The sequence below is a fragment of the Pseudomonas sp. JUb52 genome, from assembly GCF_004341115.1.
GTDB lineage: Bacteria > Pseudomonadota > Gammaproteobacteria > Pseudomonadales > Pseudomonadaceae > Chryseomonas > Chryseomonas oryzihabitans.
Genome location: NZ_SLYS01000004.1, coordinates 1 through 112,721, shown reverse-complemented (window position 1 = coordinate 112,721; position 112,721 = coordinate 1). Strand labels below are relative to the sequence as shown.

The 112,721-nt window shown below is 66.9% G+C and carries 100 protein-coding genes, 2 tRNA genes, 2 pseudogenes and 1 riboswitch (1 of these 105 running past the window's edge); of the genes and pseudogenes, 60 read left to right on the top strand and 44 right to left on the bottom strand.

Features of this window, described 5'->3' with window-relative positions; translation table 11 throughout:
- The 4 genes from trxA to EC839_RS08390 form a co-directional block, all read right to left on the bottom strand.
- On the bottom strand, nucleotides 1-172 hold the 5' portion of the coding sequence (trxA, locus tag EC839_RS08405; protein ID WP_007161216.1) for a thioredoxin. The gene continues 698 nt to the left of window position 1, outside the view; the window shows 172 of its 870 coding nt (coding positions 1-172); it begins with the start codon at nucleotides 170-172; its stop codon lies off the left edge, out of view.
- A 148-nt stretch (nucleotides 173-320) separates the two neighbouring features.
- Nucleotides 321-2,054 (bottom strand): group II intron reverse transcriptase/maturase, encoded by a 1,734-nt coding sequence (ltrA, locus tag EC839_RS08400; protein ID WP_132832505.1) that lies wholly within the window; start codon nucleotides 2,052-2,054, stop codon nucleotides 321-323.
- Nucleotides 2,055-3,172: 1,118 nt separating this feature from the next.
- Nucleotides 3,173-3,820, bottom strand: a complete 648-nt coding sequence (locus tag EC839_RS08395; RefSeq protein ID WP_007161215.1) for a methyltransferase — start codon at nucleotides 3,818-3,820, stop codon at nucleotides 3,173-3,175.
- Entirely contained in the window at nucleotides 3,817-4,281 is a 465-nt protein-coding gene (locus EC839_RS08390) for a YbaY family lipoprotein (protein WP_027599172.1), read from the bottom strand. The genes EC839_RS08395 and EC839_RS08390 overlap by 4 nt, the downstream gene beginning before the upstream one ends.
- A 181-nt stretch (nucleotides 4,282-4,462) precedes the next feature.
- Here EC839_RS08390 and nrdR point away from each other — a divergent pair, with 181 nt between their 5' ends.
- The 10 genes from nrdR (at nucleotide 4,463) to ribA (ending at nucleotide 12,127) form a co-directional block, all read left to right on the top strand.
- Nucleotides 4,463-4,933 (top strand): transcriptional regulator NrdR, encoded by a 471-nt coding sequence (gene nrdR / locus EC839_RS08385; RefSeq protein ID WP_007161213.1) that lies wholly within the window; start codon nucleotides 4,463-4,465, stop codon nucleotides 4,931-4,933.
- Nucleotides 4,930-6,054, top strand: coding sequence for a bifunctional diaminohydroxyphosphoribosylaminopyrimidine deaminase/5-amino-6-(5-phosphoribosylamino)uracil reductase RibD (gene ribD / locus EC839_RS08380; RefSeq protein ID WP_007161212.1), 1,125 nt, complete (start codon nucleotides 4,930-4,932; stop codon nucleotides 6,052-6,054). Before nrdR ends, ribD begins: the two co-directional genes overlap by 4 nt.
- A gap of 56 nt (nucleotides 6,055-6,110) precedes the next feature.
- A riboswitch (FMN riboswitch) is annotated at nucleotides 6,111-6,269 on the top strand.
- A 142-nt stretch (nucleotides 6,270-6,411) separates the two neighbouring features.
- On the top strand, nucleotides 6,412-7,074 hold the full coding sequence (locus EC839_RS08375) for a riboflavin synthase (RefSeq protein WP_007161211.1): 663 nt from the start codon (nucleotides 6,412-6,414) through the stop codon (nucleotides 7,072-7,074).
- Nucleotides 7,075-7,084: 10 nt separating this feature from the next.
- Nucleotides 7,085-8,173, top strand: coding sequence for a bifunctional 3,4-dihydroxy-2-butanone-4-phosphate synthase/GTP cyclohydrolase II (gene ribBA / locus EC839_RS08370; RefSeq protein WP_007161210.1), 1,089 nt, complete (start codon nucleotides 7,085-7,087; stop codon nucleotides 8,171-8,173).
- Nucleotides 8,174-8,282: 109 nt separating this feature from the next.
- Nucleotides 8,283-8,759 (top strand): 6,7-dimethyl-8-ribityllumazine synthase, encoded by a 477-nt coding sequence (ribE, locus tag EC839_RS08365; RefSeq protein ID WP_007161209.1) that lies wholly within the window; start codon nucleotides 8,283-8,285, stop codon nucleotides 8,757-8,759.
- 8 nt (nucleotides 8,760-8,767) lie between these two features.
- Nucleotides 8,768-9,247, top strand: coding sequence for a transcription antitermination factor NusB (gene nusB / locus EC839_RS08360; RefSeq protein WP_027599169.1), 480 nt, complete (start codon nucleotides 8,768-8,770; stop codon nucleotides 9,245-9,247).
- Nucleotides 9,248-9,259: 12 nt separating this feature from the next.
- Nucleotides 9,260-10,216 carry a thiamine-phosphate kinase gene (gene thiL, locus EC839_RS08355; RefSeq protein WP_007161207.1) on the top strand — a complete coding sequence of 319 codons (957 nt, stop codon included), beginning with the start codon at nucleotides 9,260-9,262 and terminating at the stop codon, nucleotides 10,214-10,216.
- Between the two features lie 22 nt (nucleotides 10,217-10,238).
- Nucleotides 10,239-10,748: a phosphatidylglycerophosphatase A gene (locus tag EC839_RS08350; protein WP_007161206.1), complete on the top strand. Its 510-nt coding sequence runs from the start codon at nucleotides 10,239-10,241 to the stop codon at nucleotides 10,746-10,748.
- A gap of 27 nt (nucleotides 10,749-10,775) precedes the next feature.
- Nucleotides 10,776-11,408 (top strand): TIGR02281 family clan AA aspartic protease, encoded by a 633-nt coding sequence (locus tag EC839_RS08345; RefSeq protein ID WP_007161205.1) that lies wholly within the window; start codon nucleotides 10,776-10,778, stop codon nucleotides 11,406-11,408.
- Nucleotides 11,409-11,503: 95 nt separating this feature from the next.
- The gene (gene ribA / locus EC839_RS08340) at nucleotides 11,504-12,127 is read left to right on the top strand and encodes a GTP cyclohydrolase II (RefSeq protein WP_007161204.1); all 624 of its coding nucleotides are present in this window, start codon (nucleotides 11,504-11,506) and stop codon (nucleotides 12,125-12,127) included.
- A 33-nt stretch (nucleotides 12,128-12,160) separates the two neighbouring features.
- Here ribA and dxs read toward each other — a convergent pair whose 3' ends face one another.
- The 3 genes from dxs to EC839_RS08325 all read right to left on the bottom strand — a co-directional run bounded on the left by dxs (nucleotide 12,161) and on the right by EC839_RS08325 (nucleotide 15,360).
- A complete protein-coding gene (gene dxs, locus EC839_RS08335) occupies nucleotides 12,161-14,092 on the bottom strand; it encodes a 1-deoxy-D-xylulose-5-phosphate synthase (protein WP_007161203.1) in 1,932 nt (643 codons plus the stop codon).
- A 150-nt stretch (nucleotides 14,093-14,242) separates the two neighbouring features.
- Nucleotides 14,243-15,121 carry a polyprenyl synthetase family protein gene (locus EC839_RS08330; RefSeq protein WP_007161202.1) on the bottom strand — a complete coding sequence of 293 codons (879 nt, stop codon included), beginning with the start codon at nucleotides 15,119-15,121 and terminating at the stop codon, nucleotides 14,243-14,245.
- The gene (locus EC839_RS08325) at nucleotides 15,118-15,360 is read right to left on the bottom strand and encodes an exodeoxyribonuclease VII small subunit (RefSeq protein WP_007161201.1); all 243 of its coding nucleotides are present in this window, start codon (nucleotides 15,358-15,360) and stop codon (nucleotides 15,118-15,120) included. The genes EC839_RS08330 and EC839_RS08325 overlap by 4 nt, the downstream gene beginning before the upstream one ends.
- A gap of 263 nt (nucleotides 15,361-15,623) precedes the next feature.
- Here EC839_RS08325 and ilvA point away from each other — a divergent pair, with 263 nt between their 5' ends.
- Nucleotides 15,624-17,165: a threonine ammonia-lyase, biosynthetic gene (gene ilvA / locus EC839_RS08320; RefSeq protein ID WP_007161200.1), complete on the top strand. Its 1,542-nt coding sequence runs from the start codon at nucleotides 15,624-15,626 to the stop codon at nucleotides 17,163-17,165.
- A gap of 255 nt (nucleotides 17,166-17,420) precedes the next feature.
- Here the strand turns inward: ilvA and EC839_RS08315 are convergent, their stop codons facing one another.
- From EC839_RS08315 to EC839_RS08290, 6 genes are all read right to left on the bottom strand, one after another.
- The gene (locus EC839_RS08315; RefSeq protein ID WP_007161199.1) at nucleotides 17,421-18,482 is read right to left on the bottom strand and encodes a DUF748 domain-containing protein; all 1,062 of its coding nucleotides are present in this window, start codon (nucleotides 18,480-18,482) and stop codon (nucleotides 17,421-17,423) included.
- 455 nt (nucleotides 18,483-18,937) lie between these two features.
- A complete protein-coding gene (ppa, locus tag EC839_RS08310) occupies nucleotides 18,938-19,465 on the bottom strand; it encodes an inorganic diphosphatase (protein WP_007161198.1) in 528 nt (175 codons plus the stop codon).
- A 51-nt stretch (nucleotides 19,466-19,516) separates the two neighbouring features.
- Nucleotides 19,517-20,353, bottom strand: a complete 837-nt coding sequence (locus EC839_RS08305; RefSeq protein WP_007161197.1) for a zinc-dependent peptidase — start codon at nucleotides 20,351-20,353, stop codon at nucleotides 19,517-19,519.
- A gap of 4 nt (nucleotides 20,354-20,357) precedes the next feature.
- On the bottom strand, nucleotides 20,358-21,005 hold the full coding sequence (locus EC839_RS08300; protein ID WP_007161196.1) for a DedA family protein: 648 nt from the start codon (nucleotides 21,003-21,005) through the stop codon (nucleotides 20,358-20,360).
- Nucleotides 21,006-21,180: 175 nt separating this feature from the next.
- Nucleotides 21,181-22,212 carry an alcohol dehydrogenase AdhP gene (gene adhP, locus EC839_RS08295; protein ID WP_007161195.1) on the bottom strand — a complete coding sequence of 344 codons (1,032 nt, stop codon included), beginning with the start codon at nucleotides 22,210-22,212 and terminating at the stop codon, nucleotides 21,181-21,183.
- 250 nt (nucleotides 22,213-22,462) lie between these two features.
- Nucleotides 22,463-23,983 carry an aldehyde dehydrogenase family protein gene (locus tag EC839_RS08290; RefSeq protein WP_007161194.1) on the bottom strand — a complete coding sequence of 507 codons (1,521 nt, stop codon included), beginning with the start codon at nucleotides 23,981-23,983 and terminating at the stop codon, nucleotides 22,463-22,465.
- A gap of 249 nt (nucleotides 23,984-24,232) precedes the next feature.
- Here EC839_RS08290 and EC839_RS08285 point away from each other — a divergent pair, with 249 nt between their 5' ends.
- Entirely contained in the window at nucleotides 24,233-26,125 is a 1,893-nt protein-coding gene (locus EC839_RS08285) for a sigma-54-dependent Fis family transcriptional regulator (RefSeq protein ID WP_007161193.1), read from the top strand.
- On the opposite strand, the gene EC839_RS08280 is transcribed toward EC839_RS08285, so the two are convergent.
- Both EC839_RS08280 and EC839_RS08275 read right to left on the bottom strand, forming a co-directional pair.
- Complete coding sequence (locus tag EC839_RS08280) at nucleotides 26,122-27,282, bottom strand: C4-dicarboxylate ABC transporter (RefSeq protein ID WP_007161192.1); 1,161 nt, start codon at nucleotides 27,280-27,282, stop codon at nucleotides 26,122-26,124. The two genes, EC839_RS08285 and EC839_RS08280, sit on opposite strands and share 4 nt — an antisense overlap.
- Nucleotides 27,283-27,412: 130 nt before the next feature.
- Nucleotides 27,413-27,787: a hypothetical protein gene (locus tag EC839_RS08275; RefSeq protein ID WP_007161191.1), complete on the bottom strand. Its 375-nt coding sequence runs from the start codon at nucleotides 27,785-27,787 to the stop codon at nucleotides 27,413-27,415.
- Between the two features lie 207 nt (nucleotides 27,788-27,994).
- On the opposite strand from EC839_RS08275, the gene mpl reads away from it, so the two are divergent.
- From mpl to EC839_RS08260, 3 genes are read left to right on the top strand one after another with little or no spacing between them, the layout of a single operon-like run.
- Nucleotides 27,995-29,350 carry a UDP-N-acetylmuramate:L-alanyl-gamma-D-glutamyl-meso-diaminopimelate ligase gene (gene mpl / locus EC839_RS08270; RefSeq protein WP_007161190.1) on the top strand — a complete coding sequence of 452 codons (1,356 nt, stop codon included), beginning with the start codon at nucleotides 27,995-27,997 and terminating at the stop codon, nucleotides 29,348-29,350.
- A complete protein-coding gene (ubiX, locus tag EC839_RS08265; protein WP_007161189.1) occupies nucleotides 29,350-29,982 on the top strand; it encodes a flavin prenyltransferase UbiX in 633 nt (210 codons plus the stop codon). The genes mpl and ubiX overlap by 1 nt, the downstream gene beginning before the upstream one ends.
- Nucleotides 29,975-30,274 carry a YceK/YidQ family lipoprotein gene (locus EC839_RS08260; protein WP_007161188.1) on the top strand — a complete coding sequence of 100 codons (300 nt, stop codon included), beginning with the start codon at nucleotides 29,975-29,977 and terminating at the stop codon, nucleotides 30,272-30,274. The genes ubiX and EC839_RS08260 overlap by 8 nt, the downstream gene beginning before the upstream one ends.
- On the opposite strand, the gene EC839_RS08255 is transcribed toward EC839_RS08260, so the two are convergent.
- Nucleotides 30,271-31,674, bottom strand: a complete 1,404-nt coding sequence (locus tag EC839_RS08255) for a PLP-dependent aminotransferase family protein (protein WP_007161187.1) — start codon at nucleotides 31,672-31,674, stop codon at nucleotides 30,271-30,273. The genes EC839_RS08260 and EC839_RS08255 overlap by 4 nt on opposite strands.
- Before the next feature lie 145 nt (nucleotides 31,675-31,819).
- Here EC839_RS08255 and EC839_RS24490 point away from each other — a divergent pair, with 145 nt between their 5' ends.
- Nucleotides 31,820-31,948 (top strand): hypothetical protein, encoded by a 129-nt coding sequence (locus EC839_RS24490; protein ID WP_007161186.1) that lies wholly within the window; start codon nucleotides 31,820-31,822, stop codon nucleotides 31,946-31,948.
- Here the strand turns inward: EC839_RS24490 and EC839_RS08250 are convergent.
- Nucleotides 31,936-32,412: a YbaK/EbsC family protein gene (locus tag EC839_RS08250; RefSeq protein ID WP_007161185.1), complete on the bottom strand. Its 477-nt coding sequence runs from the start codon at nucleotides 32,410-32,412 to the stop codon at nucleotides 31,936-31,938. The genes EC839_RS24490 and EC839_RS08250 overlap by 13 nt on opposite strands.
- 63 nt (nucleotides 32,413-32,475) lie before the next feature.
- Entirely contained in the window at nucleotides 32,476-33,852 is a 1,377-nt protein-coding gene (locus EC839_RS08245; protein ID WP_007161184.1) for an L-serine ammonia-lyase, read from the bottom strand.
- A gap of 126 nt (nucleotides 33,853-33,978) precedes the next feature.
- On the opposite strand from EC839_RS08245, the gene EC839_RS08240 reads away from it, so the two are divergent.
- Entirely contained in the window at nucleotides 33,979-34,914 is a 936-nt protein-coding gene (locus EC839_RS08240) for a LysR substrate-binding domain-containing protein (RefSeq protein ID WP_007161183.1), read from the top strand.
- Nucleotides 34,915-35,230: 316 nt separating this feature from the next.
- Here EC839_RS08240 and EC839_RS08235 read toward each other — a convergent pair whose 3' ends face one another.
- From EC839_RS08235 to EC839_RS08225, 3 genes are all read right to left on the bottom strand, one after another.
- Nucleotides 35,231-35,872, bottom strand: coding sequence for an oxidoreductase (locus EC839_RS08235; RefSeq protein WP_007161182.1), 642 nt, complete (start codon nucleotides 35,870-35,872; stop codon nucleotides 35,231-35,233).
- Between the two features lie 88 nt (nucleotides 35,873-35,960).
- Nucleotides 35,961-37,499 carry a C13 family peptidase gene (locus EC839_RS08230; protein WP_132832504.1) on the bottom strand — a complete coding sequence of 513 codons (1,539 nt, stop codon included), beginning with the start codon at nucleotides 37,497-37,499 and terminating at the stop codon, nucleotides 35,961-35,963.
- 21 nt (nucleotides 37,500-37,520) lie between these two features.
- Nucleotides 37,521-39,023 carry an AhpA/YtjB family protein gene (locus tag EC839_RS08225; protein WP_007161180.1) on the bottom strand — a complete coding sequence of 501 codons (1,503 nt, stop codon included), beginning with the start codon at nucleotides 39,021-39,023 and terminating at the stop codon, nucleotides 37,521-37,523.
- A gap of 189 nt (nucleotides 39,024-39,212) precedes the next feature.
- Here EC839_RS08225 and serB point away from each other — a divergent pair, with 189 nt between their 5' ends.
- Nucleotides 39,213-40,367, top strand: coding sequence for a phosphoserine phosphatase SerB (gene serB / locus EC839_RS08220; RefSeq protein WP_007161179.1), 1,155 nt, complete (start codon nucleotides 39,213-39,215; stop codon nucleotides 40,365-40,367).
- A 27-nt stretch (nucleotides 40,368-40,394) separates the two neighbouring features.
- Here the strand turns inward: serB and EC839_RS08215 are convergent, their stop codons facing one another.
- The 5 genes from EC839_RS08215 to EC839_RS08195 form a co-directional block, all read right to left on the bottom strand.
- Nucleotides 40,395-42,473 carry a GGDEF and EAL domain-containing protein gene (locus EC839_RS08215; RefSeq protein WP_007161178.1) on the bottom strand — a complete coding sequence of 693 codons (2,079 nt, stop codon included), beginning with the start codon at nucleotides 42,471-42,473 and terminating at the stop codon, nucleotides 40,395-40,397.
- A gap of 40 nt (nucleotides 42,474-42,513) precedes the next feature.
- Nucleotides 42,514-44,274, bottom strand: coding sequence for a molecular chaperone (locus tag EC839_RS08210; protein WP_132832503.1), 1,761 nt, complete (start codon nucleotides 44,272-44,274; stop codon nucleotides 42,514-42,516).
- A 67-nt stretch (nucleotides 44,275-44,341) separates the two neighbouring features.
- Nucleotides 44,342-45,250 carry an archaetidylserine decarboxylase gene (gene asd, locus EC839_RS08205; RefSeq protein ID WP_007161176.1) on the bottom strand — a complete coding sequence of 303 codons (909 nt, stop codon included), beginning with the start codon at nucleotides 45,248-45,250 and terminating at the stop codon, nucleotides 44,342-44,344.
- A 16-nt stretch (nucleotides 45,251-45,266) separates the two neighbouring features.
- Complete coding sequence (locus EC839_RS08200) at nucleotides 45,267-46,076, bottom strand: rhodanese-like domain-containing protein (RefSeq protein ID WP_007161175.1); 810 nt, start codon at nucleotides 46,074-46,076, stop codon at nucleotides 45,267-45,269.
- 59 nt (nucleotides 46,077-46,135) lie between these two features.
- Nucleotides 46,136-47,653: an HDOD domain-containing protein gene (locus EC839_RS08195; RefSeq protein WP_007161174.1), complete on the bottom strand. Its 1,518-nt coding sequence runs from the start codon at nucleotides 47,651-47,653 to the stop codon at nucleotides 46,136-46,138.
- 117 nt (nucleotides 47,654-47,770) lie between these two features.
- Between EC839_RS08195 and motA the strand changes: the two genes are divergently transcribed.
- The 3 genes from motA to EC839_RS08180 all read left to right on the top strand — a co-directional run bounded on the left by motA (nucleotide 47,771) and on the right by EC839_RS08180 (nucleotide 50,545).
- Nucleotides 47,771-48,622 carry a flagellar motor stator protein MotA gene (gene motA / locus EC839_RS08190; RefSeq protein ID WP_007161173.1) on the top strand — a complete coding sequence of 284 codons (852 nt, stop codon included), beginning with the start codon at nucleotides 47,771-47,773 and terminating at the stop codon, nucleotides 48,620-48,622.
- Complete coding sequence (locus EC839_RS08185) at nucleotides 48,622-49,782, top strand: flagellar motor protein MotB (protein ID WP_007161172.1); 1,161 nt, start codon at nucleotides 48,622-48,624, stop codon at nucleotides 49,780-49,782. The genes motA and EC839_RS08185 overlap by 1 nt, the downstream gene beginning before the upstream one ends.
- Before the next feature lie 163 nt (nucleotides 49,783-49,945).
- Complete coding sequence (locus EC839_RS08180) at nucleotides 49,946-50,545, top strand: nitroreductase family protein (protein WP_007161171.1); 600 nt, start codon at nucleotides 49,946-49,948, stop codon at nucleotides 50,543-50,545.
- 48 nt (nucleotides 50,546-50,593) lie between these two features.
- On the opposite strand, the gene rsgA is transcribed toward EC839_RS08180, so the two are convergent.
- Nucleotides 50,594-51,616 (bottom strand): small ribosomal subunit biogenesis GTPase RsgA, encoded by a 1,023-nt coding sequence (rsgA, locus tag EC839_RS08175; RefSeq protein WP_007161170.1) that lies wholly within the window; start codon nucleotides 51,614-51,616, stop codon nucleotides 50,594-50,596.
- A 94-nt stretch (nucleotides 51,617-51,710) separates the two neighbouring features.
- On the opposite strand from rsgA, the gene EC839_RS08170 reads away from it, so the two are divergent.
- From EC839_RS08170 to EC839_RS08145, 6 genes are all read left to right on the top strand, one after another.
- Entirely contained in the window at nucleotides 51,711-52,481 is a 771-nt protein-coding gene (locus tag EC839_RS08170; RefSeq protein WP_007161169.1) for a class I SAM-dependent methyltransferase, read from the top strand.
- Nucleotides 52,482-52,531: 50 nt separating this feature from the next.
- Complete coding sequence (gene orn, locus EC839_RS08165; RefSeq protein WP_007161168.1) at nucleotides 52,532-53,080, top strand: oligoribonuclease; 549 nt, start codon at nucleotides 52,532-52,534, stop codon at nucleotides 53,078-53,080.
- A gap of 16 nt (nucleotides 53,081-53,096) precedes the next feature.
- Nucleotides 53,097-53,711 carry a trimeric intracellular cation channel family protein gene (locus EC839_RS08160; protein ID WP_039975973.1) on the top strand — a complete coding sequence of 205 codons (615 nt, stop codon included), beginning with the start codon at nucleotides 53,097-53,099 and terminating at the stop codon, nucleotides 53,709-53,711.
- A gap of 96 nt (nucleotides 53,712-53,807) precedes the next feature.
- On the top strand, nucleotides 53,808-54,728 hold the full coding sequence (locus EC839_RS08155; protein WP_132832502.1) for a PAAR domain-containing protein: 921 nt from the start codon (nucleotides 53,808-53,810) through the stop codon (nucleotides 54,726-54,728).
- Between the two features lie 104 nt (nucleotides 54,729-54,832).
- Complete coding sequence (locus EC839_RS08150) at nucleotides 54,833-55,678, top strand: phospholipase effector Tle1 domain-containing protein (protein ID WP_132832501.1); 846 nt, start codon at nucleotides 54,833-54,835, stop codon at nucleotides 55,676-55,678.
- A complete protein-coding gene (locus tag EC839_RS08145; RefSeq protein ID WP_039975933.1) occupies nucleotides 55,675-56,358 on the top strand; it encodes a DUF2931 family protein in 684 nt (227 codons plus the stop codon). The genes EC839_RS08150 and EC839_RS08145 overlap by 4 nt, the downstream gene beginning before the upstream one ends.
- A gap of 4 nt (nucleotides 56,359-56,362) precedes the next feature.
- Here the strand turns inward: EC839_RS08145 and queG are convergent, their stop codons facing one another.
- Nucleotides 56,363-57,427: a tRNA epoxyqueuosine(34) reductase QueG gene (gene queG, locus EC839_RS08140; protein ID WP_007161162.1), complete on the bottom strand. Its 1,065-nt coding sequence runs from the start codon at nucleotides 57,425-57,427 to the stop codon at nucleotides 56,363-56,365.
- A 61-nt stretch (nucleotides 57,428-57,488) separates the two neighbouring features.
- Here queG and EC839_RS08135 point away from each other — a divergent pair, with 61 nt between their 5' ends.
- From EC839_RS08135 to EC839_RS24885, 13 genes and pseudogenes are all read left to right on the top strand, one after another.
- Nucleotides 57,489-58,976 carry a bifunctional ADP-dependent NAD(P)H-hydrate dehydratase/NAD(P)H-hydrate epimerase gene (locus tag EC839_RS08135; protein ID WP_007161161.1) on the top strand — a complete coding sequence of 496 codons (1,488 nt, stop codon included), beginning with the start codon at nucleotides 57,489-57,491 and terminating at the stop codon, nucleotides 58,974-58,976.
- A complete protein-coding gene (gene tsaE / locus EC839_RS08130) occupies nucleotides 58,964-59,425 on the top strand; it encodes a tRNA (adenosine(37)-N6)-threonylcarbamoyltransferase complex ATPase subunit type 1 TsaE (RefSeq protein WP_007161160.1) in 462 nt (153 codons plus the stop codon). Before EC839_RS08135 ends, tsaE begins: the two co-directional genes overlap by 13 nt.
- 38 nt (nucleotides 59,426-59,463) lie before the next feature.
- A complete protein-coding gene (locus EC839_RS08125; protein WP_132832500.1) occupies nucleotides 59,464-60,894 on the top strand; it encodes an N-acetylmuramoyl-L-alanine amidase in 1,431 nt (476 codons plus the stop codon).
- Entirely contained in the window at nucleotides 60,887-62,785 is a 1,899-nt protein-coding gene (gene mutL / locus EC839_RS08120; RefSeq protein WP_007161158.1) for a DNA mismatch repair endonuclease MutL, read from the top strand. The genes EC839_RS08125 and mutL overlap by 8 nt, the downstream gene beginning before the upstream one ends.
- A gap of 42 nt (nucleotides 62,786-62,827) precedes the next feature.
- Entirely contained in the window at nucleotides 62,828-63,808 is a 981-nt protein-coding gene (miaA, locus tag EC839_RS08115) for a tRNA (adenosine(37)-N6)-dimethylallyltransferase MiaA (RefSeq protein WP_007161157.1), read from the top strand.
- A gap of 87 nt (nucleotides 63,809-63,895) precedes the next feature.
- Nucleotides 63,896-64,141 carry an RNA chaperone Hfq gene (hfq, locus tag EC839_RS08110; RefSeq protein ID WP_007161156.1) on the top strand — a complete coding sequence of 82 codons (246 nt, stop codon included), beginning with the start codon at nucleotides 63,896-63,898 and terminating at the stop codon, nucleotides 64,139-64,141.
- A 20-nt stretch (nucleotides 64,142-64,161) separates the two neighbouring features.
- Nucleotides 64,162-65,466, top strand: coding sequence for a ribosome rescue GTPase HflX (gene hflX, locus EC839_RS08105; protein ID WP_007161155.1), 1,305 nt, complete (start codon nucleotides 64,162-64,164; stop codon nucleotides 65,464-65,466).
- A 98-nt stretch (nucleotides 65,467-65,564) separates the two neighbouring features.
- Nucleotides 65,565-66,752, top strand: a complete 1,188-nt coding sequence (gene hflK / locus EC839_RS08100) for an FtsH protease activity modulator HflK (protein WP_007161154.1) — start codon at nucleotides 65,565-65,567, stop codon at nucleotides 66,750-66,752.
- Complete coding sequence (gene hflC, locus EC839_RS08095) at nucleotides 66,752-67,621, top strand: protease modulator HflC (RefSeq protein WP_007161153.1); 870 nt, start codon at nucleotides 66,752-66,754, stop codon at nucleotides 67,619-67,621. Before hflK ends, hflC begins: the two co-directional genes overlap by 1 nt.
- A gap of 255 nt (nucleotides 67,622-67,876) precedes the next feature.
- A complete protein-coding gene (locus EC839_RS08090; protein WP_007161152.1) occupies nucleotides 67,877-69,064 on the top strand; it encodes an ATP phosphoribosyltransferase regulatory subunit in 1,188 nt (395 codons plus the stop codon).
- A 78-nt stretch (nucleotides 69,065-69,142) separates the two neighbouring features.
- On the top strand, nucleotides 69,143-70,438 hold the full coding sequence (locus EC839_RS08085; RefSeq protein WP_007161151.1) for an adenylosuccinate synthase: 1,296 nt from the start codon (nucleotides 69,143-69,145) through the stop codon (nucleotides 70,436-70,438).
- Between the two features lie 12 nt (nucleotides 70,439-70,450).
- Nucleotides 70,451-71,713, top strand: a pseudogene (locus tag EC839_RS24890) (HAMP domain-containing protein); the annotation flags it as partial.
- A 186-nt stretch (nucleotides 71,714-71,899) separates the two neighbouring features.
- A complete protein-coding gene (locus EC839_RS24885) occupies nucleotides 71,900-72,571 on the top strand; it encodes a methyl-accepting chemotaxis protein (protein WP_371099686.1) in 672 nt (223 codons plus the stop codon).
- A 91-nt stretch (nucleotides 72,572-72,662) separates the two neighbouring features.
- On the opposite strand, the gene EC839_RS08075 is transcribed toward EC839_RS24885, so the two are convergent.
- Together EC839_RS08075 and EC839_RS08070 are read right to left on the bottom strand one after the other, a co-directional pair.
- Nucleotides 72,663-72,749, bottom strand: a tRNA-Leu gene (locus EC839_RS08075).
- A 112-nt stretch (nucleotides 72,750-72,861) separates the two neighbouring features.
- Nucleotides 72,862-72,948: transfer RNA gene (locus tag EC839_RS08070), tRNA-Leu, on the bottom strand.
- Between the two features lie 209 nt (nucleotides 72,949-73,157).
- Between EC839_RS08070 and rnr the strand changes: the two genes are divergently transcribed.
- The 10 genes from rnr to EC839_RS08020 all read left to right on the top strand — a co-directional run bounded on the left by rnr (nucleotide 73,158) and on the right by EC839_RS08020 (nucleotide 83,585).
- Nucleotides 73,158-75,962 (top strand): ribonuclease R, encoded by a 2,805-nt coding sequence (gene rnr / locus EC839_RS08065; protein ID WP_007161149.1) that lies wholly within the window; start codon nucleotides 73,158-73,160, stop codon nucleotides 75,960-75,962.
- Nucleotides 75,959-76,711, top strand: coding sequence for a 23S rRNA (guanosine(2251)-2'-O)-methyltransferase RlmB (rlmB, locus tag EC839_RS08060; RefSeq protein WP_007161148.1), 753 nt, complete (start codon nucleotides 75,959-75,961; stop codon nucleotides 76,709-76,711). The genes rnr and rlmB overlap by 4 nt, the downstream gene beginning before the upstream one ends.
- A 129-nt stretch (nucleotides 76,712-76,840) precedes the next feature.
- Nucleotides 76,841-77,215: a response regulator gene (locus EC839_RS08055; protein WP_007161147.1), complete on the top strand. Its 375-nt coding sequence runs from the start codon at nucleotides 76,841-76,843 to the stop codon at nucleotides 77,213-77,215.
- A gap of 182 nt (nucleotides 77,216-77,397) precedes the next feature.
- Complete coding sequence (rpsF, locus tag EC839_RS08050; RefSeq protein WP_007161146.1) at nucleotides 77,398-77,814, top strand: 30S ribosomal protein S6; 417 nt, start codon at nucleotides 77,398-77,400, stop codon at nucleotides 77,812-77,814.
- A 26-nt stretch (nucleotides 77,815-77,840) separates the two neighbouring features.
- Complete coding sequence (gene rpsR, locus EC839_RS08045; RefSeq protein ID WP_007161145.1) at nucleotides 77,841-78,071, top strand: 30S ribosomal protein S18; 231 nt, start codon at nucleotides 77,841-77,843, stop codon at nucleotides 78,069-78,071.
- 35 nt (nucleotides 78,072-78,106) lie between these two features.
- On the top strand, nucleotides 78,107-78,997 hold the full coding sequence (locus tag EC839_RS08040) for a hypothetical protein (RefSeq protein ID WP_007161144.1): 891 nt from the start codon (nucleotides 78,107-78,109) through the stop codon (nucleotides 78,995-78,997).
- Nucleotides 78,998-79,017: 20 nt separating this feature from the next.
- Nucleotides 79,018-79,464, top strand: a complete 447-nt coding sequence (gene rplI / locus EC839_RS08035) for a 50S ribosomal protein L9 (protein ID WP_007161143.1) — start codon at nucleotides 79,018-79,020, stop codon at nucleotides 79,462-79,464.
- A 149-nt stretch (nucleotides 79,465-79,613) separates the two neighbouring features.
- Nucleotides 79,614-81,008: a replicative DNA helicase gene (dnaB, locus tag EC839_RS08030; RefSeq protein ID WP_007161142.1), complete on the top strand. Its 1,395-nt coding sequence runs from the start codon at nucleotides 79,614-79,616 to the stop codon at nucleotides 81,006-81,008.
- The gene (locus EC839_RS08025) at nucleotides 81,008-82,024 is read left to right on the top strand and encodes a D-alanine--D-alanine ligase (RefSeq protein WP_007161141.1); all 1,017 of its coding nucleotides are present in this window, start codon (nucleotides 81,008-81,010) and stop codon (nucleotides 82,022-82,024) included. Before dnaB ends, EC839_RS08025 begins: the two co-directional genes overlap by 1 nt.
- Before the next feature lie 79 nt (nucleotides 82,025-82,103).
- Complete coding sequence (locus EC839_RS08020) at nucleotides 82,104-83,585, top strand: glucosyltransferase domain-containing protein (protein ID WP_007161140.1); 1,482 nt, start codon at nucleotides 82,104-82,106, stop codon at nucleotides 83,583-83,585.
- Nucleotides 83,586-83,689: 104 nt separating this feature from the next.
- Here EC839_RS08020 and EC839_RS08015 read toward each other — a convergent pair whose 3' ends face one another.
- A complete protein-coding gene (locus tag EC839_RS08015) occupies nucleotides 83,690-85,066 on the bottom strand; it encodes an amino acid permease (protein ID WP_007161139.1) in 1,377 nt (458 codons plus the stop codon).
- A 444-nt stretch (nucleotides 85,067-85,510) separates the two neighbouring features.
- Here EC839_RS08015 and EC839_RS08010 point away from each other — a divergent pair, with 444 nt between their 5' ends.
- On the top strand, nucleotides 85,511-87,778 hold the full coding sequence (locus EC839_RS08010) for a YgiQ family radical SAM protein (RefSeq protein ID WP_007161138.1): 2,268 nt from the start codon (nucleotides 85,511-85,513) through the stop codon (nucleotides 87,776-87,778).
- Nucleotides 87,779-87,901: 123 nt separating this feature from the next.
- Nucleotides 87,902-88,357, top strand: a complete 456-nt coding sequence (locus EC839_RS08005; protein ID WP_007161137.1) for a transposase — start codon at nucleotides 87,902-87,904, stop codon at nucleotides 88,355-88,357.
- 140 nt (nucleotides 88,358-88,497) lie between these two features.
- Here EC839_RS08005 and EC839_RS08000 read toward each other — a convergent pair whose 3' ends face one another.
- From EC839_RS08000 to urtA, 7 genes and pseudogenes are all read right to left on the bottom strand, one after another.
- Nucleotides 88,498-89,352 (bottom strand): shikimate dehydrogenase, encoded by an 855-nt coding sequence (locus EC839_RS08000; protein ID WP_007161136.1) that lies wholly within the window; start codon nucleotides 89,350-89,352, stop codon nucleotides 88,498-88,500.
- A 21-nt stretch (nucleotides 89,353-89,373) separates the two neighbouring features.
- Nucleotides 89,374-89,799 (bottom strand): annotated as a pseudogene (gene aroQ / locus EC839_RS24485) (type II 3-dehydroquinate dehydratase); the annotation flags it as partial.
- A gap of 146 nt (nucleotides 89,800-89,945) precedes the next feature.
- Nucleotides 89,946-90,644 (bottom strand): urea ABC transporter ATP-binding subunit UrtE, encoded by a 699-nt coding sequence (urtE, locus tag EC839_RS07995; protein WP_007161135.1) that lies wholly within the window; start codon nucleotides 90,642-90,644, stop codon nucleotides 89,946-89,948.
- Between the two features lie 156 nt (nucleotides 90,645-90,800).
- Nucleotides 90,801-91,646 (bottom strand): urea ABC transporter ATP-binding protein UrtD, encoded by an 846-nt coding sequence (gene urtD, locus EC839_RS07990; RefSeq protein WP_007161134.1) that lies wholly within the window; start codon nucleotides 91,644-91,646, stop codon nucleotides 90,801-90,803.
- Entirely contained in the window at nucleotides 91,643-92,722 is a 1,080-nt protein-coding gene (gene urtC, locus EC839_RS07985; protein ID WP_007161133.1) for an urea ABC transporter permease subunit UrtC, read from the bottom strand. The genes urtD and urtC overlap by 4 nt, the downstream gene beginning before the upstream one ends.
- A complete protein-coding gene (gene urtB / locus EC839_RS07980; protein WP_007161132.1) occupies nucleotides 92,719-94,287 on the bottom strand; it encodes an urea ABC transporter permease subunit UrtB in 1,569 nt (522 codons plus the stop codon). The genes urtC and urtB overlap by 4 nt, the downstream gene beginning before the upstream one ends.
- Nucleotides 94,288-94,662: 375 nt before the next feature.
- Nucleotides 94,663-95,937, bottom strand: coding sequence for an urea ABC transporter substrate-binding protein (urtA, locus tag EC839_RS07975; protein ID WP_007161131.1), 1,275 nt, complete (start codon nucleotides 95,935-95,937; stop codon nucleotides 94,663-94,665).
- Nucleotides 95,938-96,213: 276 nt separating this feature from the next.
- Here urtA and EC839_RS07970 point away from each other — a divergent pair, with 276 nt between their 5' ends.
- Genes EC839_RS07970 through EC839_RS07960 form a run of 3 tightly spaced genes read left to right on the top strand, consistent with a single transcriptional unit; the run spans nucleotide 96,214 to nucleotide 99,848 of the window.
- Complete coding sequence (locus tag EC839_RS07970) at nucleotides 96,214-97,170, top strand: NAD(P)-dependent oxidoreductase (protein WP_256681060.1); 957 nt, start codon at nucleotides 96,214-96,216, stop codon at nucleotides 97,168-97,170.
- Nucleotides 97,171-97,172: 2 nt separating this feature from the next.
- A complete protein-coding gene (locus EC839_RS07965) occupies nucleotides 97,173-98,690 on the top strand; it encodes an aldehyde dehydrogenase family protein (RefSeq protein ID WP_085982643.1) in 1,518 nt (505 codons plus the stop codon).
- Between the two features lie 3 nt (nucleotides 98,691-98,693).
- Nucleotides 98,694-99,848, top strand: coding sequence for a M20 aminoacylase family protein (locus tag EC839_RS07960; protein ID WP_007161128.1), 1,155 nt, complete (start codon nucleotides 98,694-98,696; stop codon nucleotides 99,846-99,848).
- A 27-nt stretch (nucleotides 99,849-99,875) separates the two neighbouring features.
- On the opposite strand, the gene EC839_RS07955 is transcribed toward EC839_RS07960, so the two are convergent.
- Entirely contained in the window at nucleotides 99,876-100,778 is a 903-nt protein-coding gene (locus EC839_RS07955; protein WP_007161127.1) for a LysR family transcriptional regulator, read from the bottom strand.
- Nucleotides 100,779-101,107: 329 nt separating this feature from the next.
- On the opposite strand from EC839_RS07955, the gene EC839_RS07950 reads away from it, so the two are divergent.
- The 4 genes from EC839_RS07950 to EC839_RS07935 all read left to right on the top strand — a co-directional run bounded on the left by EC839_RS07950 (nucleotide 101,108) and on the right by EC839_RS07935 (nucleotide 106,081).
- Nucleotides 101,108-102,433, top strand: a complete 1,326-nt coding sequence (locus EC839_RS07950) for a DUF3100 domain-containing protein (protein ID WP_007161126.1) — start codon at nucleotides 101,108-101,110, stop codon at nucleotides 102,431-102,433.
- A gap of 243 nt (nucleotides 102,434-102,676) precedes the next feature.
- Nucleotides 102,677-103,603: a ribokinase gene (gene rbsK, locus EC839_RS07945; RefSeq protein WP_007161125.1), complete on the top strand. Its 927-nt coding sequence runs from the start codon at nucleotides 102,677-102,679 to the stop codon at nucleotides 103,601-103,603.
- A 47-nt stretch (nucleotides 103,604-103,650) separates the two neighbouring features.
- Nucleotides 103,651-104,982 carry an L-fucose:H+ symporter permease gene (gene fucP / locus EC839_RS07940; protein ID WP_007161124.1) on the top strand — a complete coding sequence of 444 codons (1,332 nt, stop codon included), beginning with the start codon at nucleotides 103,651-103,653 and terminating at the stop codon, nucleotides 104,980-104,982.
- A gap of 13 nt (nucleotides 104,983-104,995) precedes the next feature.
- Nucleotides 104,996-106,081, top strand: coding sequence for an aldose 1-epimerase family protein (locus tag EC839_RS07935; RefSeq protein ID WP_007161123.1), 1,086 nt, complete (start codon nucleotides 104,996-104,998; stop codon nucleotides 106,079-106,081).
- Here the strand turns inward: EC839_RS07935 and deoR are convergent.
- A complete protein-coding gene (gene deoR, locus EC839_RS07930; RefSeq protein ID WP_007161122.1) occupies nucleotides 106,074-106,838 on the bottom strand; it encodes a DNA-binding transcriptional repressor DeoR in 765 nt (254 codons plus the stop codon). The two genes, EC839_RS07935 and deoR, sit on opposite strands and share 8 nt — an antisense overlap.
- A 94-nt stretch (nucleotides 106,839-106,932) precedes the next feature.
- Here deoR and deoC point away from each other — a divergent pair, with 94 nt between their 5' ends.
- Nucleotides 106,933-107,610 carry a deoxyribose-phosphate aldolase gene (gene deoC, locus EC839_RS07925; protein ID WP_007161121.1) on the top strand — a complete coding sequence of 226 codons (678 nt, stop codon included), beginning with the start codon at nucleotides 106,933-106,935 and terminating at the stop codon, nucleotides 107,608-107,610.
- A 64-nt stretch (nucleotides 107,611-107,674) separates the two neighbouring features.
- On the opposite strand, the gene cobM is transcribed toward deoC, so the two are convergent.
- The 4 genes from cobM to ltrA (EC839_RS07905) form a co-directional block, all read right to left on the bottom strand.
- Complete coding sequence (gene cobM / locus EC839_RS07920) at nucleotides 107,675-108,406, bottom strand: precorrin-4 C(11)-methyltransferase (protein ID WP_007161120.1); 732 nt, start codon at nucleotides 108,404-108,406, stop codon at nucleotides 107,675-107,677.
- Nucleotides 108,403-109,125: a cobalt-precorrin-6A reductase gene (locus EC839_RS07915; protein ID WP_007161119.1), complete on the bottom strand. Its 723-nt coding sequence runs from the start codon at nucleotides 109,123-109,125 to the stop codon at nucleotides 108,403-108,405. The genes cobM and EC839_RS07915 overlap by 4 nt, the downstream gene beginning before the upstream one ends.
- A 339-nt stretch (nucleotides 109,126-109,464) precedes the next feature.
- On the bottom strand, nucleotides 109,465-110,667 hold the full coding sequence (locus tag EC839_RS07910; protein WP_007161118.1) for a bifunctional cobalt-precorrin-7 (C(5))-methyltransferase/cobalt-precorrin-6B (C(15))-methyltransferase: 1,203 nt from the start codon (nucleotides 110,665-110,667) through the stop codon (nucleotides 109,465-109,467).
- A 184-nt stretch (nucleotides 110,668-110,851) separates the two neighbouring features.
- A complete protein-coding gene (ltrA, locus tag EC839_RS07905) occupies nucleotides 110,852-112,585 on the bottom strand; it encodes a group II intron reverse transcriptase/maturase (protein WP_039975929.1) in 1,734 nt (577 codons plus the stop codon).
- Nucleotides 112,586-112,721 lie beyond the last annotated feature (136 nt).

The following is a 112,721-nucleotide window of genomic DNA, read 5'->3' as shown; positions in this document are numbered from 1 at the left end:
GGGCGCCGCCATAGGACTCGGTGATCTTGGCCAGCAGCGGCATCAGCACCTTGCAGGGCGCGCACCACTCGGCCCAGAAGTCCACCAGCACCGGGGTGCTGAAGGAGGCATCGATGACCTGTTGCTGGAAGGTGTCGAGGGTGGCGTCGAAAATGTAGGGGACCTGGCTCATGGCGGACTCGGCAGAGGCGGGTGGCCCCAGATCATTCCTGATCCGGAGCCCCCTAAGAACCGTGCTTGCGACTTTCACAGCACACGGCTCAAGCTTACGAAAAGTCAGCCCAGAGGCTGACCGGCAACGTTGACTAACGATCCTATCATTACAGACCGCTGTGTCGCAGAGTCACTTGTTTACGCTGGCTGTGAATCAGCGAGTGACAGTTGGGATGGAGAAGTACGCGATTTTTCAGAGTGTCCTTGCCGCCGTCCACCCGTCGAATGACATGGTGGTCGTCCCAGCCCGTTTCCCTGGTAATCGCGTGACCGCACAGAGCGCAGTTCCCTTTCTGGCGCCGGTAAAGGCTTAGGATTTGTTTCCTGAAACGCAGCTTGTGCTGCATCCTTTGGACCCTTAGCTTTTCCCATTTCTGCTCAAGCGCAGCGTCGTACGGGTGGTACCCGCCTGATAGACGCTTTTGGCGCTTGATTACGGTCTTCGCTAGCTCATAAAGCTCACGATACTTTCTCTCTCCCTTCTTGCCTCTATAGGGATGCGCGAACACCTGTTTCCGCCCGCCGATGGAATGGAAGTATTTGTTCCAGCTCCACGTAGCTAGCTTCTTCGGGTGTCGGCGCTTCGCCCACCTTCGTAGCAACCAGAAAATCAAGTTATCTAGTTTCTTGAAGGTGGCTTTAGCAACAGCCTGAGAATGGTATTGAGCCCACCCTCGTAGTACCGGGTTCAGACGGCCGATCAACTCTTCCTGAGTCAGAGCCCCACTGGATCTCACTATGTCCCTTACCTTTCGATAGAACGTCGAGATGTTCTTCTTCGAGGGTTTGGTAAACAGCTTGGTCCGTCGGTAAGGCGATTTCGGCACGTATTTCCTGAAATTCCACCCTAGGAAATCAAAGCCCTGAAGGATGTGGGTTATCTGCGTTTTCTCTTCGGACAAGCTCACCCCTCGTACCGACAGGAATTGCTCGACCCAAGGTATGACCTCGTCAGTCAACAGCTCTTTGGTAGCCGCTGTGATGATGAAGTCGTCCGCGTATCGCACCACATGCACTCTGGGCGTATCGGCGTTGGTACCCGCTAGCTTTCTGGCCAGATGACCTTTGAGCTGCTTCTCCAAACCGTTAAGGGTGGCGTTAGCCAAACAGGGCGAAATAATCCCACCTTGTGGCGTCCCGGCCTCCGTAGCCATGAAGTGTCGCCGGTCAATTACCCCGGCCTTCAACCACAGCCGCAGTACCTTTTTGTCCATAGGGACGTTCTGGCACAGCCACTCGTGATTGATGTTGTCGAAGAACCCCTTGATGTCACCTTCCAGAACCCACACAGGTGAGTCGTCTTGCGACATTAACTGAAAGATTTCAACCATCGCATCAGCGGTCGAGCGATCCGGCCGGAAGCCGAAACTTTTCGGGTCGCTGGTGCTTTCGATGACAGGTTCCAGGGCGGACAGGTAGAGCGCTTGCATGGCCCGATCAAACATCGTCGGTATGCCTAGCGGGCGCTTTTCCTTCTTCCCTGGCTTCGGTATCCAAACCCTCTTTAGCGGTTTGGGCCGATAGCCTCGTTTCTCCGATAGACGCTTCGCGGCGTGGAGCTTGGCTGGAGGCGTCCCCCAGGTTTCTCCATCGACGCCCGGAGTCTTGCGACCCCGGTTTTCCGTCACCCGTCTTACAGCCATACAGCGGCCATAAAACGAATGGGTCAGTAACCGTTGCAGGCGTTTAACCCTACGCCAGTCACCGGCCATTGTTGCCTGCGCAATCTTCAACTGCGTTTTCCGAACGGAGATCTGGATCTTGGCCCAATCGAGATCGTGCCAGCCCTTCACGCCGTCAGGAGACGCAGACGAAACCGATGTTGCTGGTTGCGTATTCATACAGTCCTCCTCAGGTCAGTAACCTTCGGGACGGACTTCTCCCCTAGGGGTTGAAGTCACCCCTAGGGTCGTTTCGCTGGAAATCAGCACTAGATCATGCGCCCGTAAACCAGGTGCACGTCAGCCAGGGTTGCCCCTGTCGATGATGTTTCAACCGATATGCCGCCCATTACAGACAGCCATTCGCTTTTTGCACCCTCCCATTCCCCACACCCAACAGCTTTCCTTGCGGATTGCCTGCCTTCCGATGTTGCTGGTTAGGCGGGTGGTCGGGATTGCCACGTTCCCCGCTGCGCATCGATTCCCCGGTTAGGTTCCATCTTTCCCCCGGCAGTCGTAGTGGTACCGCGTCGCTTCTTTCGACAGCGAGCGCCGATCTGCTTTGCCGATTTTGGCCAGGGCCCATAAATTGCCGTAGGCCCAGTAGTGCTTACGAGGGTTCGAACGATGATTCACATGCGTTAACCATACGGGTTGGGTCACTAGCCCCTTGCCTCCGTGCAATTCGGAAGCGTCACGCTGCTGTTGCCAGACCTGCGTGTCCCGTGAGGGATAGGACGTTGTCCATCGGGCTTCACACCTCAGGGTTGGCCCCCGACGCATGCCGATGTAGTGAACTGGCAGGTACATGCCAGGCTCGGTACCCCCTGTATTAGCAAGGTTGAGCAATGCACAAGCGGAGCGGTTGCTCCGTGCTTGGACGAGATACCCTAGCGTCTCACGACGTTGGCATGGGCCAAATGAGACCAAGGCATCCCAGAGATGGATTGACCCCTTGCGGGGTCAAATCACCCACAGGGAGTCTTGTTACATTTAGATACAATTTCGCTAGCAGAAATTGCTCTCTGTTACGTCTGATTGATCAATTTATAGCCAAAAGTGGCCAAATTTGAGACGTACTTACCCTGGCAAGCAGGGATCGCATTGTCCCCACAAGTGGGTCGAATCAGGCGCGGCAGAGCCGGCTCTCGTGCTTTATTTAGGCTTCAAACCCCTGTAGAACAAGGGTTTCGGCGCCAAGACTAAGCTAGTCGACCAAGCACAACACGAGCATTCGTGTCGCACCGAAAGTTGCACTATAGGTGGGGGCGCCGGGCTTGGAAACAAGGCGGGCCGGCTCAGCCCCGATAGAGCGCCACGCGGCGGAATTCGTCCGGCTCGGCCAGATCCGGCAGGGTGCAGGCCTGGAGCATGGCAACGCGGGTGAAGCCGGGGTGGGCGAGGTCGCGTACCCGCGAATCGGCCAGCAGGATCCGCTCGGCACGCGCCTGCAGGAGGTCCAGCAGGGGCAGATTGGCACGGTCGTAGAGGACGTCGGCGGCCAGGATGAGATCGAAGCGCTCGGTGCTGGCAGAGAAATCGTCCAGCGTCTCGATCTGCACGGCGTTGGCCTGGGCATTGGCGCGACAGGCCGCCAGGGCCAGGGGATCGAGGTCGCAGCAGACCACCCGCGCCGCGCCGGCCCGGGCGGCGGCGAGTCCGGCGATGCCCGAGCCGCTGCCGAAATCCAGGACCTGGCGCCCGGCAACGTGCTCGGGATGGGCGACGATCCAGCGCGCCAGGGCCAGGCCGCTGGCCCAGCAGAAAGCCCAGTAGGGTGGTGCCTCCAACAGGCGCTGGGTTTCCGCGGGGGAAAAGGCCCGCGCCATGTTGGCCGGATCGATCAGCCACAGCGACAGGTCGCTGTCGGGCAACGCCTGCAGACAGAGACGGGCGCCGCCGAGCAGAGCCGTCAGGGCGGCGACGAGGTCGTCTGGGGGCGTCACGGGGTCTGGTTCAGCACCAGTTCGCCGAGATTCTGCGTGGTCGGTCCGCCGACATTCACCGGCGGCAGATAGCTGGCCAGCTGACCGGCCTGGATCAGGCGCGCGTGGAATTCCACCTTGAGATCCGGGCGGGTGGGAAAGATCTCCGGATTGAAGGGCAGTCGGAAGGCCAGGGGCGCGCCCTTGCCGGTCACCGTCTCGCTGGCCAGCAGGCGCTGCGGCAGGCCCTTGGCATTGACCGCCAGTAGGGCGATCTCCACCTGGGCACCGGCCGGGACCAGCCCCTGGGCATTGCGCAGCACCCCGGAGATCTCGCGCAGATTGGCCGGGGTGGGAGCGCCGGCCACCGGGACCGGCTCGTCGGCCGGGGTGGTGGGCTGCGGCGGCGTGGTTTCGGGTGGGCTGGAGCAGGCCACGAGCAGACCGGTGAGCAGCAGGGGCAGGAGGACGCGTGGGGTCATGGCAGGATCCGGAGGTCGCCGCCGGCGAGGGCGGCACGGGAGGCTGGAGAGGGGTCGTCGAACACAGTGCGCTCTTATAGCCCGGCGGCTCCTGGCTGTCGATTCGTCCGGTACCCAGAGGTTCCCGCCAGGGGGTGATCGGGTACCATGAGGGCTTTCCCTTCCGGCGGTCGACTCCCCCATGCATTGTCCCTTCTGCGGCGCCCACGACACCAAGGTCACGGATTCCCGGCTGGTTGCGGCCGGCGAGCAGGTGCGCCGGCGGCGTGAGTGCCTGGCCTGCCAGGAACGCTTCACCACCTTCGAGACCGCCGAGCTGGTCCTGCCACGACTGATCAAGCAGGACGGCACCCGCCAGCCCTTCGACGAGGACAAGTTGCGCGCCGGCATGCAGCGCGCCCTGGAGAAGCGTCCGGTCAGCGTCGAGCGCCTGGAAGAGGCCATCGCCCTGATCAAGCACCGGCTGCGCGCCACCGGCGAGCGGGAGATCCGTTCGCGGGTGGTGGGTGAACTGGTGATGGACGAACTGCGCAAGCTGGACCAGGTGGCCTATATCCGCTTCGCCTCGGTCTATCGGCAATTCCAGGACCTGGCCGAATTCCGCGACGAGATCGAGCGGCTGGCCCAAGACCCGGGCAAGCAACCGGTATGAGCGAGGCAGGCCTGGTGAACGATGCCTTCTGGATGACCCGTGCCCTGGCGCTGGCGGCGCTTGGCCGTTACAGCACGGCACCTAATCCGCGGGTGGGCTGCGTGATCGTCCGCGACGGCCAGGTGGTGGGCGAGGGCTGGCATCGCCAGGCCGGCGGTCCCCATGCCGAGGTGCATGCCCTGCGCCAGGCGGGCGAGGCCGCGCGCGGCGCCACCGCCTATGTGACCCTGGAACCCTGCAGCCACCATGGCCGCACCCCGCCCTGCGCGGATGCCCTGGTGGCGGCTGGCGTGGCCGAGGTGGTGGCGGCCATGACCGATCCCAACCCGCTGGTGGCCGGGCGCGGCCTGGCGCGGCTCGCCGCCGCCGGCATCGCCACCCGTGCCGGGGTGCTGGAAGCCGAGGCGCGGGCACTCAATGCCGGCTTCATCCAGCGCATGCTGACCGGGCGGCCCTTCGTGCGGGTCAAGCTGGCGCTGAGCCTGGATGGCCGCACCGCCATGGCCAACGGCGAAAGCCAGTGGATCACCGGGCCGGCGGCGCGCCAGAGCGTGCAGCGACTGCGTGCCGAGGCGGGGGTGGTGATCACCGGCGCCGACACCGTGCTGGCCGATGGCGCGCGCCTGACCGTGCGCCCGAGCGAACTGGGGCTGAGTGGCGCAGAACTGGAACTGGCCACCCTGCGCACGCCGCAGCGGCTGCTGGTGGACGGTCGTGGCCGGGTGCCGCTGGACGTCCCCTTTTTCCAGGCCGGTGCGGCACGGGTCGCCGGTATGGCCAACGAAGCGCCGGCCTATGCGGCGGCCGGGCACGACTACCTGGCGCTGCCCGGTGCCCAGGGCCAGGTCGATCTGGCTGCGCTGCTGACCCACTTGGGTAGCGAGCAGGTCAACGATGTGCTGGTGGAAGCCGGACCGCGTCTGGCAGGCGCCTTCGCCCAGGCCGGACTGGTCGATGAATATCACCTGTTCCTGGCGCCCAAGTTCCTCGGCTCCAGTGCCCGGCCGTTGCTGGACTGGCCGCTGGAGCATCTGGCCCAGGCGCCGCAGCTGGAAATCCTCAGTGCCACGCCGGTGGGCGCGGACCTGCACCTGATCGCCCGACCGGCCCGGGACACCTGACGCCCCTGGCCCCGCGGCGGCGAACTGTGTTACAAAACCTGCGCTGCCCTCGGGCGGCGAGTTCTCAGGGCGGGGTGCAATTCCCCACCGGCGGTAACGCCCGATCAGTCGGGACGAGCCCGCGAGCGCTCTCTCGTCCTCTGCGGCGGGAGAGGTCAGCAGACCCGGTTGGATTCCGGGGCCGACGGTCATAGTCCGGATGAGAGAGAACGGGATAGCCTCGCCTGGCAGGGGTGCGAGCCCCTCGTCCGTCTGATTTCCCTTCTGTCCGTGCGCCCTGTTTTTTCACCGAAACAGGAGTTCGTCGATGTCTAGCTGCACCGCCTTTCTGGCTCTACCTCTCGGAGGCCTGAGCTGATGTTTACCGGAATCATCGAAGCCCTCGGCGAGATCCGCGCCCTCACGCCCAAGGGCGGCGACGTGCGCCTCTATGTCGCCACCGGCAAGCTCGACCTTGCCGACGTCAAGCTCGGCGACAGCATCGCCGTCAATGGCGTCTGCCTCACCGCCGTGGAATTGCCCGGCGACGGCTTCTGGGCCGACGTCAGTCGCGAGACCCTGAGCCTCACCAGCCTGGGCGGTCTCAAGCCCGGCAGCCGGGTCAACCTGGAAAAGGCGCTGATGCCCACCAGTCGCCTCGGCGGCCACCTGGTCAGCGGCCACGTGGACGGACTCGGCGAAGTGGTCTCCCGCGCCGATAACGCCCGCGCCGTGCAATTCCGCCTGCGCGCCCCGGCTGAGCTGGCCCGCTACATCGCGCTCAAGGGGTCGATCACCGTGGACGGCGTCAGTCTCACGGTGAACGCGGTGGATGGCGCCGAATTCGAGCTGACCATCGTTCCCCATACCCTCGGCGAGACCATCATGGCCGACTACCGTCCCGGGCGCCGGGTGAACCTGGAGGTGGACCTGCTGGCCCGCTACCTGGAGCGCCTGCTGCTGGGCGACAAGGCCGCCGAGTCCAGCAAGGGCGGCGTCACCGAACACTTTCTCGCCGAACACGGCTATCTGCAGCGCTAAGGACGACACCGTGGCACTTTCCAGCATCGAAGACATCATCCAGGACATCCGCGCGGGCAAGATGGTCATCCTCATGGACGACGAGGACCGCGAGAACGAAGGCGACATCATCATCGCCTCCGAATGCGTTACCGCCGAACACATCAACTTCATGGCCCGCCATGCCCGCGGCCTGATCTGCATGCCCATGAGCAAGGGCCTCTGCGAGCGCCTCAACCTGCCGATGATGGCCAGCCGCAACGCCTCCGGCTTCGGCACCAAGTTCACCGTCTCCATCGAGGCCGCCGAAGGCATCAGCACCGGCATCTCCGCCGCCGACCGCGCGCGTACCGTGCAGGCCGCCATCGCCAAGGACGCCAAGGCCGGCGACGTGGTCAGCCCCGGCCACATGTTCCCGCTGATGGCCCAGCCCGGCGGTGTGCTGGCGCGTGCCGGCCACACCGAGGCCGCCTGCGACCTGGCGCGCATGGCCGGTTTCGCCGAGAGCGGGGTGATCTGCGAGGTGATGAACGACGACGGCACCATGGCCCGGCGTGACGAACTCGAAGCCTTCGCCGAGCAGCACGGCCTCAAGGTCGGCACCATCGCCGATCTGATCCACTACCGCCTGCTCCACGAGCACACCGTCAAGCGCATCGACGAGCAGCAGCTGGAGACCGAACTCGGTCCGTTCAAGCTGGTGACCTACCGCGACGAGGTGGAGGGCGACGTCCACCTGGCGCTGATCCGTGGCGACCTGGCCGGCCAGGAGCTGCCGCTGGTGCGGGTGCACAACATGGATCCGCTGCGCGACCTCCTGCAGGTGCACCAGCCGGGTCGCTGGAGTCTGCGCAGTGCCATGGAGCGCGTGGCCCGCGAAGGCACCGGCGTGGTGCTGCTGCTCGGTCACTCGATCGAGGGCGACGACCTGCTGGCGCACCTGCGCGAGCCGCTGCCGGTACCCAAGGCGCTGTCCACCTACAGCACCGTCGGGGCCGGTTCGCAGATCCTTCGCGACCTGGGCATTCGTCAGATGCGCCTGCTCAGCTCGCCGATGAAGTTCAATGCCATATCCGGCTTCGACCTGGAAGTAGTAGACTATCTGCCTCCTGAAGAATGACCCTTCCGCCTGGCGCGCCCCGCCCGGGTGGCATGGCGCGCTTCACCTGGATTTCCACGGACGGCCTGGCACTGCCGGCCGTCCGGCTCTTTGACAACTGGACCCGCACATGAACATCAAGACCTTTGAAGGCACCTTCATCGCTCCTCAGGGCCGTTTCGCCCTGGTGGTCGGTCGCTTCAACAGCTTCGTCGTCGAAAGCCTGCTGCAGGGCGCCATCGACGCCCTGGTGCGTCACGGCATCAAGCCGGACGACCTGACCATCATCCGCGTCCCCGGCGCCTTCGAGATCCCGCTGGCGGTACAGAAGATCGCCCAGCGCGACGAATTCGACGCCATCATCGCCCTCGGCGCGGTGATCCGTGGCGGCACCCCCCACTTCGAATACGTGGCCGGCGAGTGCACCAAGGGTCTGGCCCAGGTCTCCATGGAATTCGGCGTACCGGTGTCCTTTGGCGTCCTGACCGTCGATTCCATCGAGCAGGCCATCGAGCGCTCCGGCACCAAGGCCGGCAACAAGGGCGCCGAAGCGGCCCTGTCCGCTCTGGAAATGGTCAGCCTGCTGGCGCAGCTGGAGGCCAAGTGAGCGGCGATCTGACTCCGCCCGCGGCCGGCAAGCCCGCGGGCAAGAAGGCCCCCACTGGCAAACTGGCTGCCCGTCGCGAAGCGCGCAGCCTGTCGGTCCAGGCCCTGTACCAGTGGCACATGGCGGGCCAGGCGATCAACGAGATCGAGGCGCAGTTTCGCGTCGACAACGATTTCGCCAAGGTCGACGGTGCCTATTTCCATGAAATCCTCCACGGCGTCCCGGCCAACAAGGGCGAGATCGACGGTCTGATCCTGCCCTGCCTGGATCGCGCCATGGACGAGGTCGACCCGGTCGAACTGGCGGTGCTGCGGCTGTCCTGCTACGAGCTGCTCAAACGCATCGACGTGCCCTATCGCGTGGTGATCAACGAGGGCATCGAGCTGGCCAAGATTTTCGGCGCCACCGACGGCCACAAGTTCGTCAACGGCGTGCTGGACAAGCTGGCGCCCAAGCTGCGCAGCGCTGAGTTGCGCGGCAAGCGCTGATCGCCCGCGGGCATGGGTGAATTCGAACTCATCCGTCGCTATTTCGCCGCGGCGCCCTGCGCCCGTGGCGGACCCGGCGTGGCGCTGGGCATCGGGGACGACTGCGCGCTGCTGGTACCCGCCCCGAATGAACAGCTGGCGGTCTCCACCGATACCCTGACCGCCGGGGTGCATTTCCCCAATCCCTGCCCGGATGCCCATGGCCTCGGCCAGCGCGCCCTGGCGGTGAGCGCCAGCGACCTGGCCGCCATGGGCGCCGCGCCGCTGGGCTTCACCCTGGCGCTGACCCTGCCGAGCATCGAGCCCGCCTGGCTGGAAGGCCTGGCGGCGGGACTCGCGCAGATGGCCGAGCAGTGCGAGTTGCGCCTGGTCGGTGGCGACACCACCCGCGGTCCGCTGTCCCTCACCCTCACGGTCTTCGGCCAGGTGCCGGCCGGTCAGGCGCTCTTGCGCAGCGGCGCCCGCCCGGGCGATCTGCTGTGCCTGGGCGGTGCGCCGGGCGAGGCCGGCGGTGCCTTGCCCTTCGTCCTCGGTCAGCGTGCCGCGGAGAGCGCCGCCAGTCGGCACCTGCTGGCACGCTACTGGGCACCCCAGCCGCAATTCGACCTCGGCCTCTGGCTGCGGGGTCGGGCGACGGCGGCCCAGGACGTCTCCGACGGCCTGGTCGCCGATTGCGGCCACATCGCCGCGGCCTCCGGCGTCCGCCTGGTTGTGGAGGCGGCGCGGCTGCCGGTGAGTCCGGCGCTGGCCGAACTCTTTCCCGCCGACGAGGTGCTGCGCCTGGCCCTGGGTGCGGGCGACGACTATCTGCTGGTCTTCACCCTGCCGCCTGACCAGGCGCCGGCCCTGACCGCCGCCTGGCCCCAGGCCCAAGTGATCGGGCGGGTCGAGGCGGGCAGTGGCGTTGTCGTCCTCGCCGCCGACGGTCAACCCATGATCCCGGCGCAGGCCGGCTTCCAACATTTCTAGCGCCCCGGCGCGGAGTCTTCTCTTGAGCGAACAGCAAGCCCCCGCCCAGCCGGTCCCCCTGTCGGTCTGGCGCGATCCCTGGCACTTCCTGGCCTTCGGCCTGGGTTCCGGCACCCTGCCCAAGGCGCCCGGGACCTGGGGTTCGCTGATCGCCTTGCCCTTCCTGCCGCTCTGGCAACTGCTCGGCGGCTGGAGCTATCCGCTGCTGCTGGTGCTGCTGACCGTCTTCGGCTGCTGGTTGTGCGGCAAGGTCGCCCGCGAGCTGGGTGTGCACGACCACGAAGGCATCGTCTGGGATGAGATGGTCGGCATCTGGATCACCTTCTGGCTGGCGCCCCCGGGGTTGATCTGGCTGCTGGTGGGTTTCGTCGCCTTCCGCGTGCTGGACATCTGCAAGCCCTGGCCAATCCGCTGGCTGGATGTCAATGTCCGCGGCGGCGTCGGCATCATGGTCGACGATGTACTGGCCGGCATCCTCGCCTGGCTGGTGGTTCAGGGATTACACATCGGTTGGGGTCATCTCGTCGGCTGACGAGACGCAGGCCCAAGGAGCAGGGCAGTGAAAAGACTGGGCGCGTACGGCCTATTGTTGGCCGTCGGTTCGCTCGCCTGGGCGCAACCCCAGGTCAGGGTCGTGGGGTTGTTCAATGGCGCCGCGGTGGTCAACGTCGATGGCCAGCGCAAGTTGCTGCGGGTCGGCCAGCGCCTGGACGACGTCGAGGTGGTCAGCGCGGATCCCCAGCAGGCGGTGCTGCGCATCGACAGCCGGACCCAGACCTTTACCCTCGACCGCGAATACAGCGATGGCTACAGCGCCCCGCAACGCCGCGAATTCAGCGTGCCGCGCAGCAATAACGGTCATTACCAGGTCACCGCCAACGTCAATGGCCGTCCGGTGTCGCTGCTGGTGGACACCGGTGCCACCAGCGTCGCCCTGAGTGGCGCCCAGGCCGATCAGCTGGGCATCAGCTATCGCGACGGCACCCCGGGCTGGGTGGAGACCGCCAGCGGGCATGCCCGCGCCTGGCGCACCACGCTCAAGCAGGTGCGCCTAGGCGATGTCGAGGTGGTCGGGGTGGACGCCATGGTTCTGGAAGGCAACTATCCCAGCCAGGGCCTGCTAGGCATGAGTTTCCTCAACCGCGTAGGCTGGCGCGAGGCCCAGGGCATCTTCTACGTCCAGGCGCGCTGATAGATCATCGGGTATCGACGTCATAACCCCTGGCGATGACGCCGGAGCCGGGGAAAAGGTTACAATGTACGTCTTTCCCCGCCAGGAGCCCGCAGGTGTCCGTCGTCTTTGTCGCCGCCTCCCAACTGCCCACCCCCTTCGGCCTGTTCACGATGCACGGTTTTCTCGACGAGACCGATGGCAAGGAGCACGTCGCCCTGACCTTCGGTGACGTGGCCGATGGCGAGCCGGTCCTGGGGCGGCTGCATTCCGAGTGCCTCACCGGCGATGCGCTGTTCAGCCTGAGATGCGACTGCGGCTTCCAGCTGGAAGCGGCGCTGCGCGCCATCGCCGAGGCCGGTCGTGGCGTGCTGCTCTATCTGCGCCAGGAAGGACGCGGCATCGGCTTGCTCAACAAGATCCGTGCCTATGAGCTGCAGGATGCCGGCGCCGATACCGTGGAAGCCAACGAGCGCCTGGGCTTCGGCGCCGACCAGCGTACCTATGCGCTGTGCAAGCCGATGCTCGAACACCTCGGCATCACCTCGCTGCGGCTGATGACCAATAATCCGCGCAAGGTGAAGGCCCTCGAGGTCCTGGGCATCCCGGTCGCCGAGCGGGTGCCGCTGCAGGAAGGCCTCAATCCGCACAATCGCCGCTATCTGCTGACCAAGGCGGGCAAGCTCGGTCATATGCTCGGCAATCTGCATCAGAACGAAGACGTGGAAAAGGCGCCCTAGGGCGCCTTTTTTCTATCTCGACTTGGCCGCCGCTCAGGCTTCCTTGCGCAGACCGGCCGGCGACAGGTCCGCCAGGGCCAGACGCTCGCGCACCGCGCGCTCGATCCCGGCGACGTCCAGACCGCACTCGGCCAGCATGTCGGCCGGCTTGGCGTGTTCGATGTAGCTATCCGGCAGACCCAGGTTGAGCACCGGCTGGACCAGGGCATTGGCCTGCAGGAATTCGTTGACCGCACTGCCGGCACCGCCCATGACGCTGTTTTCCTCGACGGTGACCAGCAGGTCGTGGTCGGCGGCGAACTGGCGGATCAACGCCTCGTCCAGCGGCTTGACGAATCTCATGTCGGCCACGCTGGCGTCCAAGCGCTCAGCGACCTGCAGGGCCTCGGCCAGTTGCACGCCAAACACCAGGAAGCCGACCTTGGGGCCGTTTTTCAGGCTGCTCTGGCGACGCACCACGCCCTTACCGATGGGCAGGGGTTCCAGGCCCGGATCCAGGGCGGCATTGGGGCCGCTGCCACGCGGGTAGCGCACCGCAGCGGGGCCCTGATGGCGATAGCCGGTGGTGAGCAGGCGGCGCAGCTCGTTCTCGTCGCTAGGCGCCATGATGACCATGCCGGGGATGCAGCGCAGATAGGACAGGTCGAAGCTGCCGGCATGGGTCGGGCCGTCTTCGCCCACCAGGCCGGCGCGGTCGATGGCAAAGAGTACGTCCAGATTCTGCACCGCCACGTCGTGGATCAGCTGATCGTAGCCACGCTGCAGGAAGGTGGAGTAGATGGCCACCACCGGCTTCATGCCGTCGCAGGCCAGGCCGGCGGCCAGGGTCACCGCATGCTGCTCGGCGATGGCCACGTCGAAGTAGCGCTCGGGATAGCGTTCGGCGAAGCGGATCAGGTCGGAGCCTTCCTTCATCGCCGGGGTGATGCCCACCAGCTTGGCATCGGCGGCGGCCATGTCGCACAGCCAGTCGCCAAAAATGTTGGAGTACTTGGGCGCGCCCGGGCGCTTGGGCTTGGCGTCCAGCGGCTCCAGCTTGGTGATGGCGTGGTAGCCGATGGGATCGGCCTCGGCGATGGACAGGCCCTTGCCCTTGCGGGTGATGACGTGGAGGAACTGCGGGCCCTTGGCGTCGCGCAGATTGCGCAGGGTGGTGACCAGGGTCGGCAGGTCATGGCCGTCGATGGGGCCGATGTAGTTCCAGCCCAGTTCCTCGAACAGGGTGCCGGGCACCAGCATGCCCTTGGCGGCCTCTTCGGTGCGGCGGGCGATTTCCCAGGCACCAGGCAGCTTGGAGAGGGCCTTCTTGCCGTTCTCGCGCAGGTGCTGGTAGGTGCGGCTGGAGAGCAGTCGTGCCAGGTAGTTGGATAGGCCACCGACATTGCGCGAGATGGACATGTCGTTGTCGTTGAGCACCACCAGCATGTTGGCGCCGGTGTCCGAGGCGTGGTTGAGGGCCTCGAAGGCCATGCCCGCGGTCAGGGCGCCGTCGCCGATCACCGCGACCGACTTGCGCTCGATGCCTTGCAGCTGGGCGGCGATGGCCATGCCCAGGGCGGCGCCGATGGAGGTGCTGGAGTGACCGACGCCAAAGGTGTCGTACTCACTCTCGCTGCGGCGCGGGAAGGCGGCCAGGCCGTCCTTCTGGCGCAGGCTGGCCATGCCCTCGCGGCGACCGGTGAGGATCTTGTGCGGATAGGCCTGGTGACCGACGTCCCACACCAGCCGGTCTTCCGGGGTGTTGAAGACGTAGTGCAGGGCCACGGTCAGTTCGATGACGCCGAGGCCGGCGCCGAAGTGACCGCCGGTCTGGCCCACGGTCCACAGGAGAAAGGCGCGCAGTTCGTCGGCGACGGCTTCCAGCTCGGCATCACCGAGCTGGCGCAGCTGGACCGGCGAGTCGATGCGGTCGAGCAGGGGCGTCGCGGGACGCTGGCGGGGAATCTCGTGAAACGTCTTGGGCATCTGGCTGATCACTTTGCGCAGAGAATTAGGCAGTTTACCCGATGCCCGCGTGGCATCCCAACAGCGGACAGGGCGTCTTGTTATGCCCCTGTGACAACGGACCCGGGGGCAAATGCGGCTCGGGTCACGAGTTTTTCCGCCGGGATGCGGCTAGCTGCGCCTGGCGACGATGTAGCGGGCCAGGGCGCGCAGGGGTTCGGCGGGCTCGCCCAGGGCCTCGATGGCGGCCAGGGCGGTGTCGCGCAGCTCCAGGGCATAGGCCTTGGCCGCGTCCAGCCCGAGCAGCGCCGGGTAGGTCGGTTTGTCGCGGGCGAGATCAGCGCCCTGGCGTTTGCCCAGGGTCTGGGTATCGCTTTCGATGTCGAGCACGTCGTCCCAGACCTGGAAGGCCAGGCCAATGGCCTCGGCATAGCGGCCCAGGGCCTCACGCTCGCCGGCACCGGCGGCTTCGCTGGCCAGGGCGCCGAGTTGCACGCTGGCGGCGATCAGGGCGCCGGTCTTGTGCAGGTGCATGGTCTCCAGCGCCGGCTGGTCGATGCGCCGGCCGACCGATTCCAGGTCGATGGCCTGGCCGCCGACCATGCCCGCCGGGCCGCTGGCGCGCGCCAGCACCGCGACCATCTCCAGCCGCACCGCGGCGTCCTGGGGCGCCGCCAGCAGGGTCTCGAAGGCCAGGGTCTGCAGGCCGTCGCCGGCAAGGATGGCGCAGGCTTCGTCATAGGCCTTGTGGGTGGTGGGCCGGCCGCGGCGCAGGTCGTCGTCGTCCATGGCCGGCAGGTCGTCGTGGACCAGGGAATAGGCGTGGATCAGCTCAACCGCGCAGGCAGCCTGGTCGGCGCGTGCCGAATCGCCGCCCAGGGCTTCGCAGGCGGCATAGACCAGCAGCGGCCGCACCCGCTTGCCGCCGCCCATGACGCTGTAGGCCATGGCCGCATAGAGCCGGGCGAGTTCGGCGCGCGGGGCGGTGAAGAGCGGGGCGAGGGCGGTGTCGACGCGGGTCTGGCAGCGTTGCTGGTAGGCCTCGATCATGCGTCGTCCCCAACCGGGGCGAAGGGCGCGGCGCTGAGTTCGCCGTCCTTTTCCAGCAGGATCTGCACCTTCTGCTCGGCCTGGGCCAGGGCGCCCTGGCATTCGCGGGTCAGGCGGATGCCCTGTTCGAAGGCGCCGAGGGAGTCCTCCAGGGACAGCTCGCCACTTTCCAGGCGTTCCACCAGGGTCTGCAATTCGGCCAGGGATTGTTCGAAGTCGGGAGCTTTCTTGCGGGCCATCGGGATTCTCGACAGAGGCGATCGGGTCGCGGGAAGTGGGCTACAGGTCGGCCATTGTGCCACAGCCATCAGCGCCGCTTGACGCCATGCCCGGCCAGGCCCTAGGGTAGCGGGCATGAAAACGCGCAGCCACCAACGCCCCAGCATTATTACCGCCATTACCTGATGGCGGGACAGCGTTAGCTGCGCAACCAGACCCGCCCAAGAGGCGGGTTTGTACTTTCTGACTCCTGGGCCCCGACGAAACACCCCAGGAGCCCGCCATGACCGCCCAGGAACCCGCCACCGATCTCTTGCAGCGCTATGCCCGCAAGATCCTCGAAGCCCCTGTCTACGACGTGGCGATCGAAACGCCCCTGCAACCGGCGCGGGCGCTGTCCGAGCGACTGGGCTGCCAGGTGCTGCTCAAGCGCGAAGACCTGCAGCCGGTGTTTTCCTTCAAAATCCGCGGTGCCTACACCAAGCTGGCCAGCCTCTCGGCCAGCGAAAAGGCCCGTGGGGTGATCACCGCCAGCGCCGGCAACCACGCCCAGGGCCTGTCCCTGGCGGCGCGCGAGCTCGGCGTGCGGGCGATCATCGTGATGCCGCGGACCACGCCGGAGCTCAAGGTCATCGGCGTGCAATCGCGTGGTGGCGAGGTGGTGCTGCACGGCGACGCCTTTCCCGAGGCCCTGGCCGAGGCGCTGCGCCTGGTCGAGGAACAGGGCTACACCTTCGTGCCGCCCTATGACGATCCGGACGTCATCGCCGGCCAGGGCACCGTGGCCATGGAGATCCTGCGCCAGCATCCCGGTCGCCTGGACGCCATCTTCGTCCCCGTGGGCGGTGGCGGCCTGATCGCCGGCATCGCGGCCTACGTGAAATACCTGCGCCCCGAGATCAGGGTGATCGGTGTCGAACCGGACGACTCCAACTGCCTGCAGCAGGCCATGGCCGCGAGGGAGCGGGTGGTGCTGCCGCGGGTGGGGCTGTTCGCCGACGGCGTGGCCGTGGCCCAGATCGGCCATCACACCTTCGAGGTCTGTCGGCGCTATGTCGACGAGGTGATCACCGTCAGCTCCGACGAGATCTGCGCGGCGATCAAGGACATCTACGACGATACCCGCTCCATCACCGAACCGGCCGGCGCCCTGGGCGTGGCGGGGATCAAGAAATACGCCGAGCGTGAAGGCAGCGGCGGCCAGGTGCTGGTGGCCATCGATTCGGGTGCCAACATCAACTTCGACCGCTTGCGCCATGTGGCCGAGCGTGCCGAGCTGGGCGAGCAGCGCGAAGCCATCATCGCCGTGACCATTCCCGAGCGTCCGGGCAGCTTTCGCGCCTTCTGCGAGGCCCTGGGCCGGCGGCAGATCACCGAATTCAACTACCGCTACCACACCGGCGAAGAGGCCCACATCTTCGTTGGCGTCCAGACCCATCCCCAGCGCGATCCACGTGACGCCCTCATCCAGGGGCTGCGCGACCAGGGCTTCCCGGTGCTGGACCTGACCGACAACGAACTGGCCAAGCTGCATATCCGTCACACCGTGGGCGGCCATGCCGCACGGGTCGGCCAGGAGCAGGTATTTCGTTTCGAGTTTCCGGAGCGCCCCCGCGCCCTGTTCGACTTTCTCGAAAAGCTGGGCGGGCGCTGGAACATCAGCATGTTCCATTACCGTAACCACGGCGCGGCGGATGGCCGGGTGTTCGCGGGGCTGGAGGCTAGCCAGGCCGAGCGGGAAGAGCTGCTGGCGACCCTGGATGCCATCGGCTATCGCTATTGGGACGAGACGGAGAATCCGGCGTATCGGTTGTTTATCGGGTGAAAAGGGGTTGGGCTTCGCTGCGCTCAACGCCAACCTACGGGGGCATACGGGTAGGGTGGACAACGGCGGAGCCTTATCCACCGTTGGCAGCGGAGCCTGTCAGTGGAAAACGCTGCGCGGTTTTCCATGCTACGAGCTGCGGAGTCTAACCGCCCCCTCTCCCTCGGGGAGAGGGCTGGGGTAAGGGCGGCCAAACACCGATAATCCAGCCCGTTGGGCTTCGCTTCGCTCAGCGCCAACCCATGTGGGGTGGCCTCAATCCGCGTCGTAGCGGGCGTTGAAGGCCCGCACGAAGGCGTTGCGCAGGATATTGAAGAAGGCCTGCAGCGGGCTGATGTCCTGATCCTTCACGCTTCCGGAAAGATCCACCCGGGTGGCGAATTGATCGCGGGGCTGGTTCTTCAGCAGCGTCTGGGCAGTGCCGACCACGGCTTCCCAGGCGCTTTCCAGGGCGTTCTTGTTGCGATTCTCGACGTCCTGCTGCCAGTCGAAGATGTCGACGTTCTTCATCAGGGGTTTGACGTAGCCGCTGAGCCGACCATCCACTGCCTTGGCTTCGACTACCACGTCGCCGCTGCCGGCGCGGAAATCGAACTTGCCGTAGGCGCGGGCGAAGTCGTTGAGCTTGGGCAGGTCGATGTCGGTCACGCGCAGGCGGAAGTCGAAGTCGGTGAAATCCTTGAAGGGATCGAAGCGAGCGCTGGCTTCCAGTGGCGCGCTGCCGAGGATGGTGGCCTTGCCTTCGAAGTGGGCGATGCGTTCGCCCTGGACGTCGGCGGCGTTGGTCAGGTTGTAGAGGCTGGCGTTGACGTCGGTGGCCGCCAGATTCACCTGGGGCTTGGAATTGAAGTTGCGGAAGGTCACCCGCCCATTGACCACCCGCACCTCGTCGAGGGTGATGGAGATCAGCTTGTCGACTTGGTCCTGCCAGTCGGTGCCTTCACCGGTCTGCGATTGCTCCTTGCGCGCGCCGCCGTCGACGAAGTTGAGTTCGGGACGATCGAAGAGGATGCGTCCGACGATGGCATGGTCCCGCCACAGCGAGCGCCAGCTCACCGCGATGTCGATGCTGGGCGCCTTGAGAAAGGGCACCGGCACCTTGCCGTTGACCTTGACGATCTCCAGGCCCTCGATGCGATAGGCGCCGCGCCACCAGGCCAGGTCCACGTCGGTGACCTGGCCGCGATAGTCGCCCATGTCGGCCAGCTTCTCGTTGAGGTAGTGGCGGATCACCAAGGGCGCGGCCAGGTGCAGGCACAGCAGCAGGACGATCAGGCCGATGAAGACGCAGAGGGGCAGACGCAGGCGACGGGTCATGGCGGTGGCTCGGGAGCGTACTCGTCTCCGGTCGACCCCACGGGGCGGGCCTGAGTTTCTCGTGAGTACGTCGAGCGACCAGACCCAGGGTCCGGCATGGGCGAAAGACTCTGCCCGGATGGCCCGCATTCGAGCCGGACGTCGGTCCGCTGGGCCTGGCTGAGCGCTGCTCGAATCGCAGACGCAAAAAAGCCGGCTTGTGGCCGGCTTTCGAGGGCGGGTTGAGCTGATTTTTGGTGAGCCCGGCCCGCCCGGGTTGCCCTTGCCGGGCAGATGAGAAAGAGGCCTGGAGCCTCCGGCGGCGATCGGCAGATGGCGGATCGGCGCAGGGTCGCGGATGGCGACGAGGGGTGCAGGGTAGTCGCTTTGCCGTCGGATAGGAAGCCCGGCGTGGCCGGCGTTGCGTCCTGAAACAGAAAAGCCCGGCGAACCGGGCTTTGCGACAGCGGCGTGGATCAGCCCTTGTAGGCGGCCACGGCCTTGGTGATCTCGGCGCGGGCGGCGTCGGCGTCGCCCCAGCCTTCGACCTTGACCCACTTGCCCTTCTCCAGGTCCTTGTAGTTCTCGAAGAAGTGCTTGATCTGCTCCAGCAGCAGGGCCGGCAGGTCGGTGTATTCCTTCACGTCCTTGTACAGGACGCTCAGCTTGTCGTGGGGGACGGCGATCAGCTTGGCGTCACCACCGGCTTCGTCGGTCATGTGCAGCACGCCGACCGGACGGGCGCGGATCACGGCGCCGGGAGCGACCGGGTAGGGGGTCACGACCAGCACGTCCAGGGGATCGCCATCGTCGGCCAGGGTGTTGGGGATGTAGCCGTAGTTGGCCGGGTAGAACATGGGGGTGGCCATGAAACGGTCGACGAAGAGGGCGTCGCTGTCCTTGTCGATCTCGTACTTGATCGGTGCGTGGTTGGCCGGAATCTCGATGGCGACGTAGATGTCGTTCGGCAGGTCTTTGCCGGCGGGAATCTTGCTGTAGCTCATGAACGGGTCCCTCTGGTCGGTTGGGAAAAGTGGCCGGGAGTATAGGCGCTTTCAGATCGGGGTTCGAGCCTCGGCCCCCGGGTGTGTCGGCTGTTGCACGCTCGCCAGGCTGACGGCGAGACGCTGGCGCGGATCCTGGCGGAACAGCTGCTGCAGCTGCCAGTAGACCTGCGGATAGTGTTCGCTGAGCAGGTCGGGCGCGCTGAAGAAGTACTCGCAGGCGACGGCGAAGAATTCCTCGGGGCTTTCCGCCGCATAGGGGGCGAGCGCGGTCTCGGCGTCCGGATCGGCGTCGAGCTGGCGATTGAGTTCGTCATAGGCGTGTTGTAGGGCGCTGGTCCAGGTGGCCTGGGACATGCCTGCATGCAGCGGCGGCTGGCCGTTGCACAGGCCACCGGCGAGCAGGTCGATTAGATGGGCGAATTCGTGGATGACCAGGTTGTAGGCCTCCCAGCCGCCACTGGCCTGGATGCCGGGCCAGGCCAGCACCACCTGGCCGCGATCCCAGGCTTCGCCGTCGCGTTCCTCGTCCCATTCGTGCTCCAGACCGCCCTCGTCGCGATGGCGCTGGGGGCTGACGAAGGCGTCCGGGTAGACGACGATCTCGCGCACGTTGGGATAGAGCGCCGCTTCCGGCAGGTGCAGCAGCGGCAGCAGGGCCTGGGCGGCCAACAAGAGGCGATCGCCGTCGTCCAGTTCTAGCCCCTGGAGCAGGGTAAGGCGCTTCTCGGCGAGAAACAGCACGCAGTGCTCGCGCAGCCAGGCGTCTTCCTCGACGGTCAGGCCATCGAGGATCGGCAGGCGCTGGCGCAGGCGCGCCCAGAGGTCATCGGCGATGGCGACCCGCTCCAGCAGGCGCCGCTCGCGCCAGGCGCGCCAGAAACCCAAGGACTCAGACTCCGCTCTGCACCGCGGCGCGCCGGCTCTTGATCAGACCGAGGATCATCGGCAGCAGGGAGATGCCGATGATGGCCAGCACCATCAGGGTGAGATTCTGCTTGATGAAGGGCACGTTGCCGAAGAAGTAGCCGAGGCTCACCAGACCGCCGACCCAGAGCAGCGAGCCGAGCACGCTGTAGGCCAGGAAGTAGGGGTAGTGCATGCGGCCGACGCCGGCGACGAAGGGGGCGAAGGTGCGGATGATGGGCAGGAAGCGCGCCAGGGTGATGGTCTTGCCGCCGTGGTGCTCGTAGAAGGCCTGGGTGCGCAGCAGGTAGTCGCGGCGGAACACCTTGGAATGGGGGTTGCTGAACAGCTTGTCGCCGGCGAAGCGGCCGATCAGGTAGTTGGTGCTGTCGCCCGCCACCGCGGCGAACATCAGCAGGCCGGCCAGCAGATAGGGGTCCATGTCGCCGAGGGCGGAGAGCGCGCCGGCGATGAACAGCAGGGAGTCGCCGGGCAGGAAGGGCATGACCACCAGACCCGTCTCGCAGAAGATCACGGCGAAGAGAATGGCGTAGATCCAGGTGCCGTACTGGGCGACCAACCCGCTAAGATAGACGTCGAGGTGCAGGATCAGATCGATCGGGTTGAATTCCATGGGGCGTGCCTACCGTGGTTGCGAGGGTCCGGCGGCGATTATAAAGGCAGCCGGGACCGGGTTTTGTGGCCTGGTCGAGATCGGCGCCGGGAAGAAACGCCAGCCGCTCAGAGGTCAGGGTAGGGCAAAGGTTCAGTCCCGCGCCCGGATGGGCGCGGGAGTGGCGAGCCAGGTCTCAGCTCAGCGCCATGTCGATCACCACCCGACCCTCGATGCCGCCACCGTGCATGCGGGCGAAAATGTCATTGATGTTCTCCAGCGGTTCGGCGCTCACCGTGGCCTTGACCTTGCCTTCACCGGCGAAGTCCAGCGCCTCCTGCAGGTCCAGGCGGGTGCCGACGATGGAGCCACGCACCGTGGTGCCGTTGAGCACCATGTCGAAGATCGACAGCGGGAAGTCGCCCGGCGGCAGGCCGTTGAGGGCGATGGTGCCGCCCCGGCGGGTCATGCCGATGGCCTGTTCGAAGGCCTTGGGCGAGACCGCCGTGACCAGGGCGCCGTGGGCACCGCCGATCTCCTGCTTCAGGTAGGCCGCCGGATCCTGCTCGCGGGCGTTGACCGTGACCTCGGCGCCCAGCCGGCGGGCGAGATTGAGTTTCCGGTCATCCACGTCCACCGCCGCCACGTTGAGGCCCATGGCCCGGGCGTACTGCACCGCCATGTGGCCAAGCCCGCCGATGCCGGAGATCACCACCCAGTTGCCCGGCCGGGTATCGGTCATCTTCAGGCCCTTGTAGACGGTGACCCCCGCGCAGAGGATGGGCGCGATCTCGACGAAGCCGACATTGTCCGGCAGGCGCCCGACGTAGCCGGCATCGGCCAGGGTGTATTCGGCGAAGCCGCCGTTCACCGAGTAGCCGGTGTTCTGCTGGGATTCGCAGAGGGTCTCCCAGCCGCCCAGGCAGTGTTCGCAGTGGCCGCAGGTGGAATACAGCCAGGGCACCCCGACCCGGTCGCCTTCCTTGACGTGGGTGACCCCGGCACCCACCGCCACCACATGGCCGACGCCTTCGTGGCCGGGGATGAAGGGCGGATTGGGCTTGACCGGCCAATCGCCCTGGGCGGCGTGCAGATCGGTGTGGCAGACGCCGCTGGCGGCGATCTTGACCAGTACTTGGCCGGCACCCGGGGTGGGCACCTCGACTTCGCGGAATTCCAGGGGTTTGCCAAAGGCGGTGACGACAGCGGCTTTCATTGTTTTGGGCATGACGAGTCCCTCATGGAGGCATGATGCGTGGATGAAGCCAGACGGGGCCTGCGCCGGGACGCACCTGTCCACCACGGGCGGCCGCTGCGTCTAGCGTCGGCCACCCACGGGGAAGGGGTGTTGATCCTGGTCAGGCGGGAGGCGCGCCCCGACGTCCTGCTGAGGCGCGCGATCCAGGCGTCGTTGCGGAGCGGCGTTGGCCCCGGGGCACCGCCAGTGGCGGCCGCGCCCCGGGGGCTGCCGGTCGCTCCTAGAAGAAGCCCAGCGGATTGATGTCGTAGCTGACCAGCAGATTCTTGGTCTGCTGGTAGTGGTCGAGCATCATCTTGTGGGTTTCCCGGCCGACGCCGGATTTCTTGTAGCCACCGAAGGCGGCGTGAGCGGGATAGAGGTGGTAGCAGTTGGTCCAGACGCGACCAGCCTTGATGCCGCGGCCCATGCGGTAGGCGCGATTGATGTCGCGGGTCCAGACCCCGGCGCCGAGGCCGAACTCGGTGTCGTTGGCGATGGCCAGGGCCTCGGCTTCGTCCTTGAAGGTGGTTACGCCGATCACCGGGCCGAAGATCTCTTCCTGGAAGACGCGCATCTTGTTGTGACCCTTGAGCAGGGTCGGCTGGATGTAATAGCCGCTGGCCAGGTCACCCTGCAGCTTCTCGACGTTGCCGCCGGTGAGGAATTCGGCGCCTTCCTGACGGGCGATCTCCAGGTAGGAGACGATCTTCTCGAATTGCTGCTGGGAGGCCTGGGCGCCGACCATGGTGTCGGTGTCCAGCGGATCGCCGCGCTTGATCTGGGCGATCTTCTTCATCACCGCTTCCATGAAGGGCGCGTAGATGGATTCCTGCACCAAGGCGCGCGAGGGGCAGGTGCAGACCTCGCCCTGGTTGAAGAAGCCCAGGACCAGCCCTTCGGCGGCCTTTTCGATGAAGCTCGGCTCGGCCTGCATGATGTCTTCGAAGTAAATGTTGGGCGACTTGCCGCCCAGCTCCACGGTGCTCGGAATGATGTTCTTGGCCGCGCAGGAGAGGATGTGCGAACCCACCGGGGTCGAGCCGGTAAAGGCGATCTTGGCGATGCGGGTGCTGGTGGCCAGGGCCTCGCCGGCCTCCTTGCCATAGCCCTGTACCACGTTGAGTACGCCGGGCGGCAGCAGGTCACCGACCAGTTCGACGAACAGGGTGATGGACAGCGGGGTCTGCTCGGCGGGCTTGAGCACCACGCAGTTGCCGGCGGCCAGCGCCGGGGCCAACTTCCAGGCGGCCATCAGCAGCGGGAAGTTCCAGGGGATGATCTGGCCAACCACGCCCAATGGCTCGTGGAAATGGTAGCTGGCGGTCTTGTCGTTGATCTCGGCGGCGCTGCCTTCCTGGGCGCGGATGCAGCCGGCGAAGTAGCGGAAGTGGTCGGCGGCCAGGGGCACGTCGGCGTTGAGCGTCTCGCGCACCGCCTTGCCGTTGTCCCAGGTTTCGGCGACGGCCAGTTTTTCCAGATTCTGTTCGATGCGGTCGGCGATCTTGAGCAGGATCAGCGAGCGGTCCTGCACCGAGGTGCGGCCCCAGGCATCGGCGGCGGCATGGGCGGCGTCCAGGGCGCGCTCGATGTCGGCGGCGTCGGAGCGGGGGAATTCACCGATCACCGAGCCGTTCACCGGGGAGGTGTTGGTGAAGTACTGGCCTTTCACCGGGGCGACGAATTCGCCGCCGATGTAGTTGCCGTAGCGGGCCTGCAGGGTCAGCAGGGCGTCTTGGGTGCCGGGAGCTGCATAGCGCATGGTGGGTCTCCTGTTTGTTCTTGTAGGAAGAGCGGCGCTCCGATCCTGAGCAAGGCGCGGGCCAAGTCGGGCGAACCCGCATGGTTGCGGCCTTGCGGCCTGTCTCGGGGAAAGCCGCTCCCTGTCACTGTGACAGAGGTGTCACCCCTTGGCGTGACAGCCTGTCACCTGGGGGTGACAGAGTGCCCAGTCCACCCGATTTGGCCTATGCTGGGGGCCGCGCAGACGCCCCCGCGGAGGACAACAACAATGGCCGCCACCCCGTCCGATCGTCATGCCAGCCAGGTGCTCGAACTTGCTCGCGGCGCCGTCCTCGACGGCCCGGCCAGCGATCCGGCCATCGCCCGCTCCTGGCGGCGCTGTCTCGACGAGCACCAGCTCGACCCGGCCGCTCCGGTAGCGCCCTGGGTGCTGGAGCGCGCCCGCTTCGACGAACACCGCCAGCGTCAGCAGCGGGTCCTGCAGATCGCCCGTGGCCAGATGAATGCCCTGCACCAGCAACTCGGCGGCGCCGGCCATGCCGTGCTGCTCACCGATGCCCGCGGGCTGATCCTCGATTGCGTCACCGCCGAGGCCGAGCGCGAGACCTTCCAGCAGGCCGGGCTGTGGCTGGGCGCCGACTGGAGCGAGGCCTGCGAGGGCACCAACGGCATCGGCACCTGCGTGGTGGAGCGCCAGGCGCTGACCATCCATCGCGACGAACACTTTCGCAGTCGCCATACCCAGCTGACCTGCTCGGCCAGTCCGGTCTTCGATCCGGCCGGCGAGTTGCTGGCGGTGCTGGACGTCTCCACCGCCCGCCAGGAAGCCTCGCGCCAGGGCCAGTTCCATACCATGGCGCTGGTCAATCTCTCGGCCAAGCTGATTGAGAGTTGCTACTTCCTCGACCGCTACGCCGACGGCTACCTGCTGCGCTTCCATGCCCAGGCGGCCTATGTCGGTCTGCTCAGCGAAGGGCTGCTGGCCTTCGACGACGAGGGTTGCGTCCAGGCCGCCAACGAGACCGCCCTGATGCTGCTGGGCCTGGCGCGTAGCGCGGTGCTGGGGCAGCGGATGGAGAGCCTGTTCGAGTTGCGGCAGGACGACCTGCTGGAGCGCGCCCGTCCGCAACCCAGCGCCTGCTGGGCGCTGCGCGGCCGCCAGGGCCAGGGCTTCCACGGCCTGGTGCGCGGTCCCCAGGTACGGCCGGTCACCCCGGTAGCGGTGCCCAAGGCGCCCCTGCCCAGCGGCATCTGCCTGGCCGATCCGGCCCTGGCGCGGGATTTCACCCGGGCGCTCAAGGTCCTGGAGCGCGACGTGCCGGTGCTGCTGCACGGCGAGACCGGCACCGGCAAGGAAGCCTTCGCCAGCGCCCTGCACCGCGCCAGCAGTCGCGCCGGCCAGGCCTTCGTCGCCCTCAATTGCGCGGCCATCCCGGAGACGCTGATCGAAAGCGAGCTGTTCGGCTATCGCGGCGGCAGTTTCACCGGGGCGCGCAAGGAAGGCATGGCCGGCAAGTTGCAGCAGGCGGATGGCGGCATCCTCTTTCTCGACGAGATCGGCGACATGCCGCTGGCGCTGCAGACCCGCTTGCTCAGGGTGCTGGAAGAGCGCCAGGTGGTCCCCCTCGGCGGCGGGGCACCGCGGGCTTTGGACCTGCGCCTGGTCAGCGCCAGTCACCGCGATCTCGAGGCCCTGGTGGCCGCCGGCAGCTTTCGCGAAGACCTCTACTACCGCCTGCGCGGTCTGGTGGTGACCCTGCCGGCGCTGCGCGAACGCAGTGACCGCGGCGAGCTGCTCGATCAGCTGCTGGCCGAAGAGGCGCGTGGCGAGTCGATCCGCCTCGATCCGGCCGCGCGCGCCTGCCTGCTGGCCCAGCCCTGGCCCGGCAACGTCCGCCAGTTGCGCACCGTGCTGCGCACCCTGGTGGCCCTCAGCGAAGACGGCCATATCGGCCTGGACGAGCTACCCGCCGACTGCCGTGGCGCCCGGCTGCCCCTGCCGTCCAGCGTGGCGCCGGTGGACAGCGCCCGGGAGGAGCTGCGCGCGGTGCTGGACGACTGCCACTGGCAGATGACCCGCGCCGCCAAGCGCCTGGGGGTGAGTCGCAACACCCTCTATCGCTGGCTGCATCAGCACGGCCTGCAGCGCCCGCAGGATTAGCGCACCTTCTTGCACAGGTGGGCGATGCAGGGCGAGACGAACAAGCTGCCCCGGTAGGCGCCTGCCAGGGTGCGGCTGGCGACCAGGATCCACAGCAAGGCCAGCAGTACCACCAGCGCGGCGCCCAGACCGGTGAAGAAGGGCGCCGCCAGGGCCTCGCCCAGGCGCAGGGTGGTAAGGGCATAGACGCCCAGGGGAAAGGTGAAGCCCCACCAGCCCAGGTTGAAGGGCATGCCCTCCCGGGCCTGGCGCTGGGTCACCAGCACCGCCAGCGCCAGCCACCAGAGCCCCAGGCCCCAGAGCAGCAGCGCGCCCAGCAGGCCCAGGCCCCGGGCGATCTCGCCAATGCCGGCCAGGCCATGGGCGGCGAACACCGCGGGCGCCGCGCTGCCCAGTACCAGGAGACCCAGGGCACCGGTGGCGATCGGACCCAGCGCCAGCCAGCTCGACGCCGCCATACTGGCCGGCGGCAGCCTGTGCAGCGCCAGGCGCAGCAGCAGGATCACCAGCAGGCTGAGGGCGACCGGCACCGAATAGGCCCAGAGCACATAGCTGGCGACGAGTACGGTGAAGTGCTCGCCGGCCGCCAGGTGCGGCAGCAGCAGGCCGCCACTGGCCGCCGCCACCTCCGCGGCCACCACCGGCAACAGCCAGACCGCGGTCATCTGGTCGATGCGATGCGCCTGGCGGGTAAACATCAGATAGGGGATCAGCACCCCGCAAGCCAGTGCCATGGCCACATCCAGCCACCAGAGGCCGAGTGCCAGGGGCAGCACCGCCGCGCCCCAGCGCGGCAGGCCGAACAGCAGCAGGCCGTTGATCAGCGTGGCCAGGCCCATGGGGATGGTGCCGATAGACATCGAGACGGTGGCGTGGGCGAAGATCTCGCGGGCCTCGTCGAAGAACAGCAGCCAGCGGGCGGCATAGAGCCCGGTGAACAGGCCGAACAGCAGCACAGCGAGCAGCCAGAGGCCTTCGGCGAGGATGTGCAATCCAGGAAACTGCCAGGGGAAGGCGGCCAGAGCGAGGGCCAACACGCCAGTGCCCATGGTCACGGCGAACCAGTTGGGGGTGAACTGGCGGATGACCTCCAGGGGGCGGTCGAGCTGGCTGAAGGGTCTGAGGGCCTGCGCTGGGACAGCGGCGAAAAACGGCATGGCCGGGCTCCTGAAAGGGAAGGCCCTCAGGCTAAGTCTGCTCGCTTATCATTAAAAATGAATGATTATGAAATATTAAACCATTGGATAGATAAAGCGCTGCCCGCACGGGGCAGACAGCGCCCGGGCATCAGGGCTTGGCCACGTGCCAGACCTGATTGACGCCATCTCCAGTGGTATCGCCCGGCTTGTGGTCCTTGACCCAGATATACAGCGGCTTGCTCTGGTAGGCCCATTGCTGGCTGCCGTCGTCGCGAGTGACCAGGCTGTAGCCATCGGCAGCCTTGGCGCCCGCTTCGGCTGTCAGCGGTGGCCAGTTCTGGGCACAGGGACCGTTGCAAGCGGACTTGCCCGCGCTGTCCTTGGCGAAGGTGTAGAGCGTCATGCCCTTGCCGTCGACGAGCACCTTGCCCAGGGCGGTGTCGGCGACCTTGGTCGGCGCGGCGGCCAGGGCCAGGCTGGCGAAGGAGAGGGTTGCAGCGGTGATCAGCAGGTGTTTCAGCATGGTCGACCTCTTGTGCTTGTTATCAGGGCGAACGGAGCCACGGCTACTTGGGCATCTGCAAAGCCGGGGATGCCTTGCGCACTCTAGTCGAAATCCTGCCGTCCGGGGCCGGCGCAGCGCCGGGTATCCGCGACGGCCATCGCTCCGGCGGCGCGGCCCCCCGTGCTAACCTTGCCGCCGTTCAATCTGCAGCGGAGCCCGCCTGTCATGCATATCCACATCCTCGGTATCTGCGGCACCTTCATGGGGTCGCTCGCGGTGCTGGCCAAGGAAGCCGGCCATCGCGTGACCGGCTCCGACGCCAACGTCTATCCGCCCATGAGCACCCAGCTGGAAGCCCAGGGCATCGAGCTGACCCAGGGCTACGATCCAGCCCAACTCGATCCGGCACCGGACCTGGTGGTGATCGGCAACGCCCTGTCGCGCGGCAATCCGACGGTGGAATACGTGCTGGATAAGGGCCTGCCCTATGTCTCCGGTCCCCAGTGGCTGGCCGAGCACGTCCTGCAGGGCCGCTGGGTGCTGGCGGTCGCCGGCACCCATGGCAAGACCACCACCACCAGCATGCTGGCCTGGGTGCTGGAGCACGCCGGCATGAGTCCGGGCTTTCTCATCGGCGGGGTGCCACAGAATTTCGGCATCTCGGCGCGCCTGGGCGGCACGCCCTTCTTCGTGGTGGAAGCCGACGAATACGACAGCGCCTTCTTCGACAAGAGATCCAAGTTCGTCCACTACCGGCCGCGAACCACCATCCTCAACAATCTGGAATACGATCACGCGGACATCTTCCCGGATCTGGCGGCCATCGAGCGGCAGTTCCACCATCTGGTGCGGACCATCCCCAGCAGCGGCCTGATCATCCACCCCACCGCCGAAACGGCCCTGGTGCGGGTGCTGGAGATGGGCTGCTGGACCCCGGTGCAGACCACTGGCGCAGGTGGTCAGTGGCAGGCCCGCCTGCTGGCCGAGGACGGCTCGCGCTTCGAGGTGCTGTTCGACGGCGCGGTGCAGGGCACGGTGAACTGGGAATTGACCGGCCAGCACAACGTGGCCAATGCCCTGGCCACCCTGGCCGCGGCTCGTCACGTTGGCGTGGTACCGAGCCTGGGCGTCGCCGCCCTGAGCGCATTCCGCAGCGTGAAGCGGCGCATGGAAAAGGTCGCCGAGGTGCGCGGCGTGACCGTCTACGACGACTTCGCCCACCATCCCACCGCCATCGCCACCACCCTGCAGGGCCTGCGTGCCCGGGTCGGCAGCGAGCGGATCATCGCCGTCATCGAGCCGCGCTCCAATTCCATGAAGCTGGGCGCCCATCGTGACGGCCTGCCGGCCAGCGTCACCGGCGCCGACAGCGTCATCTGGTACGCCCCGCCGAATCTGGGCTGGGACCTGGCCGGCACCGCCGAGGCCTGCGCCGTACCGGCCGTGGTCTGCGATTCCCTGGAGGCGATCATCACCCGGGTCCAGGCCGAGCTGGACGGCCCCACCCACGTGGTGATCATGAGCAACGGCGGCTTCGGCGGCCTGCACGGCAAGCTGGCCGCCGCCCTGGAGCAGGCATGATGGCCGGCCCGGAACGCATCACCCTGGCGCTGACCGGCGCCTCCGGCTCCCAGTACGGCCTGCGCCTGCTGGACTGCCTGGTACAGGAGGAGCGCGAGGTGCACTTCCTCATCTCCAAGGCCGCGCAGCTGGTGATGGCCACCGAGACCGACGTGGTGCTGCCGCCCAAGCCCCAGGCCATGCAGGCCTTTCTCACCGAATACACCGGCGCGGCGCCGGGCCAGGTGCGGGTGTTCGGTCAGAGCGACTGGATGGCGCCGCCGGCGTCCGGTTCCAGCGCCCCGGCGGCCATGGTGGTCTGCCCCTGTTCCACCGGCACCCTCTCGGCCATCGCCACCGGGGCCAGCAACAACCTCATCGAGCGCGCCGCCGACGTGGCCCTCAAGGAGCGGCGACAACTGATCCTGGTGCCGCGCGAGTCGCCGTTTTCCAGCATCCACCTGGAAAACATGCTCAAGCTGTCCAACCTGGGCGTGACCATCCTGCCAGCCTCGCCGGGCTTCTACCACCAGCCGCAGACCCTCGACGACCTGGTGGACTTCGTGGTGGCGCGCATCCTCAACACCCTGGGCATCCCCCAGGACATGCTGCCGCGCTGGGGCGAACATCACCTGTCCGGCAACGATGACTAGGGCCGTCGCGCGCCTCGGCCTGCTGCTGACGACCGTGCTGGTCCTCGGCGGCTGCGCCACGGCGCGCACCCTGGACGCCGCCAAGCCCGGCGCGCCGGTGGTCTATGCCGGCACGCGGCTGGATCTCTATGCCCTGCAGGGCGGCTGCTGCGCTTGGGAGCGCTTCGGCGCCGAGGCGCCGGCCTGGCCGGTACTGGACCTGCCCGCCAGCGCCCTGCTCGACACCCTGCTGCTGCCGCTGTCCCTGCCGGCCGCCATCGGTGGGCGGGGCAATGTGCGCGGCGGCCTCTAGAACGCCTTCAGCAACTCGCCGAGCCTGGCCATGGCCGCCTCGCTGCGGGCGTCCCAGGGGTGGCCGCAATTGAGTCTGATGCAGTGGCGAAAGCCTTGCTGCGCGGAAAAGATCGGGCCTGGCGCCAGGCTGATGCCTTCGGCCAGGGCCTGGCGGTAGAGCGCCAGGCTGTCCACCCGGGTAGGTAATTCAAACCAGAGAAAGTAGCCACCCTGGGGCCGGCTGACGTGGGTGTCGGCGGGAAAGTAGCGCCGCGCCGCAGTCAGCATGGCCTGGCGCTGGCGATCGAGACTCAGTCGCAGACGACGCAGGTGGCGATCATAGCCGCCATGCTGCAGATAATCGGCCAGGGCGGCCTGGGCCGGCATCGAGGGGGTGATGGTGGTCATCAGCCGCAACCGCGCGACGGCGCCGGCCTGGCGACCGGCGGCGATCCAGCCGATGCGATAGCCGGGCGCCAGGCACTTGGAAAAGGAGCCGCAGTGCAGCACCAGGCCGTCGCGGTCGAGGCGCTTGACCGGGCGGTGCGGTTCGCTGCCGCTGTAGAGCTCGGCATAGACGTCGTCTTCCAGCAGCGGGACCTGATGGCGTTGCAGCAGGCCATAGAGGCGCTGCTGAGCGCGGTCGTCGAGACTGACCCCGGTGGGATTTTGCAGGCCGCTCATGAACCAGCAGGCCTTGATCGGCAGGCGACTCAGGGCTTCTTCCAGGGCGTCCAGGTTGAGCCCGCGCTCGGCGTCGACGGGAATCTCCACCGCCTTGAGCTGCAGCCGTTCCAGCACCTGCAGGCTGGCGTAGAAGGCCGGGCTTTCCACCGCCACCAGATCACCGGGACGGGTCAGGCTCTGCAGCCCCAGATTCAGCGCCTCCAGGGCGCCGTGGGTGATCACCAGTTCTTCGCCGACCTCCGGCATGCCGGCCAGGCCGTAGCGCCGGGCGATCTGCCGGCGCAACTCGGGATGACCGGGGGTGACGTAGGCGGTGAGGTCCTGGGCGGGCAGGTCGCGCAGGCCGTGGGCCATGCTGCGGGCCAGGCGCGCCAGGGGAAAGAGATCGGGGCTGGGAAAAGCCGAGCCGAAGGGCACGATGTCCGGATCCTGCAGCGACTGCAGCACCGAATAGACCAGGTCGCTCACCGCGACCTCGGTACCTTCCAGAGGCGCCAGCAGCGGCGCCGCGTCGCGCGCCCGGGCAGGTTCGCGGACGAAATAGCCGGACCGCTCGCGGGCCTCGATCAGCCCGCGACTCTCCAGCAGGTAATAGGCCTGGAACACCGTGGAGGGGCTGATGCCATGGGTCTGGCTGGCGCTGCGTACCGAGGGCAGCCGCTCGCCGGGGGCGAGGACACCGCGGGTCATCAGGGTGGCGAGCTGGTTGGCGAATCTTTCGTAGCGCTTCATGCAGGGCCAGGGCAGGGGAGACCGTCACTATAGCGAGCAGGGCCCCATCTGATCCGGTTTTTCATGTGTCTACCTGCTGCTGTAACGCGGGCGGCGGGAGGCCTAAGCTTTATCCATCCCTTTCTGGCATCCCTCGGAGGCAGCCATGGACGATGGTATCTTCATGATTCTCTTCAGCCTGCTCGCGCTCATCCTGCTCGGCGGCGGCTACTACGCCTGCGTGGTGCTGAATAAGGATCGGCGCGACGTGGAAAAGAACGATCAGCTGCGCTGATCGCCCACCTCGCAGACATCCACCCAGCGCGCCTCGCTGAGGGCGGCCAGCCGCTCCGGGGTGAGGCGCACGCAGCTGTGGATGGCACCCGCGGCCGGTAGCACCTCGTCGAAGGCTTTCAGCGATTCGTCGCAATAGACCGGCAGCGGGGTGGCCAGCCCGAACGGGCAGACGCCGCCCACCGGATGCCCGGTAAGGCCTTCCACGGTGGCGGCATCGAGCAGCTTGGCCTTGCCACCGAAGGCGGCCTTGAGCTTGCGGTTGTCCAGGCGCGCATCGCCGCGAGCCACCAGCAGCAACTGCTGCTCCCCGACTTTCAGCCCCAAGGTCTTGGCGATCCGCCCCGGCTCCACGCCGTGGGCGGCCGCCGCCAGGGTGACGGTCGCGGTAATGGTGGTGGCCTCGAGGATCTCGAGATCGGGGGCGATGCGGGCGAGGTGCTGGCGGACGGAGTCGAGGCTCATGGGACTTCCCGTGCAGGTAAACCCCGACTTTCGGCAATCCGTACCGCCCGCGTCAAGGCTGACTCAGCACTCCACGAAGGTCACGGCCAGGCCGCCGCGCGAGGTTTCCTTGTACTTGCTGTGCATGTCCGCGCCGGTTTCCTTCATGGTGCGGATCACCTGGTCGAGGGAGATGAAGTGCTCGCCGTCGCCGCGCAGGGCCATCTGGGCGGCGTTGATCGCCTTGACCGCGGCGATGGCATTGCGCTCGATGCAGGGCACCTGCACCAGGCCGCCGACCGGATCGCAGGTCAGTCCCAGGTTGTGCTCCAGGCCGATCTCGGCGGCGTTTTCCAGCTGCGCCGGGCTGGCGCCCAGCACCTCGGCCAGACCGGCCGCGGCCATGGCGCAGGCCGAGCCGACCTCACCCTGGCAGCCCACCTCGGCACCGGAGATGGAGGCGTTCTTCTTGCACAGGATGCCGACCGCGGCGGCGGCGAGCATGAAGCGCACCACGTCGTCGTCGCAGGCGTCGGGATTGAATTTCATGTAGTACATCAGCACCGCCGGGATGATCCCGGCCGCGCCGTTGGTGGGCGCGGTGACCATGCGTCCGCCGGCGGCGTTCTCCTCGTTCACCGCCAGGGCGAAGAGGTTGACCCACTCCATGGCGGAGAGGGTGGAGCCGATGACGTTGGGCTTGCCGATGGCCTGCAGACTCTGGTGCAGGCGGGCGGCGCGGCGACGCACCTTGAGGCCGCCGGGCAGGATGCCCTCGTTGGCGAGACCGTTCTGCACGCATTCGCGCATCACGTTCCAAATGCGCAGCAGGCCGCTGCGGATCTCTTCCTCGGAGCGCCAGCTCTTTTCGTTGGCCAGCATCAGCTCGGCCACGCCCAGGCCATGACGGCGACACAGCTGCAGCAGCTCCGCGCCGCTGGAGAAGTCGTAGGGCAGTTCGGTGGTGTCGTTGTCCAGCACGCCGCTGGCGGCCTGGGCGGCGTCCACCACGAAGCCACCACCGATGGAATAGTAGGTTGCCTCGGCCACCTCGCCGGTGGCGCCAAAGGCGGTCAGGGTCATGGCATTGGGGTGATAGGGCAGGCTCTCGTCCAGGAGCAGCAGGTCTTCCTGCCAGTCGAAGTGGATCGCCTGGCGCCCGGCCAGCAGCAGCTGGCGCTCATTGCGCAGGGCTTCGATGCGCGGCTCCACAGCGGCGGGATCGACGCGATCCGGCCATTCGCCCATGAGGCCGATCAGGGTGGCGCGGTCGGTGCCATGGCCGACGCCGGTGGCCGACAGCGAACCGTAAAGGCGTACCTCGACCCGCTTGACCTGTTCCAGCAGACCTTCGTCGACCAGGCGCTGGGCGAACAGGGCGCCGGCCCGCATCGGGCCCACGGTATGGGAACTGGACGGACCCACGCCGATTTTGAACAGGTCGAAGACGCTGATGGCCATGACGATAATCCCTGATTGAGCTTGAATGGTCGCCAGACAAGGTGCCGGCGGATGGCTCATAGTGGTGATAAGCCCTCAGCTCGCACAAACGAAAGCTTCTAAGCGATCCTTTAGCGGAACTCATCGATGAGCCGGATCCTCAACGCTCAAACCCAGGCCTGGTTGCAGGTCTTCGCCTGCGCCGCCCGGCACCTGTCCTTCACGCGCTGCGCCGAAGAGCTGCACGTGACGCCGGGCGCCATCAGCCAGCAGATGCGCCAGCTGGAAGAGCGCCTGGGCTTCAAGCTGTTTCACCGGGTGGCCCGTGGCCTGGAGCTGACCGCCGAAGGCCAGCGCCTGGCAACCACCCTGAATCAGGCCTATGGGCTTATCGACGCCGAATTGCGCCGTCTCAACGCCGGCCAGTTCGGCGGCGTGGTGCGCCTCAGGTCGATCCCCTCGTTCCTGGGCAAGTGGCTGACGCCGCGACTGCCGCGGCTGCAGGCGCGCTTTCCCGACCTGCAACTGCGGCTGGTGGCCGAAGACAGCAGCTGGTCGCTGCGCGAGGGCGAATTCGACCTGGCCATCGACCTCAACGACGGCAGCTATCCGGGCCTGGCGTCGACGCCGCTGATGGAGGAAGAGATCTTTCCGGTCTGCGCGCCCGGCCTGCTGGCGGGGCGACCACCGCTGGAGCGGCCGGAGGACCTGGAATTCTATCCGCTGCTGCACGACATCACCGCCTGGCGCGGCAGCTACGAATACGCCGAGTGGGAGTTTTATCTGGCCAGCATCGGCGCGCCGGCGCTGGATGTGCGCCGGGGGCACACCTTCAACCGCAACCACCTGACCATCGAGGCGGCCATCGCCGGCATGGGGGTGGCCATCGCTCGCCGCGCCCTGATCACCGACGAGCTGGTCCGTGGCGTGCTGGTGGTGCCGCCCTTCGGCCGTTCGGTACCGGCGCACAAGAGGTACATGCTGCTCTATGCCCAGGGCGCCCTGGCCGATCCCCGCCTGCGCGCCCTGCACGACTGGCTGGTGCAGGAGGTCGACCAGATGGTGCTGGCCCAGCCGGCCTGAGGGGGCCTTGATAGCTCGGTAGTGTGGAAAACGGCGCAGCCTTTTCCGCTGGTGAGTTTGTCGTGGGATGCGCCCTCACCCCAGCCCTCTCCCAGAGGGAGAGGGGGCTTATCCGAGCGAGGAGGGTCTTGTGCAGGCTCCGTAGCGTGGTAAACGGCACAGCCTTTTCCGCGGGTAGCTTCGTTGTGAGGCGCGCCCTCACCCAATCCTCTCCCGGAGGGAGAGGGAGCTGTCCGAGCGGGGAGTGGCCGCATCGGCGGACCGCCATGACCGCCATGACCGCGAGGGCGGCAACCCCGCCTCTGGCTCTAAGCCTCTATCGCCCCAGCTTGCGCAATTCGTCCGATTCGACCACGCGCACGCCCTTGCCTTCTTCCAAGGCCAGGCGCCACAGCGCGCGGGCCAGCACGGCGGCTTCGATGCCGTGCCACTTGCCGGGCAGCCATTGCGACAAGGGGGCGGCCAGGCGCTCGCCCAGGCGTTCTTCCTGGCGCTGGCCGATCAGCAGCGACGGTCGCGCCAGGGTCAGTTGCGTCCAGCCCTGGGCGCGCAGGGCCTCTTCCAGCTCGCCCTTGACCTTGTTGTAGAAGATCGAGGACTGAGAGTCGGCGCCAATGGCGCTGACCACGATGTAGTGGCGGGCGCCCAGTTCCAGGGCGCGTTGGCCGACCGCCAGGGGCAGGCCATAGTCCACGGCGCGAAAGGCGGCTTCGGAGCCGGCCTGCTTCATGGTAGTGCCCAGGCAGCAGAAGGCCACGTCCAGTGGGCCTTCCAGGGTCGGCAGCAGGCTGTTGAGGTCACCTACCGGATTGTCCAGCCGGGCGTGTTCCGCCAGCGGACGGCGGGTCGGCGCCAGCACCCGGGGGACCGTCGGCTCGTTGAGGAGGCGGTCGAGCAGGTGTTCGCCGGTCAGGCCAGTGGCGCCGGCGATGAGGGCATGCTGAGGCGTCAGGTACACGGGGCTCTCCTTGTAGCGGCGACCGCTGATGTCAGGTTGGACCTCAGGCGTTCCGGTTGTTCGTCAAAGCCCCGGGCAAAGGCGGCTCTCAGCGACCCGCGCGCCAGGCGCGCCACTTCTGCAGCACGGCCGGCGGTGCCCAGAGCTGCGGCTCGGACGGGTCGAAGCCTTCGGTCTTCTCGCGCACCGAGACGGTGTCGCGGGCGCGCTGGAAGGCCTGCTCGGGATCGTCGGTGTGCTGGAAGGCCTCGGCGAACAGGGCGCGGCCGAAATAGGTGAAATCGGCTTCGTCGGTGCAGCCGAAGGAGGTGCGATCGGCCTTGGAGGCGGTCATCACCAGGGTATGGTCGTCCTGCAGTTGCGGGATGAAGCCGCCGCTGTAGCAGCTGGAGACGATGATCAGCTTGTCGCGACCGCGCAGCGGCGCGAGCAGGCGGCCGAGCTCCGCCGCCGGCAGGCTGGAGAGATCCAGGCCCGGCTGGGAGAGCACCAGCTGATGGTCGGCCGAGCCGTGGCTGGTCAGGTAGATGAGGATCAGGTCTTCCGGACCGGTGCGCTGGGCCAGGGCCTGCAGGCTCTGATAGAGATTCTCGCGGGTGGCCAGCGGATGATCGCTGCGGATGTCCTTGGCGTTGATCAGATGGACGACGTCGCGGGCGCCCCAGGTGGTGATCAGGAAGTTGGCCACATAGTTGGCCTCGCGCTGGAACACGCCCTGGCCGCCGTCACCGGCCAGCACCAGGCCATAGAGCTCGGTGGCCGGGGTGGAGGCGGGGATCTGCTGCAATTCCTGCTCGAGCACCTTGCCCTGATCGAGCAGGGCACGCTCCAGTGGATCGGCGATGTACTGGCCCTGGTCGTCGCGGATGCGCTTGCCGCCCTCCCAGAGACCCCGTTCCACCTGGCCGTCGGCGCGGGTCAGGACGCCCATGCCGGCATAGACGCCATCGGCGAAGTTGCCGCGATAGACGCTGCCGTCGCTGTTGGTGAGCACGCCCTGGCCGTCGAACTTCCAGTTGCGGAAGGCGCCGCGGTACTGGCTGCTGTCGCTGCCGACGAATTCACCGTTGCCGGTCAGCTCGCCGCCACTGAAGCGCCCGCGCCAGAGATCGCCACCAGCGCTGCGATAGACGCCGGCACCTTCGAACTGGTCGTCGACGAATTCGCCGTCGTAGCGATCGCCGCCCGGCTCCCGCCACTGGCCGACGCCGTTGAGGTGGCCGTCGTTGAAGGTGCCGATGGTCTGGGTGCCGTCGCTGTCGAGCTTGGAACCCTGGCCCTGCATGCGACCGTTGACGAAGCTGCCGTGGTATTCCCAGCCGCTGCTGCTGATCAGATTGCCCTGGCCATGGTAGAGACCGCGGCGAAAGGTACCCTGGTAGTAGGTGCCGTCGGCGAATTGCTGCTCGCCGGGGCCTTCGGCCAGGCCGTCCTTGAAGCGGCCCTTGAGCCAGTTGCCATTGGGCCACTCGATGCGCCCGCTGCCGTTGAGCAGGCCGCTGACGATGTCGCCGGTATAGACCCCGCCATCGGGCAGCCGCACACTGCTCGCACTGGGCGCCGCCTGGGCAGCGCAGGCCGCCAGCAACAGCGCGACGAGGGCGAGACGGGGCAGGAGGGCGCTCATAGGTGGGGTCGGGCGGGCGCTTTAACGCGCCTCGAGCCGGACCAGGTGACGCTCCAGCGTCGCGGAGTAGGGTTCCAGGAGACGCTCCACGCAACTGGCCCCGGCGGGGCTGGCGATGGTGCGGATACGGGCGCGTTTACGCAGCAGCTCGTCCTCGGCGATGCTCTGCTCGACCAGCAACAGGTTGCGACTGTGGCGACTCAGCGCCTGGGCATTGCGTACGGTGGTGTTTTCCAGCAATTGGGCAAGCTCCAGGCCGGCGAGGCGTTCGCCCTGCGTCAGACCCAGCTGCAGCTGCAGGGTTGCACCGCTGCCCACCACTTCCACCTGCAGCGCATGACCCAGGGCACGCATGATCTCGCCGCAGCAGAGGGCGCGGGTCAGGTAGTCGTCGTCGTCGCTGCGCTCGTGGAAGAGGATCAGGCTGCCCCCGTCCTTGAGGGTGTGGAGTTCGCCGTCATAGAGCTCGGTGGCCTGCTGCAGGCAGTCGCGATAGCGCTCCAGCAGCTGTTCGAGGCGGCTGCGCGGCAGCCGGCTGAGCTGGTCCTGGGCGCCGAGCTGGATGGCCAGCACCGCGGAGGTGACGATATCGGGTTCGGTGGGCACCACCGGAGCGGGCGTGGGCGGCGGCTCGGTGAAGGAGTCCGGTACCAGCTCGGCGAAGGCGTCGGCGTCCAGCTCGCTGTCGGCGTCCGCCACGGGCGCCTTGCGCGCGGCCGGTTTGGCGGCAGCCTTGCGCGCAGGCGGCTTGACGCTCAGGCCGCCCTGCTCGTCGGCGAAGGGATCGTCGTCTTCGTCGGCCACTTCCGCCTTGGGCGGCTTGGGCGGCTTGGGCGGTACCAGGCGGCTCTGCAGCTGACGAGCCAGGTCGCCCAGTTCGTCGAGGCGACCGGCGCCCGGGGCGGGGTCATCGGGATCGCGCAGCCAGACGCGCAGCTCCAGCAGCGGCGTTGACAGCTGGCGCCCGAGGCGCAGGCTGAGGATCAGCGTCAGGGCCAGCAGGATGAGGCCCAGCAGTCCCATGTTCTGCAGGCTGATCATCATCGGCTGCTGGAACTGGTCCATGTCCAGCGCCAGGCGCACCTGGCCGGCGGTGACGTCCTGAAAGCGGATCGGCGTGCTGTAGATGCCGTCGGTGGCGGTCAGCAGGCCTTGGCTCGGGCGCGTGCCGGATTCGGCCAGCACCCGGTTGTCCGGGCTGTAGACCGCGGCATGGGCCACCAGCGGATTGCGCGCCAGGTTGCTCAGCAGCACATTGAGGCTGAGGTTGTCATTGGCCACCAGCAATTCGGCGGCGGAGTTGGCGGTCTGGGTCACCAGGCTCTGGCCGACGGCGTCGGCCTGCTGCTGCATGGCATGGCGGAACTGCATGCTCATGATGCCGGCATAGATCACCAGGGCGGCCGCCACCAGCAGCAGGCTGTGGGAAACGATGCGCAAGGCCACCGGGACACGACGCTGGCGCAGGGCTCGGTAGATCAGCAGGAAGAAATTATCGGGCTTGACGGTCGCGGGGCGGGTCACAGAAATCGTTTCTTTGGACAAAAAATGTGCGGCCAGTATAACCAGCGCGCCAGGGGTGCGAAAACGGCGAATGCAGGGCTTCGCCCGCAAAAGAGGCCGGCGGTGGACTCCCGCCGCCAGCCGGTGCCCATGGCTCGGCACCGTCGGGGCGAAAGGGTAGACTGCGCGCTTTTCCGCGAGGGGATCGCCATGCAAGACGTTATCGGACTCCAGGCCGTGGGCATCCTGCCCGCCGACTGGTTGGCTGCTCTCACCGGCGCCCTGGCCGCGGCCGGTGCCCGGCTGGAATCGCTGCAGCAGCAGGGGCTGGACAACAGTGCCGCCGTGACCCTGCTGGTCAGTCCGGCCAGTGCCGGCGCCGCCTTGGGGCAGGCGCTGCAGGCCCTGGGCCTGCAGGTGGCGCCCCTGGCGCAGCCGGCGCCGGAGACCGGCGAAGCCCATGTCCTGACGCTGATGGGTCGCTCCCTGGCCGATTTGCCGCTGACCCGCCTGGCCGCGCTGTGCCGCGAGCAGGGCCTGAACATCCATGCCATCCGCGCCCTGAGCGAGCCGGGCGCGACCACGCGCGCCGCCCTGGAGCTGCGCGTCACCGGCGAGCCGCACGAGCCCCAGGCGCTGCGCGCGGGGCTGCTGGCGCTGGCCCAGGAAGGCCAGGCCGACATCGGCTGGCAACCTGACGATCTGCAGCGGCAGCATCGCCGCCTGGCGGTGTTCGACATGGACAGCACCCTGATCCAGGCCGAGGTCATCGATGAACTGGCCAAGGCCGCCGGCATCGGCGAGCGGGTGGCGGCCATCACCGAGCGCGCCATGCGTGGCGAGATCGACTTCCGCGCCAGCTTCACCGAGCGCATGGCGCTGCTGCAGGGCCTGTCCGAAGAGGTACTGGAAGACATCGGTGCCGGCCTGCGCCTGACCGAGGGCGCCGAGCGGCTGTTTGCCGAGTTGAAGCGGCTGGGCTACAAGACCGCCATCCTTTCCGGCGGCTTCACCTATTTCGCCCGTCAGGTGCAGGCACGTCTGGGCATCGACTACGTCTATGCCAACGAACTGGAGATCGTCGATGGCAAGCTGACCGGCCGCGCCGTCGAGCCCATCGTCGATGCCCAGCGCAAGGCCGATCTGCTGCAGGAACTGGCCAGCCGTGAAGGCCTGACGCTGGAGCAGACCATCGCCGTGGGCGACGGCGCCAACGACCTGCCGATGCTGGCCCTGGCCGGGCTGGGCGTGGCCTTTCGCGCCAAGCCGCTGGTGCGCCAGTCCGCGCGCCAGTCGGTGAGCGTGCTGGGCCTGGATGGCGTGCTCTATCTGCTCGGTGTGGATGACCGGCTTACCCGCGGCTGAGGTCGCGTTCGACGGCCACCCCGAGCCCTAGTGCTCGGGGTGGAATTCGTAGTCCATCGCCTGACTGGGCTCCTGCAGGTAGTAGCCCTGGATGAAGTGCACCCCGACCTGCCAGAGTTGGGCCAGCACGCTGGCGCTCTCGACGAAGGGCGCGATGGTCTGGACGTTCTGGGCGCTCAACTCGGCGACCATGGCCTTGAGCCGCTCCTGATGCTCCGGCTGTCCCAGATCCTTGATCAGCTTGCCCGACAGCTTGACGTAATCCGGTACCAGCAGTCGCAGCGCCGCCAGGGGCGGATCGCCGGCGGCAAAGCCGCTCAGGGTGACCGGATGACCCTGGCGGCGCAGGCGCTGCGCCATGGCCAGGGCCTGCTCCGGCTGGGCCAGCAGGTCTTCTTCGCTGAGCTGGAAGATCACCGCCTCGGCGTCCAGCTGTTGCCCCTGCAGGGTTTCCCGCAGCCAGGGCAGCAACTCCAGATCACCGAGGGTCGCGCCCGAGAGGTGCACGAAGATGCGGGTACCGTGGCCGCGGGCGCGGTGTTCGCCCAGCTGACGCACCGCCTGCTGGATCACCCAGCGATCGATCTGGCCGCTCAGGCCGCTGTCGCGCGCGGTGCGGGCGAATTCGGCCGGTGAGACCTCTTCGCCCTGGGGATTGACCAGCCGCAGCAGCGCCTCGTAGTACTCGTGGCTGCTGCCGCGCAGGCCGATCACCGGCTGGAACAGCAGGCGGAAGCCGTTCTGCTGCAGGGCCTGCTTGACCATGGCTACCAGATTGCCGCGATTGGCGGCGGCGGCCAGCTCTTCCTGGGGATCGTAGCGTTTGCAGGCGTTGCCGCCGCGCTGGGCGACCTGGCGCGCGGAGCGGTGCGCCCGGTCCACCAGATCACCGGCGCTCTTGGTGTGGTTGTCCAGGCTGACCACGCCGATGGAATAGCTGATGGCCAGGGTGCGCCCGGCCAGGGTCAGCGGCTGCCGCTCCTGACGACCGAGCAGGCGCTCGAAGGCGCTGTCCAGGCTGGCGTCGGCCGCCTGCGGCAGGAGGGCGGTAAAGGCGTCATCGGCGAAGCGCGAGAGGGTCACCAGGGTGCCGAAGTGCTCGCGCAGGCGCTCGGCCAGGGCCACCAGCAACTCGTCCATGGCGCCTATGCCCAGCTCCGCCAGCAGGGTCGGATAGCGATCGATGCTCAGGTAGGCGAAGCTGGCCGGCGCGCCGAGTCGGGCGCGTTCCAAGGCATCTTCGAGCAGCTCGAGCATGCGGCTGCGATTGAGCAGCCCGGTGAGGGTGTCCTGGAAGCGCACCTCGCGCAGCTGTTCCTCGAGGGCCTCGGCGGCCGGGGCCGCGCGTTCCTCGCGCAGGTGCAGCTGCACGCAGGGTTCGTCGAGGTAGATGGCCGGCGTCAGGCGCAGGCGCACGCCGAGGGTGCTGCCGTCCTGGCGGACGCACCGGCAGTCCAGTTCGAGGGGGCTGGGGTCGTCGCGCAACTGACGAAAGGCCTCGCGCAGCGCCGGCTGATCGGCGGCGGCGATGAGGTCCATCAGCGGGGTGATCTCTAGGTCCTCCGCGGACGGATAGCCCAGCAGCTCCACATAGGCCGAATTGACGTGGATATGCAGGCCGTCGTGGACATAGGCGACCGCTTCCACGGCGTTGGCCAGGAGCAGCTGGCAGCGCTGTTCGGCCTCGGCCAGGGCCTGCTCCAGGCGCCGGCGTTCGAGGCGCTCGGCCAGGTTGCCGAGTTCGCGCAGGCTGGCCAGCAGCAGGTGCTCGTCATTGTCGCTGGCGATGCCGTCGCGGGCGCCCAGGCGCAGGGCGTCGAGCACCGCTGCGGGATCGTCCGGCGGCACCCGCTGGATGACGGCGAGCTGGGGCACGCGGCGACGCAACTGGCGCAGCGCGCTCAGGCTGTCGAGTTCAGGCGAGGGCGGGGCGAGGATGGCGAGGTCCCAGGACTGGGACAGCAGTTCGTCGAGGCCCGCGGGGTCGGCCAGGCGCTGGGCCCGCGTCGCCCGTCCGGCGTTGCGGAACAGGCTGACCAGGCGTTCCGCCTCGTTCTGCGATGCTTCGAGCAGTAACAGGCGGATCGCACTGTGTTCGGCGGCCATGGTCTATTCGCGCCCTGGCGATAACGATGATTTATCGAAGCTACAGAGACTTCCACAGCGAGTCAAAGTCTTCTTCCTGCCGCGCGCCACCGCCGGCAGGGCCGCCGCTGGGCTGAGCGCCGCTCTGTTCCAGCAGGTGATATTCGAAGACGCTGAAGCTGACCGTCATGCTGCGGCGCCGGTCGAGCATGCCGCGCTGCTCGTTGCCCTGCCGATTGATCTGCACCTTGCTGCCCTCCTGGAAGGGCAGGCGCGGCGCGATCAGGGTCGGCGCCTGGTCGATGGCCTTGATCTCCGGCAGCAGCAGGGCTCGCAGGTACTGACTGTTCTGCTCGGCCTTGCGTAGCAGCTGCAGCCCGCAGGGCCGTGCGGTGGGGGCCAGCAGTTCGACACCCATCTGGGTTCCGCTGCCGGGCACCTGACGTACCCAGCGCACCACCGCCGGCCCCCAGCTGTGATCATCGGGCAGGCGCACGCCGAGCAATTCGCCGGCCTGCAGCTGCTCGGGGACCTCACCGCTCCAGCTCAGGCAATAGCCGCCCGGGCTGTGGTTGACCACCTGTACCGCATGGATCGGAAAGGCCGGAGTGGCCGCCTCGCCGTCGCCGGGCAGGACGTCGTAATGGATTTCTTCCAGGGACTCGGCGCTCCAATCCAGGGCATCAGGTGCCCGGGTATCGGCATCGAAGGCCAGCGACCAGACGTCTTCCTTGGGCTTGGGCGCAAAGGCGTCCGGCACGACCTGCGCCGACAGGCGCAGGGTGTCGGCGAACACCTGCCCCCCCGCGAGCTGGTAGTGCAGGGCGCTCATGCCGATGCAGACCTGCACCTGGCCCTGGCCGGGCATGCGCTGGAAGGCGCGATCCGCCTCCTGGCCCCAAGCGCCGACCAGGTGCTGCAGCAGATCCAGGGACAGATCGCCGTGCACCGGCAGGCGCGCCCGCGGCCGCTGCTCCGGCGCCAGCGCCAGATAGTCCTCGATGGCCTGCACCAGTTGTTGCGGCGCAAGCCCGAGCAGGCCGTTGAGATTGGCTTCGCGCAGCAGCGAGCGATAGCGCGGCGGGGCGTCGATCTGCGGCGCCACCACCATCAGGGTGCCGTTCTGCTCGGGCCCTTGCAGGCGGATCAGGCTGGCCCAGTCGTCCAGGTGCAGGGTCAGCTGGGCGATATGGCTCTGGCGCAGCTGGTTGCAGCGCGCGGCGCCAAACAGCAGGGCGGCGCCATAGGCCTGGGTGATGGTCTGGCTGCCATCGCCGGGCAGCAGTTCGTCACGGATCTTCTGGTTGTGCAGGCCGGTGGTCACCGCCAGCCGATAGAGCTGGTGCAGCTCCAGCCAGAGGTTGTCGTGCACCGGGGTATAGAGCTGGGCGGCGCGGATCAGCGGTCCGAGCAGGGCGCGCAGGGCGCGCTGGATGGCGGTGGCGAGCAGGGTGCTGCGTTCGCCGCGCTCGCTTTCCTCGACCACGATCAGCTTGTAGCCGGCGGCCAGCAGGTTCTGCAGGGCCTGGCAGAGATTGGCCACCTTGCGCGAGCGCTCGTCGAGCACGATGGCCTGGTTGAGCACATGACGTTCGAGCTGCTGGCAGACCCGCTGCACGTCCGAGCGCAGGGCTTCGAGCAGGCGCAGGCGCGCTTCCGGCGTCAGGATCAGCCGGTTGAGTTCCAGCAGGCCCTGATAGAGCAGCCGGGCGAATTCGCCCAGCTTGGCCCGTGGCAATTGCTCCAGCCAGCGCTTGAGGCCGGCCGGGGTGGCGTCACAAAACGTCAGGCTGCGCTGATCGGGCGTCGGTACCCGCAACATGAGCTGTGGCCTTTTGCTATCCATTCGCCGCGCACACTCCTGGTTCGATGGGCAATGAACCGCGCATCTATGCGAGAGGCCCTGGCTCGGAAACGGGGGTCAAGGGGGCCGACGTGGTCGGAACCCCCAGCAGTTGCCCCATGTTGACGGTGGACAGCGCGCCGAGTTCAGCGGACCAGTTCACCGCGTCCGGGCCGAACAGCACGATGGCGGTGGAGCCCAGCTTGAAGCGCCCCAGCTCGTCGCCGGTGCGCAGGGTGACGGGCGCGCGGGCGGCCTCGTCGTAGGCAAAGCTCTTGAGTTCGCGCTTGGGCGGCGTGACCAGGCCGGCCCAGACCGTCTCGATGCTGGCGACGATCATGGCGCCGACCAGGATGACCGCCATGGGGCCCACAGCGGTATCGAAGATGCAGACCACCCGCTCGTTGCGGGCGAACAGTTCGGGCACGTTCTCGGCGGTGAGCTGGTTGACCGAAAAGATGCGGCCGGGCACATAGACCATCTCCTTCAAGGTACCGGTGAGCGGCATGTGCACCCGGTGGTAGTCCTTGGGCGACAGGTAGATGGTGGCGAAATGGCCGCCCATGAAGGGCGCGGCGCGCAGGCCGTCGCCGCCGAGCAGCTCCAGCAGGCTGTAGCTGTGGCCCTTGGCCTGGAAGATGCGGCCGTGCTCGATGCGACCGAGCTGGCTGATGGCGCCGTCGCTCGGGCTCACCACCACGCCGGCTTCAGCCGGCAGCGGGCGAGCGCCGGGCTTCAGGGCGCGGGTGAAGAAGGCGTTGAAGTTCTCGTAGGCGGTGGGGTCTTCCACCTGGGCCTGGCGCATGTCGACGTCATAGTGACGGACGAACCAGCGGGTCAGCAGATTCTTGAACCAGGGCGCACGGCACTCGGCGAAGCCGCCGATCACCCGCGACAGCAGATGGTGCGGCAGCAGGTGCTGGGCGAGGATGAACAGTCGGTCTTGCAGTTTCATGGGAGGTCCTTGGCAGTCATTCGATGGGGGTGTCGGGGCGGTTGCCCCATTCGCCCCAGGAGCCGGCATAGGCTTTGACCCGCGGATAGCCCAGGGCCTTGGCCGCGAGGTAGGTGAAGCCGGATCGGTGATGGGTCTGGCAGTGGGTGATGATTTCCTTGTCGCGGGTGATGCCCAGGCGTTCGAGTTCGGCGCCCAGGTCCTCGCGGATGCGCAGCTGGCGCTCGCGATCCATGCCGGCGGTCCACTCGAAGTTGATCGCCCCGGGAATATGGCCACCACGGGCGGTCAGCACCTTTTCGCCCCGGTATTCGTCGGCGCCGCGGGCGTCCCAGATGGCCAGGTCCTCGGCGCCCAGCCGGCTCTGCAGATAGGCGCGGCTGGCGGTGGGCTCCTCGTGCAGGGTCAGGGCGACCGGCGCCCCGGCCGGCGCGGGCACCGAGTTGCTCAGCGGCAGGCCGGCGGCGATCCAGCCCTGGCGGCCGCCGTTGAGGTAGTGATAGTGGCCGTGCCCGATGACATCGAGCAGCCAGATGAAGCGTCCGGCCCAACCGCCGCCTTCGTCGTCATAGACCACGTAGACGGCTTCGTCGCGCTGGCCCAGTTCGCCGAACAGCTGCTCCAGGTCCGCCTGGGCCGGCAGCAGGCCGGGCGCCGGCTTGCTGCCCAGCTGGGTGCGGGCGGGCGCGACATGGCGCGCGCCGGGCAGATGGCCCTCGGCATAGTGGGCGGCGCTGCAGAGATCCACCAGGATGAGTTCGGGCGCATCCAGGCGCGCCGCGAGATCGGCTGGTTCGATCACCAGGGGCAGGGCGGAAAAGGGCATCGCGGATTTCCCGTCGGTCCGTAGCAAAGGTGAAGTGTACCGAGGTTGACCGGCCAGCGTCAGGTCGGTCGTACCCGCGGACGATTGGCAAAGGTGCCGATGGCGCGCTCGATGCAGGTGAAGGTCTTGTCCAGCGCCGCGGTCCGACGGGGATCCGCCGGCTGCAGTTCGCTGTCCAGGATCGCCAGCAGCACCACCCGCTCGCCAAAGCCCAGACTGCGCAGCCAGAGCCGTTCGTTGCTGAACAGCCGGCGCAGATCAGCGGGCAGGTGCGGCGCGAAACGTGCTCGGTTGCCGTCATCGATGCGCAACTGGCCGGGGCTGCCGAACAGCTTGGCCAGCAGCGGATGGCTGGCGATGTCCAGTTGCAGGCCGGGGGCGTCGTCCAGGCCATGGTGCAGCTGGACATTGCCCTTCTGGCCGTTGCGATCCGGGGTCAGCAGCAGCAGCCGCGGCAGGCCGCAGGCCACCAGCGCCTGGCGGGCGCAATCGAACAGCTGGGGCAGGGTGGCGAAGGCGCTGGGCGTGTGCAGCAACTGCTCGCAGAGGCCGCGCCAGCGCTGCGCCTGCCCCTCGCTGGCGACCTGCACCCGGGGCACCGGCTTGAGGCGCCGTTCGCCCGGCGGCCAGACCAGGCCTTCGGCCGGGTGCCAGAGGCCGGGCCGGGCATGGCGCTGGGCGTCCTGCACCGCCAGTTCGTGGCTGCGACTCTGTACCCGCGCCAGCGGCAGTTGCAGGTAGAGGGCGCTGAAGCGTTGCCAGCGCAGGGTGTGGGGACCGTCCCAGGCATGGTGGCTGGCCAGCGCCAGGCCATTGGCCAGGAGGATGGTGTTGCCGGGGTGGGTCAGCCAGCGCCGCAGAGTGGGGTCGTCGTCGAGGCGCTGCTGCTGTTCGAGGGGATCGTCGCCATGGGCGATGTGCAGCGCCCTGACCAGTTGCCGGCGATCCTGGTCCAGCAGCCGATAGCCTTCGACGATCCACTCGGGCAGCTGCCAGTGGCGGGCCAGCGCCTGGCACAGACGGATCGCCGGCACGCCGAGCAGCTCGCGCTCGACCTTTATCGCCGGTTCGCCTTCGCCCAGCACCCGGCGTTCCCATTCCTCGAAGAGTTCCGGGTAGCGGGTCGCCAGCGGCCAGAGCGGCGCCAGAAAGAGTAGGGCGGCCAGGCGGATGTCCGGCCACAGTCGCGCCAGGGGCACGCCGAACAGGCCCAGCCCCAGGGTCATGGCGTGCTGGCTGACCAGGCACAGCTGCCGCAGCGGACGCGGCAGGCGTTCCTCGGGCAGGGTCGGCTGGCGGGCGATCAGGTATTCCGCCGGGCCGAGCCCGACGCGGCCGAGCACGGCTTCCAGACTGGCGGCCGGATCGCCGAGGCTGGCATGGCCGCGATTGGCCTCGCGCAGAAGGGCCAGCGCCAGGGGTGGTGACTCGCAGAGCCGTTCGGCGATCTCATGCAACGCCAGACGGCCATCGGCCAGGGCGCGGCGCAGACGCTCCGCGGTGGCGGTGGCCACCGGCAGGCGCACGCCTTCCAGGTGTTTGACCCAGTCTTCGACGGTGTTCGGGCGGCTGGACATACGACGGTCGCCTTGAAATTTGATGAAAGGCCTTCAGTCCGGGGCGCCGGGTCCGATAAAGGGGGCGTGAGGGTGATTCCCCGGCTCAATTTTCCTTAGCACACAGTATTCCCAACCATGGCAAAAATCATCGGCATCATCGTGATATTCGCGTCTGTCCTCGGCGGCTACATCCTCGCGCATGGCAAGATCGCTGCGATCATCCAGCCGCTCGAGGTCCTGATCATCGGCGGTGCCGCCCTGGGGGCCTTCCTGCAGGCCAACCCGGGCAGCACCTTCATGCAGGTGTTCAAGAAGTCGCTGAAGATGTTTGGCAATCGCTTCACCCACGCCTTCTACCTGGACGTGCTGAAGCTGCTCTACGAGATCCTCAACAAGAGCCGGCGCGAGGGCATGATGTCCATCGAGGCGGATGTCGAGGATCCCAAGGCCAGTCCGATCTTCAGCAAGTACCCGAACATCCTCAAGGATGAGCGGATGACCGCCTACGTCGCCGACTACCTGCGGCTGATGTCCTCCGGCAACATGGCGCCCCACGAGCTGGAAGGCCTGTTCGACATGGAACTGGCCGGCATCAAGGAAGAGCTGGAGCATCCGTCCCACGCGGTATCGCGGGTCGCTGACGGCCTGCCCGGCTTCGGCATCGTCGCCGCGGTACTGGGCATCGTGATCACCATGGGCATGCTCGGCGAGGGCGACCAGGCGGCCATCGGTGGCCACGTGGGTGCGGCCCTGGTGGGGACCTTCCTCGGTATTCTCGCGGCCTACGGCTTCTTCGGTCCGCTGGCGACCTGCCTGGAGCACGACGCCAAGGAAGAACTCAATGTGCTGGAGGCCATCAAGGCCTGCCTGGTCGCCGCTGCCAGCGGCATGCCGCCCACCGTCGCCGTGGAATTCGGCCGCAAGGTGCTGTTCCCGGCGCACCGGCCGTCCTTCAGTGAACTCGAGCAGGCGATGCGGGGCAGCTGATGGACAACAACCAGCCGATCATCGTCAAGCGCGTCAAGAAGAGCGCCGCCGGCCACCACGGCGGCGCCTGGAAGATCGCCTTCGCCGACTTCGCCACCGCCATGATGGCGTTCTTCCTGGTGCTCTGGCTGATGTCCTCGGCCACCCCGGAACAGAAGAAGGCCATCGCCGGCTACTTCCAGGATCCGATCGGCTTCACCGAAAGCGCCAGCCCCTATGTCATCGACCTGGGCGGCACGCCGACGCCGGCGCCCGACCGCACCCTGAATCCCGAGATCCAGGCGCAACCGGATTCGACCCAGAACAAGGTCAATCCGGACATGCAGGAGCGCGCCGACCCCAACGATTCCAACCGCGTCACCCCCGACCCCACCCAGGCGCCCGATCCGTCCGACAAGCGCCAGCCCAACGACGCCGCTCAGCAGCAGAAGGATGCCAGCCAGGCGAAGATGGATCCGAGCCAGGCGGAAAAGATCGCCGAGCAGGTCGACAAGGAGCGCCTGGAGCTGTTGTTGCAGGAGCTGCAGAACAAGATCGAGCAGAATCCGGAGCTGCAGAAGTTCAAGGACCAGATCCTGCTGGAGATCACCCAGGACGGCCTGCGCATCCAGATCGTCGATGCCGAGAATCGGCCGATGTTCGACTCCGGCAGTCCGCGGCTGAAGTCCTATTTCGAGGACATCCTACTGGCCATGGCCGACACCATTCGCCAGGTGCCGAACAAGATCAGCATCAGCGGCCATACCGACGCGGCGCGTTACAACGGCAAGGGTGACTTCAGCAACTGGGAGCTGTCCGCTGGTCGTGCCAACGCCGCCCGCCGGGCGCTGATCGCCGGTGGCTATCCGGAAGAGCAGGTGGCGCGGATCGTCGGCTATGCCTCCTCGGCCCCCTTCGATCGCGAGCATCCGCTCAATCCGGTCAACCGCCGAATCGACATCATCGTGCTGACCAAGAAGGCCCAGCAGGCCATCGAGGGACGCGCCGGCGGCAACCAGGCACCCAAGCCCGCGGCCGGCGCCGCCCCGGCGGCGAGCCGGAGCGGGGTCTCCAGCGGTGGCGTCAGCGCCACCGGCAACCTGGCGCAACCCATCAACAACGCGGCCTTCAAGCAGCAGGTCAATGCCTTCGATGCCGGCGTCATCCAGGGCAAGCCCTGAGCGAGCGCCGCAATCAATAGGAAAATTCGCTGCTAGCGTTCGGTTTTTTCGTCCGTTGGCGTGAAGACGGCTGGTTAAGCTGCAGGGGTTTCATGACGGATCGGGCACCTTGCGCCCTCGCGCGCGGTCTCCCGATCTCCGATTCCCTTGCAGGAGCCTTCCGATGAGCAACGCCTTTATCGACACCATCAAGCGCCGCCGCAGCCAGTATGCGCTGGGCAAGAATCTGCCGCTGGCCCAGGACCAGGTCACCGCGCTGATCCAGGAGGCAGTCAAGCTGTCGCCCTCCGCCTTCAATTCGCAGAGTTCGCGCGCGGTGATCCTGTTCGGCGCCGAGAGCGACAAATTCTGGGGTTTCGTCATGCAGGCGCTGCGGCAGATCGTGCCGGCCGACGCCTTCGCCGCCACCGAAGGCAAGATCAACAGCTTCGCGGCCGGCGCCGGCACCGTGCTGTTCTACGAGGATCGGCATGTGGTTGCCGGCCTGCAGGACAAGTATCCGGCCTACGCCGACAACTTCCCCATCTGGTCAGAGCAGGCTAGCGGTATCGCCCAGTTCTCGGTGTGGACGGCCCTGGCCAATGCCGGTATCGGCGCCAGCCTGCAGCACTACAATCCGCTGCCCGACGCCCTGGCCGCCGCCGAGTGGAAGCTGCCGGAGACCTGGCACCTGCGCGCCCAGATGCCCTTCGGTTCCAACGAAGGTGACTTCCCCGAGAAGGGCTTCATGGACGACGCCGAGCGCTTCCGCGTCTTTGGCTGATGGTCCTCGCCTGATATAGCAAAACGCCGGGCTTGCCCGGCGTTTTGCTTAGTAGCGCGACTCGCCCTCGAGACTGGCCAGGATATGCCGGTAACTGGCCATCCGCTGCGGATGGATGTCACCGCGCTCCAGGGCGGCGAGCAGGGCGCAACCGGGCTCGCGCTCGTGCTTGCAGTCGCGGAAGCGGCAGTGGCCGAGGTAGTCGCCGAATTCCTTGAAGCCGGCTTCGACATCGTCACGGCTGACGTGGCTGAGGCCGAATTCGCGGATGCCGGGCGAGTCGATCAGGTCGCCGCCGTCGGGAAAGTGGAAGAGCCGGGCGGTGGTGGTGGTGTGGGTGCCCTTGTTGGTCAGCTCGGACAGCGGGCCGACGCGGGTATCGACGCCCGGCAGCAGGGCATTCACCAGCGACGACTTGCCCACCCCGGACTGACCGACGAAGACACTGACGTGCTCGTCCAGGGCACTCTTGAGCTGGTCCATGCTCAGCCCGTTGTGGGCCGAGACCTCCAGCAGCGGATAGTCCAGTTCGCGGTAGATGCCCAGCAGGTCGTCCAGCGCCGGGCCGTTGTGCTCGTCGATCAGGTCGGCCTTGTTGAGCAGCAGCAGCGGCTGGATGCCGGCGTGCTCGGCGGCCACCAGGTAGCGGTCGATGAGGTTGGCGTGGGGCGTGGGCAGCGGGGCGAAGACGATCACCAGGCGATCGACGTTGGCCGCCACCGGCTTGAGCAGGCCGCGCATGTCCGGCCGGCAGATTTCCGAACGCCGCGGCAGCTGGGCGACGATGACGCCATTGCCCTGGAGGCTGGCGCGAAACACCACCCGGTCGCCGGTGACCAGGGTCGGCAGGTTGGCACGCAGGTGACAGCGCTGCAGCTGGCCGTCGTCATCCTCGACCTCCACTTGAACGCCGAAGTGGGCGATCACCAGGCCTTGTTGCTCCGGGCCCAGGTCGCCGCCTTCGAGCTCGTCGATCAGCTTGGATTCGCGCTTTTCCGCGCGGGCGGCGCGTTCGGTCTGGATTTTCTCGATCCGCCAGCTCTGGCGACGGGTCAGGTGGCGTTTGGCCATGGGATGTCCGCGGGTTTCAGGACCGCTGAGTCTAGCATTGGCCGCCCCTCGCGGATTACCTAAACTTGGCGTACCTCGTCGCTCCGGAGCCCCCATGCTGGCCCATCTCGCCTCGCGCTATCCGCTGTTGCTGGCCGTGCTGGTGCAACTGGCCGCCCTGGTGGTCGCCGTCGTCGGCATCCGCCTGTGGGCCAGCTTCGCCGGCCAGCGCCCCTCGCTGCTGGCGCTGGTCTGCCTGCAGGCGGTACTGGCGGCCCTGCTGGGCGAGTTGCTGGGACTCGCCCGCTGGTGGGTCTTCATCAATCTGCTGTTCGCCCCGGCGCTCTATCTGGTCAGCGGTCGCGGGCTCTCGGCGGGCATCGCCGCGCTCGGCTTCCTGCTGCTCCTGCTGCTGAACTGGAACAGCCTGCGCGAGCGGGTACCGCTCTATCTCACCGGCCGTCAGACCCGTGAGCGACTGGCCGAACTGCTCGCCGAGCGCGAGCCGACCTTTAGCTTCGTCGACCTGGGCTGCGGCCTGGGCGATACCCTGGTCGATCTGTCCCGGCGCTTTCCGCAGGCCACCTTCGTCGGCGTGGAGACCGCGCCGCTGAGCTTCGCCCTGGCCTGGCTGCGCTGCCTGCCGCGGCGCAACTGCCAGGTGCACTATCGCGATCTCTGGCGGGTGGAGCTGGGCGAGTTCGATGTCGTCTACTGCTTTCTCTCGCCGGCGCCCATGCCACGCCTGGGCGACAAGGCCCGCACGGAGCAGCGCGCCGGCAGCTGGCTGATCAGCAACACCTTCGAGATTCCCGACCAGCCCGCAGATCGGGTGCTGGAGGTAGGGGACCTGCGCGGCAGCCGGCTGCTGCTCTGGCACCGTTAGGTGCGCGGCAGGCGCGCTGCTACACTGGTGCCATCATCAAGGAGTTCACCATGACCGCCCCCAATCCGCAGCACCTGATCTGGATCGACCTGGAAATGACCGGCCTGGATCCGGATCGGGACGTGATCATCGAGATGGCCACCATCGTCACCGACAGCGATCTCAATGTGCTGGCCGAGGGCCCGGTACTGGCCATCCACCAGTCGGACGAGATCCTGGCCGGCATGGACGAGTGGAATACTCGTCAGCACGGCGGCTCGGGCCTGACCCAGCGGGTGCGCGAAAGCACTATCGACACCGCCCAGGCCGAGGCCCTGACCCTGGACTTCCTGCGTCAATGGGTGCCCAAGGGCAAGTCGCCGATCTGCGGCAACAGCATCTGCCAGGATCGGCGCTTTCTCTATCGCCGCATGCCGGAGCTGGAAGCCTACTTCCACTACCGCAACCTGGACGTCTCCACCCTCAAGGAACTGGCCGCGCGCTGGGCACCCCATGTGCGTGACGGCGTGAAGAAGAGCGGCAGCCACCTGGCGCTGGACGACATCCGCGATTCCATCGCCGAGCTGCGTCACTACCGCGAGCACTTCATCAAGGTCTGACGGCCACCCGTCCGTGCTGCTGTCCATCCTCTACATGGTCGCCATCACCGCCGAAGCCATGACCGGCGCCCTGTCCGCGGGGCGCCGCGGCATGGACCTGTTCGGCGTGGCGCTGATCGCCAGCGTCACCGCCCTCGGCGGCGGCTCGGTGCGTGATGTGCTGCTGGGGCACTATCCGCTGGGTTGGGTAAAGCACCCGGAGTACCTCGCGCTCACCGTCGGCGCGGGCCTCGCCACCGTGGCCATCGCGCGGGTCATGCGCTATCTGCGCCGGTTGTTCCTGGTGCTCGACGCCCTCGGCCTGGTGGCCTTTACCGTGATCGGCTGCCAGGTGGCCCTGGAAATGGGCCTGAGTCCGGCCATCGTCATCGTCAGCGGTACCCTGACCGGCACCTGCGGCGGCATCCTGCGCGACATCCTCTGCAACGACGTACCCCTGATCCTCAGGCGCGAGCTCTATGCCAGCGTGGCGGTACTCTCCGCCGGCTGCTACCTGCTCTGCCGCCCGTGGCTCGGCGAAGAGCAGGCACTGCTCATCACCCTGGCCGCGGGGCTGCTGCTGCGCCTGCTGGCGCTGAGATTCAACTGGCAGATGCCGACCTTCACCTATCCGGACGATCCCCACGGCTAAGGTCGTGACGATTTGCGCGATATCGCGCTGAAAGGATTGTCCTAGAGCCTTTTGTGCGGCATTTTTCAGGCTCAGTTACCGATAGGGAGATCGGTCATGTCTGGAAAGCCCGCTGCTCGCCTGGGCGACGCCGTCGCCTGCCCCAAATGTGGTTCCACTGCCCTGGTCCAGGGCTCCGCCGATGTCACCTTCGATGGCCTGCCCGCCGCGACCCTCGGCCATGCCTGCGGCTGTGGCGCGGCCCTGAGCGCCGCGGTCATCCCCAACGTCCTGATCAACGGCCGGCCTGCGGCGGTGCTCGGCAGCCTCACCAGCCATGGCGGCGTGGTGATCGGTGGTTCCGGCACCGTCATCATCGGCCTGGACGCAGGCGGCGCGGCCAAGGGCGCCTGTGCAAGCCATGCAGGCACTACCGGCCTGGTACCGGGGCAGGGCAAGCCTTTGGCGCTGCGCGACCGGGAGCGATACGGCAGCGAGGGACCGGCCAAGCGCCCGGACAGCGCGCCCGTCGCCAGGGATGAAGTCGCCGAACAGGCGGAGCGCCCGCTAGAGCAGCGCATCACCCTGCGCATCGGCGTCTTCTTCGACGGTACCGGCAACAACCTCTTCAACGCCGCCACCGGCGCCGCCTGCCGGGCGGAAGAGCAGGGGTTTCGTCAGGACCAGGCGCGCAGCATCGCAAGGCATTGCGAGAAGTTCATGCTGAATGCCGATGGCAGCTATGCCGGGGCGGAGACGAATATCGCGCGGTTGTATCGGCTGTATGAGAGCGATGTGGATCGAAAGCTCGATAAAAGCGAAGTCCGATCCAGTATCTCTGTCTATATCGAAGGTATTGGGACCCAAGCTGGCCAGCCAGACAATTTGTTTTCCATGGGGACGGGCGTGGGAAAAAGCGGCGTGTTGGGCTGCGTTCATAGTTTCCCATCCGCCTTTGCCAAACAATACATACAGTTTCGACTCAGTAATCCCAACGTATCTGTCGAGGCTGTTGAATTCGATCTTTTTTGGCTTTAGCCGAGGGGCGGCAGCAGCGCGGCATTTCGCCAATGAAGTATTAAAGATCGATGGTGGTGTTGCCGCGGCAGGACTGTTGCCGTGTCTTTCCTGGAGCCGCCAGGGTGAAAATCAATTTCATTGGCGTGTTCGATACCGTGGCAGCGGTTGCTGATCCTTTGCGGGGCGACTTCAGTCCAGCCAATACGATCAATCCGGGGCTCAATCTCTATCTGCCGGCTGGTTGCGCGCTCAAGGTTGTGCAATTGGCAGCGCAGCACGAGTACCGCCGCAATTTCGCCCTGACCAGCGTGGCACCCGAGCATGAGGAGATCTTTCTGCCCGGCGCCCACGCTGATATTGGCGGCGGCTATCCGGATGAGACGCAGGAGCGACTGCTGTTAACCCGGCCGAGGGCTTCCCGTGAGCCGCGGGGCACGGATAGCCACCAGGCCTGGAGCTATCGCCAGGCCGAACTGGAGTTGCGGCGCCTGCAAGGGGCGTTCTGGTACGATTCATCAAGCACTCGTCTCTGTATCGATACCTGGCGCCTCGAGTTGCCCCGCATCCGGGGCGACCTGCCGGAAGTCGAAGTCTTCGCTGCGATACGACTGGAGCGAAAGGTTCGTGGAGAACTATCCCTGGTTTACCTGCGGATGATGCACCGTCTGGCCAGTGCTCAAGGTGTCCCTTTAACGCCCCTCGATGACGAGGATCCGGAGTGGCGTTTGCCAGCCGAACTGGCTCCGATAGCCAATAAGCTTCAGGCAGGTAGTCCGCATGTGCCTAAGCCACTGAGTCAGGCCGAAAATCGTCTGCTGCTCAGTCGCTATGTACACAGGTCGGCTCACTGGAATGCGCGCATGGGCAGTGGCCTGGGCAATGTGGATACGATCTTCGTCGATGCCCCTACCGCCGATGGTCGGCGCAACGTCTATCCCAATCGACTGCAGGCGGAGTATCCGATATGAGTCGCTTTTGGCTGCTTCTCATCACGGTATTGTGTATTGCAGGCTGCCAATCTAGCGCGTTGAGCAAACCAAAGATGCCTTATGAAGCCTGGTACTTGGGCTTTATAGCGCCTAACTACATGGAAGTTTGGTTGGAGCAAGGCAATATTGGTGATAACAGCGGGCGCATCTTTCCTAATGCTATGGGGGGAGTAGTGTCTTATGGCAAACCTGGAAATCTGGCGATTCGCGCAGAGGGTTGGCCTGAAAGAATCGGCTCAGGCAAAGGCCGTACTCTGACCGGCCTGGATCTGCCCTACGTCGTCTCCCTACGCTGGCAATCGATGGTCGAACTCCAGACCTATCATGCGCTGTTCACCATCCCCGATTGGGCCAGGGAAAAGATGGTCGAGCGTATCCCGGGTCAGTGTCCGAGTGGCTACCACTTCGACTATCGCGAAGCCCTCACCATCGGCCTGGCGCCCGGCGGGGTGGTCAAGGTCTGGATCATGGGTCCCTGCCTCGACCCCGTTGAGGTCCTGACCCTCCAGGTCGAGATCGAGCCCAAAGGGCCCTATGGCGGCAAATCCAACGGCAAGTACCGGCCGCTGTCGCCGGTGGTCAAGCGCTATGTCGACAAGTACGGCATCCCCTACGGCCGTTGGTGGGCGCCGATCCCCTACACCACGGTAGGGCCCTGAGCGCCTAGCTGGCCGCGTGTCGCTGCAGCGCCCATTCCACGTGCTCGCGCACCAGGGGGGAGGGGTGTTCGCGCTGCAGCTTCAGGGCTTCCACCACCGGGATGCTGGTCGGGGCGTTGCCCAGGCCCACGGCCAGGTTGCGCAGCCAGCGCTCGTAACCGGCGCGGCGTAGCGGCGAGCCTTCGGTGCGGCTGAGGAATTCGGCTTCGGTCCAGCGAAAGAGTTCGGCCAGGCTGGCGCTGTCCAGGCTGTGGCGTGGCTGGAAATCGCCTTCGGCGGTGGGCTTGGCGAAGCGGTTCCAGGGGCAGACCAGCTGGCAGTCGTCGCAGCCGAAGACCCGGTTGCCGATCAAGGGGCGCAGCTCCGGCGGAATGCTGCCCTTGAACTCGATGGTCAGGTAGGAAATGCAGCGCCGGGCGTCGAGCTGATAGGGGCCGACGAAGGCCCGGGTCGGGCAGATGTCCAGGCAGGCGCGGCAGGTGCCGCAGTGGTCGCGCGGGGTGGGTTCGTCCACCGGCAGGGGCACGTCGACGAAGAGTTCGCCGAGAAAGAACCAGCTGCCGGCCTTGCGATTGAGCACCAGGGTGTTCTTGCCGATCCAGCCCAGACCGGCCTGTTCGGCGATGGCCTTTTCCAGCACCGGCGCGCTGTCGACGAAGGCGCGATAGCCGAAGGGGCCGATCTCGCCCTGGATGCGTTCAGCCAGGTGCTGCAGGCGCTTGCGGATCAGTTTGTGATAGTCGCGGCCCAGGGCGTAGCGCGAAACATAGGCCGCCGCGCCGTCGGCCAGGCGTTCGCTCATGCGGGTGTCGCCGGGCAGGTAATCCATGCGCAGGGAAATCACCCTCAGGGTTCCCGGGACCAGTTCGGCCGGTCGCGAACGTTTGCTGCCGTGCGCGGCCATATAGTCCATCTCGCCGTGGAAACCGGCGGCCAGCCAGCGCTCCAGATGTTCCTCGTGACGTGCCAGATCCAGCCCGGCGATGCCGGTCTGCTGAAAGCCCAATTCCCGACCCCAGGTCTTGATGAGGTCGGCCAGGGCGGCGAGATCGAGAGCGACAGCGGACATCGACGGGAACGCATAGGCAGGAGGGCCGCCTATTTTGCCAGACTCCGGAGGCTTTCCCAGCATGCACGACGAACTGCCGTTCCAGCTCTACAGCGCCCAGCAGGTGCGGGATCTCGACGCCCAACTGATCGCCGGCGGTCTGCCCGGCCTCGAGTTGATGAGACGCGCGGCGGCCGCGGCCTGGCGCTCGTTGCGCCACGGCTGGCCCCATGCCGGTGCCCTCTGCGTGCTGGCCGGCGGTGGCAACAATGCCGGCGACGGCTATCTGGTCGCGGCGCTGGCGCGCAAGGCCGGCTGGCAGGCACGGGTCTGGCACCTTGCCGATCCGAGCGGACTCCATGGCGATGCCGCCCTGGCCCATGCCGAGGCCCTGGCCGCCGGCGTGGACATCCAGCGCTGGCGCGCGGACGCCCCGCTGGAGGGGCTGGTGGTAGACGCCCTGCTGGGGACCGGCCTAAAGGGCGCGGCGCGCGAGCCCTATGCCGCGGCCATCGAACGGATCAATGCCAGCGAATTGCCGGTGGTGGCCATCGACCTCCCTTCCGGACTGGATGCCGACACCGGCGCCGCGGCGGGCCCTCTGGTGCGCGCCGATCTGACCATCACCTTCATCGGCCTCAAGCTCGGCCTGTTCACCGGCAAGGGGCCTGATCATGTCGGCAGTCTGGTGTTCGAGCCGCTGATGGAAGAACCGCAGAATCCCGCCCATGCCACCGCCCAGCGCCTGGCGCCCGGCAACCTGCCGCGGCTGGCCAGGCGCCCGCTCAATGCGCACAAGGGGCAGTACGGCCATCTGCTGGTGATCGGCGGCGACGAAGGCACCGGTGGCGCAGCCATCATGACCAGCGAGGCGGCGCTGCGCTGCGGCGCCGGCATGCTCAGCCTGGCGACCCGGCCCTCCAATGTCACCGCGGTGCTGGCGCGGCGGCCGGAGGTCATGGTCGCCGGGGTGCATTCCAGTTTCGCCGTGCTGGAACTGGCCAAGAAGGCCGATGTGCTCGCGGTCGGGCCGGGCCTGGGGCAGGGCGCCTGGGGCAAGGCCCTGGCCAGTGCCGCCGCGACGCTGGACGCGGTCCAGGTCTGGGACGCCGATGCCCTCAATCTGCTGGCCGCCGGAGTGGTCCCGGCGCCGCGCGGGCCCTGGGTGATGACGCCCCATCCGGGCGAGGCGGCGCGGCTGCTGGAGGTCTCGATCAAGGACATCGAGGCCGATCGTCCCGGCAGCGCTCGCGAACTGGCACGGCGCTATGGCGGCGTGGCGCTGCTCAAGGGTTTCGGTACCCTGATCGCCCACCCGGACGGTCGCATGGCGCTGTGCGGCGAGGGTCATCCGGCGATGGCTACCGGTGGCCTGGGGGACATCCTCACCGGTATCATCGCCGCCCTGCTGGGGCAGGGGCTGGCGCCCTTCGAGGCCGCCTGCCTGGGCGCCTGGCTGCACGGCCGTGCCGGCGCCGAGCTGGGTCGCCAGGGCCGCGGTCTCGCCGCCAGCGATCTGCCCCCGGTCGCCCGCCAGTTGCTCGAGGAACTCCAGCCATGCCTGAATTGACCCTGCACGCCGCCGACGAAGACGCCATGTACGCCCTGGGTGCCCGCCTGGCTCAGGCCAGCGGCGGTCGTGGCGTCCTCTATCTGCACGGCGATCTGGGCGCCGGCAAGACCACCCTGTCGCGCGGCATCCTGCGTGGCCTCGGCCACACCGGGGCGGTGAAGAGTCCCACCTTCACCCTCGTCGAGCCCTACGAACTGGCCAGTGGCGCGGTCTATCACTTCGATCTCTATCGCCTGGCCGATCCGGAAGAACTGGAATTCATGGGGATTCGCGACTACTTCACACCCGAGGCCTTGTGCCTGGTGGAATGGCCCGAGCGCGGTCAGGGCTTTTTGCCAAAGCCGGACCTGGACATTACCATTACGCCACGCGCCGACGGCCGTGATCTGCGCCTGACTAGTCATGGCGCTCACGGCGAGGCCTGGTGCGCCGCCCTCGCGCCCTAGGCGCCGATCCCTCGTTCTCCAGCTATACGGTCGCAGGCATGCGCAAGCGTTTTTTCAGGTCGGGACTCGGCCTGTTGTTGTTGATTCTCAGCAGTCAGCTGCTGGCCGCCACCCAGATCAAGGGCATGCGCGTCTGGCGTGCGCCCGACAACACCCGTCTGGTATTCGATCTGACCGGCCCGGTCAAGGCCAGCGTCTTCACCCTCAGTGCCCCGGATCGCATCGTCATCGACCTGTCCGGCGCGCAGCTCGACGGTGGGCTGAACGAAAAGCCGCTGCGCAACACTCCCATCACCGGGCTGCGCGCGGCCCAGCGTTCGCCGGGCGAGGTGCGCCTGGTGCTGGACACCAAGGGTGCCCTGACGCCAAAGAGCTTTACCCTGGCACCCAACAAGGAATACGGCAATCGCCTGGTGGTCGACCTCTACGACCAGGGGACCGATCCCGCCACCAGCGACATTCCCGCCACCGTCACGCCCAATCTGCCGGCCACTCCGGTGACCCCGGCGCAGCCGGCGACCCGTCTGCCGTCCAGCCCCAGCGGCAAGCGCGACGTGGTGGTGGTGGTCGACCCCGGCCACGGCGGCGAAGACCCGGGTGCCATCGGTCGCGGCCGGCTGTACGAGAAGAACGTGGTGCTGGCCATCGCCAAGCAGCTGCAGGCCAATCTCAATCGGCAGAAGGGCTTTCGCGCCGAGCTGACCCGCACCAGCGACTACTTCATCCCGTTGCGCCAGCGGCAGATCATCGCCCGCAAGAAGGGCGCCGACCTGTTCATTTCGATTCACGCCGACTCGGCGCCCAGTGCCAGCGCCGAGGGCGTCACTGTCTTCGCCCTGTCCCAGCGCGGCGCCACCTCCGAGGCGGCGCGCTGGCTGGCCGATGCGGAAAACCGCTCCGACCAGGTCGGCGGGGTGTCCGATGCGCTGGACAACAAGGATCCCATGCTCGCCGGGGTGCTCATGGACCTGTCCATGACTGCCACCGTGGCCTCCAGCCTGGAGGTCGGTCAGACCATCCTCAGCCAGGTCGGGCGCGCCACCAAGCTCTTGCACACGCGGGTGGAGCAGGCCGGCTTCATGGTGCTGAAGTCGCCGGACATTCCCTCGATCCTGGTGGAAACCGGCTTCATCACCAATGCCAACGAATCGGCCAAGCTGGCCAGTCCGGCGCACCAGGGGCTGCTCGCCCGGCAGATCCAGGCCGGTATCGTGCAGTACTTCCAGCACCGTCCGCCGCCCAGCACCTACCTGGCCTGGCAGCGTGAACAGCGGGGCGACAAGGTCGGCAGCGTGCGCGGCTTCGATCAGCACCGGGTGCAGCCCGGCGAAAGCCTGAGCCTCATCGCCCGTCGCTATGACGTCGATCTCTCCACCCTGCGGGCGGCCAATGGGCTGCGCGGCAATCGCATCCGCTCCGGCCAGGTCCTCACCATCCCCACCCACGAACTGGCGGCCAGCAATGACTGACCCCCGGCGCATCCAACTGCTCAGCCCGCGGCTGTCCAACCAGATCGCCGCCGGCGAGGTGGTCGAACGACCCGCCTCGGTGGCCAAGGAACTGCTGGAGAACAGCCTGGACGCCGGGGCCCGGCGCATCGATATCGAGGTGGAGCAGGGCGGGGTCAAGCTGCTGCGCATCCGTGACGACGGCCATGGCATCCCGCCGGACGACCTGCATCTGGCCCTGGCGCGCCACGCCACCAGCAAGATCTACCACCTGGACGAACTGGAAAGCGTCACCAGCCTGGGCTTTCGCGGTGAGGCCCTGGCGTCGGTCAGTTCGGTGTCGCGCCTCACCCTGACCTCGCGCTTTCGCGGCGAGGACCAGGCCTGGCAGGTGGAGACCGAGGGCCGCGAGATGCAGCCGCGGGTGCAGCCCGCCGCCCATCCCCAGGGCACCTCGGTGGAGGTGCGCGACCTGTTCTTCAATACCCCGGCGCGACGCAAGTTCCTGCGCGCCGAAAAGACCGAATTCGATCACCTGCAGGAAGTGGTGCGGCGCCTGGCACTGGCGCGCTTCGACGTGGGTTTTCATCTGAGACACAACGGCAAGAGCGTGCTGGCCCTGCATCCGGCGGGCGATCCCCAGAGCCAGGGGCGGCGGGTCGGTGCGGTCTGCAGTCCGGCCTTTCTCGAGCAGGCCCTGCCGCTGGAACACGAGCGCAACGGCCTGCGCCTCTGGGGCTGGGTCGGCCTGCCGACCTTTTCCCGCAGCCAGGCGGATCTGCAGTACTTCTACGTCAACGGCCGCATGGTGCGCGACAAGCTGGTCGCCCATGCCGTACGCCAGGCCTATCGCGACGTCCTCTACAACGGTCGCCACCCGGCCTTCGTGCTGTTCCTGGAAGTGGATCCGGCGGCGGTGGACGTCAACGTCCACCCCACCAAGCACGAGGTGCGCTTCCGCGACAGCCGCCAGGTGCACGACTTCCTTTACGGCACCCTGCACCGGGCGCTGGGCGACATCCGCCCGGATGACCAGCTCGCCGTGGTGGCGCCCACCGCACCGACGCCGCTGAGCGGTCCGGCCGCCGGTGAATTCGGCCCCCAGGGCGAGATGCGCCTGGCCGCCGCCGTGTTGCACGACAGCCCTGCGCCGCCAGCCCAGCCCTTCGCCGGTGGCGGCGGTTCGGGTGGTGCCGCGCACTACAGTCCTGCCCCGCAGCCCTATGCCGGCGCGCCGATGGCCGAGGTGCAGAGCGCCTACAAGGCCTTCTTCGCGCCGCTGCCGGAGGGTGCCGAGGCCGCGGCCCTGCCCGCGGAGCAGGGCGACGTGCCGCCGCTGGGCTATGCCCTGGCGCAGCTCAAGGGCATCTACATCCTGGCCGAGAACGCCCAGGGCCTGATCCTGGTGGACATGCACGCCGCCCACGAGCGCATCACCTACGAACGCCTCAAGGTGGCCATGGCCAGCGAAGGCCTGCGCGGCCAGCCGCTCTTGGTGCCGGAGTCCCTGGCCGTCAGCGAGCGCGAGGCCGACTGCGCCGAAGAGCATGGCCAGTGGTTCGAGCGCCTCGGCTTCGAACTGCAGCGCCTGGGTCCCGAGACCCTCGCCATCCGCCAGATCCCCGCCCTGCTCAAGCAGGCCCAGGCGGCGCGGCTGGTGCAGGACGTGCTCGCCGACTTGCTGGACTATGGCACCAGCGATCGCATCCAGGCGCACCTCAACGAATTGCTCGGCACCATGGCCTGCCACGGCTCGGTACGGGCCAACCGGCGGCTGACCCTGCCGGAAATGAATGCCCTGCTGCGCGACATGGAAACCACCGAGCGCAGCGGCCAGTGCAACCACGGTCGTCCCACCTGGGCCCAGCTCAGCCTGGACGACCTGGACAAACTCTTCCTGCGCGGCCGCTGACCGCCCGCCGCGCCCCGCGCGGCGCCCCTTCGAGAATCCGCAATGACCGCCCCTCTGCCGCCCGCCATCTTTCTCATGGGGCCGACCGCCTCCGGCAAGACCGATCTCGCCATCGAGCTGGCGCGGCTGCTGCCCATCGAGCTGATCAGCGTGGATTCGGCGCTCATCTATCGGGGCATGGACATAGGCACCGCCAAGCCCAGCGCCGAGCTGCTGGCCGCCCATCCGCACCGGCTGGTGGACATCCGCGACCCCGCGGAGAGCTATTCCGCCGCCGAATTTCGCGCCGATGCCCTGGCGGCCATGGCCGAGATCACCGCGGCCGGACGCATCCCGCTGCTGGTGGGTGGCACCATGCTCTACTTCAAGGCCCTGCTCGAAGGCCTGGCCGACATGCCCGGTGCCGATGCCGAGGTGCGGGCCGAGATCGAGGCGCTGGCGGCCACGGCCGGCTGGGGCGAGATCCACCGGCAACTCGCCGAGGTCGATCCGGTATCGGCCGCGCGCATCCATCCCAACGACCCCCAGCGCCTCCTGCGTGCGCTCGAGGTGTATCGCGTCAGCGGCCAGTCGATGACCGAGCACCGCGCGCTGCAATTGCGCGCCAATGCCGATTCGAACGGGGCGCCCCAGACGCAATTACCCTATACTGTGGCCCAATTGATCCTGGCGCCCGGCCGGCGTGAGGTGCTCCATGCGCGTATCGCCGAGCGCTTCAGCCTGATGCTGGAACAGGGCTTCATCGACGAAGTCTCAGCCTTGCGGGAACGTCCCGATCTGCATCCTGGTCTGCCGTCAATGCGATCCGTAGGCTATCGTCAGGTGTGGGAGTTCCTGGAAGGGGGTTGCACGCGGGAAGAGATGGTGGCGCGTGGCGTTGCGGCGACGCGGCAGTTGGCGAAGCGGCAGTTGACCTGGTTGCGTGGCTGGCCCGCCGCACACACCTTCGACAGCCTGGCTTGTGACAATCTGCCGCGGATCTTGAAATGCCTGGCCGGTGACACCATATCGCCCCGCAGCTGAATCGTTTTTGTCCGCGTGTCCATGGTGGGCAGCGGAAACTGGCATGTCGCCAGATCGGTATTTTCATTTCCTTAGGAGAGCGACACGATGTCAAAAGGGCATTCGCTACAAGACCCTTACCTGAACACCCTGCGTAAAGAGCGCGTTCCGGTTTCCATCTATCTCGTCAACGGTATCAAGCTGCAGGGTCAGATCGAGTCCTTCGACCAGTTCGTGATTCTGCTCAAGAACACCGTCAGCCAGATGGTCTACAAGCATGCAATCTCCACCGTGGTGCCGAGCCGCCCGGTCCGTCTGCCCAGCTCCGAGACGAGCGAGTCGGATAGCGAATAAATAACGAGAGGAGCGCCCTGTTGTTCTTCGAGCGTCACGAAGGTGGTGAGCGGGCCATTCTGGTCCATTTGGAAGGCCTGCATCCCGAGGCGCGCGAAGATCCTCAGGAGTTCCTCGAACTCGCGCGATCGGCGGGTGCGGAGACCGTGGCGTTCGTCACGGTGAACCGCAGCCAGCCGACGGCGCGTTATCTCATCGGTACCGGCAAGGTCGAAGAGCTGCACGATCAGGTGCACGCCCATGCCGCCGATCTGGTCATCTTCAACCATGACCTCACGCCCAGTCAGGAACGCAACCTCGAAAAAGCCTTCGAGTGCCGCGTCCTCGATCGCACGGGCCTCATTCTCGACATCTTCGCCCAGCGCGCCCGTACCCACGAGGGCAAGCTGCAGGTGGAACTCGCCCAGCTCGAGCACATGAGCACCCGGCTGGTGCGCGGCTGGACCCACCTCGAGCGCCAGAAGGGCGGTATCGGTCTGCGCGGTCCGGGTGAAACCCAGCTGGAAACCGACCGTCGTCTCCTGCGGATCCGCATCCGCCAGATCCGCCAGCGCCTGGACAAGGTGCGCAGCCAGCGCGAGCAGGCCCGGCGTGGTCGGCGGCGCGCCGAGATTCCCTCGGTGTCCCTGGTCGGCTACACCAACGCCGGCAAGTCCACCCTGTTCAATAGCCTCACCGAATCCGGCGTCTACGCGGCCAACCTGCTGTTCGCCACCCTCGATCCCACCCTGCGCCGTCTGGAATTGCCGGACCTGGGGCCGATCGTGCTGGCCGATACCGTGGGTTTCATCCGCCATCTGCCGCACAAGCTGGTGGAGGCTTTCCGGGCGACCCTGGAGGAATCCAGCAACTCCGACCTGCTGCTGCACGTGATCGATGCCCACGAGGACGATCGCCAGCTGCAGATCGAGCAGGTCGAGGCGGTGCTGCACGAAATCGGTGCCGACGAGCTGCCGATGCTGGAGGTCTACAACAAGCTCGATCTGCTCGACGGGGTCGAGCCGCATATCCAGCGCGACGATGAAACCGGACGACCGATCCGGGTCTGGGTCTCGGCGCGCGAAGGCCGTGGTCTGGAGCTGGTCGGTCAGGCCGTGGCCGAACTGCTCGGCGAAGATCTTTTCGTCGGGGTGCTGCGCCTGCCCCAGCGGCATGCTCGGCTGCGGGCCCAGCTGTTCGAGCTGGGCGTGGTTCGCCAGGACGATCATGATGACGAAGGCAACATCCTGTTGTCTGTACGAGTACCCCGCGCCGAACTCAATCGACTGCTCAGCCGGGCCGGTGAAGAACCGGAAGTCTTTATCCAGCAACATGTTTTGCAATAAACCCCCGCTCGGCGCTTTTGTTCGGGCAGGGACCATCCGGTAGCATTGGTCGGCGCGCCATTTCGGCGCGTTTTCGCGTTATCAGTAGGGAGAGCGCTATGGCTTGGAACGAGCCCGGTGGCAACTCGAACAATCAAGACCCCTGGGGCGGCCGCAACAACAACGGTGGCGGCAATGGTGGACGCAAGGGGCCGCCGGATCTCGACGAAGCCTTGCGTAAGTTTCAGGACCGCATCAACCGCCTGGTCGGCGGCAAGAAGCGCTCCGGCGGCAGCGGCGGCGACAGCTTCGGCTCGGGTGGTGGCAAGGGTTTGCTGCTGCTGGGCGTGCTGCTGGTCGGCGCTCTCTGGCTGTACAACGCCGTCTACGTCGTGGACGAGCAGGAGCAGGCGGTGGTGCTGCGCCTGGGCAAATACCATGAGACGGTAGGGCCCGGCCTGAACATCTACTTCCCGCCCTTCGAGACCAAGTACCAGGAAAACGTCACTCGTGAGCGGGCCTACAGCAAGCAGGGCGCCATGCTGACTCAGGACGAGAACATCGTCGAGGTGCCGCTGACCGTCCAGTACCGCATCACCAATCTCAAGGACTTCGTCCTCAACGTCGACCAGCCCGAGGTCAGCCTGCAGCAGGCGACCGACAGCGCCGTGCGCCACGTGGCCGGCTCCTCGACCATGGACCAGTTGCTGACCGACGGCCGCGAGCAGGTCGCCACCAACGTCCGCGAACGTCTGCAGCGCTTCCTCGACACCTACGGGACCGGCATCACCGTGACCCAGGTGAACATCCAGAGCGCCTCGGCGCCGCGTGAAGTTCAGGAAGCCTTCGACGACGTGATCCGTGCCCGTGAAGACGAGCAGCGCGAGAAGAACCAGGCCGAAGCCTATGCCAACGGCGTGATCCCCGAGGCCCGCGGTGCTGCCCAGCGCATCATCGAGGAAGCCAACGGCTATCGCGACGAAGTCGTCGCCCGGGCCCAGGGTGATGCCTCGCGCTTCAGCCAGCTGGCGGTCCAGTACGCGGCCAATCCGCAGCTGACCCGCGAGCGTCTGTACATCGAGACGATGCAGGAAGTGCTCGGTCAGGCGAGCAAGGTCATGGTCACCGGTCAGGCCGGCCAGAACCTGCTCTATCTGCCGCTCGACAAGCTGATGCAGAACCGTGCGCCGGCACCGACCTCGGCGATCAGCAGTGGCGCTGCCCCGGCGGCGTCGAGCGATACGGCGGCCTCGGTCATTCGCAATCTGCCGCAGTCCACCGAAGCGCGTACGAGGGAGAGCCGCTGATGAGCAATAAATCGCTGGCCGCGCTGATCGTCGTGGTCGTTCTGGGCCTTGCCGCCTGGAGCAGTCTGTTCGTGGTGAAGGAGACCGAGCGGGCGGTGATGCTGCGCTTCGGTCGTGTGGTCGAGCCCAATCTGGAGCCCGGCCTGCACTTCAAGATTCCCTACGTCAACCGGGTGCGCAAGTTCGATGCCCGCCTGCAGACCCTGGATACCCCGACGCAGCGTTTCCTGACCCTGGAAAAGAAAGCGGTAATGGTGGATGCCTACGCCAAGTGGCGCATCTTCAATGCCGATCGCTACTACACCGCGACCTCGGGTCTCAAGCAGATCGCCGACGAGCGACTGCTGCGCCGCCTGGAGGCGGGGCTGCGTGACCAGTTCGGTCGTCGCACCCTGCACGAGGTGGTGTCCGGTGAGCGGGATGCCATGGTCGGTTCGCTGACCGCGGCGCTGAACAAGATGGCCAACCAGGAGCTGGGTATCGAGGTACTGGACGTGCGCGTCAAGGCCATCGACCTGCCCAAGGAAGTCAGTCGCAGCGTCTATGAGCGGATGAGCACCGAGCGCGAGCGGGAAGCCCGCGAGCATCGCGCCAAGGGCCGCGAGCTAGCCGAAGGCATCCGTGCCGACGCCGATCGTCAGCGTCGCGTGCTGCTGGCCGAAGCCTATCGCCAGGCCGAACAAGCCCGCGGTGAAGGTGATGCCCAGGCGGCCCAGGTGTATTCCCAGGCCTACTCGAAGAATCCGGCGTTCTTCTCCTTCTATCGCAGCCTGCAGGCCTATCGCTCCAGCTTCTCCAGCAAGAGCGACGTCCTGGTGCTGGATCCGAAGAGCGATTTCTTCAAGTATTTCCAGAGTCCTGGGCAGTGAGGTCAGGGATGAACGGCGCCTAGGCTTCGCTCGTCGTTCATCCCCGATCGCCGATTTTTTCGTGTTATCATGAATCAGCCGGGGCCATCCCCGGCTTTTTTGCGTCCGTACGAAACCCGTGGAAGGGCGACGCCCTGGCTGATTCGGGTAGCAATCCACGGCAGAGCGGCTCGATCCGGCGGCAGGATTCTCCAGGAATCCACTGCGCCGACCTCGGCAGCCGCGTGCCGATCCATGACATGGAGAAGAGGCCTAATGGCTACGGTAGACCGCTGGCTGCTGCCTGACGGTATCGAGGAAATCCTGCCGCCCGACGCGGCGCGCATCGAAGGTGCTCGGCGTCGGGTGCTGGAACTGTTCCATTGCTGGGGCTACGAGTTCGTCATCACCCCGCACCTGGAATTCCTGGAATCGCTGCTCACCGGCGCGGCCAAGGAACTGGAACTGCGCACCTTCAAGGTGACCGATCCCAATTCCGGCCGCCTCATGGGCTTCCGCTCCGACATCACGCCCCAGGTGGCGCGCATGGAAGCCCATAGCCTCAAACAGCGCGGTCCGAGCCGACTGTGCTATGCCGGCAGCGTGCTGCATACCCGTCCCCGTGCCCTGTCCACCTCGCGCAGCCCGATCCAGGTCGGCGCCGAGCTCTATGGCGTGCCCGGCAGCGAAGGGGATCTGGAAGTTATCAGCCTGATGCTCGACGTGCTCGAACAGGCCCAGGTGCCCGACGTCCACATGGATCTGGGGCATGTGGGCATCTATCGCGGGCTGTGCCAGGCGGCCGGCGTCTCCGGCGCCAGCGAGCAGCAGCTGTTTGATGCCCTGCAGCGCAAGGCGGTCGACGAGATCGCCGAATTGACCGCCGACCTGCCCGCCGCCGAGCGCGGCTGGCTGCGGGCGCTGGTCGAACTCAGTGGCGATGCCGCGGTGCTCGAGCAGGCGCGGCAGCGCCTGGCGGGTGCGCCCGCGGGTGTCCTGCAGGCACTGGACGAGCTGATCGCCCTGGCCGATTCGCTCAAGGGGCGTTTCCCGGGCGTGCCGCTGTATTTCGATCTGGGCGAGTTGCGTGGTTATCACTACCACACCGGGGTGGTCTTCGCCGCCTTCGTGCCGGGCACCGGGCAATCCATCGCCCAGGGCGGTCGCTATGACAACATCGGCGCCGACTTCGGGCGTTCGCGTCCGGCCACCGGCTTTTCCACCGATCTGAAGACCCTCGTCGAGCTGGGCACCGCCGTGCTTGACGAGCCGCGCCGCGGCATCTGGGCGCCGGCGGGCGATGCGCCGGTGCTCTGGCAGGCCGTGCGCGAATTGCGTGCCGCGGGCGAGCGGGTGGTCCAGGCCACCGCTCATGACGACGCGGACCAGCTGCACAGCTCGGGCTGCGATCGCCGCCTGATCGAGCAGCAGGGCGCCTGGGTCGTGGTGCCCTTGAATTCCTAAACACCGGATCTGGCATCCGGGTGAACGTGAGCATCGTCGGCCTGGCCGACAGAAATCTTCCTGACAGGGGATAAGGTTATGGGTAAGAACGTCGTCGTCCTGGGCACCCAGTGGGGTGATGAGGGCAAGGGCAAGATCGTGGACCTGCTGACCGACCAGGCCGCTGCCGTGGTGCGTTATCAGGGCGGCCACAACGCCGGCCATACGCTGGTCATCGATGGTCAGAAGACCATCCTGCGGCTGATTCCCTCGGGCATCCTGCGCGCCGACACCCAGTGCCTGATCGGCAATGGCGTGGTGCTCTCGCCGGAAGCCCTGTTCAAGGAAGTCGGCGAGCTGGAAGCCCGCGGCGTGCCGGTGCGCGAGCGCCTGCGCATCAGCTCGGCCTGCTCGCTGATCCTGCCCTATCACGTGGCCCTGGATCAGGCGCGCGAGAAGGCGCGCGGCGAAGCCAAGATCGGCACTACCGGTCGCGGCATCGGCCCGGCCTACGAAGACAAGATCGCCCGTCGCGGTCTGCGCGTCGGCGATCTGTTTCACCCCGAGCGTTTCGCCGTCAAGCTCAAGGAAGTGCTGGACTACCACAACTTCGTCCTGCAGAACTACTTCAACGAGCCGCCGGTGGACTTCCAGAAGACCTACGACGAGGCCATGGAACACGCCAAGGTCATGCAGCCGCTGGTCATGGACGTCGTCAGCCGTCTGCACGAGCTGCGCAAGGCCGGTGAGAACCTGATGTTCGAAGGCGCCCAGGGCACCCTGCTGGACATCGACCACGGTACCTATCCCTTCGTCACCAGCTCCAACACCACCGCCGGTGGCGTGGCGACCGGTTCCGGCGTGGGTCCGCTGTACCTGGACTACATCCTCGGCATCACCAAGGCCTACACCACCCGTGTCGGCTCCGGTCCCTTCCCGACCGAGCTGTTCGACGAAACCGGTGCCTACCTGGCCAAGCAGGGCCACGAATTCGGCTCCGTGACCGGCCGTCCGCGCCGTTGCGGCTGGTTCGATGCCGTCATCCTGCGCCGCTCCATCGAGATCAACAGCATCTCCGGTCTGTGCCTGACCAAGCTGGACGTGCTCGACGGTCTGGACACCGTGCGCATCTGCACCGGTTACAAGGATGCCGCCGGCAACCTGCTGACCGAGGCGCCCACCGACGCCGACAGCTACATCGGTCTGCAGCCGGTCTACGAAGAGATGCCGGGCTGGAGCGAATCCACCGTGGGTGCCCAGAGTCTCGAGGCGCTCCCGGCCAACGCCCAGGCTTACATCCGCCGCATCGCCGAGCTGGTCGAGGCGCCGATCGACATCGTCTCGACCGGTCCGGATCGCAAGGAAACCATCGTGCTGCGCCATCCTTTCGCCTGATGCGCTAAAAGGATGCAGCCGGAAAAGCCCCGCCCCGCGGGGCTTTTCCATTTCTGGCGGGCGAAAGACGCTGGTAGGCCGGGGACGGCCGCTGGTCCGAAATGGCCAGCATATTGCTATGACTATTTACGGCTGAGCCTCCAGCTCCCCTCGAGCTGGCCGACAGCCTGTAAATGTCCCTTGCCGCTGGAGACCTCCATGTCGTTTCTCTTGTCGCTGCTGCGCAGTCGCCTGTTGCTGCCGGTATTCATCAGTCTTTTGCTCGCGGTCATGCTCCAGGTAGCCCTGGCGCTGTGGCTGACCCAGGATGCGGTGAAGGGGCTGCAGTCAGGTCTGGCCACCCGCCTTTCCGGCGAGTCCGAGCAGCTCGCCGACACCCTGCGCCAGGCCGGGGGCGAGGTGGATGGCAGTCTTGCCGAGCTGGCGGGGCAGACCCGTGCGCGGCTGGCCGAGGGGCTTGCGCAGCGCCTGGCGCGCGAGCGGCAGCAGGTGGGTGAGACCCTGACCGCTACCCTCAAGAGCAACGCGCAGAATCTGGCCGAGCTGCTTGCGGGCGTCGCGCCCAAGGCGATGTGGGACGCCGATGTGCCGGCCCTGTCCGACCTGGCGCGGCGGGCGCAAGGCAATCCCGAGGTGCTCTTCGTGGTCTTCCAGGACGCCCAGGGCCAGAATCTGACCCGCTATCTCAATCGCCAGGACGAGCGCGTGGCCCGCCTGCTCGCCGTGGGTCAGGGCGAGGGCGCCCTGGCCAAGGTGCTGGATGCCGCGACCCGGGATCCTTCGGTCTATCGCGTGGATGCCTCCATCAGTCCCAATGGCGTGGAGATCGGCAAGGTGGTGGTGGGCTTTTCCACCCAGACCATCGAGCGCACCGGCGCGGCTCTGGACAAGAGTTTCAAGACCCTGATCGACGACGCCGGCGGTCTGGTCTCCAGCAGCGTGACGGCCGCGGCCAAGGGCAGTGCGGCGACCCTGGCGACGCGCCTGGAAGACACGCGCCAGGCTGCCCTGGCCATGAGTCGCAATGCCGGTGAAACGGTCGCCACCCTGGCGGGCGCGCTGCGCTGGCAGATCGCCCTGGGGCTGATCGGGGTCGGCGTGGTGATGGTCGTGGCCGTGGCGCTGGTGCTGGGGCGGCGGGTGCTGCGGCGGATCGGCGTGCTGCAGCGGGCATTGGACGATCTGGCAGCCGGGGAAGGGGATCTCACCCGCCGCCTGCAACTGGGGCAGGGCGATGAGATCCAGGCGCTGGGTGGTGCGGTCGATCGCTTCCTGGCCAAGCTGCAGCCGCTGGTGGGTGAGGCCCATGGCGTCGCGGCGCGTACCGGCGAGGAAATCCGCGGCCTGGCCGGCAGCAGTGCCACCGCCGAAGCGGCGGCGTTGCGCCAACGCGAAGAGGTGGCGCGCAGTCTGGAGGCCTTGTCCGGCATCGCCGCGGAAGCCCAGGGCGAAAGTCAGGCCATGCAGGGCGCCCTGCAGCAGGTGGAGGCCATTCGCAGTTCCACCCAGAGCAATGCCCGCATCGCCACCGAGGTGGCCGAAGGTATCGAGGGGCTGGTGACCCAGGTCGAGTCCGGCGCCCAGGTGATCGAGCGGCTGGCCGCGCAAAGCGAGCAGATCGAGGTGGTGCTGGACGTGATCCGCGGCATCGCCGAGCAGACCAACCTGCTGGCGCTCAATGCGGCCATCGAGGCGGCCCGGGCCGGCGAGAGCGGACGTGGCTTCGCGGTGGTCGCCGACGAGGTGCGGGCGCTGGCCAGCAAGACCCAGGAATCCACCGGCAGCATCCGGACGCACATCGCCGGTCTGCAGGAAGGCGCGCGCGAAGCTGTCGCCGCCATAGGCGCGGCGCGCCAGCAGGCCGGCAGCGGGTTGGCGGTGCTGCGCGACAGCAAGCGCATCCAGCAGGATGTCCACCGCGCTGTGGATCAGGTGCATGCCAGCATGACCACGGCTGCCCAGGCGGCCCAGCGTCAGGCGGAGGGCGCCGCGGCGGTGCGCCAGCGGGTCGAGGTCATCCATGGCGAGACGCTGCGCGCAGCCGAATCGGTGGCGGCCACTGCGCACAGCAGTCGGACTCTGGCGGAGCTGGCCGCCCAGTTGCGCGGCAGTCTGGGGCAGTTCAAGGCGTAGGAGAGGGCCCCACGCCTTTTCGCAGGCAAGAAAAAACCGGCCGAAGCCGGTTTTTTCTGTTGCGTCCGATCTGGGATCGTCCGCTTGGTATTGGTGCCCAGGAGAAGACTCGAACTTCCACGGTGTTGCCACCGCTAGGACCTGAACCTAGTGCGTCTACCAATTCCGCCACCTGGGCCTGCAGTGCGACTTCTGGCCGCTTCCCGTCGCCCTTGCGGGTTTCAGGATTAAAAAACCGGCTAGTGCCGGCTTTTCGTCGACCGATCTGCAAATCGATCGACTATAATGAGTGGTGCCCAGGAGAAGACTCGAACTTCCACGGTGTTGCCACCGCTAGGACCTGAACCTAGTGCGTCTACCAATTCCGCCACCTGGGCACTCAAGGCGATGATTGCTCATCTCCGGCGTCGTGATTGCTCACGGCGTCGTGGGGCGGCACTTTACTCAGGGGGCGTTTGCTTGTAAACCCCTGCTGTGAAAAATATTTTATTGAGCATGCCAGGCTAACTATTGCGTGGTTTTCACGTTTCAATAGGCGCCATGGCAGTTCCTACCGAACCAAGACACAGAAGGTAACCCCAGACTGATGGCCGATTGGCAATCCCTCGATCCCGAGGCCGCCCGGGAAGCGGAAAAGTACGATAACCCCATTCCGAGTCGCGAACTCATTCTGGCTCATCTCGCCGATCGCGGCGCCCCGGCCACACGGCCACAGCTCGCCGAAGAATTCGGTCTTGTCACCGAGGACCAGCTCGAAGCCCTGCGGCGCCGCATGCGCGCCATGGAGCGCGACGGTCAGGTGATCTACACCCGCCGCGGTGCCTATGCGCCCATCGACAAGCTGGACCTGGTGCGTGGCCGCATCGCCGGCCATCGCGATGGCTTCGGCTTCCTGATCCCCGACGACGGCAGCGACGACCTCTTCCTCAGTCCGGCGCAGATGCGCCTGGTGTTCGATGGCGACATCGCCCTGGCGCGGGTTGCCGGCCATGATCGGCGCGGTCGTCGCGAAGGCGGTCTGGTCGAGGTGGTCACCCGGGCGCACGAGTCCCTGGTCGGGCGCTTCTTCCAGGAGAGCGGCCTGGCCTACGTGGTGCCGGACAATCCCAAGATCGGTCAGCAGGTGCTGGTGCCCGAGGGCAAGCACGGCGGCGCCGCCCACGGCCAGTTCGTGCAGGTGCGCATCGACGAGTGGCCCACCACCTTCCGCCAGGCCCAGGGCGAAGTGGTCGAGATCCTGGGCGACTACATGGCGCCGGGCATGGAGATCGAGGTCGCCCTGCGCAGCTACGACATCCCCAACGAATGGCCCAAGGCCGTCGAGAAGGAGGCCGCCAAGCTCAAGCCCGAGGTGGAGGAGAAGGACAAGCAGAAGCGCATCGATCTGCGCCAGCTGCCTTTCGTGACCATCGATGGCGAAGACGCCCGCGACTTCGACGATGCCGTCTATGCCGAGGCCAAGAAATCCGGCGGCTGGCGGCTGTACGTGGCCATCGCCGACGTCTCCCACTACGTCAAGGTCGGCTCGGCGCTGGATGCCGAGGCGGAAAAGCGCGGCAACTCGGTGTACTTTCCCGAGCGGGTGATTCCCATGCTGCCGGAGGCGCTCTCCAACGGCCTCTGCTCGCTCAATCCCCAGGTCGATCGCCTGGCCATGGTCTGCGAGATGACCATCGCCGCTTCCGGGCGCATGACCGGCTACCAGTTCTACGAAGCGGTCATCCACTCCCATGCCCGTCTGACCTACAACAAGGTCTCGGCGGTGCTGGAACAGCCCAAGTCGGCCGAAGGCAAGCAGTTGCGCAAGCAGCTTGGCGACGTGGTGCCGCACCTGGAGCAGCTCTACAGCCTGTACAAGGTGCTGCTGGCCGCTCGTCATGTGCGCGGCGCCATCGATTTCGAGACCCAGGAAACGCGCATCGTCTTTGGCGCCGATCGCAAGATCTCGGAGATCCGTCCGACCCAGCGCAACGATGCCCACAAGCTGATCGAGGAGTGCATGCTGTGCGCCAACGTGGCCACCGCCAAGTTCCTCGAAAAGCACAAGGTGCCGGCCCTCTACCGGGTGCACGAGGCGCCGCCGCTGGAAAAGCAGACCAATCTGCGCCAGTTCCTGGGTGAGATGGGACTGTCGCTGACCAAGGGCAAGGCCAATCCGGTGCCGTCGGACTACCAGGCACTGCTGCAGCAGATCCGCGAGCGGCCGGATTTCCGGCTGATCCAGACGGTGATGCTCAGGTCCCTGAGTCAGGCGGTCTACAGCCCGGACAACAACGGTCACTTCGGTCTCAACTACGAGGCCTACACACATTTCACCTCGCCGATCCGGCGCTATCCGGATCTGCTGGTGCACCGGGCGATCCGCAGCGTCATCCGCTCCAAGCTGGAGACCAAGCACGTCAAGCGCGCGGGTGCGACGAGCATGGCCAAGGCGCGCATCTATCCCTATGACGAGTTGCGCCTGGATCAGCTCGGTGAGCAGTGCTCGATGACCGAGCGCCGAGCTGACGAAGCCACGCGGGACGTGTCCAACTGGCTCAAGTGCGAGTTCATGAAGGATCGCGTCGGCGAAACCTATGCCGGCGTCATCACCGCGGTGACCGGCTTCGGCCTGTTCGTCGAGCTGTCCGAAGTCTTTGTCGAGGGCCTGGTGCACGTCACCGCGCTGCCGGACGACTACTACCATTTCGACAGCGTCCATCATCGCCTCTCCGGCGAGCGCAGTGGGCGCAGCTATCGCCTGGGCGATCCCATCGAGGTGGTGGTGGCTCGGGTCGACCTGGACGAGCGCAAGATCGACTTCGTGCTGCCAGCCTCGGCCGGCGCGCCGCGAGTCCGTGAAGAGCGCGAGCCGCGCCGCAAGCGTGACAGTCGCGGTCGCCGCCGCGAGGCGCCGGCAGCGGAAGATCAGGCCGTCGCCCCGACGCCGGAAGCCCCGGCCACCTCGGTGTCGCCGGAGTTGCTGGAGCAGGCCGACAAGCTGCTGGGCAACACCGACGTCAAGCGCAGTCGCGCGGTGAAGCAGGCGCTGCTAGCGGAAGCCAAGGTGGAGGGCGGCAAGCCCAAGGCCAAGGGCAAGTCCGGCGGTCAGGACAAGGCCGGCGCCCAGGGGCAGACCACGGCCCAGGGCAAGGCTGCCAAGGGCAAGGCCAGTGCCACGGCCAAGGCGCGTACCGCTCCGGCGAAGCGTCAGGCATCGGGTGCCGCCGCTGAAGGCGCCGCCGCGGTGGAAGCCAAGGTCAAGAAGGCCAAGGCCGCTGCCGCCAAGAAGAAGTCGACAGCCAAGCCCAAGGCCGAAGGCCAGGCTCAGGCCGCGGCCAAGAGCAGGACCAAGGCCAAGGCCAAGAAGCCTCATCGCAAGGGCCAGGCGCGCCCCAAGGATGACGCATGAGCCAGCTGGAAACCGTCTACGGTATCCACGCCGTGGAAGCGCTGCTGCGCTTCCACCCGCGGCGGGTGAAGCAGCTCTGGATCGCCGAAGGGCGCCGTGAGCCGCGGGTCGAGGCCCTGCTGGAGCTGGCCGCCGGTCAGCGCCTGGCGGTGGAAACCAAGCCGCGGGCGCTGCTCGACGAGCTGGCCGAGGGCGTGCACCAGGGCGTGGTGGCCCAGGTCAGCCCCAGCCAGGTCTGGGGCGAGGCCATGCTCGAGGAGTTGCTCGACCGGGCCGAAGGTCCGCCGCTGCTGCTGGTGCTCGATGGCGTGACCGATCCGCACAACCTCGGCGCCTGCCTGCGCAGCGCCGATGCTGCCGGAGCCCTGGCGGTGATCGTGCCCAAGGACAAGTCGGCCACCCTGACCGCCGTGGTGCGCAAGGTCGCCTGTGGCGCCGCCGAGGTGCTGCCGCTGGTGGCCGTCACCAACCTGGCGCGGACCCTGGAAAAACTGCAGAAGCGTGGCCTGTGGATCGTCGGGACCGCCGGTGAGGCGACCCAGGAGATCTATGACGTCGACATGAGTGGGCCGACCGTGGTGGTCATGGGGGCCGAGGGCAAGGGCATGCGCCGGCTGACCCGCGAGCATTGCGATCATCTGGCCCGGCTGCCCATGGCCGGCAGTGTCAGCAGTCTCAACGTTTCGGTGGCGACCGGGGTCTGCCTGTTCGAGGTCGTGCGTCAAAGACGCGCCTCTGCGCCCAGCTAGCCCGCGCTAAGAAACGTCTGGGTACCGACGCAGCGCGTATCGCACTATACGAATCGCGCTGCAGTGCGCAGAATATCGGCCTCGCTCCGGGAATGCCGGGGCGAGGCCTGTCAACAAGAGGACGCCCGCGTGAGTCAGGAGATCCAGGAGCCGGTAGGCTTGCGAGTGCTGCTCGTCGAAGACGATGCCACGCTGCGCATGCTGACCACCGAAGTCATCGAAGAGCTGGACCATCAGGTCACGGCCGTCGCCTCGGCGGAGGCCGCCCTCGAGTTGCTGCCGCAACGCGAACACGATGTGCTGTTCACCGATATCGGGCTGGGCGGCATGTCCGGCATCGAGTTGACCCGCCGCGCCCTGGCGATGGATCCGACGCTGCGCATCGTCGTCGCCTCGGGTTATGCCTTCGAGCGCGAGCCGGGCATGGAAGCGCGGGTCGGGGTGCTGATCAAGCCCTATGACCTGAACAAGATCCGCCAGGCCCTGGCCGACGTGCAACGCTGAGTGCCTGGGGCTGCCCGGCGGTCGCGTCGGTCATGCCTGCGGTTGCGCCCTCCGGCGCCCTTCTCTAGAATGTCGCCCCTTGCCCGGAGTGCGTCCGCATTCCGCAGGGCAAGTCATCCGAACTATTCACTCCTTGTCTGACCGCGTTTCCGCGGCAGGCTGCAACCCGTAAGGAGCATTAAATGCGTCATTACGAAGTCGTGTTCCTGGTTCATCCGGACCAGAGCGAACAGGTGGGCGGCATGGTCGAGCGCTACACCAAGGCTATCGAAGAAGACGGTGGCAAAGTCCATCGCCTGGAAGACTGGGGCCGTCGTCAGCTGGCTTACGCCATCGACAACGTTCACAAGGCTCACTATGTACTCATGAACATCGAGTGCAGCGCCAAGGCCCTGGCCGAGCTGGAAGACAACTTCCGCTACAACGACGCCGTGATCCGCAACATGATCCTGCGCCGTGACGAGGCCGTCACCGGTCAATCCGAGATGCTCAAGGCCGAAGAAAACCGCAACGAGCGTCGCGAGCGTCGCGAGCGTCCTGCCGAGTCCGAGTCCGAGTCCGCCGAAGGCAACTCCGACGACGCCGACAGCGCCGAGTAATCTGGATCTAGCGAGGAATCATTGTCATGGCACGTTTCTTCCGTCGTCGTAAGTTCTGCCGTTTCACCGCCGAAGGCGTGAAAGAGATCGACTACAAGGATCTCAACACCCTGAAGGCCTACGTCTCCGAAACCGGCAAGATCGTCCCGAGCCGTATCACTGGCACCAAGGCCAAGTACCAGCGTCAGCTGGGTACCGCCATCAAGCGTGCCCGTTACCTGGCCCTGCTGCCCTACACCGACAGTCACGGTCGTTGATCGACGCCTGATCACGAATAACGGATAAACACGGCATGCGGCCTCTGGCTGAGTTCATCATGCGCGGCCGTACTCAAGCCACCCTCGTGGTGGTGCTGGGTGCAGTCGTGCCGCTGCTGTACTGGATGACCGCTGCCGGTGGCAGCCTGGTGCTGTTGCGCCGGGGACCTGCCGCGGCGGCCGGGGTGCTGGTCTGGGCCCTGCTGCCAGCGCTGTTCTGGCTGTATCTGGGTGATGCCAGCATCGTGCTGGTGTTGCTGGGTTCGACGCTGCTGGCGGCCATCTTGCGCCAGAGTCTGTCCTGGACCCGGGTGCTGTTGGCCAGTGTCCCCCTGGGCCTGGTCTTCGCCCTGGTGCTGGGCCAGGTCTATGCCGAGGGCATCGCGCAACTGGCGGAGGAAATCCGTCGGTTGCTGCCCCAGGTGTTGGGCCCGAGCGCGGCGCAGTTGCCGCCGGAAAAGCAGGCGCAGTTGCAGCAGTTGCTGCTGCCCGTGCTGACCGGCCTGATGGCGGCGTTCTTCCAGATCACCTGCCTGCTGTGCCTGATGCTCGGGCGCTACTGGCAGGCGGCGCTGTACAACCCCCAGGGGTTCGGTCGCGAATTTCGCGCCCTGCGTCTGCGTCCGGCCATCGCGCTCGGCCTCCTGGCCCTTCTGGTGCTGGCGCCGAACCTGGGCAGTGGGCTTGGCCTGCTGACCCCGCTGTGCAGCGTGCCGCTGGCCTTTGCCGGCATCGCCCTGCTGCACGGGCTGGTGGCGGCGAAGCGCCTGGCAGGATTCTGGCTGGTGGGGCTGTACGTGACGCTGTTGCTGTTCGGGCAGCTGATCTATCCGTTGTTGGTGATTCTGGCTGTGATCGATAGCTTGTTCGATTTCCGTGGGCGGTCCGCGCAAGAGCCGCAGGGGCCCGCGGACGGTGAAGGTTAAAAGTTAAGAGGAAAGACTCAATGGATGTCATCCTGCTGGAAAAGATCGCCAACCTGGGCAACCTGGGCGACAAAGTGAACGTCAAGGGCGGTTACGCCCGTAACTTCCTGCTGCCGCAGGGCAAGGCTACCGCAGCCACCGCTGCCAACGTCGAGGCTTTCGAAGCTCGTCGCGCCGAGCTCGAGAAGCAGGCTGCCGAGAAGAAGGCCGAGGCTGATGCCCGTGCCGCCAAGCTGGCCGACCTGACCGTTACCATCGCCGCCAACTCCGGCGACGAAGGCAAGCTGTTCGGTTCCATCGGCACCCGCGACATCGCCGAAGCCGTCAGCGCCGCCGGCGTTGAGCTGGACAAGAGCGAAGTTCGCCTGCCCAACGGCGCCCTGCGCAGCGTTGGCGAATACGATGTCGAAGTGCACCTGCACACCGACGTCGAAGCCACCGTCAAGGTCGTCGTCGTCGCTGAATAAGCGCGCCGTCGCCTGACTGGCGGACTTGCGCCCCCGCGCCGGTCTGTCGACAATCGGGCACGTCATTGCCAAGGCAGTGACGTGCCCTTTGTCTTTTCTGCCCTATCGAAATCATTTCGCCGCCCGCAATGGGGGCCCAAGACCTGCGCATGAACGAGATTTCCCTGCCCGAGCAGTACGATCTGCAGACCGCTGCCCTCAAGGTCCCGCCGCATTCCATCGAGGCCGAACAGGCCGTGCTGGGTGGTCTGATGCTGGACAACAACGCCTGGGAGCGCGTGCTCGATCAGGTGTCCGATGGCGACTTCTATCGCCACGACCACAGACTCATCTTTCGCGCCGTGGCCCGTCTGGCCGAGCGCAACCAGCCGTTCGACGTGGTGACCCTGTCCGAACAGCTGGACAACGAAGGTCAGCTGCCCCAGGTGGGCGGCCTGGCCTATCTAGCCGAGCTGGCCAAGAACACCCCCTCGGTGGCCAACATCAAGGCCTATGCGCAGATCGTCCGCGAGCGGGCCACCCTGCGCCAGCTGATCGGCATCAGCGCCGACATCGCCGACAGCGCCTACAACCCGGAAGGCCGCGGCGCCAACGAGCTGCTCGACGAAGCCGAGCGCAAGATCTTCGAGATCGCCGAGGCGCGGCCGAAGTCCGGCGGGCCGGTCGGGGTCAACGACATCCTGACCAAGGCCATCGACCGCATCGATACCCTGTTCAACTCCAGCGACGCCATCACCGGCGTGTCCACCGGCTTCGCCGACCTAGACGAAAAGACCAGCGGCCTGCAGCCGGCCGACCTGATCATCGTCGCCGGCCGTCCGTCCATGGGCAAGACCACCTTCGCCATGAACCTGGTGGAGAACGCGGTGCTGCGCACCGACAAGGCGGTGCTGGTGTTCTCCCTGGAGATGCCCGCCGACTCCATCGTGCTGCGGATGCTCTCGTCCCTCGGCCGCATCGACCAGACCAAGGTGCGCTCCGGCAAGCTGGACGACGACGACTGGCCGCGGCTGACCTCGGCGGTCAACCTGCTCAACGACCGCAAGCTGTTCATCGACGACACCGCCGGCATCAGTCCTTCGGAAATGCGCGCCCGCACCCGGCGCCTGGTGCGCGAGCACGGCGACCTGGCGCTGATCATGGTCGACTACCTGCAGCTGATGCAGATCGGTGGCAGCAGCGGCGAGAACCGGACCAACGAGATTTCCGAGATCTCCCGCTCGCTCAAAGGCCTGGCCAAGGAATTCAACTGCCCGGTAGTGGCGCTCTCCCAGCTCAACCGCTCGCTGGAACAGCGGCCGAACAAGCGCCCGGTGAACTCCGACCTGCGTGAATCGGGCGCCATCGAGCAGGACGCCGACGTCATCATGTTCGTCTACCGGGACGAGGTGTACCACCCAGAGACCGAGTACAAGGGTGTGGCGGAAATCATCATCGGCAAGCAGCGTAACGGTCCGATCGGCACCACGCGGCTGGCCTTCATCGGTAAATACACCCGGTTCGAGAATCTCGCGCCCGGCAGCTACGTTTTCGAGGACGAATGATGGTCAAGGACAAGCTGAAGATCGCGGTCCTGCTCGGCGGCACCAGCGAAGAACGCGACGTGTCCATCGCCAGCGGTGCCCAGGTGGTGGCGGCGCTGCGCCGGCGTGGGCATCAGGTGGTGACCGTGGACACCGCCCTGGGGCTGCTCGATGAAGACGCCGAGCGCGCCCTGCTGGAAGCCCGGGTGGGCCTCGAGCCGCCGGAGCGGACCGCCCTGGTGCGGATGCGCGGCCAGGATGCCGGCGCGGTGCTCAGCCGCGCCCAGCTGGGCGACCAGGATCTGCTGTTCCTCGCCCTGCACGGCGGCACCGGCGAGAACGGCACCCTGCAGACCCTGCTCGACCTGGCCGAATTGCGCTACACCGGCAGCGGCCGGGTGGGCAGCGCCGTGGCCATGGACAAGGACCTCAGCAAGCGGCTGTTCCGGGCCGCTGGCGTACCCACCGCCGACTGGCTGATGGCTCCGGTGGAGGCCGCGACCGTGGCCGACACCCTGGGCTTTCCGGTGATCGTCAAACCCAGCCAGCAGGGCTCCACCGTGGGCCTCAGCAAGGTCAACCGCGCCGAGGACCTGCAGCCGGCCATCGAACTGGCGCTGCGCTATGACCGCGAGGTGATGATCGAGCGTTTCGTCGCCGGGCGCGAGCTGACCGTGGGCGTGCTGGGCGACCAGCCACTGGCGGTGGGCGAGATCGTCCTCGGCCAGAGTGGCGTGTTCGACTACACCAGCAAATACCAGCCCAAGGGAGCGGTGGAAGTCTTTCCGGCCGAGGTCTCCGCGGAGATCGCCGAGGAAGCGCGCCGGCTGGCCCTGGCCGCGCATCGGGCGCTCAAGCTCGACGGCTACAGTCGCGCCGACTTCCGCCTGGACGCCGAGGGACGGCTCTGGTGTCTGGAGGTCAACACGCTGCCGGGCATGACCGCCACCAGTCTACTGCCGCAATCGGCCGCGGCCATGGGCATCGACTTCGACGAACTCTGCGAGCGCATCTGCCGGCTGGCGCTGCAGGACTGACCCCACGCAGCCGGCGCCGCTATCGCTTCGGGCGGTGGCGGCTGCGTCCAGTGTCGAAGCCAGGCTCGGATCCACCACCATGCCTCAGACGCTGACCCCGGTGCAGACCCGGGCGCTGTTCTTTTCCGCACTGCTGCTGTTCGTCCTGCCCTTCATCCTGGTCGACTTTCCTTATGTCGACGACAACTGGCGCATCCAGTTGGAGAACGGCCCAGAGTGGCGCCAGCAGGGAAGGGTGCTCACCGAGCTCTTCTACCGGCTGCTGACCTTCAGTGGCAGCACCCTCAACCTCTTTCCCCTGCCGCTGCTGATCGCCTGCGCCGCCGCGACCTGGGCCCTGACCGATCTGGCCCGCCACTGCTTCGGCGCGCCGCGACCGACCCAGTGCCTGGCCCTGCTGCCGCTGTGGTTCTCGCCGTTCTGGCTGGGCAACCTGACCTACCAGTACGACGGCCCGACCATGGCCCTGAGTCTGGTGGCGGTGATCTATGCGGCGATCTTTCGTAGTCGTCACACCGTGCTGGCGCTGCTGGTGCCGGCGGCGCTGCTGGCGGCGGCCATTGCTTTCTACCAGGTGGCGCTCAATGTCTTCGTCGGCCTCTGCTGCCTGGAATTCATCCGCGCCGTGCAACGCCGCGAGGCCCCAGCGCAGGCCCTGCGCCTGGTGCTGCGCCAGGGCCTGCAGCTGCTGCTGGGGTGCGCCCTCTACTTCCTCACCGCCTATCAGCTGATGGCGACCACGCGACACGCCGGTGTGGGTGGCCAGGTGCTGCCCCAGCTCTGGCATCGGCTGGGCGAGGTGCTGCAGAGCGTCGGCCTGCTGGTCACCGCCGGCAATCTCTGGCTGTGGTGGCTGTTTGGTGGGCTGGCGGCGATCTGCTATGGCCTGGGCGGCCTGACCTATGCCCGCGCCTATGGTCGGCGGGCGCTGCTGCCCCTGCTGCTGTACGGCGCGACCCTGCCGGTGCTGGCCGCCTGCGTGGCCGGCATCACCCTGCTGTTCAGCGATTTCATCCTCGAGGCGCGCACCCTGATGGGCCTGGCGGTCATCCTGACCCTGGCCCTGCTGCTGGCCCACGACCTGCTGGAGCGCCTCCAGCCACGGCTGACCTGGCTGCTGGTGCTGCCGGTGCTGTGGATGCTGTCGCTGGCCTATGCCTATGGCCAGGTGCTCTCGGCGCAAAAGACCTTCGAGCGCGGTTTCGTCCAGGAACTGCACCATGACCTCAGCAGCCTTCCGGAGCTGCGGTCGCTCAAGCGCCTGCTCTGGACCGGGGGGGCGCTGGAAGTGGCCTGGCTGCCGCTGGCACAGAAGACCTTCGAGCAGGTGCCGGTGCTGCCCTTCATCCTCGGCCTGTCGCCGGGCAACTTCATGATCGCCGAACGCCTGCTGGATCTGGGGGTGATCGACGATGCCGACAGCGACAGCTGCAGCCAGCGGGTGGCCGTGCCCGGTGCCGCCATGCGACTGGTGGACAATCGCTTCTACGACATCTGGGCGGTGGGCGAGGACGGCTGCATCATCATGAAGCCGCAGCGGCCCTGGGTGCCGTTCGAGTAGAGGGGTAGGTTGGGCTGAGCACCGCGAAGCCCAACAGCGGTGGTCGAGTTGGGCAGTGTTGGGCTTCGACGATGGAGCCGTCTCAGCCCAACTACCCGTAGCGATCAGCCGCGGCGCAGCCGGTAGCAGAGGAACAGGAAGGCCAGCCAGACCGGGATGGCATAGACCGAGACCGCGATGCCGGGGATGCGCAGCATCAGCACCAGGATCATGCCGACGAAGGCCAGGCACAGCCAGTTGGCAAAGGGCGACCAGAAGGCCGGGAAGTGCGAGGTGCGCCCGGCCTGGCGCTGCGCGGCGCGGAATTTCAGGTGGGTCAGGCTGATCAGCGCCCAGGCGATCACCAGCGAGGCCACCACCAGCGACATCAGCAGCTCCAGGGCATTCTGCGGCAGCAGGTAGTTGACCACCACGCAGAGCAGGGTCACCGCCGAGGACACCGCGATGCCCAGCAGCGGCACGCCACGGCGATTGGTGCGTAGCAGGGCGCGCGGGGCGTCGCCCTGTTCCGCCAGGCCGTAGAGCATGCGGCTGGTGCAGTAGACGCCGCTGTTGTAGACCGACAGCGCCGCGGTCAGCACCACGAAGTTGAGCAGGTGGGCGGCGGTGTCGCTGCCGAGCAGGGCGAAGGTCTGCACGAAGGGACTGCCGGCGTAGTCGTCACCGCCGGCGCCGATGCTGCGCACCAGTTCGTCCCAGGGGTGCAGCGACAAGAGGATGGTCAGGGCGCCGACATAGAAGATCAGGATGCGCCAGACCACCTGGTTGATGGCCTTGGGGATCACGCTGCGCGGCTGGTCGGCTTCGGCGGCGGTGATGCCCACCAGTTCCAGGCCGCCAAAGGAGAACATGATGATCGCCAGCACGGCGAACAGACCGCTCCAGCCGTTGGGCAGGAAGCCGCCATGACTCCAGAGATTGCTCACCGAGGCCTCGGGACCGCCGCTGCCACTGACCAGCAGCCAGAGCCCGAAGGCCATCATGCCGAGGATGGCCACCACCTTGATCAGCGCGAACCAGAATTCGGTCTCGCCGAAGGCCTTCACGTTGAACAGGTTGATGGCGTTGACCAGCACGAAGAACACCAGGGCGCTGGCCCAGGTCGGCACCTCGGGCCACCAGTACTGCACGTACTTGCCCACCGCGGTGAGCTCCGACATGCCCACCAGCACATAGAGCACCCAGTAGTTCCAGCCGGAGAGAAAGCCCGGGAAGCGGCCCCAGTAGCGACTGGCGAAGTGACTGAAGGAGCCAGCGACGGGCTCCTCGACGATCATCTCGCCGAGCTGGCGCATGATCAGGAAGGCGATGAAGCCGGCGATGGCATAGCCGAGGATCATGGCCGGACCGGCGGATTTCAGCACCCCGGCCGAGCCGAGGAACAGACCGGTGCCGATGGCTCCGCCGAGGGCGATCAGCTGGATATGACGATTCTTCAGGCCGCGCTGCAACTGGCCGGCGGCGGGTTGGGGCTGGGACATGGACGGGGGCGTCTCGGTGGTGAAGGGGAGCGGGCGGCTATGGTAGCACTCCTGTCGAGTTGGGCCGCTGAGTGGGCTTTCCCTCACCCCGTCCCTCTCCCGGAGAGAGGGGGAAGAGCATGCTGCCGTTGGGTAGCGTTCCTCGGTCCTCTCTGGGGAGGAGGGGCAGCTACGCGTGGACAAAGCTGCGCCGTTGTCCACCCTACGGCTGAAGGGCATTGCCGATGGGCTTCCCTAGCCCCGATCCTCTCCCCAAGGGAGCGGGGGACGAATAGATGCGCGGGGTGCTTTTGTCCCCTCTCCCTCGGGGAGAGGGTTGGGGTGAGGGCGGGGCCCAGAGCCACCGTCGATAGCCAAAGGCAATCGATGTCCGGGGGCTGAACTGGTCATTTTTTGTGCTATTCTTCGCGCCCTCCTGAAAACCCCCCTTTCCCGGAAGCTGCCATGCAAGCCGCCACGCCGCTGTTCGACTATCCGAAATACTGGGCCGAGTGCTTTGGTCCTGCACCCTTCCTGCCCATGAGTCGGGCGGAGATGGAGCAACTCGGCTGGGACAGCTGCGACATCATCATCGTCACCGGGGACGCCTACGTCGATCACCCGTCCTTTGGCATGGCCATCATCGGTCGGCTGCTGGAGGCCCAGGGCTTCCGCGTGGGCATCATCGCCCAGCCGGACTGGCAGTCGAAGGACGATTTCATGAAGCTCGGCGAGCCGAATCTGTTCTTCGGGGTGGCCGCGGGCAACATGGACTCCATGATCAACCGCTACACCGCGGACAAGAAGGTCCGTTCCGACGATGCCTATACCCCGGGCAACGTCGCCGGCAAGCGACCGGATCGCGCCAGCCTGGTCTACAGCCAGCGCTGCAAGGAGGCCTACAGCCACGTGCCGATCGTGCTCGGCGGCATCGAGGCCTCGCTGCGCCGGATCGCCCACTACGACTACTGGCAGGACAAGGTCCGCCGCTCGATCCTGATGGACGCCACCGCCGACATCCTGCTCTATGGCAACGCCGAGCGGGCGGTGGTGGAGATCGCCCAGCGCCTGTCGCGTGGCGAGCGCGTCGAGTCCATCACCGATGTGCGCGGCACCGCCTTCATCCGTCGTGATACCCCCGAGGGCTGGTTCGAGGTCGATTCGACCCGCATCGACCGCCCCGGTCGCGTCGACAAGATCATCAATCCCTATGTGAACACCCAGGACACCGAGGCCTGCGCCATCGAGCAAGCCAAGGGTGAGGTTGAGGATCCCAACGAAGCCAAGGTGGTGCAGTTGCTGGAAAGCCCGCGCATGACCCGCGACAAGACGGTGATCCGCCTGCCGTCCTTCGAGAAGGTGCGCAACGACCCGGTGCTCTATGCCCACGCCAACCGCGTGCTGCACCTGGAAACCAACCCGGGCAACGCCCGGGCGCTGGTGCAGCGGCATGGCGACGTGGACGTCTGGATCACGCCGCCGCCCATTCCCATGACCACCGAGGAAATGGACTACGTGTTCGGCATGCCCTATGCGCGCGTGCCGCACCCGGCCTATGGCAAGGAAAAGATCCCGGCCTACGAGATGATCCGTTTCTCGGTGAACATCATGCGTGGCTGCTTTGGTGGCTGCACCTTCTGCTCCATCACCGAGCACGAAGGCCGGATCATCCAGAATCGCTCCCATGACTCGATCATCCGCGAGATCGAGGAGATGCGCGACAAGGTACCGGGCTTCACCGGCGTGGTCTCGGACCTCGGCGGGCCGACCGCCAACATGTACCGCATCGCCTGCAAGGATCCGGAGATCGAGCGCCACTGCCGCAAGCCGTCGTGCGTGTTCCCCGGCATCTGCGAGAACCTCAACACCGATCACTCGTCCTTGATCGAGCTCTACCGCAAGGCGCGGGCACTGCCGGGGGTGAAGAAGATCCTGATCGCCTCGGGGCTGAGATACGACCTGGCCGTGGAATCGCCCGAGTACGTCAAGGAACTGGTCACCCACCATGTCGGCGGTTACCTGAAGATCGCGCCCGAGCACACCGAGCGCGGTCCGCTGGACAAGATGATGAAGCCCGGCATCGGCAGCTACGACCGCTTCAAGCAGATGTTCGAGAAGTACACCAAGGAGGCGGGCAAGGAGCAGTACCTGATCCCGTACTTCATCGCCGCGCATCCGGGTACCACGGACGAGGACATGATGAACCTCGCCCTCTGGCTCAAGCGCAACGGCTTCCGTGCGGACCAGGTGCAGGCCTTCTATCCCTCGCCGATGGCCACCGCCACGGCCATGTACCACTCGGGCAAGAATCCGCTGCGCAAGGTCACCTACAAGAGCGATGGCGTGACCATCGTCAAGAGCGACCAGCAGCGCCGCCTGCACAAGGCCTTCCTGCGTTACCACGATCCCAAGGGCTGGCCGATGCTGCGCGAGGCGCTCAAGGAGATGGGCCGTGCCGACCTGATCGGGCCGGGCAAGCACCAGCTGATCCCGGCCACCCAGCCGGTGGGCGACACCGGTTACCAGAGCGCGCGACGCAAGAATTCCACCCCGGTGGGCAGCAAGAAGGTCGGCACCGGCGCTGGGCGCATCCTGACCCAGCACAACGGCCTGCCGCCCCGCGCCAGCGACGGCAGCAAGGCCTGGGACAAGGGCCAGGAAGGCCAGGCCGCCGGCTACGCCAAGGGCGGTCCGCGCAAGAAGTCGCGGCGCCAGCCGAACATGCCGCGGTAAGCTCTTTTGATCGCGGCCATGGCGGTCCGCCGATGCGGCCGCTCCTACAGTAATGCCTAAACCTGTAGGAGCAGCCCATGGCCGCGATAGCTCCTGATTGTCTTCATCACTCAAGGACGAGCGATGTCATCACGTCATGCGGCGCTGCGCAGGGGTCGTGTTTCTCTGCCTGGCCAGCTGTATCTCCTTACCGCCACGACCGTGGAACGCCAGCCGCTTTTTTCCGATTTTCATCTGGCGTGCACGGCTGCCCGTACCTTTAGCGATCCTTGTCTGCTCAATGACGCCAGGCTGCTTGCCTGGGTGTTGATGCCGGATCACGTTCACTGGCTCATCGCGCTTGGCGAGCGTTTCAGCCTGGACGAGCTGGTGCTCCGTCTCAAATCAGCAAGCGCACGTCGGGTCAATGCGATCCGCAATACCAAAGGGGCTGTGTGGGCATCGGCCTATCATGACCATGGTCTGAGAGCCGAAGAAGATGTCCAGGCGGTGGCGCGGTACATCGTCGCCAATCCGGTAAGGGCGGGGTTGGTGAAGCGGGCGCGTGATTATCCGTTTTGGGATGCAGTGTGGTTGTAGCTCGTGCCACAAGGGCTTATCGCGGCCATGGGCCGCTCCTACAGAAACACCATTACCTGTAGGAGCGGCCCATGGCCGCGATAAGAGGATAGGCTCTCAAGCTGGCCGCCTCGGCGGACCGCCATGGTCGCGATAGAGGACTAGTCGCGCAATTCGGCGAAATGGGCCTGCATGCGTTCGGCGTCAGCGGTACGGCCGCTGAAGAGTTCGAAGGCCTTGACCGCCTGGAACACGGCCATGGTGCCGCCGTCCAGGGTGCGGCAGCCGAGGGCGCGGGCCTGGCGCAGCAGTTCGGTTTCCAGCGGGAAGTAGATGATCTCGGCGACCCACAGGCCGGGGTGCAGCAACTCGGCCGGCAGAGGCATGCCGGGCAGCTTGGCCATGCCCACCGGCGAGGTGTTGACCAGGCCATCGGCGGCAGCTACCGCGGCGGCCCGGTCGGTGCCGACCGCGGCGCGCCCGGGGCCGAAGTGGCGGGTCAGGTTGTCCACCAGCGCCTGGGCGCGCTCGGCCTCGACGTCGAAGATGAACAGCTGGTCGACGCCCTCGGCGAGCAGGGCGTGGGCCACGGCGCTGCCGGCGCCGCCAGCGCCCAGTTGCACCACCAGGCGCTTGGACACGTCCGGCAGGCCACGACGAAAGCCTTCGGCGAAGCCCAGGCAGTCGGTGTTGTGGCCCACGGTGCGGCCGTCGGCCAGCACCACGGTGTTCACCGCGCCGATGCCGCGTGCCTCGGGGGAGAGGTCGTCGAGCAGCGGGATGATCGCCTGCTTGCAGGGAAAGGTGATGTTGAGACCGGTGAAGCCGGTGCGCTGGGCGGCCTGCAGCAGTTCGGGCAGGGCGTCGGCGGAGAGGCCGAGCACGTCCAGGTCGATCAGGCGGTAGAGGTATCTGAGGCCCTGGGCGTCGCCTTCGCGTTCGTGCATGGCGGGCGTCAGCGAAGCCTGGATGCCGGCGCCGATGAGGCCGGCGAGAACGGATTTGGGTGCGGTCATGGCGTTAGTTTCCTGGTGGGCGAGGAGGGCGCTGATGGCGGCTCGATACCCCTGGCTGCCGAGGCCGCAGATGACGCCGACGGCGATGCCCGAGACATAGGAATGGTGACGGAAGGCTTCGCGGCGATGCACGTTGGACAGGTGCACCTCGTAGACCGGCAACTCGCTGGCCACCAGGGCGTCGCGCAGGGCCACCGAGGTGTGGGTCCAGGCGGCGGGATTGATCACCACCCCGGCATAGGCGCCGCGGGCCGCGTGGATCCAGTCGAGCAATTCGCCTTCATGGTTGGTCTGGCGGAAATCCACCTCGTACCCCTCGGCGGCGGCGGTTTCGGCACACAGCCGGGCGACGTCGGCCAGGGTCTCGTGGCCGTAGGTGGCGGGTTCGCGGGTGCCGAGCAGGTTGAGGTTGGGTCCGTTGAGGACCAGGATGCGACGGGAGGACATGACAGCCTTCTCTCTTGGGGTCTTGCCGGGCAGGCGCTGCCCGGCGCTGGAGAGAAAATGTACCAGTCGGTTAATTTCGTCAATCGAGGCGAACGGGCGGGCGGCCGGGCAGGCGGCGGAAGCGTTCGATTATCGACCTTGGTGGCTCAGATCGCCACCAGTCCCCGTACCCCTTCGGCCTCCATGTCGGCGCCGCGACCGCGCTGGACGATCTCGCCACGGGACATCACCAGATAGCCGTCGGCCAGCTCGCTGGCGAAGTCGTAGAACTGCTCCACCAGCAGGATGGCCATGTCGCCACGCTTGGCGAGGTGGGCGATGACGGTGCCGATCTCCTTGATCACCGAGGGCTGGATGCCTTCGGTGGGTTCGTCGAGGATCAGCAGCCGCGGGCGGCTGGCCAGGGCGCGGCCGATGGCCAGTTGCTGCTGCTGGCCGCCGGAGAGGTCGCCGCCGCGGCGCTGGCGCATCTGCCGCAGCACGGGGAAGAGTTCGTAGATGGACTCGGGCACCTCGCGGGCCTCGCGGGCGGGAAAGCGCGACAGGCCCATGAGCAGATTTTCCTCGACGGTGAGGCGCGGAAAGATCTCGCGGCCCTGGGGCACGTAGGCGATGCCGGCTTGCACGCGCTGGTGCGGCTTGCGACTGGCGATGTCCTGGCCTTCCCAGGTGACGCTGCCGCGCTTGGCCGGGATCAGGCCCATGAGACAGCGCAGCAGGGTGGTCTTGCCGACGCCGTTGCGGCCGAGCAGGCTGGTGACCTCGCCGATGGGCGCGTCGAAGGACAGGCCACGCAGGATGTGGCTGCCGCCGTAGTACTGATGGAGTTCGTTGACCTGGAGCATGGGGGCCTCGGGAAGGTTCTATCGCGGCCATGGGCCGCTCCTACGGATAGGGTGCCGCTCGTGGCCATGGCGGTTCACCGATGTGACTGCTCCAGGTAGGAGCGGTCGCGGCGGCGAACCGCCATGGCCGCGATGCGCATTCTCAAGTCAGGGGCGCTAGCGCCCCAGATACACCTCGATCACCTGTTCGTTGGCCTGGACCTGGTCCAGCGAGCCTTCGGCGAGGACGTGGCCCTGGTGCAGCACGGTGACGTGGTCGGCGATGCTGCCGACGAAGCCCATGTCGTGCTCCACCACCATCAGCGAGTGCCTGGGCACCAGCGACTTGAACAGCTCGGCGGTGAATTCGGTCTCGGCATCGGTCATGCCGGCGACGGGTTCGTCGAGCAGCAGCAATTGCGGCTCCTGCACCAGCAGCATGCCGATCTCGAGGAATTGCTTCTGGCCGTGGGAGAGCAGGCCAGCGGTGCGGCCGCGCGATTCCTGCAGGCGGATGGTGGTGAGCACCTCTTCCAGGCGGTCGCGCTGTTCGCCGGAGAGCCGTGCGCGCAGGCTGGCCCAGACCGACTTGTCGGTCCGTTGCGCCAGCTCGAGGTTTTCCCAGACCGTCAGGGCCTCGAACACCGTGGGCTTCTGGAATTTGCGCCCGATGCCGGCCTGGGCGATTTCCACCGGTTGCAGACGGGTGAGGTCGAGGGTCTCGCCGAACCAGGCGCCGCCGCGGTCGGGGCGGGTCTTGCCGGTGATGACGTCCATCATGGTGGTCTTGCCGGCGCCGTTGGGGCCGATGATGCAGCGCAATTCGCCGACGCCGATGTAGAGATTGAGGTCGCGCAGGGCCTTGAAGCCATCGAAGCTGACCTCGATGCCTTCCAGGCTGAGGATGGTGCCGTGGCGGGTATCCAGGCCCGTGCCGGCGCGATGGCCGAGACCGCTGGCTTCGGCGCCGATGCCGGCATCGAGCACTTCCGCGGCGGTAGGAGGTACGGGGGCGGCTTTCATGCGTCGCGCTCCTTCTTGATGAGGCCGATCACGCCACGCGGCAGATAGAGGGTGACGACGATGAACAGGGCGCCGAGAAAGAACAGCCAGTATTCGGGGAAGGCCATGGTGAACCAGCTCTTGGCGCCGTTGACGATACCGGCACCGAGCACCGGGCCGATCAGGCTGCCGCGTCCGCCGAGGGCGACCCAGATGGCCGCTTCGATGGAGTTGGTGGGGGCCATCTCGCTGGGGTTGATGATGCCCACCTGGGGTACGTAGAGCGCCCCGGCTAGGCCGCAGAGCACCGCCGACAGTACCCAGACGAACAGCTTGAAGCCGCGCGGATCGTAGCCGCAGAAGGTCACCCGGTTCTCGGCGTCGCGGATCGCCGTGAGGATGCGGCCGAACTTGCTCTGCGCCAGGCGCCAGCCCAGCCAAAGGCTGGCCACCAGCAGGGCCACGGTGAGCAGGAAGAGCACCGCCCGGGTGCCCTGGGCGGCGACCGGAAAGCCCAGCAGGGTGGTGAAGCCGGTGAAGCCGTTGTTGCCGCCGAAGCCGGTCTCGTTGCGGAAGAACAGCAGCATGCCGGCAAAGGTCAGCGCCTGGGTCATGATCGAGAAGTAGACGCCCTTGATCTTCGAACGGAAGGCGAAGAAGCCGAACGCCAGGGCCAGCAGACCGGGGGCCAGCACCGCCAGGCACAGCGCCCAGAGGAAATGATCGGTGCCGGCCCAGAACCAGGGATAGCGGGTCCAGGAGAGAAAGCTCATGAACGGCGGCAGACCGTCACCGGCGGCCTGGCGCATCAGGTACATGCCCATGGCGTAGCCGCCCAGGGCAAAGAACAGCCCGTGGCCGAGGGAGAGCATCCCGGCATACCCCCAGACCAGGTCCAGCGCCAGGGCGACGATGGCGTAGCAGAGGATCTTGCCCACCAGGGTGAGGGTGTAGGCCGAGACCTGGAAGGGGTTGTCGGCTGGCAGCAGGGACAGCAGTGGCAGGGCGATCAGCACGGCGAGGGCCAGGCCGAGCACGGCCAGGCTCAGGCGCGGGCCGGCCTTCTGCACAGCGGTAAGCGCGAGTGGCTGGTTCAATCGATGACCCTCCCCTTGAGGGCGAACAGGCCCTGGGGCCGCTTCTGGATGAACAGGATGATCAGGCCGAGGATGAGGATCTTGCCCAGCACGGCGCCGATCTGGGGTTCGAGGATCTTGTTGACGATGCCCAGGCCGAAGGCCGCCAGCACGCTGCCGGCCAGTTGGCCGACGCCGCCGAGCACCACCACCAGGAAGGAGTCGATGATGTAGCTCTGGCCAAGGTCCGGACCGACGTTGCCGATCTGCGACAGGGCCACGCCGCCGAGGCCGGCGATGCCGGAACCGAGGCCGAAGGCGAGCATGTCGATGCGCCCGGTGGGGACGCCGCAGCAGGCTGCCATGTTGCGATTCTGGGTCACGGCGCGCACGTTGAGGCCCAGGCGGGTCTTGTTCAGCAGGGTCCAGGTGAGGATCAGCACGAAGACCACGAAGCCGAGGATGATCACCCGGTTCCACGGCAGGAGCAGGTTGGGCAGCACCTGGACGCCGCCGGACAGCCAGGCTGGGTTGGCCACCTCGACGTTCTGGGCGCCGAACAGCACCCGTACCGCCTGGATCAGCATCAGGCTGATGCCCCAGGTGGCCAGGAGGGTTTCCAGCGGGCGGCCATAGAGGTGGCGGATCACGGTGCGCTCCAGCGCCATGCCGATGGCGGCGGTGACGGCGAAGGCCACCGGCAGTGCCAGCAGCGGGTACCATGCCAGCCATTCGGGCGCCAGGCGTTGCAGGGTCAGCTGCACCACATAGGTGCTGTAGGCGCCGAGCATCAGCATCTCGCCGTGGGCCATGTTGATGACGCCGAGCAGGCCATAGGTGATGGCCAGACCCAGAGCGGCCAGCAGCAGGATGGAGCCGAGCGACAACCCGGTGAAGGCCTGGCCGAGCAGGTCGCCCAGCAGCAGCTTGCGGTCCACCTGGGCAAGGCCCGTGGCAGCGGCCTTGCGGACGTCGTCGTTGGCTTCCACGGCCGGGTCGAGGAGGGCCTGCAGGCGGGTCTTGGCCTGGGGCTCACCGGATTCGCCGAGCAGCCGCACCGCGGCCAGGCGCACGGCGGGATCGGGGTCGGTCAGCTGCAGATTGGCCAGGGCGGCGGCAAGGGCGCCTTTGACGTCCTTGTCGGCTTCGCTCTGCAGGCGCTTTTCCAGGAAGGCACGCTGCTCGGGCTTGGCCTCCTGGCGCAGGGCCTGGGCGGCGGCCAGGCGCACGCCGGCATCGGGCGACAGCAGCCCGCCGCTGGCCTGGGCGGCGCCGATGAGGATGCGCAGGCGGTTGTTCAGGCGTACCGGCTTGAGCGTGCCGGTAGGCGCGGTGGCGTCGCCTTCGGCGGCGCTGTAGCTGTCGCCGGTCTTGTAGAAGGGCCGCTTGTCTTCATCGACATAGAAGCGGCCGTCCTGCAGTGCCTGGAGCACCGGGAGCTGGGCGGGGTCGGGCGCGGCGGCCCAGTCCTGGAGGAGTTTGGCCTGGTCGTTGGCGCTGGCGGCGGCCAGGTCGGCGGCGGGGCCGGCCTGGGCGGTGCCCATGAGCAGCAACAGCAGGGGCAGCAGAAAAAGGCGTAGGGACATACTCGGCCTCGTGGGTGGGTAAAGGCTCCTGCCCGGCGTCTCCCGGGGGAGGGCGGGCGTGGCCTCGTTTCTGGTGCCGGCGTCCGGCGGTCTGGCCGGGTGCGCTGGCGGGCCCTCACCCCGGCCCTCTCCCAGGGTGAGAGGGGGCGGAGCGGAGCGTTGCTGTTGCGGGCGCTTCCGGTTCTGGCGGGCAGCGCCTCTTGCCCTCACCCCAACCCTCTCCCAAGGGGAGAGGGGGAAGAGCTGATGGCCTTGGAGCGTCTCTTGCCCCTCACCCCAACCCTCTCCCCGAGGGAGAGGGGGCAAGAGCTACAAGCTGAACGGCGTTTTGCTCCCCTTCCCTCGGAGTGAGGGGCCGGGAGTGAAGGCGGGCCGTTACTGGCCGCTCTTCACCGGTTCGTCGGACTTCTTGTCGTTGCCGGGGATGTAGGGGCTCCAGGGCTGGGCGCGGACCGGGCCCTCGGTCTGCCAGACGACGTTGAACTGACCGTCGTCCTGGACCTCGCCGATCATCACCGGCTTGTGCAGGTGATGGTTCTTCTCGTCCATCTTCACGGTGTAGCCGTCCGGCGCGGCGAAGGTCTGGCCGGCCATGGCCTTGCGCACCTTGTCGACGTCGGTGCTGCCGGCCTTTTCCACCGCCTGGGCCCACATGTGGATGCCGATGTGGGTAGCTTCCATGGGGTCGTTGGTCACGGCGGTCTGGTAGTTGGGCAGGTTCTTGGCCTTGGCGTAGGCCTTCCAGGCCTCGACGAACTTCTTGTTCACCGGGTTATCCAGCGACTCGAAGTAGTTCCAGGCGGCCAGCTGGCCCACCAGCGGCTTGGTGTCGATGCCGCGCAGTTCTTCCTCGCCCACCGAGAAGGCCACTACCGGCACGTCGGTGGCCTTCAGGCCCTGGTTGCCCAGTTCCTTGTAGAAGGGCACGTTGGAGTCGCCGTTGATGGTGGAGACCACCGCGGTCTTGCCGCCGGCGGAGAATTTCTTGATGTTGGCGACGATGGTCTGGTAATCGCTGTGGCCGAAAGGGGTGTAGACCTCTTCGATGTCCTTGTCCTGCACGCCCTTGCTGTGCAGGAAGGAGCGCAGAATCTTGTTGGTGGTGCGCGGATAGACGTAGTCGGTGCCCAGCAGGAAGAAGCGCTTGGCACCGCCGCCTTCTTCGCTCATCAGGTATTCCACCGCCGGGATGGCCTGCTGGTTCGGCGCCGCGCCGGTGTAGAAGACGTTGGGCGACATCTCTTCGCCTTCGTACTGCACCGGGTAGAACAGCAGGCCGTTGAGTTCTTCATAGACCGGCAGGACCGATTTGCGCGAGACCGAGGTCCAGCAGCCGAAGGTGACCGCGACCTTGTCCTGGGTCACCAGCTGACGGGCCTTCTCGGCGAACAGCGGCCAGTTGGAGGCCGGATCCACTACCACGGGTTCCAGCTTCTTGCCCAGTACCCCGCCCTTGGCGTTGATCTCGTCGATGGTCATCAGCGCCATGTCCTTGAGCGAGGTCTCGGAGATGGCCATGGTGCCGGACAGCGAATGCAGGATACCGACCTTGATGGTGTCCGCGGCGTGGGCGGCACTCCAGGGAAACAGGCCGCTCATGAGCAGGGCGGAGGCGGCAAGGGTGGTCTTCAGTAGAGGGCGGCGCTTCATGCGAAAGGCTCCTGAGCGAACGTGCGCTGTTGTTGGGCTGGACTGCTGGCCAGCCAGGGCGCCTTTTCAGGAACTGTGCCAGGCGTCGGCGAGACGCATAGGGACTGGCGCCTCGGCCTCGGCGGTGACTTCGCGGTCGGTCGCCCTGCACCAGTCTGGGGCTGGCAGTGCCCTTGAATCGCGCCTTTGCACGATGCTGGTGCCTCTGGCTCACGTTGCCTTTTGCGCAACATGAAAGTCCGAATGCCGTATTGGTGGTGATGCCTGGGGCCTCCCATACTCGATCGCCAAGGGGCCGGCCACCGGGTCGGTCACCGCCAATTCGAAGAAGAGGAACAAGGCATGGGCAGGCAGGTCGGGGTCATCGGACTCGGCAACATGGGCGGCAACATGGCGATCACTCTGGCGCGCAAGGGCGTGCCGGTCATCGGGCTGGACCCCTCCAGCGCCGCCTGCGAGCGGGTCGCCGCCCAGGGCGTGGCCATCGCCGGCGACCTGGCGGCCCTGGCCGCCAGCAACGACGTCATCGTGCTGTCGCTGCCCAAGGCCGAGCATGTCGAGGCCGTGTGCCTGGGCGAGGCGGGTCTGGTCAGCCGCGTGCGACCGGGCACCGTGGTGGTCGACACCACTACCTCCACCCCAGAGACCAGTCGCCGGGTGGCGGCGGCCTTCGCCGAGGTCGGCGCCGACTTCCTCGATGCCCCGGTTTCCGGCGGCCCCGCCGGTGCCGCGGCCGGCACCATGACCATGGTGATCGGCGGTAGCGAGGCGGCCCTGGCCAAGGCGCTGCCGGCGCTGGAAGCCATGAGCGCGACCCGGGTGCATATCGGCGCCGTGGGTGCCGGCAACATCGCCAAGATCGCCAACAACCTCCTGGCCGCGGCGCACCTGATCACCACCGCAGAAGCCGTCACCATGGCCGCCCGTGCCGGCGTCGCCCCGGAAAAGCTGCTCGAAGGCATCAATGCCGGTTCCGGGCGCAGCGCCGCCAGCCAGGGCATGTTCCCCACCTGGGTGCTGAACAAGGCCTACGACTCCGGCTTCACCATGGGCCTGATGCGCAAGGACGTGGGCCTGGCCCAGCAGCTCATCGCCGAACTCGGCCTCGATCTGCCACTGGCCGCGGCTACGGCCCAGGCCTGGAAGGCCAGCGCCGAGACCCTGGCCGATGGCGAGGATTTTTGCGCCATCGCACGACGCACCAGCGAAGACCTGTTCGGCAAGGGGGAATGATCATGATGAACGCCAAGACACTGGAATTGCTCAAGCCCTTCTGGGGCGACCGCCAGCAGGTCGCCAGCTTTGTGGACGGCACCTTCGTCGACGGCAGCGGCGAGCGGATCACCGTGCGCAACGCCCATGACGACAGCCCCGCCTACAGCTACCCCGACGCCGACCTGGCCGTGGTCGAGCGCGCCGATACCGCCGCCCGCCGGGCGCGCGAGGAATGGCGCGCCCTGACCGCCCAGGCGCGCGGGCGCATCATCTACCGGGTCGGCGCCCTGATCCGCGAGGAAGCCGAGGTTTTGGCGCAACTGGAATCCCAGACCGCCAACAAGCCGATCCGTGATGCCCGCGTCGAGGTGCTCAAGGTCGCCGAGATGTTCGAGTACTACGCCGGCTGGGCCGACAAGCTGCACGGCGAAGTCATCCCGGTGCCCACCAGTCATCTCAACTACGTGACCTACGAACCCCTAGGCACGGTGCTGCAGATCACCCCCTGGAACGCGCCCATCTTCACCGGCGGCTGGCAGATCGCCCCGGCCATCACCGCCGGCAACGCGGTGATCCTCAAGCCGTCCGAGCTGACCCCGGTGACCTCGCTGCTGCTCGGCGTGCTGGTGGAACGCGCCGGCGCGCCCAAGGGCCTGGTCAACGTGCTCGCCGGCCAGGGTCATACCGTGGGCCAGCAGGTGATCGCCCATGCCGACATCCGCAAGGTGGTCTTTGTCGGCTCGCCGGTCACCGGCCGGCACATCGCCGCCGCCGCGGCCCAGCGCTGCATCCCGGTGGTGCTGGAGCTGGGTGGCAAGTCGGCCAACATCGTCTTCGAAGACGCCGACCTGGACCTGGCCGTGCGCGGCGCCCAGGCGGCGATCTTTTCCGGCGCCGGCCAGAGTTGCGTATCCGGCTCGCGGCTGCTGGTGCAGGAATCCATCTACGAGCGCTTCATCCAGGCGGTGGCCCGCGCCGCCAGCCAGTTCAAGGTCGGCGATCCCAGTGATCCCGAGACCCAGATCGGTCCGATCCACAACGCCAAGCAGTTCGCCCATGTGCGCAACATGGTGGAAGGCGCCCTGGGCGAGGGCGCACGGCATGTCGCCAATGGCGTCGAGCCGCTGCCCGCCGGGACCGGCTACTACGTCAATCCCACGGTGCTGGCCGGCCATAACGGCCTGACCTGCGCCCAGGAAGAGATCTTCGGGCCGGTGGTGGTGGCCATTCCCTTCAAGGACGAGGCCGACGCCATCCGCATCGCCAACGACAGTCGCTTCGGCCTGGCCGGGGCGGTCTGGACCCGTGATGTCGGTCGTGCCCACCGGGTGGCCCGTGGTGTGCGCGCCGGCACCTTCTGGGTCAACGGCTACAAGACCATCCACGTCAGCTCGCCCTTCGGTGGCTATGGCGAGAGCGGCTACGGTCGCTCCTCCGGCCTCGACGCCCTGCGCGAATACAGCGAGGTGAAGAGCGTCTGGGTAGAAACCGCCGCCGTTCCCGCCGCCGGCTTCGGCTACGGCGCCAGCCTGGAGTAACCCATGACCATTCACCAAGCGCTGCTGGACGACGCCCGTAGCTGGCGTCGCGATTTCCACGCCCATCCCGAACTGGGTTTCGCCGAGCACCGCACCGCGGCGCGGGTCGCCGAATTGCTGGAGGGCTTCGGCCTGGAGGTCCATCGTGGCCTCGGCGGCACCGGCGTGGTCGGGGTGTTGCGCCATGGCGAGGGCCCCAGTATGGGGCTGCGCGCCGACATGGACGCCCTGCCGATGCAGGAGGTGGGGGACGTGCCCCATCGTTCCACCGCCGCCGGGCGCATGCATGCCTGCGGCCATGACGGCCACACCGCCGTCCTGCTGGCCACTGCGCGCCACCTGAGTGAGAACCGCGATTTCCGCGGCACCCTCTATTTCGTCTTCCAGCCCGCCGAAGAGAATCTCGGCGGCGCCCAGAAGATGATCGAAGACGGCCTGTTCGAACGCTTCCCGATGGACGCCATCTACGGTCTGCACAACTGGCCGGGGCTGCCGGCCGGGCAGGTAGTGGTCAATCCGGGTGCCATGATGGCTTCGCTGGACACCTTCGCCATCACCCTGACCGGCAAGGGCTGCCACGCGGCCATGCCCGAGCGCGGCCGCGATCCCATCGTCGCCGCGGCGGACCTGATCCTGCAGCTGCAGACCATCGTCGCCCGACGGATCTCGCCGCTGGCGTCGGCGGTGGTCAGCGTGACCATGATGGAGGCGGGGGAGGCGATCAACGTCATCCCCGAGGTGGCGCGACTCCGGGGCACGGTGCGTTGCCTGGACGGCGTGGTGCGCGCCGAGGTGGAGCGGCTGATCGGCGAGATCGTCGCCCAGGCGCCGCTGGCCCAGGGCGTGCGCGGCGAGCTGGAATTCACCCGCGGCTATCCGGTGACCCAGAACCATCCGGCCCAGGCCGCGCGGGTGCGTGAGGCGGCGGTAAGGGCCTTTGGTGCCGAGCGGGTCAGCGATGGCGTACCGCCATCCATGGCCTCCGAGGACTTCGCCTTCATGCTGGCGGCGCGTCCCGGCGCCTATCTCTGGCTGGGGGTCGACGGCGCCCAGCCCTCGGCGCCACTGCACAACCCGGCCTATGACTTCAACGACGCCATCATCGAACCGGCCGTACGGTTGTGGGCCGAGCTGGTGCGCCAGGAACTGCCCGCCTAAGCCCTTTGCAGCGAGTGCCGCCGACGCTCAGCGAAAGGCGGTCATCTGCTGCACCAGGCTGGTCCGCAACTCGTCCGCGGCGCGGCTGAGCTTGCGGCCCAGGCGGGTGACCAGTTCGACGTGGGCACGGGCGAAGCCGGGATCGGCCAGGGGCAGGGCGCGCAAGGCGCCGCTGTCCAGTTCCTGGGTCGCGGCGAACAGCGGCAGGAGGGTGACGCCGCCCTGCTGGGCATAGTGCTTGAGCAGGGCGAAGGTGTTGCAGGTCAGGGTCGGCGCCAGGCGCTGGCCGGCGGCCTGCTCCACGGCGTCGAGCATCTGGCGGATGCCGTAGGAGATGTCCGGCAGCGCCAGGCTATGTTGGCCCAGCTCCGTCAGGGTCACGGGGCCCTGGGTCGCGGCCAGCGGATGCTCCGGCGCCACCATGGCATAGAGCGGCTGCCCGCGGCTGCCATGCACCCGCAGGTGCGGATCGCGCGGCGGATTGAACACCAGCCCCAGTTGCGCCTCGTCTTCCATCACCTGGCGAATCACCTCGTTGGTGCCCACCACGTTGACCCTGACCTCGATATCCGGATGCCGCGCGGAAAAGTCGCCCAGGCTGCGCGACAGGTCGCCGATGAAGCCTTCGCCGATGGCCAGCACCACGCGACCGGTGCGCAGCCCCTGCAGATCGGCGATGGCGTCTCTCAGCCCGTCGAGCTGGGTCTGACGCTGGCGGAAGTAATCCAGCACCAGGCGCCCGGCCTCGGTCGGGGTGATGCCGCGGCGGTGGCGCTCGATCAGGTCGACGCCCAATTCTGCCTCGACCTGGGCGATCTGCCGGCTGACCGCGGACGGGGCGATGTCCAGGGCGTCGGCGGCGGCGCGCACGCTGCCCAGCCGCACCGCCTCGACGAAATAGTGCAAGCGTTGTTCGTGAATTCCACGCATCCGTGTGTTCTCGTAAAGGCAACGGAAAAGGCCATTTCCAGTATTGGAGAGAGAACAGGGCGCTGTCCATACTCGGGCCAAGACCACGGCCGCCCCGGCCTGGCCGAGGCCCGCGACGCAGAGCCCCGGAACGGCGCAAAGCTTCGTGCGAAACCCTGTCCGCGCTGGGCTTCCACCTTCCGGCACGCCAGCCGTGCGACCTCGACTAGGCCTCCAGAACGACCGGGTCGCGCTCCTTCGCGGAGCCCTTTTCTGCCCAGCGGGCTTCGCCGCTCGCGACTGCCAACCATACCTACAACCGAGCCCGCGAGCGGGCCGCAGGGGGAAGAATGAGCGCCAATCCGACGCTGGCCGTGGGCCAGGACCGAGCCGTCAGCGATACCGTCAAACTCTATATCTGGGCAGCACTGGTGCTGCTGATCGCCGAGCTGATCGGCTCCATCACCATTCCGCTGGGGCCGGGCAAGGTGGTGCTGCTGCCGATGATCTGGGCCCTGCTGCTGGGCGCGGCCGTTGGCCTGGTGGGCAAGCGCATGCCGCTGGGGCTGGGCATCGATCGCGGCGCCCAGGTACGCTCGGCAGCCATCCTGCAATACGCCTTGCTGGTGTTCATCGCCAAGCTCGGCCTGGTGGTGGGTGGTTCCCTGCCTACGGTGATCGCCGCCGGCTGGGCGCTGGCCTTCCAGGAGCTGGGCCATTTCGTCGGCACCATCCTGCTCGGCCTGCCGGTGGCGCTGCTGCTGGGCATCAAGCGCGAGGCCATTGGCGCGACCTTCTCGGTAGGGCGCGAACCCAGCCTGGCGATCATCGGTGAACGCTACGGCATGGACTCCCCGGAAGGCCGCGGCGTGCTCGCCGAATACCTCACCGGTACCCTGTTCGGCGCGGTGTTCATGGCCATCGTCGCCGGCTTCATCGCCAGTCTGAACATCTTCCACCCCTATTCCCTGGCCATGGGCGCCGGCATCGGTTCGGGCAGCATCATGGCCGCCGCAGCCGGTGCCATCGCCGCCCAGCAGACCCCTGAGGTGGCCAAGGAGGTCATGGCCCTGGCCGCTGCGGCCAACCTCATCACCATCACCCTGGGCACCTATTTCACCCTGTTCATCTCCCTGCCACTGGCGGTCTGGGGCTATCGGGTGATGGAGCCGCGCATCGGGCGCACCACCAAGGCCTCCTTCCAGCAGAGTTCGGTGGATGCCGCCGCGGTGGACGAACCCGTGGCGCTGGGCTGGTCGGCCCGCTTCAGTGCCTGGCTGGCCTCGGGTGCCCTGGCGCTGCTGGCGACCCTGGTGATGAGCAAGACGCTGCCGCCGGCCGCCTTCCTGGGGGTCGCGGTGATGATCCTGGCCGCCTTCGTTGGCGAGCTGCTCTGCCAGCTGTTCCGCCGCAAGGTGCCAGCGGTGTGCTGGGTGTCGCTGGTGGCCATGTTCCTGACCTCGCCCTGGTGCCCGCTGGCGCCGCAGATTACCGCCGCCCACAACGCGGTCGGCATCATGGCGCTGATCACCCCGATGCTGGCCTTCGCCGGCCTGTCCATCGCCAAGGACATCCCGGCCTTCCGCCGCCTCGGCTGGCGCATCGTGGTGGTCTCCCTGACCGCCGGCTTCGGCACCTTCATCGGCGCCGTGTTCATCGCCGAACTCTTCCACTGATCCGCCCCGCGCGCACCGGGTCCCCGGTGCGCCGCTTCCCGCTGCCGTACCGCACCGCCGTCTGATCTCTCCGTTTCTCGCATTTCGTGTGTCGCAGCTCCCAGCCTTGAGCGTTGGACGCCCGCTGTCGTCCGTGGACGATCACCGGCGCTTGAGCTGCGCCCCGAGTTGCAGTATCTATGATGGAAAATTAACAAAAATCGTTAATTTAATAACATCAAGAAAAACGGAGGCGCGCTCGGCATGGGCAAAATCGCGGTCATCGGCAGCAACATGGTCGATCTCATCACCTATATCGAGCGACTGCCTGTCCAGGGCGAGACGCTGGAAGCGCCGGACTTCGCCCTCGGCTGTGGCGGCAAGGGCGCCAACCAGGCGGTCGCCGCGGCCAAGCTGGGCAGCAAGGTGCTGATGTTGACCAAGGTCGGTGATGACCTCTTCGCCGACAACACCCTGGCCAACTTCCGTCGCTTCGGCATCGACACCCGCCACGTGACCCGTGCGCCCGGGCGCTCCAGCGGCGTGGCGCCGATCTTCGTGCAGCCCGATTCGCACAACAGCATCCTCATCGTGAAGGGCGCCAACGCCGCCCTTGGTCCGGCCGACATCCAGGCCGCGGAAGCCGATCTGCGCGACTGCGCGCTGATCGTGCTGCAACTGGAGATCGCCCTGGAGACCGTCTATGCCGCCATCGACTGCGGCCAGCGCCTGGGCATCCCGGTGTTGCTCAATCCGGCGCCGGCGGTGGCCGAGCTGAGCGCCGCGCACCTCGCCCGGCTGGACTACTTCGTCCCCAACGAGACCGAGCTGGCCCTGGTCAGCGGCCTGCCGGTGGCGGATCGCGACAGCGCCTTCGCCGCCGCGCGGGTATTGGCCGGTCGCGGCATCCGGCACGTGGTGGTCACCCTGGGCGCCGCGGGCGCGCTCTACGTGGGCGAGGAGGGCGAATTCAGCCTGCCCGGCCAGCGGGTGGCGGCCATCGACACCACCGGCGCCGGCGATGCCTTCATCGGCTGCTTCGCCCATGGCCGCGTCCAGGGCCTGGGCCTGCGTGAGGCCATGCAGCGGGCGGTGGCCTATTCGGCGCTGTCGGTCACCGGGCGCGGCACCCAGACCTCCTATCCCGAGGCCGCGGTCTTCGAAGACTACCTCGCTTCCCTGGATCTCTGACGCAAGGTCGGCGAAACCCCACCCTGGCACCCCTACGGAGAACAACAATGAGCCAGTCACCCCTGCGGCCCAGTGCCGACGGCTATTACCTGAACCGCACGCCGTGGTTCGCCTTCATCCTGCTGTGCTGCATCTTCGCCCTCTGGGCCGCGGCGGCGAGCATGAACGACGTGCTCATCGCCCACTTCAAGAAGGCCTTCCTGCTCAGTGACTTCCAGACCGCCTTCGTCCAGTCGGCCTTCTATCTCGGCTATTTCTTCCTGGCCCTGCCGGCCGCGCTGATGGTGCGGCGCTTCAGCTACAAGACGACCATCCTCTTCGGCCTGTTCCTCTACATGGTCGGCTGCCTGCTGTTCTTTCCCGCCGCCTCCATGGCCAAGTACGGCATGTTCCTGCTGGCGCTGTTCGTGATCGCTGCGGGACTGTCCTTTCTGGAGACCGCCTGCAACACCTATTCGACCCTGCTCGGGCCGCGCGAGACCGGCACCCGCCGGCTGAACATCTCCCAGACCTTCCACCCCTTCGGCGCCATGACCGGGGTCTACGTCGGCAGCTTCGTGATGTTCAAGGAGGGTGACGCCAGCCAGGCGCAGCTGCTGCAGATGAATCCCGCCGAGGCCGCCGCCCAGCAGTTGCAGATGATCCAGGCTACCCTTACGCCCTACCAGTGGATGATCGGCGTGCTGGTGCTGATCTTCGTGCTCATCGCCTGCACCCGCTATCCGGCCTGCAAGGGCAACGATCGGGCCCGCAGCGAGGGTGACGGCGTCGCCGCCAGTCTGGGCCGCCTGCGACGCAATCCGCGCTTCGTCTTTGGCGTGCTGGCGCAATTCCTCTACGTCGGCGCCCAGGTTGGCGTCTGGAGCTTTACCATCCGCCTGGCCATGCAACTCGGCGGCATGAACGAGCGCAGCGCCTCCTGGTTCCTGCTCACCACCTTCGCCGCCTATTTCGTCGGCAAGCTGATCGCCAACCTGCTGATGCGCCGCTGGCATCCGGCCAAGGTGCTGGGCGTCTACGGGGTGCTGTGCATCGCGCTGCTGGCCTACACCATCCTGGTGCCCAACATCACCGCGGTGTACGCCGCCGTGGGCGTGAGCATCTTCCTCGGACCCTGCTGGCCGACCATCTATGGCCTGACCGTCGACGGTATCGGCCGGGACACCGAATTCGGCGGCTCGCTGCTGGTGATGAGCATCGTCGGCGGCGGGGTGATCCCGATCTTCCAGGGCCTGCTGTCGGACTACACCGGCGGCAACATGCAGCTGGCCTATTCGGTGCCGCTGCTGTGCTTCACGGTGATCGTCGCCTACGCCCTCTATTGCCTGCGTCATCCGGCCAGCGAACGGCTGCCGGTGGGCGCCGCCCAGACTGCCTGAGGAGGGCGCCGTCATGTCCGTACGCCTGCCCCTGCAGCCTGAGCAATTCACCGCCGACGAGCGCACCCTGCTCGCCAGCGACGCCTTCCAGGTGCGCGCCTGGACCTATCCCTCCGGGGTGCGCGCCCTGGCGCTGGAGAATCGTCGTGGCCGCCTGGTGGTGCTGCCCTACCAGGGGCAGATGATCTGGGACGCCAGCTTCGACGGCTGCCGCCTGACCATGCCGGGGCTGTTCGACCAACCGCGGCCGACCCGGCGGATCATCGAGACCTATGGCTGCTTCATGTTCCACGCCGGGGTACTGCGCAACGGCTGCCCGGCGCCGGAGGACAGCCACGAGTTGCACGGCGAGCTGCCCTGCGCGCCGCTGGACGAGGCCTGGCTGGAACTGGGCCAGGACGCGGAGGGCGATTTCCTGCGCGTGGGCGGCCGCCACGACTATGCCATGGGCTTCGGCGATCGCTATCGCGCCCAGCCCCGCGTGACCCTGAGAGCGGACAGCGCGGTGTTCGAACTAGGCCTGGAGGTGGAAAACCAGGCCGGCCAGCCCATGGACCTGATGTACATGGCGCACATGAATTACGCCTATGTGCCCGGCGGACGCTTCCACGAGCCGCTCGGGGTGGCCCGCACCCGGGTGCGCACCAGCGTGCCGGCCCATGTGCGGCCGACCGCCGACTGGCAGGCCTTCATCGCCGAACTGGCCGAGGACCCCGAGCGGCTGCGGGTGCTGGATGCGCCGGCGCGCTACCAGCCGGAGATCGTCAGTTTCATCGATGCGCCGGGGACCGACGCGGCGGGGGAGGCGCATTTCCTGCTGGAGCATCCGGGCGGCGCCGCCTTCTACACGGCCTATCGCCCGCAGGACTTGCCCCATGCCACGCGCTGGGTGCTGCACAACCCCGATCAGCAGGTGGCGGCCTTCGTGCTGCCGGCGACCTGCGAACCGGAGGGCTATCTGGCCGAGACGGCCAAGGACCAGGTGCAGCAGCTGCAACCGGGAGAGCGCCGCGCCTTCAGCGTCCGGACCGGCTATCTCGCCGCCGCCGAGCGTGAGGCGCTGCTGACGCGCCTGGCCGACCCGGCGCGGATCAGGTAAGCAGTTGCGCGCCGTTCGCCTCGATCCGCTCGCGATAGCTGCGCGGAATGTGTCCGTCACTGACCACCAGGTCGAAGTCGCCGAGTGCCGCGAAATGCGCGGCGCGCACCACGTCGAACTTGGTATGGTCGACCAGCAGGAGCCGCTGCTGGGCCTGGCGCAGGACCTTCTGCTTGACCTCGACCTCGTTGAAGTTGAAGCAGGTGACGCCAAAGTCCTCGCTCACCCCGGCCGCCGAGACGAAGGCATGGGTGAGGCGCACGCCGTCGAGCACCCCGGTCTCCAGGCGACTCTCGAAGATCTGGTTCTTGCGCTGGAAGGTGCCGCCGCAGACCACCAGGGTGCAGTTGACCTTCTGCTGCAGCTTGAGCAGCACATTGAGCGAATGGCAGACGGCGGTGAATTCCAGGTCATCGGGAATGAAGTCCACCACGAAGGGCGTGGTGGTCCCGCAATCGAGGAAGACGGTGTCGCCGGCGCGGATCTGCGCCGCGGCCAGCCGACCGATGCGGCGTTTTTCCTCGACCTGGCGCAGATCCTGTTCCACCACCTGGTAGCCAGGCGCCTCGCTGCCGCCGACATCGCGGGTGACATGACCGCCGAGCAGGCGCAGGCCGTCCGGCGGGAGCCGCAGGTCGCGTCTCAGGGTCATTTCCGAGACACCCAGGAGCTGGGCCATCTCGCGCAGGTGAATGGCGTGCTGATCCTGCAGCGCCTGGTGCATCAGCTTGAGCCGAGCGGCTTTCTTGCTATCCATGAGGGGTGCGCTACGGGAGTCCGACTAGAGGTGCAGGCCGCACCAACCAAGAATTCTGATCCGATCATACGCTACCCGTGCCTGAGGAGGCCCCATGCAGCTTGAACCCGGCGAACTCGCCAAGACCATCGACCACACCCTGCTCGCCGCCGATGCCCGCCGCGCCCAGATCGACCGCCTGTGCCAGGAGGCGCGCACCCATGGCTTCTATTCGGTGTGCGTGAATTCCGCCCAGGTCCCCCACGTCGCGGCGCAACTGGCCGGTAGCGCGGTCAAGGTCTGCGCGGTGGTGGGCTTTCCGCTCGGCGCCGGGCTGAGCGCGGCCAAGGCCTTCGAGGCCGAGCAGGCCATCGCCGCCGGGGCCGGGGAGATCGACATGGTGCTCAACCTCGGCTGGCTCAAGGATGGCCTGCTGGAAGAGGTATCCGCCGACATCGCCGCGGTGCAGGCCGCCTGTGGCGCGGTACCGCTCAAGGTGATCCTGGAGACCGGTCTGCTCGACGATGAGCAGAAGCGCCAGGCCTGCCGGATCTGTCGCGACCTCGGCGTCGCCTTCGTCAAGACCTCTACCGGTTTCGGCCACGGCGGCGCGACCCTGGACGATGTCCGCCTGATGCGCGAAGAGGTGGGTCCGGAAATGGGCGTGAAAGCCTCCGGCGGCGTGCGTGACCGCGCCACCGCCCAGGCCATGCTGGACGCCGGTGCGACCCGCCTGGGAACCAGCTCGGGCGTGGCCATCGTCAGCGGTAGCGAGGGTGGGGCGGAGTATTGATGCAGGGGTGACGTAGGTTGGGTTGGGCTTTCGGCGGTGGAGCCGCCTCAGCCCAATCTACGGGTTAGCCCGGTCCTTGCCGATACAGCTTGGAATCCTGGAAATCCCCCGGCGCCAGCACCTCGCCGACCAGGATCAGGGCGGTGCGGCGAAAGTCCTTGTCCCGCGCTCGTTCGACGATGTCGGCCAGGGTGCCCCGGACGCTGGCCTGGTCCGGCCAGCTGGCGCGGTGGACGATCGCCACCGGGCAGGCGGGGCCGTAGTGCGGCAAGAGGTCGGCGACGATGCGCTCCAGCTGGCCTACGCCGAGGTGGATCGCCAGGGTCGCGCGATGGCGGGCCAGGTCGGCCAGCGCCTCGCCTGCCGGCATGGCCGTGCGGCTGGCGTAGCGGGTGAGGATCACCGTCTGGCTGACCCCGGGCAGGGTCAGCTCGCAACCCAGCAGCGCAGCGCAGGCAGCGGTAGCGGTGACGCCGGGAACGATCTCATAGGGAATGCCCAGCGCCATCAGGCGACGGATCTGCTCGCCGATGGCGCCGTACAGCGAGGGATCGCCGGAATGCACCCGGGCCACGTCCTGGCCGCGGGCATGGGCGGCGGCCAGATGGCCGACGATGGCGTCGAGATCCAAGTGGGCGGTGTCGATCACCGTCTCGGCCTGATGCCCCTCCAGCACCGCGGGCGGCACCAGGGAGCCGGCATAGAGGATCACCGGGCACTGGCGGATCAGCCGCTGGCCCTTGACGGTGATGAGGTCGGGATCGCCGGGACCGGCGCCGATGAAATGAACGGTCATGGGGTTTCCTCGGCCAGGGCGACAAGCAGTTCGGCGGCGCTGGCGAATTCGCGATCGACGCAGGGCAGGGGGGGGCGGCGCAGGATCAGCACCGGCAGGCCCCGCTCGCGGGCCACCTGCAACTTGGGCTGGGTGGCGGCGCTGCCGCTGTTCTTGCTGATCAGCACATCGAAGTCGCCCGCGGCGAAGAGTGCGCGTTCGGCCTCCAGGGCGAAGGGGCCGCGGTCGGCGATGATCCGCGCCCGTGCGTGGCCGGGATGGGCGTCGAGCAGGCGCAGGGTCCAGAACTGGTGGGTGGGAATTTCTTCCAGATGCTCCAGAGGTTCGCGCCCCAGGGTGAAGAAGGGGCGGACGAAGGGTGCCAGTGCGGTCTGCAACTCGGACCAGTCGGCCACCTCGCGCCAGTCATCGTCGGCTCCTGCCTGCCAACCCGGGCGGCGCAGCGCCCAGCAGGGGATGCCGGCCTGGGCCGCGGCCTGGGCAGCGTTGTGGCTGATCTGGGCGGCGTAGGGATGGGTGGCGTCCAGCAGCAGTTCGATGCCTTCGTCGCGAAGAAAGGCAGCCAGTCCCGCGGCACCGCCGTAGCCGCCGACCCGCACCTGGCAAGGCAGGTCCTGGGGCACCCGGCCGAGACCGGCCAGGCTGTAGAGGGCATTCGCCGGTAACTGGCGGGCGATGGCCAGGGCTTCGGTGGTACCGCCGAGCAGGAGGATCTTCATGGGCGGTCTTCCGTAGGAGCGGGAGGCTTTGTCATGCATGGAGCGCCCTCACCCCCGGCCCCTCTCCCCGAGGGAGAGGGGAGGAAAGGTGGTGCCTGGGGGCTGGCTGCGGAGTAGGGGTATTGGTCTCGCAGGCGGCTTTCCCGCTGGTCATTGCAGCTTGCTCGGTAATAGTCGTGGGCGTCAGCCCGGACGCCAGACTTCCAAGCCACCACCCAACCACCCCCTCTCCTCCGCGGGGAGAGGGCTGGGGTGAGGGGGCAAGGAGCCGCTCATAGTCCTCAGGGATGAAGGAGGCACACCCAACCACCCGCTCTACTTTTGACGAGCGAAGCCCACTCACGGCTTCACCGCTTCCAACAACGTAATAGGCAGCGCCGCACGCCAGGTGTCGAAGGTGCCCAGCGGCTGGGCCTGGGCTACCTGCAGACGGGTCAGGTCGCCGCCGTGGCGTTCGCGAAAGGCCACCAGCGCGGCTTCGGTCTGCAGGGTCACGGCATTGGCGGCCAGGCGACCGCCGGGGCGCAGCGCGGCCCAGCAGGCGTCCAGCACCCCTGGCGCGGTGAGGCCGCCGCCGATGAAGATGGCGTCCGGGGTGGCCAGACCGGCCAGGGCCTCGGGCGCCTGGCCGGCCACCAGGTGCAGGGCTGGGGCGCCAAGCTGATCGCGGTTGTGGAGGATATGCGCCTGGCGGCCGGCGTCGGCTTCGATGGCCAGTACTCGGCAGCCGGGATGGCTGCGCGCCCATTCGATGCCGATGGAGCCGCAACCGGCGCCCACGTCCCACAGCAGCTCACCGGGGCGCGGCGCCAGGCGCGCCAGGGTCACGGCGCGGACGTCTCGCTTGGTCAGTTGGCCATCGTGGCGATAGACGCTGTCCGGCAGGCCGGGGGTGAGCGGCAGGCCCGCTTCACCGGTCTCGCTCAGGACCTCGATGGCCACCAGGTTGAGCGCCGCCGCTTCCACCAGCGACCAGTCCTGGGCGCGACCGGTGATTCGGCGCTCCAGGGGACCGCCCAGGTGCTCCAGCACCTGCAGCTGGCTGGCGCCAAAGCCCTGCTCCACCAGCAGCGCGGCCAGGGCCGCAGGGCTGTGGCCGTCGTTGCTCAATACCAGCAGGCGGGCGCCCGGGTGCAGATGGCGCACCACGGCGGCCAGGGGGCGGGCCACCACCGATAGCAGGGTGACGTCCTGCAGCGGCCAGCCCAGGCGAGCCGCGGCCAGGGAATAGGAGGAGGGCGCCGGCAGCACCTGCAGTTCGTCGGCCGATAGCTGGCGCGCCAGGCTCGCGCCGACGCCGAACAGCATGGGATCGCCGCTGGCCAGCACGCAGACCGGGGTGCCGCGCCGGTCCAGTACCGGGGCCAGGGCGAAGGGCTGTGGCCAGGGCTCGCGCGTGGCGCGGATGCAGGGGGGCAGCAGCGCCAGCTGGCGCGGACCGCCGATGACGACCCCTGCCTCCAGCAGGGCGCGGCGGGCCTGTTTGCCGAGGCCGGGGTAGCCGTCTTCGCCGATACCCACCACGGTCAGCCAGGGGATCATGAACACACCTCATCGAACGTCAGCCGACCGGGCGTTTTCAAGGGGTCGGGGTCGGGTGGCCCCGGAGTCATTATCTGACCCGGGGCCCCCTAAGAACCGTGCTTGCGACTTTCGCAGCACACGGCTCAAGCTTACGAAAAACCAGCCATAGGCTGGCCGGCAACTGTGACGTGCGATCCTAACATCATAGACCGCTATATCTCAGGGTTACCTGTTGCCGCTGGCTATGCACCAGCGAGTGGCAGTTAGGGTGTATGAGCACGCGATTTTTCAGGGTGTCCTTGCCGCCGTCCACCCGTCGAATGACGTGATGGTCGTCCCAGCCAGTTTCCTTATTTACCGCGTGACCACATAAGGCGCAGAGTCCTTTCTGCCGCGTGAAGAGATACAGGATTTGTTTTCTGAAATGCAGTTTGTGCTGCATTCGTCGAACTCTTAGTTTTTCCCATTTCTCTTCGTGTTTCGCATCGTATGGATGGTACCCACCCGATAGCCGCGGTTGTCGCCTTATCTCAGTGTCCGCTAGCTGGTATAGCTGGCAGAACTTGCGTTCACCCTTCTTACCTCTGTAGGGATGCGCAAAAACCCAATTTCGCTTGCCTATGGAGTGGAAGTATCTATTCCGGCACCAATTAGCTTGCTTCTTCGGATGACGGCGCTTCGCCCACCTTCGCAGCAACCAGACGATCAAGCTGTCTAACCGGCTGAAGGCTTTCTTTGCTACGGCTGGAGAGTGGTATTGAGCCCACCCTTTCAGCACCGGATTCAGGCGTCCGATTAGCTCTTCCTGAGTCAATGCCCCGCTGGTTTTTACTATTTCTCTAACCTTGCGATAGAACGTTGAGATGTTCTTTTTCGAGGGCTTGATGAATAGCTTGGTCCGGCGGTAAGGCGACTTCGGGACGTACTTCCTGAAATTCCACCCTAGGAAATCGAAGCCCTGAAGGATGTGGGTTATCTGCGTTTTCTCTTCGGACAAGCTCACCCCTCGTACTGACAGGAATTGCTCGACCCAAGGTATGACCTCGTCAGTCAACAGCTCTTTGGTAGCCGCTGTGATGATGAAGTCGTCCGCGTATCGCACCACATGCACTCTGGGCGTATCGGCGTCGGTACCCGCTAGCTTTCTGGCCAGATGGCCTTTGAGCTGCATCTCCAAGCCGTTAAGGGTGGCGTTAGCCAAACAGGGCGAAATAATCCCGCCTTGTGGCGTCCCGGCCTCCGTAGCCATGAAGTGTCGCCGGTCAATTACCCCGGCCTTCAACCACAGCCGCAGTACCTTCTTGTCCATAGGGGCGTTCTGGCACAGCCACTCGTGATTGATGTTGTCGAAGAACCCCTTGATGTCACCTTCCAGAACCCACATAGGTGAGTCGTCTCTCGACATTAACTGAAAGATTTCAACCATCGCATCAGCGGTCGAGCGATCCGGCCGGAAGCCGAAACTTTTCGGGTCGCTGGTGCTTTCGATGACGGGTTCCAGGGCTGACAGGTAGAGCGCTTGCATGGCCCGATCAAACATCGTCGGTATACCTAGCGGGCGCTTTTCCTTCTTCCCTGGCTTCGGTATCCAAACCCTCTTTAGCGGTTTGGGCCGATAGCCTCGTTTCTCCGATAGACGCTTCGCGGCGTAGAGCTTGGCTGGAGGCGTCCCCCAGGTTTCTCCATCAACGCCCGGAGTCTTGCGACCCCGGTTTTCAGTCACCCGTCTTACAGCCAAACAGCGACCATAAAACGAATGGGTCAGTAACCGTTGTAGGCGTTTAACCCTACGCCAGTCACCGGCCATTGTTGCCTGCGCAATCTTCAACTGCGTTTTCCGAACGGAGATTTGGATCTTGGCCCAATCGAGATCGTGCCAGCCCTTCACGCCGTCAGGAGACGCAGACGAAACCGATGTTGCTGGTTGCGTATTCATACAGTCCTCCTCAGGTCAGTAACCTTCGGGACGGACTTCTCCCCCTAGGGGTTGAAGTCACCCCTAGGGTCGTTTCGCTGGAAATCAGCACTAGATCATGCGCCCGTAAACCAGGTGCACGTCAGCCAGGGTTGCC

Coding starts and splice junctions, on each gene's coding strand:
- nrdR (WP_007161213.1), top strand. CDS start 4,463: ATGCATTGTCCCTTCTGCGGCGCCCACGACACCAAGGTCACGGATTCC.
- motA (WP_007161173.1), top strand. CDS start 47,771: ATGGCAAAAATCATCGGCATCATCGTGATATTCGCGTCTGTCCTCGGC.
- EC839_RS08260 (WP_007161188.1), top strand. CDS start 29,975: ATGACTAGGGCCGTCGCGCGCCTCGGCCTGCTGCTGACGACCGTGCTG.
- urtE (WP_007161135.1), bottom strand. CDS start 90,644: ATGCTCCAGGTCAACGAACTCCATCAGTACTACGGCGGCAGCCACATC.
- asd (WP_007161176.1), bottom strand. CDS start 45,250: ATGAAACTGCAAGACCGACTGTTCATCCTCGCCCAGCACCTGCTGCCG.
- ltrA (WP_132832505.1), bottom strand. CDS start 2,054: ATGAATACGCAACCAGCAACATCGGTTTCGTCTGCGTCTCCTGACGGC.
- EC839_RS07960 (WP_007161128.1), top strand. CDS start 98,694: ATGACCATTCACCAAGCGCTGCTGGACGACGCCCGTAGCTGGCGTCGC.
- EC839_RS08285 (WP_007161193.1), top strand. CDS start 24,233: ATGGCCGCCACCCCGTCCGATCGTCATGCCAGCCAGGTGCTCGAACTT.
- mpl (WP_007161190.1), top strand. CDS start 27,995: ATGCATATCCACATCCTCGGTATCTGCGGCACCTTCATGGGGTCGCTC.
- EC839_RS08230 (WP_132832504.1), bottom strand. CDS start 37,499: ATGAGCGCCCTCCTGCCCCGTCTCGCCCTCGTCGCGCTGTTGCTGGCG.
- rnr (WP_007161149.1), top strand. CDS start 73,158: ATGGCCGATTGGCAATCCCTCGATCCCGAGGCCGCCCGGGAAGCGGAA.
- EC839_RS08250 (WP_007161185.1), bottom strand. CDS start 32,412: ATGAGCCTCGACTCCGTCCGCCAGCACCTCGCCCGCATCGCCCCCGAT.
- rpsF (WP_007161146.1), top strand. CDS start 77,398: ATGCGTCATTACGAAGTCGTGTTCCTGGTTCATCCGGACCAGAGCGAA.
- hflC (WP_007161153.1), top strand. CDS start 66,752: ATGAGCAATAAATCGCTGGCCGCGCTGATCGTCGTGGTCGTTCTGGGC.
- urtA (WP_007161131.1), bottom strand. CDS start 95,937: ATGAAGCGCCGCCCTCTACTGAAGACCACCCTTGCCGCCTCCGCCCTG.
- thiL (WP_007161207.1), top strand. CDS start 9,260: ATGGGTGAATTCGAACTCATCCGTCGCTATTTCGCCGCGGCGCCCTGC.
- EC839_RS08090 (WP_007161152.1), top strand. CDS start 67,877: ATGGCTACGGTAGACCGCTGGCTGCTGCCTGACGGTATCGAGGAAATC.
- EC839_RS07955 (WP_007161127.1), bottom strand. CDS start 100,778: ATGCGTGGAATTCACGAACAACGCTTGCACTATTTCGTCGAGGCGGTG.
- miaA (WP_007161157.1), top strand. CDS start 62,828: ATGACCGCCCCTCTGCCGCCCGCCATCTTTCTCATGGGGCCGACCGCC.
- deoC (WP_007161121.1), top strand. CDS start 106,933: ATGCAGCTTGAACCCGGCGAACTCGCCAAGACCATCGACCACACCCTG.
- orn (WP_007161168.1), top strand. CDS start 52,532: ATGACCGCCCCCAATCCGCAGCACCTGATCTGGATCGACCTGGAAATG.
- adhP (WP_007161195.1), bottom strand. CDS start 22,212: ATGCCCAAAACAATGAAAGCCGCTGTCGTCACCGCCTTTGGCAAACCC.
- EC839_RS24490 (WP_007161186.1), top strand. CDS start 31,820: ATGGACGATGGTATCTTCATGATTCTCTTCAGCCTGCTCGCGCTCATC.
- hfq (WP_007161156.1), top strand. CDS start 63,896: ATGTCAAAAGGGCATTCGCTACAAGACCCTTACCTGAACACCCTGCGT.
- EC839_RS08315 (WP_007161199.1), bottom strand. CDS start 18,482: ATGACCCGTCGCCTGCGTCTGCCCCTCTGCGTCTTCATCGGCCTGATC.
- EC839_RS08010 (WP_007161138.1), top strand. CDS start 85,511: ATGCAAGCCGCCACGCCGCTGTTCGACTATCCGAAATACTGGGCCGAG.
- EC839_RS24885 (WP_371099686.1), top strand. CDS start 71,900: ATGCAGGGCGCCCTGCAGCAGGTGGAGGCCATTCGCAGTTCCACCCAG.
- serB (WP_007161179.1), top strand. CDS start 39,213: ATGCAAGACGTTATCGGACTCCAGGCCGTGGGCATCCTGCCCGCCGAC.
- queG (WP_007161162.1), bottom strand. CDS start 57,427: ATGTCCGCTGTCGCTCTCGATCTCGCCGCCCTGGCCGACCTCATCAAG.
- ilvA (WP_007161200.1), top strand. CDS start 15,624: ATGACCGCCCAGGAACCCGCCACCGATCTCTTGCAGCGCTATGCCCGC.
- EC839_RS08025 (WP_007161141.1), top strand. CDS start 81,008: ATGGTCAAGGACAAGCTGAAGATCGCGGTCCTGCTCGGCGGCACCAGC.
- EC839_RS08145 (WP_039975933.1), top strand. CDS start 55,675: ATGAGTCGCTTTTGGCTGCTTCTCATCACGGTATTGTGTATTGCAGGC.
- mutL (WP_007161158.1), top strand. CDS start 60,887: ATGACTGACCCCCGGCGCATCCAACTGCTCAGCCCGCGGCTGTCCAAC.
- EC839_RS08375 (WP_007161211.1), top strand. CDS start 6,412: ATGTTTACCGGAATCATCGAAGCCCTCGGCGAGATCCGCGCCCTCACG.
- EC839_RS08085 (WP_007161151.1), top strand. CDS start 69,143: ATGGGTAAGAACGTCGTCGTCCTGGGCACCCAGTGGGGTGATGAGGGC.
- EC839_RS08280 (WP_007161192.1), bottom strand. CDS start 27,282: ATGCCGTTTTTCGCCGCTGTCCCAGCGCAGGCCCTCAGACCCTTCAGC.
- EC839_RS07910 (WP_007161118.1), bottom strand. CDS start 110,667: ATGATCCCCTGGCTGACCGTGGTGGGTATCGGCGAAGACGGCTACCCC.
- EC839_RS08170 (WP_007161169.1), top strand. CDS start 51,711: ATGCTGGCCCATCTCGCCTCGCGCTATCCGCTGTTGCTGGCCGTGCTG.
- rsgA (WP_007161170.1), bottom strand. CDS start 51,616: ATGGCCAAACGCCACCTGACCCGTCGCCAGAGCTGGCGGATCGAGAAA.
- EC839_RS08330 (WP_007161202.1), bottom strand. CDS start 15,121: ATGATCGAGGCCTACCAGCAACGCTGCCAGACCCGCGTCGACACCGCC.
- ubiX (WP_007161189.1), top strand. CDS start 29,350: ATGGCCGGCCCGGAACGCATCACCCTGGCGCTGACCGGCGCCTCCGGC.
- rlmB (WP_007161148.1), top strand. CDS start 75,959: ATGAGCCAGCTGGAAACCGTCTACGGTATCCACGCCGTGGAAGCGCTG.
- EC839_RS08005 (WP_007161137.1), top strand. CDS start 87,902: ATGTCATCACGTCATGCGGCGCTGCGCAGGGGTCGTGTTTCTCTGCCT.
- EC839_RS08040 (WP_007161144.1), top strand. CDS start 78,107: ATGCGGCCTCTGGCTGAGTTCATCATGCGCGGCCGTACTCAAGCCACC.
- EC839_RS08245 (WP_007161184.1), bottom strand. CDS start 33,852: ATGGCCATCAGCGTCTTCGACCTGTTCAAAATCGGCGTGGGTCCGTCC.
- cobM (WP_007161120.1), bottom strand. CDS start 108,406: ATGACCGTTCATTTCATCGGCGCCGGTCCCGGCGATCCCGACCTCATC.
- hflK (WP_007161154.1), top strand. CDS start 65,565: ATGGCTTGGAACGAGCCCGGTGGCAACTCGAACAATCAAGACCCCTGG.
- fucP (WP_007161124.1), top strand. CDS start 103,651: ATGAGCCAGTCACCCCTGCGGCCCAGTGCCGACGGCTATTACCTGAAC.
- ribD (WP_007161212.1), top strand. CDS start 4,930: ATGAGCGAGGCAGGCCTGGTGAACGATGCCTTCTGGATGACCCGTGCC.
- urtD (WP_007161134.1), bottom strand. CDS start 91,646: ATGAAAGCCGCCCCCGTACCTCCTACCGCCGCGGAAGTGCTCGATGCC.
- EC839_RS08020 (WP_007161140.1), top strand. CDS start 82,104: ATGCCTCAGACGCTGACCCCGGTGCAGACCCGGGCGCTGTTCTTTTCC.
- EC839_RS07935 (WP_007161123.1), top strand. CDS start 104,996: ATGTCCGTACGCCTGCCCCTGCAGCCTGAGCAATTCACCGCCGACGAG.
- EC839_RS07965 (WP_085982643.1), top strand. CDS start 97,173: ATGATGAACGCCAAGACACTGGAATTGCTCAAGCCCTTCTGGGGCGAC.
- EC839_RS08155 (WP_132832502.1), top strand. CDS start 53,808: ATGTCTGGAAAGCCCGCTGCTCGCCTGGGCGACGCCGTCGCCTGCCCC.
- dxs (WP_007161203.1), bottom strand. CDS start 14,092: ATGCCCAAGACGTTTCACGAGATTCCCCGCCAGCGTCCCGCGACGCCC.
- EC839_RS08000 (WP_007161136.1), bottom strand. CDS start 89,352: ATGACCGCACCCAAATCCGTTCTCGCCGGCCTCATCGGCGCCGGCATC.
- EC839_RS08325 (WP_007161201.1), bottom strand. CDS start 15,360: ATGGCCCGCAAGAAAGCTCCCGACTTCGAACAATCCCTGGCCGAATTG.
- deoR (WP_007161122.1), bottom strand. CDS start 106,838: ATGGATAGCAAGAAAGCCGCTCGGCTCAAGCTGATGCACCAGGCGCTG.
- EC839_RS07915 (WP_007161119.1), bottom strand. CDS start 109,125: ATGAAGATCCTCCTGCTCGGCGGTACCACCGAAGCCCTGGCCATCGCC.
- ppa (WP_007161198.1), bottom strand. CDS start 19,465: ATGAGCTACAGCAAGATTCCCGCCGGCAAAGACCTGCCGAACGACATC.
- EC839_RS08015 (WP_007161139.1), bottom strand. CDS start 85,066: ATGTCCCAGCCCCAACCCGCCGCCGGCCAGTTGCAGCGCGGCCTGAAG.
- EC839_RS08240 (WP_007161183.1), top strand. CDS start 33,979: ATGAGCCGGATCCTCAACGCTCAAACCCAGGCCTGGTTGCAGGTCTTC.
- EC839_RS08210 (WP_132832503.1), bottom strand. CDS start 44,274: ATGTTGCGGGTACCGACGCCCGATCAGCGCAGCCTGACGTTTTGTGAC.
- EC839_RS07950 (WP_007161126.1), top strand. CDS start 101,108: ATGAGCGCCAATCCGACGCTGGCCGTGGGCCAGGACCGAGCCGTCAGC.
- EC839_RS08125 (WP_132832500.1), top strand. CDS start 59,464: ATGCGCAAGCGTTTTTTCAGGTCGGGACTCGGCCTGTTGTTGTTGATT.
- EC839_RS08290 (WP_007161194.1), bottom strand. CDS start 23,983: ATGCGCTATGCAGCTCCCGGCACCCAAGACGCCCTGCTGACCCTGCAG.
- EC839_RS08195 (WP_007161174.1), bottom strand. CDS start 47,653: ATGTCCAGCCGCCCGAACACCGTCGAAGACTGGGTCAAACACCTGGAA.
- EC839_RS08180 (WP_007161171.1), top strand. CDS start 49,946: ATGAGCAACGCCTTTATCGACACCATCAAGCGCCGCCGCAGCCAGTAT.
- dnaB (WP_007161142.1), top strand. CDS start 79,614: ATGAACGAGATTTCCCTGCCCGAGCAGTACGATCTGCAGACCGCTGCC.
- urtB (WP_007161132.1), bottom strand. CDS start 94,287: ATGTCCCTACGCCTTTTTCTGCTGCCCCTGCTGTTGCTGCTCATGGGC.
- rplI (WP_007161143.1), top strand. CDS start 79,018: ATGGATGTCATCCTGCTGGAAAAGATCGCCAACCTGGGCAACCTGGGC.
- EC839_RS08185 (WP_007161172.1), top strand. CDS start 48,622: ATGGACAACAACCAGCCGATCATCGTCAAGCGCGTCAAGAAGAGCGCC.
- ribE (WP_007161209.1), top strand. CDS start 8,283: ATGAACATCAAGACCTTTGAAGGCACCTTCATCGCTCCTCAGGGCCGT.
- ltrA (WP_039975929.1), bottom strand. CDS start 112,585: ATGAATACGCAACCAGCAACATCGGTTTCGTCTGCGTCTCCTGACGGC.
- EC839_RS08200 (WP_007161175.1), bottom strand. CDS start 46,076: ATGCCCTTTTCCGCCCTGCCCCTGGTGATCGAACCAGCCGATCTCGCG.
- EC839_RS08390 (WP_027599172.1), bottom strand. CDS start 4,281: ATGACCCCACGCGTCCTCCTGCCCCTGCTGCTCACCGGTCTGCTCGTG.
- EC839_RS08300 (WP_007161196.1), bottom strand. CDS start 21,005: ATGGAATTCAACCCGATCGATCTGATCCTGCACCTCGACGTCTATCTT.
- rpsR (WP_007161145.1), top strand. CDS start 77,841: ATGGCACGTTTCTTCCGTCGTCGTAAGTTCTGCCGTTTCACCGCCGAA.
- EC839_RS08135 (WP_007161161.1), top strand. CDS start 57,489: ATGCACGACGAACTGCCGTTCCAGCTCTACAGCGCCCAGCAGGTGCGG.
- EC839_RS08255 (WP_007161187.1), bottom strand. CDS start 31,674: ATGAAGCGCTACGAAAGATTCGCCAACCAGCTCGCCACCCTGATGACC.
- EC839_RS08215 (WP_007161178.1), bottom strand. CDS start 42,473: ATGGCCGCCGAACACAGTGCGATCCGCCTGTTACTGCTCGAAGCATCG.
- rbsK (WP_007161125.1), top strand. CDS start 102,677: ATGGGCAAAATCGCGGTCATCGGCAGCAACATGGTCGATCTCATCACC.
- tsaE (WP_007161160.1), top strand. CDS start 58,964: ATGCCTGAATTGACCCTGCACGCCGCCGACGAAGACGCCATGTACGCC.
- EC839_RS08275 (WP_007161191.1), bottom strand. CDS start 27,787: ATGCTGAAACACCTGCTGATCACCGCTGCAACCCTCTCCTTCGCCAGC.